Raw genomic sequence first — 115,343 nt, 5'->3', positions numbered from 1 at the left:
GAGCTTTCCTACCCAAAGAATAACTACAGGTGTAAACGCGTTGACCAGTCTGCAAAACAGATTGGTTAAAAATAGTGACGGACTAACGCTCCAGATTTCCTTAAAAAATCGGGGTATAAACCGCAACGCCTGAAAAGAAGTTTTGACGCTGGTTTTCTTTTGATCCTGAATACTGCTTAAGCCATTTGCCATACTGCAAAGATACTCCTACCGCAAACAGAAACTCAAGCCCTCCTGACTAAAGTTTTATAAGGTACAATCGCAATACGCATTGCTGCCTTTACCAAAACGATAGGTAAGTGTAAGACCGAGATAGGTGTACCAGTCGTTGTTCTCAAAATTGACCAGGCGGTTAGGCTCAACGCGCTCATCATCGGGATACGAACCATCCAGATTGTCACTAAAACTGTAACGCGGAGCCAGCTCGATACCCAGCATAAAATTGCGTCCTACAAAGGTTTTAAATCCGGCTCCCATAGGTACGGTAAGTCGGGTGCGGGTGCCATAAACTACAGACTCCACATCCTCAAATCCGGTGGATAACGGATAATAAGCCTCATCGCCATAAATAGCTCCCAAACCCCCGTAAATGTAAAAATCAATGGGGTTGGGTTTGTTTTTAAAGAAGGAAAAGGGCACAAACTCTAAAGCTACGACGCCTTCAATATTGGTATGCTCAAAAGAATAATACAAATCGCGACCTCTGCCGTTTCCGCGAAAACCATCGTTGGCATCCCGGTCGTTATCGGCAAGAGTTAAATAGGTAATACTGGCTCTGGCACTTAATTTTTCGGTAAAATTCATCTTACCAATTACGCCAAAGAATGCCCGATTGGGTGCCACAAATGCTTTCTTACCAATCTCCCCGTAATAATTAACCCCGCCGAGATATAAACCCAGATCGTAGGTGGTTTGAGCATGGAGTTGATTGAAATAAAAGCTTAATAGTAAAGAGGTAACGATAAAAGATTTAAGTTTCATAAAATGCCGGTTTAAAATACATGCAATGGGGTTTAACCAAAAGACCTGAATCTCACGCCTATAAAATGACGTTAGAAATCAGCTCCATAACCAGATTAGGTTGAAGCACTTGTATGATCGCAGATTATGGGGCGTAGAAACAGGCTTAAATTGACCAGTGAATTCAGCTTATTTCTTAACTTTCAAAATAATACTATTTCATTCTATAACGCTAATAAAATTAAAAATTGTCTAATACAGGATTAATCATCGAAGAGCGCGCCCGGGATATCGGCGATTTTCTGGTAGGTCGCTTACTGCCGTTTCGTAAAAAAAGAATGGTAGGCCCTTTCATTTTTATAGATCATATGGGGCCAAATACTCTGGGACCTGAAGATTATATGGATGTAGATCAGCATCCGCACATCGGGTTGTCTACACTTACCTACCTCATCGAGGGCGAGCTCATGCACGAAGACAGTATAGGCACCTACCAGCGCATCAAACCCGGCTCTGTAAACTGGATGGTCGCGGGTAAAGGAGTAGTACATACCGAGCGTACCCCAAAAGATATGCGCGATGGCAATGTATTTACCATGCACGGCTATCAGATTTGGGTGGCCTTACCCAAAAAACTTGAACATACCGAACCCGCATTTCATCATATAGATGCCGAAGTGTTGCCACGCTGGCGCGAAAACACCGCAGAATATAAGCTTATTTCCGGTAAGGGTTACGGTAAAACGAGTCCGGTGCCCGTACACTCAGATTTGTTTATGATTGAAATTAAAGCCGAAGATGATCACAAACTGGATATTGCCGGAAAGCTGGAAGGAGAAATCGCCGTAACCGTGGTTTCAGGCGAAGTCGAAGCTGATGGCGAGCGCTTTAAAGACGGAGTTATGCTCGTGAGTAAGACCGACGAAGTTTGCAAAATCAAATTGCTCAGGGGAGCGCACGTATTTCTTTTTGGAGGGAAGCCTTTTGAAGAAGATCGCCACATCTACTGGAATTTTGTAGCCACTTCAAAAGAACGTATCGAAGAAGCTAAACAAGCGTGGAAAGACCGCAAATTCCCGGAAGTTTCAGGCGACAATACCTACGTGCCTTTACCCGGTTAATCAGGACGAGGTTTGTAAGTTCAGGGATTTGGTTTTATTTCGGTAATATATAATCAAAGCCAGACTGCACAGGGCACTGCCAAAGAGAATATACAGCAATGGCGTAACGCTTTCGGTTACCAGCTGCGCCACCAGTATACTGGCAACAGAACCAAAGATCATCCCGATACTGCCTACCAGCGCCGATGCACTACCCGCCTGTTTATTAAAGGGATCAAGAGATAATGCGGTAACATTAGGATTTTGAAAACCTACCAGGAACAACATAATAAACAGGAAAGGATACATGATCCAGAAATCCAAGGCGATAAAACTTACAACAAGCCCTATCCCGGTTAACACGGTAAGCGCCACACAGGTCGCAGTGGTGATTTGTAAGAGCGAATAGCGTTTTAATGCCAAACGGTTAACCTGACTGCCCAAAATAAGCCCCAGCGCATTGCTGCCAAACACCCAGCCAAAATGCTGCTCGGTTAACCCGAAGTATTCAATAAATACAAAGGGCGCGCTGCTGACATAGGCGAGTAGACAACCCATCGTAAAACCACGGGTCATCGCAAAGATGAAGAACTCCCGGTTTTTTAGGATAGAAATATATTCCCGTACAATCTTTTTGGGTTTCAGGCTGGTTGCGCGATTGGGCTTTGCACTTTCGGGCAGTATGAACGTAATGAGCAACAGCATAAGTACTGCAAAACCGGCCAGTATAAAAAACACGGCTTCCCAGTCAAAAGCTGCAATGACTAGTCCGCCAACGGTTGGCGCAATAATAGGTGCGACCCCCATAATGAGCATCAGGGTCGAAAGCACATCAGCCACTTGTTTTTTCTCAAAAAGATCGCGCACAATGGCTTTTGAAGCCACCATCCCGGCACAACCCCCAAGCGCCATAAAAAAGCGGGCGATGATGAGCATATTAAGGCTAAAACTAAATGCGCAAATCAGGGAGGTTGCGATAAAGAGCAGTAATCCCCCAATAAGCGGGCGCCTTCTGCCGAAACGGTCCATCAGCGGACCGTAAGCGAGCTGACCAATGGCAATACCAATTAAATAACTGGTTAGGGTAAGTCCCACTTTACTGATATCTACGCCAAAATCATCTGCTACATTGGCAAAGCCCGGCAGGTACATATCTATAGAAAAAGGTCCTATAGCGATGAGTGTCCCCAGGATGAGAATAATGAGCGTTCGTGATGATGTTGTATACCGTTTTGTCATAACCTTATTGCGTCTGCAAAATTACGGCTTGTACCAGCAATAACGGGCGTCAGGTTGTTATTAAAATGGTAAAACTGCACCTTGTTTTCTTAAGGTAACGATGTCGTAAATGCCCGCTAAGGATCTTCATGCTTTACCATTTAAAGGGTCTGAAATAAAACCAGAAATATCAGGGGAAAAACGGGCTGTTCCGGTCTTTGGCGTTGCCCATAAAAAAAAGAGATGCAGACGGCATCTCTTTTTTTATCGTTATCAGGCCCGAAATCGCTGAGGGGGCACAGACGTTATGTGATGTTCTTCAGGATGGTGATCGGGGTTTTTATACTCCCTTACCACGTACTCGGTGCTGTTTCTGAACTTTTGCAGGAGTTCATAATTCACGTGAATAGGAACCTGTAAACCCGGATATTTCAGGGCGTACATATCTCCTTTTTTTCCTACTAACTCTAACTCGATAGGTGTTTCCATAATCTTAAGGTTTAATTAATAGTTTTAGCAAAAGCCAAACAAAAAAAATACCAAATGACCCCGGAAGCCTTTCGCCCGAAAACGGCTGTCAAATTTTCAGAATTTGTGTTCTATCCCAGACGCATAGGGACTTCCATCAACAATACCGAAGCATTTTCAGCGGCTGTTAATTCTACCGAAGTAGTATCGTAAACCCCCAGACCATCGCGGCGTCCCAGTTTCTGTTCTGCGGCAGTGACACTTCCTTCGAGAACAAAAATATACAAACCGTTGTCCTTTTTATTGAAATCGTAAGTCACCGCTTTACCGGCGTCCAGATCCACCATATTAAACCATGCGTCCTGATAAATCCAAACACCATCATCTTCTTTATTAGGCGAAAGCACCTGCTGTAGTTTGTTTTTTCGGTCTGCTTTGTTTAGTGTGATCTGATCGTAACGCGGCTCTACGTTTTGCTGATTTGGAATCACCCAAATTTGCAAAAACCGGACTTCCTCATCTTTGTTTTTGTTGTATTCAGAATGTTGTACCCCGGTACCGGCACTCATCACCTGGATATCGCCTTCTTTGATAACCGTGGTGTTGCCCATACTGTCTTTATGCTCCAAATCTCCCGATAACGGGATGGAAATAATCTCCATATTTTGATGCGGGTGCGTACCAAAACCCATACCACCACTTACCTTATCGTCGTTAAGCACGCGTAAAACGCCAAAGTTCATCCGCTCGGGATTGTAATAATTGGCAAAGCTAAAACTGTGTTTGCTGTGAAGCCAGCCGTGATTGGCATCGCCCCGGGTATCGGATTTATGAAGAACTGTTTTCATAAGAATTTGATTTTATTAAAAAACGGGATTTAAAGCTTTAAATCCCGTTTTAAAGTTACTGTTAAAGAGTCGAAAGTTAAGTGTAGAACTTACATAAAATAACAGACTATCACTTAGCCTACAGACCTCGTTTCTTAAAAAGCATATTGCAGTCCGGCTGTAAAGACTTCATTAGTCTTTAACTGCACACACTTCAGATTTTGATAAATAGGGTGTTGCAATTCAATCCCTAAGCGCAGGTTTTTCAGGACTCCTTCAGGGATTAAAAAGTTGGCCCCTAATCCTGCTTCAACATAGGTTCCGCCGCTATTAGCTGTATCGGCAGTAATAACCATCATAGGATTCAAATCGGGGTTGGCCCCGTCTATTGAAGCCTCGTAACGCGCGGCGCCTCTTACAGAGAAACTTACCCAACTACTTACCGGCGCGGCAAACCAACTTTGAAGTTGATAGCGATTACCTAAGGTATACGCGTTATCATTTTCTCCAAACCTTAATACAGTCTGAGCCTGAGCTCCAAAAGAACTTCTGCTCCATCTTTTGCTGTAGGTGAGTCCTAGAATACCATCATATGTCCCGCTTCCCAATTGCATCGGGTAGGGCACAACAACCGCAGTTCCATTAGAAGCGGGTGTTACCGCTTTTTCATCAATACTTCCGGTAGGTAAAGAAACTCCCAGCTGTGCATGCCAGGAAGACGCATTCGCTTTATAAAACTGATATAAAGCAGAGACCTGAGTATCACCCCATCCCCGGGTTGCCGTCTTAAAGTTTAATCCCATAGCTGTTACGTGCTGCATATTATTATCGACAAAATTAGTCATCGCCATCAGCGTAATCTGGTCTGTAGGTGCATACATTGCTCCTATCATATGCATTTGCATAGGCATACGGGTTGGTGTAACCCTATAATTACCCTTTGGCTTTAAAGCATTGCTAAAAGGCACATCTTCAGAACCGCTTTTCAACTTTGACATATTCATATACATATAGCGGTAAGACACCATAAATTCGCCCTTGTTGTGAGTGTGATCTGCCATGATGCTTATGGGCGCGTGGGCATCTGCCCGTGCTTTTAATAAAGTATCATAGGAGTTGTTTTGAGACCATAGAGTGGCTGTTGCGCATAACATTAGCGCAAAAAAATAGATTTTCATTTTAAAATTAAATTTTTGAGTTGATTAAGATGATGATCAGAATACTGATCTGTATTTTATGTTAACTCAAAAGCTGTGGAGGAGGATTAGGAACTTCATCTGTAAATGAAAAGAGACTTCGTTGATACCCAAAATTCAAGCAATCGTGATCAGACGGCAGGCTCTCAAAATTAAAGAGTAAAACTTCCTGAAAGTACAAAGGCACAAATGCCCGAGATATAGTCAAAATACCAGACTCTCTTTTTGCTGTACCAGCCAAGTCAACATTAAGCTGTTTTGCAAGATGACATTGCCCGTTACATTGCATTTGCGGTTTGTCCTTATTGACACAATAAGTCTTAATGATGTAGTCAATATTCAGCTCAAAATAAAACAAATACCCTCCCTGATAAATGGGCTTGGCAAAGCACGAAAGCAAAAAAATATATGGCAGAAGGCGTTGCAATGCTTAACAGTTTAAAATCGGTATCGATAAATGCCCCATCATTGAGCCTGCAAAAATAGATTCTTTCAAAGGTTCCATAAATAAAAAATAGCAGCAATTCTATACCCTACGCTAAAGCTTTGTATTTTTGGCACTTTAAAACACACACTATGAAAAAATTACTACTCAGCCTCGCGGGTCTTGCTACCTGTATCGCTTGTAAAAACGAACCCAAAACGGAAGAACCTGTTGAAATGGTCGAAGTTGTAGAAGAAGTACGCACCCCAGAACAGGAAGTGGCCTATGCCATTGCAGATGCCAGCGGTCTTGCCAACTGGGACAAGGTTTCTGAAGTAGCGTTTACGTTTAATGTAGACCGCGGTGATTCGCATTTTGCACGCTCATGGAAATGGAATCCCAAGACACAGGACATCACCATGATGACCGCTCAGGACACCCTTACCTACAACAGAGCTACCGTAGACAGCACCAGTATGGATGCTGACAAAGGCTTTATAAACGATGCCTACTGGCTGCTTGCCCCTATGCATTTGGTTTGGGATAAAGAGAACACCACGTTGACCGTTCAGGATACGGCTACTGCGCCTATGAGCAAGGAAAAACTCAGCAAAATCACACTCACCTATACCGACCAGGGTGGTTATACTCCGGGTGATGCTTACGATTTCTTTTACGATGATAAAAACATGGTTAAAGAATGGATTTACCGTCGTGGAAATGTTTCTGAATTCTCGATGGTAACTACCTGGGATGATTATCAGGATTATAACGGAATACAAATCGCCTCAGACCACAAAGCGCCTGAAGATGCTGTACACCTCTATTTTACAGATATCGCGGTAAAGACTGAAGAATAATTTCTGAAGCTTAATCTTTAAAAAGCCATTTGAGAAATCAGGTGGCTTTTTTTTGTGGATGTTGAGCGGGAAGTACCCCTGCGGGTAAGGACTGCCTAAATTTGATAGCAAATAGTCTTCAAACTCCTTCCCTTTGAAGGGGAGGCCGGGAGGAGATGTTCGCTGTCCTTCACGCAAAAGACCACTTAATGGGAGTTAATCTCTTTAGCGTTATCCATAAAAATTATTTCGTATTCCGTTTCAGGCTCATAGCGAGAATTCCCGCAGCGGCCGTAAAGCTCATCAGCGCCACAAAACTGCTTTTCAGATCAAAGGTTTCGGCCAGAAAGCCTAAAAACACCGGGCCTATCAACAAGCCCACAAATCCGGTTCCCGCGATAAAACTGATTCCTTCGGCGGCCTGAATGCCTTTCAGCTTTCCGCTATATCTAAACAACTCGGGCACCACCAGTGACAAACCGATACCTACAAAACCAAAACCCACTAAAGCCCAGGCTGTGATTGCCGTAAGGGTGAGTCCAAATCCCAGAGTCGCCGTAAGACAACCGGCAATTAAAATAATACGTGAACCAAAACGCGCACTGATGCTGTCTCCAAAAAAACGTCCTAAAGCCATCATTCCGTTAAAAATCGTGTAGCCCAAACCTGCCAGAGCCAGATTCGCAAGAGTCACTTTTTCCAGATAGAGCGCGCTCCAGTCTACGATCGCCCCTTCTGAAGCCATCACCAGAAATCCTATTATAGCCAGACCAAGAAGCGGCCGCAAATTCTTCAGTTTAAAATGCCCCTCACGCGTTTCTTTAACAGCATCGATATGCAGATAATGACGCGAAAGCAGCAGGTTAACTAAAAGCATCAGCAACACAACCACCCCGGCATGGTACACGGGCAGGCTCACCAGATCTAAAACCAAAGCCCCAATACCGGCGCCAAGCATTCCGCCCAGACTAAAAAAACCGTGAGAAACCGACATAAAATGTATGCCATCGCGTTTTTCGATTTCGGTGACCAAAGTGTTTATGGTCACATCCAGCAGACCCGAAAATACGCCCACCCCAAACAAAGCCGCACAAAGCTGTACATACGAACCGGCGAGAAAAGGCCCCAAAAACATCAGGCAAAACCCCAATACCGCTAGCAATGTTGCTTTTCCCAGCTTTAAAAAACTGATGATTTTTGGCACAAAAGGAATCGTACACAGCGTCCCGAGTGCCATAAAAAACACGGCAAAACCCAGTTCGCCTTCCGAAATCCCGAGACGGTGAATGATTTTTGGGATGTAAATTGCCCAGGTTCCAAAAACGATATTGAGGGTCGCAAATAAAAATGCCGGTGCAAAATACCTCCAACTGCTAAAAACGATACGTAAGGCCTGCATAGATTCGGTATTAAAAATTGAAATTACCAAAATTTACGGGACTGCTTAAAACTATTTTAATTCCTATTTTTACAGTCTATGTTAAAAGAAGAAAAATTGCAGTATCAGAACACGCCAGACTTTGCCAAACAGGCCGATAGCGAAGATCCCTTGGCGCATTTTCGTGAAAAGTTTAACCTTCCCAAGGATGAAAACGGTAAAAACCTGATCTACCTCTGCGGAAACTCGCTAGGCCTACAGCCCAAAAAAGCGCGTGATTACGTAGCCGAAGAACTCGACAACTGGGCTGAAATTGCAGTAGAAGGCCATTTTAAAGCCAAAATCCCCTGGACGGAATACCACGAAATCCTGGCACAGCCCATGGCTGACATCGTGGGTGCAAAACCCGGTGAGGTCGTAATTATGAATACGCTCTCGACCAACCTGCACCTGATGATGGTTTCGTTTTACCGGCCAACACCTAAACGACACAAGATTTTAATAGAAAGCGATGCGTTTCCTTCAGACAGTTACGCGGTAAAATCGCAAATACACGAGCGCGGTTACAATCCCAACGAGTCTTTAATCCTCTGGAAACCCAGAGCCGGTGAAGACCTGTGCCGCCTGGAAGATCTGGAAGCCCTGATGGAGCAGCACGGGGAAGAAATAGCCCTGGTGATGATTGGCAACAGCAATTACTACACCGGTCAAAAATACCCCATCAAAGAAATCACAGAGCTGGGTCACAAGTACGGCTGCAAGGTAGGTTTTGACCTTGCGCACGGCGTGGGAAATATCGATGCAGATCTGCACGAAAACGGACCTGACTTCGCAGTGTGGTGCACTTATAAATACCTCAACAGCGGGCCCGGTGCCCTCGGCGGCTGTTTTGTACACGAACGCCACGCAAACGATAGCAGCATTCCCCGGTTTACGGGTTGGTGGGGCCATAAGATGGACAGCCGTTTCAATATGCGGGTTGATTTTGATCCCATTCCGGGAGCAGAAGGCTGGCAGCTGAGCAATCCGCCTATTCTTTCTATGGCACCCATACGTGCATCTCTGGAAATTTTCGCGGAAGCGGGCTTTCAAAACATACGCGCCAAATCCCGAAAACTCACCGGCTACCTGGAATACCTCATCAACGAGATTAAAGACGACCGTATTTGGATTTTGACGCCATCCAATCCTGAAGAGCGCGGTTGCCAGCTCTCGATTCAGGTAAAAAATGCAGACCGCAGTATGCACGACGGCTTTATGCAGGCCGGGATCATTTGCGACTGGCGCGAACCCGATGTGATCAGGGTTGCCCCTGCCCCGCTCTACAACAGTTTTGAAGATGTGTATGAGATGGCACAACGCCTGAAACAACTTTTAGCCCAAAAATAACTCGTGTTTGTAGTAAACGACACCAACTAACTACCTCTTTTGAAAAACCAAGAACACATACTCATCATCGGCGCCGGTCTCTGTGGCTCCCTTCTTGCCTTACGTATGGCGCAGCGGGGTTACCGCGTTACGCTGATGGAGAAAAGACCCGACCTGCGTAAAGAAGTAATAGACTCCGGTCGCTCGATCAATCTGGCGTTTTCAGACCGGGGAATGAAAGGATTGCGACTTGCGGGCCTGGAAGAAAAAGTACTGCCTTTGTGCATACCTATGCGCGGCCGCATGATTCACAGCGCAGACGGCCAGCTTTTTATGAGCCCCTACAGCGGGCGTAGTCACGAGTATATCAACTCGATTTCACGTGAAGACCTCAACGTGATGCTGCTTGATGAATGCGAAAAAATGCCGGAGATCACGATGCTTTTCAATCAAAGGTGTACCGGGGTAACCCTCGAAACCGCTGAAGCTACTTTTGAAGATTACCATACCAAAGAGATTAAAAGCTATCAGGCAGATGTGGTGATGGGAGCCGACGGCGTGGGTTCGGCCCTGAGAAAAAGCATGCTCGACCATCGCAAATTCTTATTCAGCTACGGGCAGGATTTTTTGACGCACGGCTATAAAGAACTTTCTTTCCCACCCCTCGGGAATGGCGGCTATCAGGTAGAGAAAAATGCGCTGCACATCTGGCCGCGCGGTAAAGATATGATGATCGCGCTTCCTAATCTCGATGGCAGCTTTACGGTCACGTTGTTTCTATCCTGGGAAGAAGGCAAAGACAGTTTTGAAAGCCTCAACAGCGATGCAGCTGTAACAGACTACTTTGAGCGCGAATTCCCCGATGCCCTGGCCCTGATGCCCGATTTACTGGAAGAATTTAAAGCCAACCCTACTTCCCCGCTGGGTACCATAAAATGTTCCCCCTGGCACGCCTATGGCAAGGTTTTACTGCTTGGCGATGCGGCTCACGGGATCGTGCCGTTTTATGGGCAGGGTATGAACTCGGCTTTTGAAGACATTTTTGTGCTTGACCGGTATATAGATAAGCACGAGGGCGACTGGAAAGCTATATTTAAAGCCTATCAGGACGAGCGCAAAGAAGATACCGATGCTATTGCAGACCTTGCAGTAGATAACTTTCACGAGATGAAAGCACACACGGCACGGCCTATTTTTCAGGAAAAGCGAAAACTGGAAATCGCCTTTGAAGAGCAATTTCCTAAAGAATACTTTTCAAAATACAGTCTGGTGACCTTTCGGGAAGATTTACGCTATTCGGAAGCAATGCGGCGCGGTCGTGTGCAGGATAAAGCCATTTTAAACCTCATTCACGACGGAAAGTTTACCGATGCGATGTCGTTGCACGACAAGCTTGATCTGGTTAAACAGGAAACCCGCAAAATGCTTCACGACGATGAAGTGGTTGAAGGACTTGAAGAAGATTAACTATGCATTTTATTTCTGAAGATCTGGACGACTATGCGGTAGCGCATTCTTCTCCCGAGCCCGAAATTCTGGCCCGGCTTACCCGCGAGACCTATCAGAAGATGGTGCAGCCGCGTATGCTGAGCGGGCATTATCAGGGTCGCATTTTAAGCCTGATCTCAAAGCTGAAGGCTCCCAAAAAAATCCTCGAAATTGGCACCTACACCGGCTACTCGGCATTATGCCTGGCGGAAGGATTGCAGCAGGATGGCATATTGCACACCATTGATGTAAATGAAGAGCTTACAGACTTTCAGCGCAAGTACTTTGATGCTTCGGGATATGGAGAGCAAATCAAACAACATCTGGGCTCTGCTCTGGAGGTCATTCCCCAACTCGAAGGAAATTTTGACCTGGTTTTTATTGATGCCGACAAACCCAATTATCCCGCCTATTTTGACCTCATTATAAACCGGCTCAACCCCGGAGCGCTGCTGCTTTCAGACAATGTATTGTGGAGCGGAAAGGTGGTGGAGCCGCTAGATCCCAAAGACAGTTCTACCAAAGCGCTTCTTGATTACAACAGGATGCTTGCAGAAGAAGAATCGCTGGAAACCGTATTACTTACAATCCGCGACGGACTCACACTAAGCCGTAAACGTTAAGGCAAAAAAAATCCCGCATCGATAAGCATCGAGGCGGGAATTATAATTAACACTTAGTACGGATTAAAAAAAGATAACAGTTTATATACCTCGGGTAAAACCTTTCAAACGTAGAACCCAAAATAGCTACTGCTATCTGTTTTTAATGCTGAAATCCATCAGATTGAATTTCACACTTAAATTACAGCTTAAAAATAGAATAATTCTAATTTTTCCTGAAAATATTATCACTTTGCCAGTTTACGGCAGAAGAATTAAAAATATGAGGGATTTGATAGCGTTTGATACTAAAACTTACGCTTTATAGGACCGGTAATGTCTTCGATATTACGCTTGGCATCTTCGATTTCCTTCTTCATATCCTTGGTAATATCAGGATCAAGACCCTGTTTTTCGGCGCTTTTGGTGATTTCATTCTTAATATCATCTGTGGCATTGCGCAGGGTGCGCATACCTTTGCCCAGCCCGCGGGCAATATCGGGAACCTTATCTGCGCCAAATACCATAATCACAATAAAAATGATAAAGGCTATCTCACCACCACTTATAAATAAAGGTACTGTCATCATAGTGCAAATATAACGGGAAAAATGAAAAGCCGATGAGTGATCATCGGCTTTTATTATTTCAAAAAAGTTAATTCTTAAAGCGGTTTGCCTTAATCTTCTACTTCTTCTTTAAAGTTATCAAACTCACTCTCCTGAGCTTCACGAGGCCAGTTATTGTTGCTTACATCAACGTCTGCCGTCTCCTGATCTGGATCAACCACAACGCCTACGAGTTCTTTATTGGTTGCTAAAACCTTGGTTACTTCAGCATCATTTTTTCGCCAAACCTGTACCGGATAGGTCACTTTTTCTTTAGTACCATCAGCATAGCTGTACTCTACGATAAGTGGCATGGGGATTCCTCCCGGCTTGTTAAACTTAACTGCATAAAAATGCTTCGGAGTTTTAAGTTTTGCGCGCTCCTCGGGAGTAAAGTTATCCATCATAAACTCCTTTAAATTTGGAGCATTCTCAAGCATATCTTTATCCTTCATTGCAGGATCGTAATCCTCACCATCTTCTTCAACTACATAAACAGCGTCAATAGAAGAAGGATCATAACCATAACGGCTTAACAGTTCTTTACCTGCTGCAGTGGGCTCGGCGGTTAGATAATAAGATTTTACGTCTTCTACACCAATATCAACAAATTCGGTGCTGTAGAACCATCCTCTCCAGTACCAGTCTAAATCTACTGCAGAAGCATCTTCCATCGTACGGAAGAAATCTTCGGGTGTAGGGTGTTTAAACATCCAGCGCTGCGCATAGGTTTTAAAGGAATAATCAAAAAGATCACGTCCCATTACCGTCTCACGAAGAATATTCAATGCCGTTGCAGGCTTTCCGTAGGCGTTGTTACCCAACTGATACACATTCTCCGGGTTTGACATAATTGGAGCAATAAAATTTTGATCTCCGCCCATATAACCGGTAATTTGAGAGGGTTCTCCTCTTCGGGAAGGATATTTAGCATTTGGAGCAATGGCTTCGGGATAGTTTTCGCCAAAATCCTGCTCTGCCACATATTGAACAAAGGTGTTGATTCCTTCATCCATCCATCCCCACTGACGCTCGTCACTGTTTACAATCATCGGGAAGAAGTTGTGACCTACCTCGTGAATGATTACCGAAATCATCCCGTATTTGGTGCGGTCGCTATAGGTACCATCTTCGTTAGGACGACCGTAGTTCCAGCAGATCATAGGATACTCCATACCCTGATTCTGACCGTGAACCGAGATCGCTTTGGGATACGGGTAGTCAAAGGTCATACGCGAGTACGACTTTAAGGTTTGCACCACAGCTTTGGTAGAATATTCTTCCCAAAGCGGGTTTCCTTCTTTAGGATAAATAGATATTGCCATTACATCTCCCTGTGGGAACTTAACAGCCTGTGCATCCATAATGTATTTACGAGAGGATGTAAAAGCAAAATCCCTTACGTTTTCTGCTTCCAATCTCCAGGTTTTCTTTTTAGTGCTGCGGCCTTTTTCAATTTGTTCGGCTTCAGCCTGGGTACGAATAAAAACCGGCTTGTCATAGCTCTTCATCGCCTGTTCCCAGCGGCTCATTTCTTCTTTGCTGTACACATCTTTGCGGTTTACCAGTTCGCCGGTTCCGTCAAGTAAATGGTCTGCAGGTACGGTAATTTCAACCTCATAATCTCCAAAAGGCAAAGCGAACTCGCCATTACCCCAAAACTGGTAGTTTTGCCAGCCTTCCACGTCATTATACACACACATTCTGGGGAAGAATTGTGCGATGATGTAGTTTTTGTTTCCGTCAGGGAAACTCTCGTAACCCGAGCGTGCGCGGTCTACCGTGTGCTCAACGATATTGAAATTCCACCCGATGCTGAACTCAAACTCTTCGCCCGGCTCAAGCGGTTGTGGCATATCTACGCGCATCATTGTAAAGTTGATGGTGTGTTTAAGCGGCTTACCGTCTTTAGAAACTTCGGTAATGTTGAAGCCTCCGTCAAAAGGTTCTTTCATATAGGTAGAAACCACAGAACCCGGCTGAATAACCGGTGACATCCCGCTACCGTCTTTTTCAAGTGCAGGAGAGTCTTTCTTACGAATGTTCTGGTCCAGTTGCACCCATAAATACTCCAGACGATCTGGTGAATTGTTTTTATAGGTAATGGTCTCGTAACCTGAGATGGTCTGATTGTCGTCGTTAAGTTCAATCTTCATCTCATAATCGGCCTCGTTTTGGTAGTATGCAGGGCCGGGGGCTCCCGAAGCGGTACGATACTGATTAGGGGTTGCAAACTCGTCGTAAAGCTGTCTGAACTTGTTGACGTTAGTATGCCCCATTTGTTTTTCTTTTTCCTGCGGCTGTTCCTGCTCCTGAGCAAAAGCACCTGCTCCTACGAGAAGTAAAACAGCAAAAAAGCTGTACTTAAGTTTTTTCATAAAGTATAAATCTGTTTGTGCTTGTGAATTTTATAAAAGTAAAGATTAGCCGAATGTTAATAAATTATTCAGAAAGTTTTAACACGGCTTTATCATTTTCGCGGGTCAAAAGGAAACTTTTTTTGGTAGTACCGGCGTGCAGATGCACCACATTTTTCTGATCGGGAAACAAGTCCATCAGCAAGGTGTTTTCAATGCTTACTGTTTTGAGGTTTTTGATGTTTTCGACCTCGATAAAGCACACCACATAATCTACCTCATCCTTATGACCCAGATAATGTATAGAGCGCTCTTCCCCATTGACCGTCACAATAAATTTCTGTTCAAAATAGCGCTTAATATACCCGTCCAGTTTCTGCTGATCGTAGGAAGCATCTACCCGAATGGATTTATCGTAGCGTTCCTGAAACACCTTTTGCAGGTCGTCATAAAAAACGCGGGTGACTATTTTTAAAGATTGGGATTTTGCATCATAATCTGCCTGCGTGACGCTGAAATAATATTTATGTGCCGTAAACGCGCAGAGCGGAAGAATTACAGCAATAAGGAGGAGCAGTTTTTTAAAATTCATGGAAGCAAGTTATCTGTTTTTAGCGATTTTGATCAAGAGTCGTTCCAAAAAAATAGGTTTATTGACCGTCTTTGTCCTTGAAGTTTACCTCAACACCTTCTTCGCTTTTATGCTGAAGGTAAGCGGGAGCCTGTTTCAGCAGCATTTCAAGAATCGAAAGCGGGTTTTGGGTTGCCGCGATGGCCAAAGCTTCGGGCTTGTCAAAATACACATAGTGCGCAAAATCATCTATATAACGCGCTGGAATCTGCAATTGCCTGATATAGGTCGTATCTGAAACCAGATTACGGGCTTTTTGCACCCGGCGTTCCATATTGGAGATACGCACCTGCTCTTTGAGCATTTTGGTACGGCCACTTATCGCATTGATCACCGCATCTACGGGAATGATCCCGGCACCGCTGTGCGTTGCGGTGTAGAGCCGTCGCTCTTCCTGAGTCAAAATCGGACCTTTATAGACGGGTAAACCGGCCTCAGCAGGGTCAAATGGTTTTTCCAGCTTGATGCGGTTCATATCATCTCCCAATCTTCCGTTAAGCTCAATATTGCTGATCTGTACATCTTCCAGTTCGGTAACTTCGGGTTCAAGTTTAACCTCCAGATATTTCCTGTTGACTATTTCCGCAGAAACCACAAGTTCCTGATGTTTAAACTGAACTGCAGAAATGTAGAGCGTATCGCCCGAACGCACTGGGATTGTAAAATCGCCATTCTCACGGGTGACGGTTCCCTTTTGCAGGCTTAAGTTTAAAATGTGCAGGTACTCGTGTTCTATAGAGTCGTTTACCACCTTACCCTCGAGCATCACGGTCTCCTGAGCAAACAAACTACCGGCGGCACTGCTGACACAGAGCGCGATAAAGCAATATAAAAATGCGGTTTTTGACACGTGTTGAGGGTATTAAGATTTCACTTAAATACGCCTCAAAAGTAAACATGTTACACGGCATTTAACCGGTTAAGCCGTTTTTAACAGCCGGTTAATGCTTTAAATGACGGCTTCAAACGGGTCAACTACGTCTTTCCCGTATTTAGTTTTCTTCCAGAGAAGCCTTAAAGGCATCACGTTTTTGCAATAAAAACTGAATCAAAGCAAGCTCGTTACCCTGCTCCAGCATGGGTTTTGTGAGTCCGTTTTCAGACACGTAATCCATAAAGGCGCTGATGTTTTCACGCTTGATGTCCAGATTCTGCTGAAAGAACTCATTAGAGTACATAGCTGCCAGTTCCTGCTCTGCATTGCGCTCAATCGGCTCATCTTTTTTATCAAAAATAGCCTTGAAAATATTGATGAAATTAAGACCATATCGCCAACGCATATCATCTAAAGCGATGTTTTCGGGAGTGGTATACCTGTCGGGCGCATTATCTTCAGCCTTTATCTGACCTCCCGTGAATGGCACAGGGTCTATGGTGCGCACGCGGTTAACATCGGCAACAATATCGCCGGTAAGATCATAGGGGCGCACGATAATCTCCTCGAGAATATTAACGGTTTCTCTGAGCGTAATGCTGATTTTTCGGGAGTTTACAATACCGGCATCTACGATAACCGTGACGGGTGCAAATTGCAGGGATTGGATCACTAACTCGTCATTACGAGCGACTGCAATGTCAAACGTACCCGACTCTGAAGTAACCGTACCGCGCTGGGATGTGTTATTATAAACCACAATACCCCCGGGATCATCACCCGCAGGTACGATAATCTGGCCGTCTGCCATTACCCGGGCCAACTGCTGGCCGTGCGCCAGAGTGATTGTAAAAAGTAGCATTAAAAGTGTAGTACTGTATTTCATTCTGACCTGTTTTTTGGTGCCTTAGTTGCTGGTATGAAGTAACAACAAGTTACACAAAATTAAAGGGATTAGGAGGGTAATTTTTTGTTAAATGCCCACCAACCCCATATCTGAATGTGTAATTTTGAAACAAATCGTTTCATTTTGAAGAAATTAATACTTGCCAGTACCTCTACAATCCACGGCGGTGAATATCTTGACTATCTGAAGCCTGCGCTCATTACTCATTTTGAAGGAGTTAAGCGGCTTATCTTTATACCTTTTGCAAGACCGGGAGGCTTGTCTCACGACCTGTACACAGCGCGTGTACGTAAATTTTTCAGAGAACTTAATATCGAAGTTTTGGGTCTGCACGAGTTTAGAGATCCCGTAAAAGCCATCGCTCAGGCTGAAGGCGTTTTTACCGGTGGTGGCAATACCTTTTTACTGGTAGAACAACTCTACCAACATAAAGTAATGGCGATTTTAAGAGACAGGCTCTATGAGAATATGCCTTATCTGGGCACAAGTGCCGGTTCTAATATAGCAGGCATCAGTATGCAAAATACTAATGATATGCCCATCGTTTACCCGCCAAGTTTTAAAACCCTGGGGGCGATGCCTTTCAACATCAACGCCCATTATCTGGATCCCGACCCAAACAGCACGCATATGGGTGAAACCCGCGAAACCCGTATAAAAGAGTTTCATCAGTTTAATAACATCCCCGTCGTAGGATTGCGTGAAGGCAGCTGGATTGAAGCCCACCGCCGTACCTATACCCTGCGCGGCCCGCACAGCGCCCGTATTTTTGAAGCCGGAAAAATACCTTACGAACTCGAAGCCGGTTCGGAGATCACGGTAAGCTAGAGTTTTTTCAGAAAGTGATAACCTTTAATGACGTAGTTCTCATTGAGGTAAAACTTATGCCCTGCAAAATTGTGTACGTATGCATTTAATTCGCTGGTCTCGCAACCCTTTTCACGTGCGTAATCATAAATCCATTGAAATACCTGTTTGCCTAAACCTTTGCTGCGGTATTCGGGCTTGATAAAAACATGATCCGCCTCGCAGGTTTTACCGCAATAGTGACGTGTAGCAAACCAAAGCCCAAAAACCCCGGCCAGTACCCCTTCTACATAAACCCCATAACATTCATACCGGTGTTCAAACATTTCGCCAAAGCGCGCTTTGAGCAGATTTTCTTCCACACTATGCTCCATCAACTCCTGCACCAGTGGTAAAAACGTGTTAATATCGGTTTTATAAAATCTGCTGATCTTAATTTTGAGCATAATTGGCTATTTTTAGATAAGGCAGCTTAACAACTGCTGCAATAAACCAGCAAAAATAATGGATAAAGCGATACACCACAGAGAAAACCGAAGCAGGGGCTTATTCTACAGGGAAGAAAACGGAGAAAAAATCTCAGAGCTTACCTATACCATTCAGGACGCCGGGATCATCGTAATTGATCATACCGAAACCAAAATGGGCTATGAACACCAGGGTTATGCCAGCGAATTGCTGGATTATGTGGTAAACTGGGCCCGGGAGAAAAATATTAAAATTGAGCCGCTCTGTCCTTTTGCCGAAATCAAGTTTGACGAAAATCCTGATTACGCTGATGTCCGCGCCTAGTACTACTACCTCATTACAAATCCGCCAAATCACCGCTGCAGAAACCTTCGCCGTACGCCATCCGGTTTTACGTGTTGGGAAACCAGAGGAAAGTTGCGCGATGCCGGGTGATGATGCCGAAGACACCTTGCATTTCGGCCTTTTTGATGCGGAAAGACTTATTGGGGTCGTAAGCCTGATGAACAACTCAAAACCCCAATTTACCGGAAAGCAATACCAACTGCGCGGAATGGCCGTTTTAGCGGAATATCAGGGACAAAAACTGGGAAATCTGCTGGTTGATGAAGCCGAAAAGCACCTGCAAAATCAAGGTGTCGAGTTGCTCTGGTGCAATGCCCGCATCAAGGCGCTTAATTTTTACCTGCGGAAAGGTTTCAACATAGAAGGAGAGCCTTTTGAAATTGAAAACGTAGGTACGCACTATTTACTTTTTAAAAAGCTCTGATGAAAAGACGCCGGTTTATACAAAACACGCTGTTAACCACTGCTGCCGTAACAACCTTTCCGCAGCTGTTAAAAGCAAACACCGCTCTTCCGGAAGCCGAACTTCTGGGTCGCGGCAATCCGGTTTTGACTGAGAAAAGCGGCTATAGCCTGCGTCCCGAAGCTGCCGAGGCTTTTGACCGGATGGCTGCTGCCGCAAAAAAAGAAGGCATCGGCATACAGGTCGTTTCGAGCTATCGCGATTACGCCCACCAAAACCGCATCTGGGAACGCAAATACAGAGATTATACAGGACGCGGAATGGCACCATTGGTTGCTATTGAAAAGATTATTGAATACAGCACCATCCCGGGAACCTCGCGTCATCACTGGGCTACAGATCTTGACATCATTCAGGCGGGAACGGGAGTTACAAACAATGTACTCGACCCCGATAAATTTCACGGCACCGGTCCGTTTTGTGCACTCAAAGCCTGGCTAGACGAAAATGCAGAATCTTTCGGCTTTTTTGAAGTCTATACTAATGATTACGGGCGAAAAGGCTTCAAGTATGAGCCCTGGCATTTCAGCTATGCTCCACTTTCTGTAGATTATCTTAAAGACTATAAAAAACTGGATATCGCACAAATCCTTCAGCAAAAAAACCTGATGGGCAGCGACGCCTTTACTTCGGCCTTTATTGAAAAATACCGAACCGAAAATATTCTGGATATCAATCAAAAACTTTTAAAATGAATTTGTTTTGGAGAAAGAGCTGAAACATCCCTCCAAACCTCCCTTCAAAGGGTGGCTTTAGTTAACTGAAACTAACCAATTATTCTTATCAATATGAAACTAGGTGGAAGAGCACTTAAAATAGTCTTAGGCGTAGGAATCGTCATTTTTGGCCTGATTAAATATTACGGCAGCCAGGAAGAAAATCCCTATACCGGGCGCACCCAGGCCATAAGCCTTACGACCGAAGAGGAAATTGCCATCGGTCTGCAAAATGCCCCAATTATGGCCGAGCAACACGGCGGCATGCACCCCGACCAGCAACTGCAAAACATGGTAGATCGTGTGGGCAAAAAACTGGTTGACAACACCATTGCCCGTGAGACGCCGTATCAGTACGAATTTCATCTCCTGCGTGATCCCAAGACGGTAAACGCTTTCGCCCTGCCCGGCGGCCAGATTTTTATCACCTATGCCCTGCTCGAGCGTCTTTCAACCGAAGACCAACTCGCAGGCATTTTGGGTCACGAGATTGGGCACGTCGTGGGCAGACATTCGGCTGAACGTATCGCGCAAAGCGAACTCGCCAATACGGTTGCCACCGGCGCACAGGTAGGCGCTGATGCCGGAATGCTCGCCAGCCAGCTGGGACAAACCCTGCTGCTTAAAAACGGGCGTGGTGACGAACTTGAGAGCGATGATCTGGGTGTGAAATTTATGCTTGATGCCGGTTACGACCCCGAAGCGCTTATTGAAGTGATGCAAATCTTAAAAGAAGCGAGCGGTGGCCAGCGCGTACCTGAGTTTCAGAGCTCCCACCCCGACCCCGAAAACCGCATCGCCAAAATCAAAGAAGCGATTGAGAAGTATAGGGGGTGATTATTTGTATTGTTATTATTATTTCTATTGTTATTGGTCTAATCATCTGGTCGATCGGTAGAGTCGCAAGCTTGATTTTGACTGAAAAGAGGGAAAGATATTTAAAAGAAAACTTCAGCGTTAAACATCCCTCCAAACCTCCCTTCGAAGGGAGGCTTTTAATACCAGACTAAGAATATATTCCCTTCCTTCGAAGGAAGGGCCAGGGATGGATGTCCCACCAGCTCGAAATAATAATAATAACAGCAATAAGCTCCTCAAACGCTATCGCGATTGGCCTGCAAAGTTTTAGCCTTTAGTTGGTTTAGTCCGTATCTTTGTGAAACAACTCAAAATAACCATGAATAAAAAAGTCATTTTAATGATCCTCGACGGTTGGGGATTTGCACCTAATAAAGAAGTTTCGGCAGTAGATCAGGCAGAAACTCCGTTTATCGATTCACTTTATACCAAATATCCACACGCGCAATTGCTTACCCACGGAGAAAACGTGGGCTTGCCAGACGGGCAAATGGGCAACAGCGAAGTAGGCCATATGAACCTGGGTGCGGGCCGCATCGTATATCAGGATTTCGCTAAAATCAACAAGGCGTTGCGCGAAAACAAACTGCGCGATCAGCCGGAGCTGAAAGCCGCTTTTAAATACGCCAAAGAAAACAACAAACCCATTCACCTTTTGGGTCTGGTTTCAGACGGTGGCGTTCACGCACATATTGATCATGCTAAAGGTCTGATCAAAGCCGCCAATGAGGTGGGTGTGGAAGAAGTTTACGTTCACGCTTTTACCGATGGTCGCGATGTAGACCCGCAAAGCGGCGCCGGTTTCATCGAAGATTTAAATGACTACGCAAAAGATAACGGTGCCAAACTGGCCAGCATCACCGGGCGCTATTTTGCGATGGACCGCGACACCCGCTGGGAACGCGTTAAAAAAGCCTACGATGCCTCGGTAAAAGGCATCGGTACCAAAACGACCGATCCGGTTGCTTCGATTAAAAAATCTTACGAAGACGGCACTACCGACGAATTCCTCGAACCTTTAGTCATTACTGAAAACGATCAGCCTGTTGCCACCATTAAAGACGGCGATGTAGTATTGTTTTTTAACTACCGTACCGACCGTGGGCGCGAATTGACCCGTATGCTTTCGCAGGAAGATTTCCCGGAGCAGGATACCAAAAAACTGGATTTGTATTATGTCACTATGACCAACTACGACCAGACGTTTGAGAACATCCACATCATTTTTGATAAAGATAATCTGACCAATACCATTGGCGAGGTGATTTCCAAAGCCGGTAAAAAGCAGATTCGCATTGCGGAAACTGAAAAATACCCGCACGTAACCTTTTTCTTTTCGGGCGGAAGGGAAAAGGAATTTGAGGGCGAAACCCGCCTGATCGCCAAATCTCCCGATGTAGCGACTTACGACCTAAAACCGGAAATGAGCGCGTATGAAGTGCGCGACAAGATTGTTGCCGAACTCAAAAAAGAAGAAGTAGATTTTGTCTGCCTCAACTTTGCGAACCCCGATATGGTGGGCCACACCGGTGTGCTGGAGGCTGCCATTAAAGCCTGTGAGGCCGTTGACGCCTGTGCCAAAGACGTGATTACCACCGGGCAGGAACACGGTTACAGTGCCATCGTGATTGCAGACCATGGCAACTGCGAAACCATGAAAAACGAAGACGGCTCACCAAATACCGCCCACACGACCAATCCCGTACCCGTAATTGTGGTAGACAAGGACATCAAGAGCGTAAAAGACGGAGTTTTGGGGAATATAGCCCCTACCATTCTCGATATGATGGGCATTGAAAAAGCAAAAGAAATGGATCAGGAAAGCCTGGTCAGTTAAACCAAAAAACGATGAAACATTTAAAATACCTCAGCCTGGTGCTGGCGATTGTATTGATGAGCGCGTGCAAATCACAAAACGCTGTAGCCAGCCGCTCTGAAGTGCCGCAAACTCCCGGTCCGCCGGAAGCCGCACAGATTCCTACCTCGCAAAAAAACCCGCAACCCGATATGCTTACCGGCCCTGCAGAGCGCAGTGACCTGCAGGAAGGTAAATTTGGGGAGTGGTTTAACCCGTTTTACGCGTCGTACCGGGTGGATGAAAGCCTGGTTGACGAACTTAAACCCTTGCTTAAAGATGTTGACATCACCCTGTTTATGGGTACCTGGTGTGGCGACAGCAAACGCGAAACACCTCGTATCTACAAGATTTTTGATGCGGTTGACAAAGCTGATGATGTAGAACTCATCACTGTAGACCGCTCCAAAACTACACCACAGGGACTGGAAGAAGGTAAAGACATCAAACGCGTACCTACCCTTATTCTTAGCAAAGACGGTAAAGAACTGGGGCGTATTGTAGAATACCCTATTGAAAGTCTGGAAGCCGATATGCTGAAGATTTTAAAAGGCGAACCTTATAAACATGCCTACGCGGATTGAGTAGTTACAGACTAAGGGTTAAATGTTATTAGGAAATCGACCACTTTTCAAGGAGTGGTCGATTTTTTTTATGCGTTTTCAGGAATGCCGTAAAGGAACGGGGATTAGTTTGGTTATATTCGTGATTGTAAATTAGATATAACACAACCAGTTGTGTTATACGCACGTTGTAGGTAATATAACTGACCAGCTCCGAAACCAATTATAAACTGAATGAAAAAAATATTTAAGTACATAAAACTTCTGATTTTACTCATTCTGATTAACCAACTAATTATTCTGATTTCTAATGATTCAATAAGAAAAGGATGGTGGAAAAGCAACAGCGAAAACCGACTAAATGACCACGATGTTATAGAATTTGACTCAAATCTGAAATGGAATATTATTACTGAGGGCGGAAATAAAATCGGAATTATTCAGTTTTACATTGGCAAAAAGCTACTGATTTCCAATATGACTCTGACCAAATGGTGTCTGTATGAAAATAAAGGATAAAAATACTACCTACAACACCGGCTATAGTTCATTGCTTCTGACTTTCCTTTCGGAAAGTCCTCGCAAATTTGCTATCTTCGGTTTACGGCGGAAAATCCTTGCGGATTTTCACGCAACGAAACCATAGCCAAACCGTTGTAGGTAATGTAAAACCGTAATGAATAAAATTTTTAGATTAATAATACTATTTGGACTTTTTTCAAATGTATCCTTTTCGCAGACTGACAAAAAATTCTTTGTCGATGACAATGAAGATTATGCATTTTTAGCGGACTCGGACTTAAAATACTCTAGTCGGAATCAACCAAATGCGCAAATTGATGTGTTTGTAAAGACATCTGGAAATGAATTTCAATATACTTTATTGATATCCAAAATAACCGAACACGGATTTGAAAAAGGAAACCTATTGAACGGACAATATGAGACTTATTACCAAGAAACCTGTGGTTGCGAAGTATCTGAAATTGATTTAGTTCTTTATAACAACTTAAAACCTTTAAGACATTTCATTTCGACATCAAAAGAAGAAAATAAATTTAAAGGAATTAACGCAAGTTTTGTAAGTGGTAAATATCTGTACAATATTCTGTTCCTGACTTTCGAAAAAGATTTTGACAACCAAACAGCCAATTACGCTGATATAATGAACACTTTGGTTATAAACGGAAAAACGACCGTGGACAATTATTCAGAATATGAAAAAGCGGAATAAAACAATACCTACAACATCGGTAACGGTTACACAGGCCTCTAATTCTTATAAAATCTTACTTATTTAAATTCCTTAAAAGCGGTTTTCTTGTTTTATACCGTTGATAGTTAAGGTGCGTTAGAATTAATTTAACCCTCACTACCCCTTGTCTTTGAGAATTGTCGCTTTTTTATGCGTTTTGAGGAATGCCGTAAAGGAACGGGGATTAGTTTAGTTATATTCGTGATTGTAAAATAGATATAACACAACTGGTTTTGGTATATCTACGGTGCCCACAATTAAACAAAAAAGGAATGTCAAAGGAAATAAAACAAGTTTGGTATGCCAGTTATGGCTCTAACATTTTAGAAAGTAGATTTCATTGTTACATTCTTGGAGGACAACCAAAAGGCTCAAAGAAAACTTATAAAGGTTGTACGGACAAAACTTTACCACAAGACAAGGAGGAAATTTATATAAACAGTGAACTTTATTTTGCGAAAAAATCTAAAAGTTGGGATTCTTGTGGTGTCGGATTTATTAATACAGAATTTAACGATAAAGTTCAGACTTTAGGAAGAATGTATTTAATAACTCCTGAACAGTATGTTGAAATTGTAAAACAGGAAACTAATCATAGAGGAGAATTACTCATTGATTTTGAGAAAGCGAGAGGAAAAGGTTCTCTAATTATTAAAGAAAAATCTTGGTATGGGAATTTACTTTTTTTAGGCGAGCAAAATGGGAATCCGATTTTCACATTTACGAATGAAAAAAATCTGACCGAAGAGATAAACGCACCGAGTGAACAATATTTATTAACGATTATAAATGGAATAAAAGAAACCTACAATCTTAACGAAATTGAGATAAGAGAATATTTTGAAAATTTGACAGGAATTAAAGGTCACGCAATTGAAAAAAAAATAGCTGAATTAATAAAATGGGAATAAAATAACTTTGGCAACAATGGTAACCGTTGCACAAGCCTCTATATCAGAAAAATACACCTATTTAAGTCACGCAAGAGTGATTTTCTTCTTTTATTGACCTCTAAAATAATCAAAGATCCAAAACCTTTATATCCAACGCAATAAATTATGACGAAGAAAATTTTATTGTTTTCCATTCTGGTATTTTTCTCATTTAAAATGACAGGGCAAAACACGATTCAGGAATTGCTTGATATAAAAGACCAATTAATTACTCACGCAATTGAAGTAGGAAAAGAATACGACCTGAATCTTGATTTTTCTGATGCGTCAATTAAAAGCGTAGAATTTATATTGTCTGACCTGCATAAAGAATTTATAAAAACAAAAAGTGACTATGGTTTGAATGGGCTTGCACACATATTCGGCTTTTACATAATTGAAGTAATAGAAAAAAATCACGGTAAAGGCAGAATTGAGAGAAATCATCCCAGCTTCGTAGAGGACGTTTTTCCGTTCTATTGGAATGGCGCAACTTTATTTCCTGTCGCGTGGTGTCAGAAAAGAATTTTTGATGGTGATGCAGATAACGTAGCATTTAAATATCAAATGCTGATAGTGGATAAAAAAGGGAATGAATAGCTAATCACTTTTCAAGTAATAAAACAACAAGCATTTCTATCGTTGAAAAGTGAAATTGACATCTCATTAATATTGACAGGAGTTCAATCCTTATTAGGCCACGTACCCCAAACTTTAAGGTTCGTTTCTATTGAATTAAAAGATGATGTAATCTATTGGCAATGTGTTTTTGACTCAAATGCTAATGAGAAAGACCTGGAACTGTTATCTCAAGCAGCCGGCGAATTAATTTCTAATTTTCCAAAATATGGATTACATACATGAAGTGAGCGAAATAATTGATTTCCCTGCTAAAGGAAATCCGCTAAAAAACTTAATATATTACAGACACGAGCACAATTATTACGAAAATTAAATTCAATGCGTGTAGGAGGTTCTTGATTTCCAAAACCAATAAACCATTAGAACTAAAGCATAAAACACGTTGGTCAAGAACCGGAATGGCTCACATTTGGTGGTTTTAACAAAAATCGGATATCTTTTCAAAATGCTGCATTCCATTGCATACAATTGCACGGTTTAGCACGGTTTCGCATACCCTCGCATACTACAAGCTAAAAAACAGCTACTTTGTTCGAGGTTTGTTCGAGAATCCTTCGGGAATCCTTCGGAAAAACATAGGTTTTCCCGAACAAACCCCGAACAATACTCCTATCTAACTGCTCTAAGATCGAATTAAATAAGGTTTAAAATCGATTGAAAACAGGTCAGTTTAAGGTCAAAACCTGAGCTTGAGCATAGCAAAGCCTAGTCAAAGGCATAGTAAAGCCTAGGATAGTGTATGAAGAGAGTATGAAAACCACTTTTAAAAAGCAGAAATTTCACATTTTCTTAACATTTCTAAGTTGTACTACAGCTTCAGGAGACCTAAAAAAACAGACTGCCACTATCGGCTTTTGTAAACCACCAGCCTACAGGCAGTCCGTTTTAAAAATTAAGACTCCTGAGCCATACGCTCCAGCCCTTCCCACAGCACTTTTAAGTCGTATAATGCCGTCTTTTCAGCCTCATCAAAAGGAACCTGAGAATGATAAAGAGCCACATCATGAATGCAGTGTAGAGATGCGGCAAGATCGGCATACCCGTGAAACTGAAGAGAAGCTAAAAATACATACTGAGCTTGTGATACGTGACGGGTATCAGACGGGGTAACTTCCGGTTCGCGTACCGGACTGTTCCCTTGACCATTTGAAGTTCGCATAAAAAATGGATAAAGAATTAATAAAAAAAGAGGAGAGGTCACTGCGAACTTCATCAAAGCGGTGCTTTAAATAGGTCTCGGGACTTACACCCGTATGCCTCTCCAAAACTTTCTGTTTTAACCGTACTTGTGGTAATAACACCATGATAATTTGATAAAGTTCGCAATTCAAAGATACGACTTAAAAGGATTCAGTGCTTTAGCGAAAAAGACTTACCCTAAATAATTTACGGAATTCCTTAAGCTAGTGTACTGTTATTTAGTTACTTTTAAAAATCAGGATTGAATAGGGCTGATCCTTGAAAGATGAAAATCAAGTTCATTATGACTTAAAAAAAGCTGGCCGGATTGGAGTTACCTGAGGAGCAGACGCCTTTGAAACGAAATTATGAGGTGCGTTGATGCTATAAAGAGTGGGGAACAAACCTTTGTAACAGCCCAGGACTTAAGGTTTCTCAATTATAAAAATGGGCACAACGCTCGGGCTTTGTATAATTGAAAAATACTGATAAGTAGTTAATAACCAAAAGTATAAAGAACATGAAAAGTGTCAATATCCCGCCAATCGCTTTAACAAACGACTATATTTGTTTTGATATAACAAGTTTGGTTAATTATAAGAAGAATATGTAGGAATGAGTGATTCTGCAAAAGGTCCAGGAGCTGGATATATATATCAATTCGAACTCGCTTTAGTAGAATTAGCTAAAATGAGTAAAACCAATGTGCTATCCATTGAAAAAATGGATGATTTAGCAATGCAGGATACTAAAGGTCATTACATTATGACAATTCAAGCCAAGCATAGTATTTCCGCAACAGGATCAAACTTTGGCAACACCTCGGTTGATCTATGGCAGACTCTAGTTAATTGGATTGAAAAGCTCAAAAAAAGACAGGTTGTAAAAGGAAACCATTTCAAGGCTATTACCAACGTAAAAATACCTTCGAAATCAATTATTAGAAAATTCGGAATTGAAGATTTTGACAGTGTTGTAGATGATATTAAAGATTTAAAGTCAACACAAGAAGCCAAAATTGCCAAAAAGAGAGCACAAGGTAAAGATTCACCGAGTATAAAAGCTACTCTGACCAGAATAGACATGGTATTGAAGGACCTTTCAAATTTTCAAACTATTCTTTCAAATTTTTCCTTCGCAGAAAACTATCAACTCAAGGACAACTTTTTTGATTCTATTCAATTAGGCTCAATCACCACCGATCCATATAGAAAAAGTTTATACGAAGGCTTTCTGGGTTGGGTGGTATCAGTTTCTTCCGAAAATTGGAATGACGGTAAAGAAGTAGAGTTCACAAAGAAAGATTTTGAAGAAAAGCACCATCATCTGTTGAAGATTCATCCACTCAAAAGGGCAATCTTTAGAAATAAAAGTGAAATACCTGAATTTGCTACAATTGATTTAAGTCTGACTAGAAATGATACCTATATCCAGCAAATTTTGGATATAGATAGAGATTCAGATGATAAAGACGAAATAATTAAAGATGCAATTCTAGATTTCATCCTATCAGAAATTGAAATTTCACATCTAATATCTAAGTCAAATTCATTTACAAAGCCAGATTACGAAGACCTTAAGGATGAGTGTTATAGTGCTTGGAAAAGAGTAAAAAAGAAACATGCCCCACTAGATGGCAAAAGCTATTCTAAAACAGATCAAAATGACCTTGCCATCAAAATCTTTGATGAAATAATGAATGACATAAAGATTAAAATTGTTGAAGACTTCAGTTTTGATAGTTCGGATAATTACATTCAGAATGGAGCCTTTTTACAGCTATCTGATGAGCCTAAAATAGGATGGATTCCCAGCTGGAAGGAAAAGTATAAGAAATGAATAAAAAGCTAGATTTATTTGACGTCCTTCAAAACACAACAGTAGGAGTAATTGCAATACAAAGTTTTGTGCTTGGGTACAATGCAGTGAGCAAAGGGAAGAAGAGTGAAGTTATAGACCCTCACTTATATCATCTATTTTATGTGCTTCCTATTGTTCTTGAAAAATCTTCTGTGGAAACATTCAAATCGTCAATGGAGCTATACACCGCAATTTCAAAGGATAAGAATTTAACTCTTGGCCTTCAAAATACCGCTAACAAAATGACTGGTCAAACTTTTGACAGTTTAAACTTAGGCTTTAGTAAAGGGATATTCACGCTGGACAAAGGTTCTATGAGAATCGGGTTGACTGATGAGTTTAAGAAAGTAAGCATCCTGAGAAAGATGAAAATTAGTGACCCATACTTTAAAAACATAAGAAATGCGGCATTCCGATTAGGTAATATTTTCGCCAAGAAGGATGAGAAAATGCTTCAACTCACATTAAATATTAGATTCTGAAATGGACTTAAAGATAAAAGCGATAATCCTGTATCCAGTCAACACAGACTTGAAGCCGAGAGTCATAAACTTCAATGTAAAGAAGGTAAACGTGATTACTGGGTATAGTAAAAGAGGTAAGTCCTCGATTATCGAGATTGTTGATTACTGCTTAGGAAATAAGGAGCCGAACATTCCTATAGGTCGAATTAGAAATATGGTGTCCGTTTTTGCGCTTAAAGTAAACATCAATGGCACTGATACCTTTATTGGAAGAAATAGTCCTGGTCAGAACGGAAAAGGTTCCGATATAATGTATTATCAAGAGGTTTCCTCAAAAGGTGAATACCCAGATTTTAACACCAATAAGTGGAGACAGGATCTAGGTAAATATCAGATTAATAAAGAAAGTTTTGTTCAGACTTTAAACACAAAAGGTGGATTTCAAAATCTGGAAGAACAATCCTTCTTCTCAGACAAGCCTTTAACAATTGGGTTTAGAAGCACCAGCTCATTTTTATTTCAACCCCAGGGGCTGATAGCAAATGGAAATACAATTTTCTATAAGACGGAAGAATTCTACTATATAGACAGGTTAAAAATGTTCTTTCCCTTAGCGTTAGGATATAAGTCCTATGAAATTCTAATTCTTGATTCAGAAATTAAAGAACTTGAAAAGCAAGAAAAAAAAATAAGGGACAAAATTGAAGATATAACTCAGCGATATGAAAATTGGAAAGAAGAGATGTATGAATATTATAGCGAAGCGATTAATCTTGGCTTAACGAATACTGATATCAGTCTTTCAAATTCAAATGTCTATCAAATTAACCATGAACTAGATACAATCTTTAATGAAATAAGAGAGGATAGCACTTACAAGAAAGGTTCTGGAATTCTGTACAGTACAAAACTTGAAGACTTAGATTCTCGGAGAAAAAAGACTTTGCGAGAGTTACAAGAAAATAAAATAGAGCTTAATCGAATTCTAAATTTTGAATCGACTAAGGCAGATTACATCAAGAATGTTTCTAAAGAAATAGAAACTCGATTGAAACCCGTTGATTGGTTTCTTCAAAGAAAAGGAACAGACAAATGCCCTTTCTGTAATTCCAGCTCCCCCAAGGCTCTTGAAAATCTTCAAAGACTTAGGGATGTCAAAAACGATAATATCACCTTATTGGATAACGATCAAAATGATGCCTTTTCATTTGAAAAAGAAAAACTTGACCTTAGAAAGAAGATATCATCTTTAGAGGAAAATATAAAACAAATTGATAGCAATATCAGCATCATTCATACAGAACTCGAAGAAGATCAAAATTCCTATCAGAAAGTTTACGAGTTTGTTGGAAAAGTATCGAACTTTCTAAAACATATAGTATCGCCTTCTGATAAATATGATGAGGATTTAAAGAAAATTGTTGGAGACCTAGTTGTAAAAAGATCTAAAGTCTCAGGTTTAAGGAAAAAATTTGACAAACAGTCTACTTTGGAAAAGCTCACCCGGACAATTAAAACGTACGTAGACATTCTTCCGATAGAAAACAAAGAGCATTGCAATGTCTTACTTGACCCAGATAAACACTTAGGTATTAGAATTGAGGACACTTTGAATAAGTCAACAACTTTTCTAAACAAGATAGGGAGTGGTTCAAATTATATGTGTTATCACCTAGCAACCATACTAGGGCTTCATGAATTCTTCTATAACCTAAAGGAGTCAGGAAAAAAGAATTATGTCCCTACATTCTTGGTTCTAGATCAGCCTAGTCAAGTGTATTTTCCAGAAAGAATTGCCGAGAAGAAATCTGATTTAAATAAAAAGGAATCTGAGGATAAAGCAAATACAAAAAAGATATTTGAGGTCTGTAAAACATTCATGGAAAGAACTAACCATGAAGTTCAAGTGATAATTCTAGAACATGCCGATACTGATATGTGGCAAGGGTTAGAAAAGGATATAAACCTGGTTGAAAATTGGCGAGGTAAGGAAGATAATGGAGAATTTACCAAGGATTACAATGCTCTAATTCAGCGAGATTGGATTTTAGAAGACTAAATATTGCACTGATTTTGCAAATAAAAAAAAACTACCCCCCGCTACCGCCAGGCTGTGCCTGGTGGCTTAGTAGGATAAGCAGAAAAACAAATCAATGAACCCCACCTATGCGATTTATGCGATCATAAGGAAAAGAGTCTGAGCCGGGGCTCCATCTGTACGCTTACCGGGCATAAACCGGCGTTTAGTAATACCTGTTTAAAAATCAACCGGCTTCCTAATCCAATCTACTAAGATTCCTTAATTTTCGTTTAGCAAACCGCATTCCTATGGATGACGAACTTAAGCACTACATCAACCAATACATGCAGGAACAAAACAGCCGCTCCATCGCTGGATTTGAGGGCTACTCCCCGGAGGAAATGCACCAGCTGGTGTACAATCCCTATTCAGCAGCGAGTCCGTTGCAAGTGCTGCAACCTGCTGAAGTGGTTTATGAGCAATGCCCTATTTACAGGATGGCCCATTACCTGTTGACCTACATTCAAACTTCCGGCGAAGTAAAACTTACTGCCAAAGGCTATCTCCCCGTTAAACTGGTTAAAGAACTTTACGATCAGGGTTTTATTGAAGAGGAACACATCAGTCTGGGTATCACCAAACTTTATAAGGAACAGGATTCTCTGAGTATTAATCTTACCCGAAATCTATTACATCTCGCAGGGATTACTAAAAAACGAAAAGGCCAGCTTAGTCTAACTGCATCTGGTATTCAAATACTTCAAAAGCCGCACAAACTTTTTGAAAGCCTGCTTAAAACCATGACCCTTAGGTTTAACTGGGGGTATTACGATGCCTATGAAAATGAGTATTTGGGCCAAACCGGCTTTGGTTTTACTTTCATACTAATTGCTAAATACGGTTCTACCAAACGCACCGATGACTTTTATGGCGAAAAGTATATTAATGCATTTCCGGAATTTACGGAAACCATAGTCCCCCAATACCGCAGCATTATAGAATATCTTGCGCATTGCTATTCCATACGCACCTTCGAGCGCTTTATGGAGTATTTTGGATTGATTAAACTTACTAAAGAAGGAATGCGCATGGAACGAAAGCACTACATTCAAAAAACAGAATTCTTTGACCAGATCATACAAATCCGTCCACATCAAAAAACCGGAAGTAAAGGCTGAGATTTAGTCTTTATAAAATTCGGGATTTGAAGAACGCAACCCCGCACCCTTTTCCGCATCTGCGTATAAAACCAACTTATGAACGCGATCTTAAAATTGTGCTGCCTAATGCTGTTGACTTCCAATTTAAATTCCTGTACAGATCAGGATCTCGACGACAGCGTACCAGCAGGGGAATACAGCGGTACTTTTGAAGTCACCTACCCCGACGGCACTACCTACGACGGCCCCGTAACGGTAACTTTTGAAGCCGTCAAGACCTATTCTGCTACCGGGAATGAAGATCGTTACCCCGCAGGAGGAAGTGGTACCTATACCATTACTGATAACCAATTTAAGTTTAGTGATGAAAACTTTTGGACTGCAGAATTTGACTGGGGTCTGATCCTAAACGGTGGGTATACCTACACCTATAAAAACAAGCAACTTACGCTAACTAAAGGAGGTGAAGATTCGGCTACTTACACCTATACCCTAAACGCGGATTAATTGGTGTAAAACACACATCTAAACATCCCTCCGACTTTAAGGAAGGTGCGAACAGATGCTTTTAATTTTTGAGACTCCCTTCCTTTGAAGGAAGGGCTGGGGATGGATGTTTTGCAGACTTGCGAGTATGGGTGTCACTTCGAGTGGCTGAAGCAAAGCAATAGCGGTGCTACAGCTGTATCGAGAAGTCGTAGGAGTTAAAAATGTCTCTCGCTTGCCAGGCTTCTCGATACTATTTTTTCGAGCTCAAACTCTCAAAAATCACTCGAAGTGACATTTAACTAAAGAAGGAAGTCACGAGCTCCAAAACCAATAACCGACAGCAAGCTAAAGAAATGAACATCAAATAGAATCTATTACTTCTATCCATATTCCCTTTCTTTTGTCTTGATAGAAAAGAAACAAAAGATCAAGGCTCACAAGACGGTATCTAAATTTATTGTTCGCTGCACTGCATGCGCTTAACTCGGCCGCTAGGCGGCCTCAAACAGAACCGCCTGCTACGTTTTGCTAACTTCAAATTTTACGATACCTTCTTGTAGGCCATCTTTTGCATTAGAACTAAGAATTTTATTCTTTAGGTTACTTTTCTTTGAACAGGCAAAGAAAAGTAAAGAAGAATATAATGAATTTCTAAATAGACAATCTAACAACAGATTCCTGAGCCCCAAAAACCTTTTAGACTTCCTTCTCTAAAACTATTATGCGTAACTTTCAGGTTAGAAACGCTTTCAACTAATCGCATAAACGTAAAATAATGATTTCAAGAATTTTGGGAATTCTGGCAGGCCTGGCACTGCCGCTGTCAGGTTTGGCGCAACAGACTGCAAAAGACACGATTCACCTGTATTTTCTCGGCGGACAGTCTAATATGGAAGGCTATGGCTATACCAAAAACCTCCCCGATTCGCTGGACAACACCTTTGAAAACGTGTATATCTTTGAAGGAAACCCCACCGACGATGAGCAACCTCTAGGCGGGCAGGGTGTTTGGGAGCCCCTGCAACCCGGGCACGGCACCGGTTTTAAATCAGATGGAATAACCAATACGCATTCAGACCGCTTCGGCATCGAACTTTCTTTTGCCAAAAAACTGCAACAGTATTATCCCGATCAGAAAATCGCACTAGTCAAATATGCTAAGGGCGGTTCGTCAATAGACAGTCTCGCTGCCGGCCGTTTTGGAGCCTGGGACCCGCATTACAACGGCAAAATTGGCATCAATCAATACGACCATTTTTTAGCTACGCTCAATAACGCGCTCACCACTAAGGATCTGGACGGTAACGGTCGCGAAGATTATCTCGTCCCTATGGGTATTTTGTGGATGCAGGGCGAAAGCGACGGCGATAAAACCGAAGCCATTGCACAAAAATACTATCACAACCTCTCGCAATTGATGAACCTCATCCGTGCCAGTCTGCGCACCGATGATCTGCCGGTAGTGGTAGGCAAGATTTCCGACTCGTGGAATGCCCCCGATGGGAAGGTGTGGGATTATGGCGAACTCGTGCAGTACGCGCAGGAAAAGTTCGCCCGTGAAGACAGCAACGCCGCCATCATCCGCAGCACGCGTTACTACAAGTATTCCGATCCCTGGCATTACGACAGCGCCGGCTATATCAATTTTGGAGAACAGTTCGCCGATGCGGTGTACAGGTTGAATGAGTAGGTCTCATTACCAAAAACATTTTTTTTGAAGGCAAAGCCTAAAAACATCCCACCAAACCTCCCTTCAAAGGGAGGCTTTAGAATTATTGAAACTCCCTTCCTTTGAAGGAAGGGCCGGGGATGGATGTTTTGCTGACTTGTGAGTATGAGTGTCACTTCGACTGCGCTCAGTGTGGCACGCTCAAAGTGACATTTGACCACATATGGAGATTCACGAACACCCAATCAATCCAGGGTAGCCAGCTAAAAAATAACGAAATATCTTTAAAAAACGGAACTAATTTGCTTCACTCAAAGACAAAATTAAACCCCAATGAATTACCTACATCCCACCTTTTACTTCGACTATACCCACGAAAACATACAGCGGCTTATTGCAGCATTTAAAGACGATTCTTTAAGCGAAGCTGAAAAAGCCATTGGGTTGTATACCAAAGTGCGAGACGGATATTTATACGATCCCTATCACATCAGCCTTAATCCTGAAAATTACCGGGCAAGTGCTCTGGCGGAAAAGTCAAGAGGCAATTGTGTGGAAAAATCAATCGTGCTCATCGCAGGTTTGCGCGGCCTGGGCATCCCCGCCCGACTGAGACTGGGCAAAGTAGTGAACCACATCGCGGTAGAACGGCTGATGGAGAAATTTGGTTCTAACGCCCTTACGCCGCACGGTTCGGTCGATGTATATTTAGACGGTAACTGGCTCAAAATGTCTCCCGCCTTTAACGCTTCGCTTTGCGAAAAACTCAACGTAACCCCGCTGGAGTTTGATGGTAAAACCGATTCGTACCTGCAGGCCCACAATGCCGAAGGTTCACGCTTTATGGAATACCTGGAAGATTACGGGCATTTTGAAGACGTGCCGGTAACATTTATGATTAAAAATGTAAAGGAACACTATCCGCATATTTTTGATACCGACCAAAATGATTTGGAATTCAAACTCTAATTTTAAGTAGCTATGGTACTTATAATCTGTGGATTATGAACACAACCGAAGCAACCAATGTAGACGATTACATCACCGAATTTCCTCAGGAGGTTCAGGAACGGATGCGCGTCTTGCGCAGACTCATCAGGGAATACGCTCCCGAAGCTGTAGAAAGCATCTCCTATCATATGCCGGCTTACAAATTGAACAAAAAACCCTTCGTGTATTTTGGTGGATTTGCCAATCACATCGGCTTTTATGCCCAACCGGTTACCCACGATACGTTTAAGGATGCATTAACCGCTTATAAGCAAGGTAAAGGCTCCGTGCAGTTTCCACACAATAAACCTTTGCCTGAAAGATTGATCTGCGATATGCTTCAATTTAAAAAAGAACAACTTAACAAGCTATGAAAACAAAGCCAATCACCGTAAGTGCACACATCAATGCTGAAAAATTAAAAGTCTGGGAATACTACACAAGTTCCGAGCACATTGTGAACTGGAATTTTGCCGATCCCGGCTGGCATTGTCCCGAAGCAAAAAATGATTTACAGGTAGGTGGCACCTATTTTGCGCGAATGGAAGCCAAAGACGGCAGTTTTGGCTTTGATTTTGAAGCGGTTTATACCGAAATGAATCCCGGGAACAGTTTCACCTATGAATTTGGCGGTCGCGTGTGTAAGGTTGATCTAGCAGCAGCCGAAAACGGAACTCAAATCACCGTAAGCTTCGATCCCGAAGATCAAAACCCTATCGAAATGCAGGAACAGGGCTGGCAGGCGATTCTCAATAATTTCAAGCAGTATACCGAACGTAACTAAGAAGCTTCCAAAACAGCAGCCACCTTCCGTACCTCCTTAACTTCAAAAAAGCGCACCACTTTAGCCACAACCTGAAGCAGTTTGCTTTTCGGGTTTACGATTTTATCGGCTAAAGTTGCGATAACGACATCCCGCTTACCGATTGCATCAGCCTTATTTACTGCGGCAGCATATTCATTGGCAAACAGCCAGGCACCGTCACGCGCTACATTGATGCTGAAGGAAACCAGTTTATCTTCTTTGCCTTTGCCTACCAGTTCCAGTAATTTAAATAAAGGCGAAACTTGACCAATACGGTCTTTAACATCGGCCACCATACTCGCCAGTACGGCATTGATTTTATTGAAGTCCGTTTCCAGATCGGCAAGGTGATCATCGCCGGTGGTTAAGGCTGCGGCTATGCCCAAATCAAGATTGATGTGCGCGTTGATGCCCAGCAGCAGGTGTTGCATCACCATAGCTTCGTCTATCTTAAATGCGTTCGCCCAACTTTGAGTCGGTTTCTTGCCTTCTTTATAAGCGTGGTAGGCTTCAATATAGCGGTTGGCAAAAAGCACATCCAGCTTTTCCATTCGGGCATTGTTATCAAATTCGTTGGCTGCTATACCCGCCTTGATGCGTTTGGTCACCTTGTTATATAAAATAGGAAAGAATGCCAGACAGCTATTCTGTTGCTTTTCAAAAGCAATTATAGCATCCAGTTCAGTAATCACCTCGTCAATAGTAGTTGCAGGCATAGTCAGGATTTTGATGCACTAATTTCGCTATTTTCCGAAGAATAAAAAGATAGTATTCTGATTTTCAAAACAAAAGCAAATCGTTTTGATCTTTCCTGAAAAACTTATCTGTGGAAAAGTTCAAAAACCTTTCGATTAACTTTGTAAGCATCTGTAAATACTACTTCTTAACAATTAAATTTGAAACGAGAGGTGGATTTTATTCTTTAGCCCTCTTTTTCTTCAGCATAGCAAGTAGCCCCCGTTAAGAATTTTTGAAGCCTTGGAGAAAATTTAGGGGACTTCTTGCGGTTTTGCCTGATAAGGCAAAAATGCCTTAGAAAAAGTGTCGTTTCTTTTGGTTCGTTTTCTTTGGACAAGCAAATCGACGTTAGGAGATTCACGAGTTCCAAAACCTATAAGCGAAAGCGAGCTAAAGAAAATGAACAGAACAGGATATAAAACTATCCTTATCCTAACTTCCAATGATTTCCTTTGATACTTAAATATGGAAGATTGTAGAGTTCGCGTTTTCCTCTGCAAATCATAAAAAGAAAGTAGCTTTTTAACAAAAACCCCTAAAGCCTCCACAAGCTCATCACAAACTTGTAAATCGGGAAGGCTGCCTCTTTGGTTCTTGGTATATTCGGCACTATGCAAAACAGGAACAAAAAAGAAACGGACTTCAACGGCTATGTGCACGTTAAAGGCGCACGCCAGAATAATCTGAAAAATGTATCTGTTGAGATTCCACGCGATGCTTTGGTGGTCTTTACCGGGATATCCGGTTCGGGTAAATCCTCTTTGGCTTTCGGTACTTTATATGCCGAAGCCCAACGCCGGTATCTGGAATCGGTTTCCCCGTATGCACGGCGGCTTTTTAACCAAATGCCCATTCCGGAAGTTGACGAAATCACCGGGCTCCCACCTGCGGTGGCTTTGCAACAGCATCGAAGCACCGGCTCTACCCGCTCCACCGTAGGTTCGGTTACGACCTTATCAAACCTGCTGCGCATGCTTTACTCACGGGCCGGGAATTATCCTAAAAGTCAGGCCCTGCTTTATGCCGATTCCTTTTCGGCCAACACCCCGGAAGGCGCCTGCCCCGAATGCCACGGACTCGGAAAAACCTACAGCGTTACCGAAAACAGCCTGGTTCCTGATCCTTCGCTGAGCATACGCGAACGGGCGATTGCCGCCTGGCCCAGAGCCTGGCAGGGAAAAAACCTCAGGGATATTCTGGTGACTTTGGGCTACGATGTAGACATCCCCTGGAATGAATTGCCCCAGGACCAGCGCAACTGGATTCTCTTCACCGAAGAAACCCCAACCGTACCGGTATATCGGGACCGCAGTCCGCAGGAGGTTCAGCAGGCGATCAAACGCAACGAACAACCCAGCTACAAAGGCACTTATACCAGCGCTAAAAGTTACGTGTTGCATACCTATGCCAATTCGCCCAGTGCTTCGATGAAAAAACGCGTGGCGCAGTATATGACCGGCAGCATCTGCCCTACCTGTAAGGGCAAACGCCTGAAACCGGAATCCCTTTCGGTCACATTCGCCGGTTATGACATCGCCGATATTTCAAAGCTTCCGCTAAAAAAACTCTATGATGTATTTGTTCCTTACAGCACGGCAAATGCAGCGGTGTTTGACAACGAATCCATTTCGCAGGAAAAACGAATGGTGACCCGGCGCATCGCTGAAGATTTTGCAGGGCGCCTGGAAGTACTGCTCGATTTGGGTCTGGGTTACCTGTCTCTGGAGCGCAATACGCCCAGCCTTTCGCCCGGAGAACATCAGCGCTTGCGGCTGGCCACGCAGGTACGCAGCAACCTTTTTGGAGTAGTGTATGTGTTAGACGAACCTTCAGCAGGTTTGCATCCGGCAGATACTGAAGCCTTATTGCGCACCTTGGCTTTGCTAAAGAAAGGCGGAAACTCGCTTTTTATTGTGGAACACGAACTCGAAGTGATACGCCGTGCCGACTGGCTGGTAGAGGTAGGACCTGATGCCGGGGAAGGCGGTGGTCAAATACTGTATAGCGGTCCGCCGGAAGGTTTAAAAACCGTTGCGGCTTCAAAAACCAAAACCCATTTGTTTCAGGATCTATCCTTTGAGAAACCGGTGCGTCGTGAGGCTAAAAACTGGCTGGAGCTTTCCGGGATTACCCGAAACAACCTAAACGAGCTCCACGTGAAATTTCCACTGGGGGTTTTGACCAGTGTGACGGGAATTTCAGGTTCCGGAAAAAGCAGTTTGGTGAGTCAGGCGCTGGTTGATCTGATGAAGGCGAAATTAAAAAACAACACGCTCGAAGAGGAAGTCGAAGAAACCGAAGAACTTCTGAATTCCAACAACCCTGAACCCACAACTGGACATATTGCTGTAGGTGCCGAAAACCTGAAGCGTATGGTTGTGGTTAATCAAAAACCCATTGGCCGCACTCCACGGTCTAATCTGGCGACCTATACCGGTTTATTTGACCGGGTACGAAGCCTGTTTGCCTCTACCAGCCTGGCAAAATCCCGCAAGTATAAAGACGGAAGGTTTTCGTTTAACGTGGGAAAAGGACGTTGTCCCAATTGTGAAGGCGAAGGTGCCGTAATGGTAGAACTGCTTTTTCTGCCCAGCGTTTACGCGCCCTGCCCGGTTTGTAAGGGAATGCGCTATAATGAAGATACTTTAGAAGTCACGTACAAGGGTAAAAATATCGCACAGGTTTTGGAGATGACCGTGGCGCAGGCGGTAAACTTTTTTGAGGAAGAATCAGGCGTAAGCAAACCTCTTACCTTGCTGGAAGATGTGGGGCTGGGCTATTTGCGCCTGGGACAACCCGCCACCGAACTTTCAGGAGGCGAAGCGCAACGCATTAAACTGGCTAAAGAATTACAACGCGGGAACAGCGGGAAAACACTGTATATTTTAGACGAACCCACGACCGGCCTGCACCCTACCGATGTTGAAAAATTACAGACACAACTCCATAATCTGGTGGAAGCCGGAAATACGGTGATTGTGGTAGAGCACGATATGCAGGTAATCGCTGCAAGCGACTGGGTAATTGACATCGGTCCCGGCGCTGGTAATGAAGGCGGCAGCATCGTGTGTGCAGGAACCCCTAAAGCCGTAGCTGCAAACTCACAGAGTAAAACAGCGCCTTATTTAAAAAGAAAGTTGGCAGGCAACTAAATCAACAATATTTAAATTACGTACATTCCTCATTCAAATAGTCTTATGGGCTTTCAGTTTTAATCAATTGATTTAAGGTGTTTTAAACGGAGTTTATGAAAATCCTTTCAACCAATTTAGCCACACCCACTACCTTCATCTGGAATGGAAAAGAAGAAACAACGGGCATCTATAAAAAACCGGTAGATCAACCGCTTTATCTTACCAAAAATGATGTTATGGGCGATGAAGTTTCAGACCGGTTGCATCATGGCGGGTATTACAAAGCCTGTTATGTTTTTGCTTCTGAACACTATCCCTATTGGAAAAATTTATATCCCAATCTGTACTGGTCCTGGGGAATGTTTGGGGAAAATCTGACGCTTACCGCTTTTGATGAACACAAAGTCTATCTGGGGAGTATTTATGAGGTAGGCGAAGCGCTAGTGCAGGTTTCTCAGTACCGGGAACCCTGTTATAAATTGGGACATAAATTCGGCACTCCTAAAGTCATTAAGCAATTTGTGGAATATGGACTGGGCGGCACCTATCTCAGCATTCTCAAAGAAGGAAATGTCGCTGCAGGAGACCCCTTCAAACTGGTTGAACGCCCTTCAAACACTATGACCGTTGCTCAGTTATTTCAACTGGTTTTTGCAAAAGAAAAAGATCCGGCTCTTTTAAAAATAGCCTCACAAAGCGAAGCGATTCCGCCCAAAAAAAGAATGTGGTTTAGTTCGCACTTGTAAGCTCCATCAACAAAGGCTTTTAGTAAGACCTGCATCATCAATATCTGATCGGCTTCAGCGTGTTCAGATATTAACCTATTTACTCTGTATATAAGCAGGATAGCTTTTCTAATGCCTGGTTTTTCAGGACGAATCTCACATACCGGGCTTATGGAGCTTCAGTTCATTAAAAATGAAATAACTTTAAGCATAAACCCAACTCTTATGCGCGTAGCCTTTTTCAGCACTAAAAAATACGATCAGGACTTCTTTGAACAAACTAACGAATCCTTTGATCACGAACTTCGCTTTTTTGAAACTTCCCTGAATAAACATACAGCCTCTCTGGCGGAAGGTTTTGAAGCGGTTTGTGTTTTTGTGAATGATGCGCTCGACGCCGAAACCATCAGTAAACTGGCTGATTTTGATATCAAACTCATCGCCTTGCGCTGTGCCGGTTTTAATAATGTTGATCTTGAGGCTGCCGCCCAAAACAACATTAAAGTAGTACGGGTACCGGCCTATTCGCCGCAGGCTGTGGCAGAACACGCCGTGGCTTTGATTCTCACCTTAAACCGTAAAACCCATAAAGCCTATAATCGGGTTCGGGAAAATAACTTTTCATTAGAAAAACTTACCGGCTTCAACATTTACGGCAAAAGCGTTGGAGTTGTCGGTACCGGAATAATCGGGGCCTGCTTTGCTAAAATTATGCTGGGTTTTGGGTGTAAGGTGTTTGCTTTTGATGTTAAGCCTAATGACGAACTGAAAGATCGGGGTGTTCATTATGTAGAGCTTGAACAGCTGTTACGGGAGTCAGACATCATCTCGCTGCATTGTCCGCTCAATGAACAAACCCATCATCTTATGGATCGAAAAGCTTTTGAACAGATGAAAAGCGGCGCGATGCTTATCAATACCGGTCGGGGCGCTTTGATTGATACAACAGCAGTGGTCGAGGCCTTAAAACAGGAAAAACTGGGCTATCTGGGCATCGATGTTTACGAGCAGGAATCGGGTTTATTTTTTAACGACCGCTCGGAAACGATTAATAAGGATGATGATTTTTTAAGGCTGATGTCTTTTCCGAATGTGCTCATCACCGGTCACCAGGGCTTTTTCACCAAAGAAGCTTTAGAACAAATCGCAGAGGTAAGTCTTAAAAACCTCAGTGATTTTGAAGCCGGAAACGAACTTAAAAACGAGGTAAAAGCGTAGTTTTAACCCTTATGTCTTCTTCTAAAAAAACGCATACCAATCGATCCGGGGTGAAAAATCCCAGGCAGGATTTCACAGCTTCCGGTTTAAAATCCAAACTACACGCCCGCAACCGCAACCGTGAGCCTTATGATTTGGACGCGTTGATAGAATTAAAGCCCGGGCTGAAGGAACACCTCAAACCCAATAAATACGGTACAACATCGATAGATTTTGCGAATCCTAAGGCGGTAAAATTGCTCAATCAGGCATTGCTGGGTTTTTACTACGGAATACCCAACTGGGAATTTCCGGAAGCGAATCTGGTGCCTCCCATTCCGGGAAGGGCAGATTACCTGCATTACCTGGCCGATTTATTAGCCGAAAGCACAAACGGAAAAATTCCGCAGGGAAAAGAAATCAAAGGTCTGGATATTGGCACCGGCGCCAGCTTAATTTATCCCATTCTGGGTGTTGTAGAATACGACTGGGATTTTGTAGCAACCGATATTGATCCCAGGGCTATTGCTTCCGCAGCAAAAATCATTGAAAACAATACCATCCTGAACTCTAAAATCGAACTGCGCCTACAGGAAACCAAAGGGTCTATTTTTAAAAATGTGATCAAGCCCGGCGAGGCCTTTGACTTTAGCATGTGCAACCCGCCCTTTCACGCTACGCGGGATGCGGCTACTCAAGGAACGCGCAGAAAAGTGAACAACCTTACCGGAAACCAACAATCAACCCCCGATCTCAATTTTTCCGGGAATCAGAACGAACTCATCACACCGGGTGGAGAGCCTAAGTTTATCAAGACTATGATACGCGAAAGCAGCGCATTTGCTGAGCAGTGCAGGTGGTTTACGACTTTGGTCTCCCGTCAGGACTATTTAAAAGACATTTACAAACACCTGAAGCGCGCTGAAGCCCTAACCGTAAAAACGATCCCGATGGGAACCGGTAATAAAATAAGTAGAATTGTGGCGTGGTCGTTTACAGAGAACACTTAATAAAAAAAGACCTCACAGGTTTTGGAAACCTGTGAGGTCTGTTATCGTAAATTGCATTTATTTTTTCTTCAATTTCGCATTAATACGCTCTTCTTCCCCCTCTTTATTCTTTTTCAGCGCGCGTTGCGATTCGGTAAAATGAACACCTTCCCCGCCTCTGTGCATATCGGCCAGATTGCGTTCTACCAGATTCTTTCGTTTTAGATCACTCATAACTTAGCTTTTTATTTAAATATAGTAAGGTCTTCACACAAAACACGTTAAGGCGGCGTTAAAGGCAGCATATTGAGGTTTGGCAAAAAGCCTGCGCAAAGCCTTTTAAGAATAAACTGGTAATACTACTTTGATAAAACCTAAAACCGTAATTTCACGGCCTCAATAAGTTCATTACTTTATTTTTCATCTAACGGAACGGGTTACACATAACGTGCATTAATAGGGAATCTGGTGCAAATCCAGAGCTGTCGCGCAACTGTAAGTAATACCATAAGGCTTTGCCAAATCGAGTCCACTGTATCTCAAAAATATGGGAAGGACGGTAAAGCTGTTACAAGTCAGGAGACCTGCCTGTTCCGCTAAGACTTTGCTTTCGCGATCTGAAGCTATTGGTCTGGTACGATGCACGTAAATTTTCAAGGGGATACCTGTATCCTTTTGTAAGCTTCCTGCACCATCCTTCTCCGGTTTCTTCTCATCGTTTTGGCAAAGCCAAAATAGGGCAACGAACTTTTAAATCATTCATTCATTTAAAAGTTTAGCAACATGCAAACGCACATTCTGGGCTACCCGCGTATTGGTAGCCATCGTGAACTCAAGAAAGCCTGTGAGCAGTATTGGTCAGGTAAAATCTCACTCGACGAACTGCATCAAACCGGTGCAGAACTACGAATAAACAACTGGCTGATACAGCAGGAAGCGGGCATAGACCTCATCCCTTCAAACGATTTTTCGTTTTACGATCAGGTATTGGATATGTCCTTAACGCTTAAAGCGATTCCTGCACGTTATGCGCCTTTACTTGGCAAATCAGACAACAGCATACCCGATCTCTATTTTGCAATGGCTCGCGGTTATCAACGGGACGGGCTTGACCTTACCGCAATGGAAATGACCAAGTGGTTTGACACCAACTACCATTACATCGTCCCCGAATTCACTAAAGACCAGAAATTTGAATTATTTTCAACCAAAGCGGTTGACGAGTTTTTAGAGGCGAAAGATGCCGGTATACTTACCAAACCGGTTTTACTGGGGCCGGTATCCTATCTGCTTTTAGGTAAAGAAAAAGAAACCGGTTTTCACCGTTTAGATCTTATAGATCGCCTGCTGCCCGTGTATTTTAAACTGCTGGAAAAACTTCAGGAAAACGGGGCGGTATGGGTTCAGCTCGACGAACCTTTCCTGACGCTTGATTTAAGCCATCGTGAAAAAGAAGTGTACCATCGCGTGTATCACGAACTCCGGGAAGCCTTCCCGGCTTTAAAATTTCTACTGGCTACTTATTTTGAAGGTTTGGGCGGAAACCTGGATCTGGCAATTTCTCTGCCCGTCTGTGCCCTGCATATCGACCTGGTCCGCGCACCAGGGCAATTGAATCAAATCCTGAAAAAAGCCCCGGAAAACCTAAGCATTTCACTAGGTCTTGTCGACGGCAGAAACATTTGGAAAAACGATTATGAGGCCACTTTAAAAGAAATCAACCGGGCTATCAAAACCTTAGGATCTGCACGCGTCTTGTTGGCTCCCAGCTGTTCCCTGTTGCACGTACCCTGTGACCTGGATCTGGAACCGGAAACAAACGCCCTAACGCCGGAAATCAAAAACTGGCTGGCCTTTGCCAAACAAAAACTAGACGAAATCACCACCTTAAAAAACCTGGTGGAATCTAAAGACGAAGAGGCGGTATCGGGTATGCGAAAACTGCAGGCCAACATAGACAGCATCAAAAGCCGCAGGGAATCAAAGCGTATTCACAAAACTCAGGTTAAGCAAAGAACGGCAGCGATAAGCATTCAGGATGCTTTGCGCAATGAGGCCTTTTCCATTCGCAGGACGAAACAGCACAAGGCGCTTAAGCTCCCCCTGTTTCCTACCACAACCATAGGTTCTTTTCCACAAACCAAAGAAGTGCGAAGCTGGAGGGCACAATTTAAAAAAGATAACCTCACAGCGGCCGATTATGAGAACCTGCTCCTTGAAGAAACAGAGCATTGTATACGCTGGCAGGAAGAAATTGATCTCGATGTACTGGTGCACGGCGAGTTTGAACGCAATGATATGGTAGAGTACTTTGGCGAGCAGCTTGACGGCTTTGCTTTTACCCGGCTGGGCTGGGTGCAAAGCTACGGAAGCCGTTGCGTTAAGCCGCCCATCATATACGGTGATGTCGAACGCCCAAATCCTATGACTGTAAAATGGAGTACCTATGCACAGGGCCTTACCTCCAGAATTGTAAAGGGCATGCTCACCGGCCCGGTTACTATTTTGCAATGGAGTTTTGTGCGGAATGATCAACCCCGTTCTGAAACCTGTAATCAGATTGCCCTGGCCATACGGGACGAAGTACTCGATCTGGAAAAAGCCGGAATACGCATCATTCAAATAGATGAACCCGCCCTGCGTGAAGGACTTCCGCTTCGAAAAGCAGAATGGGATGCGTACCTCAAATGGGCCGTAAATGCGTTTTGCCTTTCGGCAGCAGGAGTTCGGGAGGAAACCCAGATCCATACGCATATGTGCTACTCAGAATTCAATGATATTATTGAACACATTGCCGCGATGGATGCCGATGTGATAACCATTGAATGCTCCCGCTCGCAGATGGAATTGCTGGATGCCTTTGCAGAATTTAATTACCCCAATGAGATAGGGCCGGGAGTATACGACATTCACGCCCCAAGGGTGCCTGCTAAAGAAGAAATGCTTGCCCTGATGGAAAAAGCAAGACAGGTTATTCCCGATAAACAATTATGGGTAAACCCCGATTGCGGACTCAAAACCCGGGGTTGGGAAGAAACACGTAAGGCTTTAAAGGCAATGGTTGAAGCGGCAAAAACCCTGCGGGAAAAAAGCCTGAAACCTGAAGAGCAGGAAGCTTTTTAAATCTTAAGGACTCCTGGCAATTAAAAAAGGCGGCCCAAACGGGCCGCCTCCTTACTAACAATTAAAATCTAACCTACTTTTTTAAATCATATCGATCCAGGTTCATCACCTTGGTCCAGGCTTTTACGAAATGCTTCACAAAACGCTCACCGCTATCTTCCAAGGCATACGATTCAGCCAGGGCACGTAACTCGGAGTTTGAACCAAAGATCAAATCTACACGAGTACCTGTCCATTTCTTTTCGCCGGTATTGCGATCACTACCTTCAAATACATCATCATTTTCAGAAACCGATTTCCACGTAGTGTTCATATCCAGCAGATTTACAAAGAAATCATTGGTCAAGGTTTCGGGATTATGGGTAAATACGCCGTGATGCGAACCATCAAAATTAGTGTTTAACACGCGCATACCACCTACCAATACCGTCATTTCAGGTGGAGTAAGGGTTAGCAACTGAGCACGGTCTACCAAAAATTCTTCGGCTTTAATTTTAAAACGGTCTTTCATATAATTTCTAAAACCATCTGCTACAGGCTCAAGCGCGTCAAATGCAGAAGCATCGGTTTGCTCTTCAAGCGCATCGGCACGACCGGGAGTAAAAGGCACGCTGATCTCGTGACCGGCATTGTGTGCAGCCTTTTCTACAGCAGCACTACCTGCAAGTACAATAAGGTCTGCGATTGAAACTTTTTTGTTTCCGCTTTGCGAATCGTTAAAGGACTTTTGAATGCCTTCTAAGGTGTTCAACACCGCGTTCAACTTCTCAGGATTGTTTACTTCCCATCCGCGTTGGGGTGCAAAACGAATGCGTGCTCCGTTGGCTCCACCACGTTTGTCTGAACCTCTAAAGGTTGAAGCGGAAGCCCAGGCCACAGAAACCAAATCAGAAATTGAGTGACCGGCATCCAGAATATTAGCCTTTAAATGCTCAATATCTGCATCGTTGATCAGCTCGTGATCTACAGCAGGAATAGGGTCCTGCCAGATCAATTCTTCCTGAGGAACTTCAGGGCCCAGGTAACGCTCTTTAGGTCCCATATCCCGGTGTGTTAGTTTAAACCAGGCACGAGCATAGGCATCTGCAAACTCTTCAGGGTTTTCCATAAAGTGTCTGGAGATTTTCTCGTAGGCAGGATCAAAACGAAGGGACAAGTCGGTCGTTAGCATAAACGGTGCATGCTTCACGTCAGGACGGTGCGCATCAGGTACAGTACCTGCACCGGCATCTCCTTTAGGTTTCCACTGGTGTGCACCGGCAGGACTCTTGGTCAATTCCCACTCGTAACCAAAGAGATTCTCAAAATATTTGTTGCTCCATTGGGTAGGCGTGTCGGTCCAGGCACCTTCAATACCACTGGTGATGGTATCTGCTCCTTTACCGCTGCCATAGCTGTTTTTCCATCCCATTCCCTGAGCTTCGATATCTGCTCCGGCAGGTTCAACACCTACGTATTTCTCAGGATCTGCAGCACCATGGGTTTTACCGAATGTGTGACCACCGGCAATAAGAGCTACAGTCTCATAATCGTTCATCGCCATACGGCCAAAAGTCTCGCGGATGTAATGTGCAGATTCTACAGGATCTGGGTTTGCATTATGCCCTTCCGGGTTTACATAAATCAATCCCATATGTGCGGCACCTAATGCTTTCTCTAATTCACCACCCTTATAACGTTCCTGGTTTGCAAGCCATTCGGTCTCTGCTCCCCAATATACTTCTTCGGGTTCCCAAACGTCTTCACGACCACCTGCAAAACCAAAAGTTTGAAGTCCCATAGACTCGTGAGCACAGTTTCCGGCAAGGATTAGAAGGTCTGCCCATGATAATTTATTTCCGTATTTCTTTTTTATAGGCCAAAGCAGCAAGCGCGCTTTATCTAAATTGGCATTATCGGGCCAGCTGTTTAAGGGAGCAAAACGCTGCTGCCCGCTACCTGCGCCGCCACGACCATCGTGAATACGATAGGTACCGGCCGCGTGCCAAGCCATACGTATAAAAAACGGACCATAGTGCCCGTAATCTGCCGGCCACCAGTCCTGGCTGTTGGTCATTAAGTCGAATAAATCCTGCTTTACCGCTGCAAGATCTAATGATTTAAACGCCTCAGCATAATCAAAATCTTCATCCATAGGATTTACCTTAGATGAGTTTTGCTTCAAAATACTTAGGTTTAATTGCTCTGGCCACCAGTCGCGGTTGGTTGTCCCCTGACCGGTAACGTGATGCATCTCTCCGTTAAGGAAAGGACATTTAGCTGAAGATTCGTTTACCTCCCAGACTTTTCCGTCATTACCGTGGTTTGATTTGTTTGTGTCCATATATATGTTTTAAATGAAATTTTTCCAACGTAAAACAACCATTTTAAAACGAGTTATTGATATAAGTTCAATCTATACATTTTATAAAATGATAGTCATTGCCTATTTACATCGATTGAAATGTTAGAAAATCACTTGAATTTAAAGAAATGTACCCGAAAAAGGGGGCTAGAAAATCTTAAGGAAGACTTAAAATTCAATCTGAAATTTCAATATTTTAGAGTACAGCTTTCCCACAGCTCCTATTAAAGATTAAAAAACCAACGGTTATGTCCTTATGAAATCTAAAGTCTTACTCGTCGTTAGCATCCTTTTCGGATTGATGTTTATCAATTCGGGGCTCAACAAACTCTTTAATTATATGCCTATGCCCGAAGATATCCCGGCAGCAATGCTCGAGGTGATGGGGGCTTTTGAAACTATAGGCTGGTTAATGCCTCTGGTCGCCGGGGTTGAAATTCTGGGAGGTATTCTGGTTCTATTTAAACCCCTGCGTACGCTTGGTGCCGTGATGCTGTTTCCCATTCTTGTAGGTATTATGCTCCTTCATATCGTAAATGAACCCAGCGGACTTGTAATCGGTCTGGTATTCTTTGCGATTGAATTGTGGCTGCTGTATGAAGGCAGGGAAAAACTTAAACCCTTATTTGGCGCATAATATTCTGGAAACGGCTAACTTTCCACTTCAGTAAAAAAGCTATGCATCCTAACGAAGAAATCCTGGAACAATTTTACAGCGCCTTCCAAAATCACAATCCACTTAAAATGACCGCGTGCTATCATAAAAACGTGGAATTTTCTGATCCGGCTTTTGGCAATATCAAAGGGGATCGCGCCCGGGCGATGTGGTTTATGCTTATTGAACGTGGTGGCGATGATCTAAAGGTCACCTATTCAGATATTCAGGCAAACGATTATAACGGCAGCGCCAAGTGGACGGCTACTTATAAATTTGGTCCTGAAAAACGCACAGTGGTGAATCATGTGGTGGGCACCTTTTACTTTCAAAATGGAAAAATCCTGCAACACACCGATCATTTTGACCTGAGTAAATGGGCGCGACAGGCTTTGGGTTTTAAGGGTTTTTTATTGGGTAAAACCAAATTCTTAAAACTCAAGATTCAGCAGCAAAGCAGTGCCGCTCTTTCTAGATACCTGCGTGCCATGCGCAGTATTGAAGAAGACGCGGTTTAAAGAGAAGCCATCTTAGCCTGAAAAGCTCCCGGCGAGGTATTTTTAATACGCTTAAATACCCGGTTGAAGTACGAGCGACTTTCAAACCCACAGTCCAGATAGATGTTTTTAATTTTTCGGTCGGGATCCTGCAGCAGACTTACCGCTAATTTGATGCGTTCGGTATTGATGAAATCTACCGGTGAGACACCCAGCTCATTTTTAAACACCCGGTAAAAATTAGATTCGCTCATACAGGCTTTTTGACTCAGTTGCTCCACCGAAATGGGTTCATGAATGTGTTCGCGTATGTAGTCGATAATAAAGGAAAGGCGATTATCAGGACTTAGTTTAAAGGTTTTATCGGTGTAAATTTTTCGGTTATTGGTTTGCAAAATGCGCACGATAAGCTCCTGCAGCATATTGTCTACAAAGAAATCTTTTGACGGATGGTTTTCAGTAAACAAAAACAAAAGCCGCTGTAAGATCTGGTAGATGCCCACATCATTGGTAAAGTGAAAGTTATAATCCATCAGGCTCCATTCGCTGCCGTCATCTTTGGTAAGGTTTTCATTCATCAGCGTCACCACGCGTTTGATCTTGTCTTCGGCAATAGCCATTGCCAGACAGCGGGTAGGATTAGTTCCCTGAGCTTCCGGAAAATCAATACACATGAGTTCGTCTGCAGGCAAGATCAGCGACTCCCCCGGTAAAAAGTCAAAGCTATTGTGATCGCGCAGGTGCATAATCTTTTTGCCGCGCAGCATACTGGCCAAAACCGGCTTGTCAAATTTGAGCAAAACCCGTTCTGCCTTCTGATGCGTTTCAAAAACGTGCATCGCAGCATTATTCAAGGTGTAGGAAGTCTGGTTCTCTACCAGATTTTCCAGTTTTCGGTTTTTATAAAAAGAATCAGAAAGCTGCATAGATCAATCTTTAAATGCATTCAACCAAAACATTATTCTTTCAGCTTCAACTGAAGCATTCGCAATCAAAAATTTTTAGTTTACTAAATTTACAATTTTAGAGCCTAAAAAATCACATATCCTTAATTATTAATAGAATAGTTCACTGATTTGATAGAAACGGTCAGCACATTGGCCATGGTCTTGTTTAACTTTAGCTAACACTAAAGCTTTCAGCAGTTTCCCCACTTCAAAGGCAAAACAAATAAAGACGTATAATTTAAAAAGACAAATCTTATGAGTAATGTACAAACCGCTTCCGCAAACGTTGTAGAGAAGCCCAAGTTTAAAGACCAATATGAAAATTACATTGGCGGTAAATGGACAGCCCCTGTAAAAGGACAGTATTTTGATAATGTGTCTCCCGTTGATGGCGCAAACTTTACGCGTATTCCGCGTTCTACCGCCGAAGATGTAGAGAAAGCCATCGATGCCGCCTGGAAAGCTGCTCCCGAATGGAATAATTCTTCCGCCGCTTACCGCAGCAACCTCTTGCTGAAAATTGCCGATGTTATGGAAAAAAACCTCGAGACGCTCGCCCGTGCCGAAACCTGGGACAACGGTAAAGCCATCCGCGAGACCCGCGCGGCCGACTTACCTCTGGCTGTTGACCATTTCCGTTACTTTGCAGGGGTTATTCGTGCCGAAGAAGGCTCAGTGAGCGAACTCGACAGCAACACCGTGTGCATCAATGTAACCGAACCCCTTGGAGTTGTTGGTCAGATCATTCCGTGGAATTTCCCAATTCTTATGGCAACCTGGAAACTGGCCCCAGCCCTTGCCGCCGGTAACTGCGTGGTACTTAAACCCGCAGAACAAACTCCCGTAGGTATCCTTATCCTGATGGAACTCATTGAAGACATCCTGCCTGCCGGTGTGCTTAATATCGTTAACGGTTTTGGTGCCGAAGCCGGTAAACCGCTTGCCTCTTCACCCCGCATCAACAAGATCGCCTTCACCGGTGAGACCACAACCGGGCAGCTCATTATGCAATATGCTTCTAAAAACATCACACCGGTAACGCTGGAGCTGGGTGGTAAATCGCCTAACGTATTTTTTGAAAGCGTGATGGATGCTGATGACGAATTCTTTGACAAATGCCTTGAAGGCGCCGTGATGTTTGCCTTAAATCAGGGTGAAGTATGCACCTGCCCATCGCGACTTTTAGTGCAGGAAAGTATTTACGACAAGTTCATTGAGCGCGTGATCGAACGCACCAAAGCCATCAAGCTGGGGCATCCGCTGAGTCCGGACACGATGATGGGCGCACAGGCTTCTAACGACCAGTATGAGAAAATTCTCAATTACATCAATATTGGTAAAGAAGAAGGTGCCGAAGTGCTTTGCGGTGGCGGTTCTGCCTACAATGAAGGCCTTGAAGGCGGGTATTACATTCAGCCTACCATCTTAAAAGGAAACAACAAGATGCGCGTATTTCAGGAAGAGATTTTTGGTCCAGTGGTCTGCGTAACGACCTTTAAAGATGAAGCCGAAGCTATCGAGATAGCAAACGACACACTTTACGGTCTGGGTGCCGGGGTTTGGACGCGCGATACGCACCAGGCCTACCAAATCTCGAGAGCCATTAAGGCCGGTCGTGTTTGGGTAAACAACTACCACAATTACCCCGCTCACGCTCCTTTTGGAGGTTATAAAAAATCAGGAATCGGTCGTGAAAACCACAAAATGATGCTGGCGCATTACCGTCACACCAAGAATATGTTGATTTCTTACGACAAAAAGCCAATGGGCTTTTTCTAAAAACAAAATCATGACGCAACGGGTACAGGCTACAGAAGCCGCAAAAGAAATCATAGATCAGTTACGGGAGCAACACGGTGAATTGATGTTTCACCAGAGCGGCGGCTGCTGCGACGGCTCCTCGCCTATGTGCTTCCCCAGGGGAGACCTGATGATCAATGAGACCGATGTGTATCTGGGCACGATTCACGGCTGCGAGTTCTTTATGTCAAAAGACCAGTTTGAGTACTGGAAACACACGCAACTCACCGTAGATATCACGCCCGGCCGGGGTTCCAGCTTTTCTTTGGAAATTCCATTGGGGATACGATTTGTGATCAAATCCCGAATGTATACCGAAGACGAGGCCAAAGACCTCAGCCCTACCCGAAGCGGTGAAGAATAATTTAGACAGACCTCAATAACAAAACCCACACTTCAGTTGAAATGTGGGTTTTTTAGTTTTTGGGCGATTGCTAAAGCACCGCGCTATCCGCTGTATCTTTTTTTCGCCGCAGGCTCAAAAAAGGATGCCGCTACTATCGCTATCGCAAGGGCTAGCCAATACGTAATCCGTTTTTAACAGAAAGATCAGGACTTAACAAGGTTACCTCATCTCCTGCTACCGCTCCCAAAACGAGGCATTCACTCATGAAATTGGCAATCTGCTTTTTAGGAAAGTTTACCACCGCAACAACCTGCTTTCCTACGAGTTCGGTGCGGTCGTATTTTTTGGTGATCTGCGCCGAAGTTTTGCGCACGCCGATTTCATCGCCAAAATCAATTTGCAATTGGAAAGCCGGTTTTCGGGCTTCGGGAAAATCACTAACAGTCATAATCGTCCCCACGCGCATTTCCACGCGTTCAAATTCGGCCCAGGTTAAATCGTTATCCATTAATGCTCGATCTTCAGTTTTTGAATCATTTCCTGAGAAATTTGACCGCTGTAAGCACCGTAAGCATCAACCAGCAGGCCTTTTTCGCCGCTGTGTGTATTAATGAGATACAGCACCGAATTATCCCCGGGATTGGTCATTCCTTCAAAACGAAAGGCATCTTCTACTTCAATTTGCCCGGCATTCCAGGTTTTTTTTAAGTGCTTGGATTCGATGCCATCGTCTACCAGATTAAAATCGGTATCGTAGCCCTTATCTTTTAAATCCTCTATCGCTTTTGAAAGCGAACTGTATGTATTTTTCATGGTATTTTAGTTTTACTCGATTGTTCGAGATTAAATGAATTGAAAATTCTGTATTTAAATAAAGCCCGAATGGCCTTACTGATCATCCAAGTAATGGATTTCATTAAAGTTACAAAGGCACGGCTGCTACCCCAAAGATTTAAAACAACTTTAGTATTTGTAACAAATCACAGCACTTGCTTACCTATATTGCGATACTTAAAAACCTCAATGCTATGGCAAGAACCGAATCAACTATGCTTCCGCTGGGAACCATTGCTCCGTTTTTTTCCCTGCAAAACCCGCTTACCAATTCGTATGAATCCCTGACCGATATTGCCGGGGAATTGGGAACCGTGGTAATGTTCATCTGTAACCACTGTCCTTTTGTCAAACACGTAAATCACGAGATTGTGCGTGTGGCCAATGATTACCGGGTACTCGGATTTGGTTTTGTTGCGATAAGCAGCAACGATATTGAAGCCTACCCCGAAGACGGCCCCTGGCAAATGCGCGAAACCGCCCAAAAATACAATTACAGTTTCCCCTACTTATTCGATGAAAATCAGGAAGTGGCCAGGGCCTATGATGCGGCCTGCACACCCGACTTCTATTTGTTTGACTCCGAACTTAAACTCGTCTATCGCGGGCAGCTTGATGATTCGCGTCCCGGCAACGGCATACCCGTAAACGGTCGTGACCTGCGCGAAGCTCTGGACAACATCTTTAACAACCGTCCTCAAAACAAAATTCAAAAACCAAGCCTGGGTTGCGGGATTAAGTGGAAGGCAGCCGCAGAAGACTAAATTAATGTTTCACCACACCCATCCCTATCCGCCTTTTAACTTACAAGACGCTACAAAACTCATTGTAGGCACTTTGCCACCGCCCCGTTTTACTACCGGCGAGCTGCTTCCGGAAGATGTTGACTTTTGTTACGGCAGTAAAAACGGTATGCTTTGGCCCATACTCGACCGTATTTTTGAACTGGGTCTGGTTTACGAAAACACAGCCCGCGCCATTACACAACGCGCTAATTTTTTAATCGAACGGAAAATTGGGGTTTGTGATATTGTCGCTTCCGCTTTGCGTGAAAAAATTGACGCTTCAGATTTGGGAATGCAGGATGTAGAGCTTCGGGATTTGACAGCTTACCTCAAAAAGCATCGGCAAATTGAAACGCTGATTTTCACCGGCGGCAACAGCAAAAACGGACCGGAGTATTTCTTTCGCCGCCAGGCAAAAAAAGAACATCTCAAAATTAAAGTTATCGCTGCCGAAGTACCACGCATCCACGAAATTGAGATCGACAATCGTAAAGTCAGGACGGTTTCGCTTACCGCTCCTTCAGGCGCGGCAAACCGGGCTATAGGCAGTATGAAAAAGTACAAACAAATGAAAGCTCAAAATCCTGAGCTTACCACTTTTGACTTTAGGGTAGCGCAATACGCTCCCTTTTTCTAAGTGCTTAAAACACGTAATCTTTTTGAGAAAACTGTACTTTTAAAGCCTAAATCCTTCTATATGCGTCTCCTTATTGGCCTTTCTCTCTTGGTTTTTCTAAACTGCGCCGAAAAACCCAAACCGGAAGACTTTGATCTGGAAACCCAATTTGAGAAAAGTGGGGGTACTCAGACGCCTACCTATGAAGACGTTATTGGCTACTATCATAAATTAGATTCGGCTTACCTTTCTATTAAAACCTATGAAATTGGAAAGACCGATAGCGGTTTACCCCTTACTCTGGTCACTTACAATCCCAATCGCAGTCTGGAATCTGAGTTTTCAGAAAATTCGGAAGCTGTGCGCATCCTCATCAATAACGGCATTCACCCCGGTGAGCCCGATGGTATTGATGCCACAATGATGCTCATGCGGGATCTTGCCAGTGGTAAAATCAAAACCCCCGAAAATATTTGGGTAGGTGCCGTTGCCATTTACAATATAGGCGGCGCGCTCAACCGCAACAGCAGCAGCCGCACCAATCAAAACGGTCCCGAAGCTTACGGTTTTAGAGGAAACGCGCGCAATTACGACCTCAACCGCGACTTTATAAAGGCAGACACCTACAACGCGCGTTCCTTTGCTGAAATCTACCATCTGGTAAAACCTGATGTCTTTATAGACAATCACGTAAGTAACGGTGCTGATTATCAATATGTACTTACGCATTTGTTTACGCAACACAACAAACTGGGTGGCGCTGCAGGTATCTATTTAAACGATCAGCTGCATCCGTTGCTGGTAGACTCTTTAGAAGCACAAGGCTGGCCCATTACGCCCTATGTAAATGTGTTTAATGAGGTTCCCGAGACCGGTTTTACCCAGTTTATGGACTACCCGCGCTATTCTACCGGCTACACCACCTTGTGGAATACGCTCGGGATGATGGTAGAAACCCATATGCTAAAACCCTATAAGCCGCGTGTAGAAGGCACCTATGCACTTATGCAGCAAATGCTGAATATCGCTTCGGCAGATGCCAAAACAATCAAACAAATACGGGCAAAGCAAGACTCGATTTACAGAAGTGGCGCACTTACCGGCACCTTTTACCCCATTCAGTTTAAAACCGACAGCTCGCAGGTGACCCAATTTGATTTTAAAGGCTTTGAGGGCGAAAGAATAACCAGCGAAGTTACCGGAATGGAGCGCCTGAGCTATAACCGCGAGAAGCCGTTTACCAAAACAGTCAATTATTACGATCATTTTAAAGCGACAGACAGCATAAAGATTCCTAAAGCCTATGTAATTCCGCAGTCGTGGCATACGGTCATTGAGCGTTTAAAGGAAAACAACATTGAACTCACCCGAATGGATCGGGATACGACCTTAGGTGTAGAAGTATACCATATTGCAGATTACACTACCGGCAACTCGGCCTACGAAGGGCATTATTTACATCGAAATACCAAAGTCAGTACGACTGAAGAAGAGATTAGGTTACGTAAAGGCGATTATCTGGTTTACACAGCCCAGACTGGTCTGCGCTATTTACTCGAAACCCTTGAGCCTTCAGCCGTTGATTCGTTCTTTAACTGGAATTATTTCGACACCATTTTGCAGCAAAAAGAAGGCTTTTCGCCTTATGTATGGGAAGATAAGGCTTTGGCTTTGCTCGAAAGTAACCCGGCATTAAAACAGGAATTTGAAACCAAAAAACAAACCGAAGAGGCCTTTCGCAGCAACTGGTATGCGCAGCTTGATTGGTTACATAAAAAATCTGAAAATTACGAAAAGGCCCATTTGCGCTATCCCATCTACCGCATTACGCAGTAGTTAGGCTACACGGTCTTTGGGATTGGGGATCAAATATTCTTTTGGGAATAGAAGCTTAATATTTTCGTAGGATTTAGTCAGCGCTTTTTGCGTTTTTTCAAAATTTTTCCAGCGTACTTTTTTGATTCCTTCGGAAGGTTGCGGCTCTAAAATCCCGTCATAGTCTGTAGTCATTCGATACCAGAAGGTTTCTTTAAGCTTAAATTTTCCGTTTCGCTTAAAGACGTGATAGGTTACCGTGATCAGGTTACCGAGAACCAAATCTTTACAGCCGGTTTCCTCTTCTACTTCGCGCAGGGCACATTGCTCTATACTTTCCTTTTTCTCAAGCTTCCCCTTCGGAAGATCCCATTTCCCGTTGCGTTTGATAAACAAAATTTCAGAATTCTGATTAAAAACGAGTCCGCCCCCGGCAACCACAAGCGGTAATTTTTTCTTGAGGTGGGTAAGTAACTTCTTGGGATTCTGATGGTATAAATTGATGTGAGTAAGCTCACCGCGGTTTACCTGCTTGATAATGCGCTTGATTTTTGCGCGCTTAATGGGTATTGATGTATAATTTTCACCAATATACTTTTCGGTTGAAAGTATTATGGGCACTTCATTTACAAAAACTTTATACATTTGTACCATGATCTTAAAAAAAGAAACAGCTAAAAAAACAGCTGAGTTATTGCTGCAAATTAATGCAATAAAATTACAACCACAAAACCCATTCACTTGGGCCAGTGGCTGGAAATCTCCTATTTACTGCGACAACCGCATAACGCTATCCTATCCGCAAATACGCAATTACCTGCGGGAGAATATCGCTAACCAGATTGAATTGCTTTACGGCAAGCCCGACGTGATCGCCGGTGTAGCCACAGGAGCGATAGGAATCGGGATGCTGGTAGCCGATTTTTTAAACCTTCCGTTTGTGTACATCAGACCCGAAGCCAAAAAGCACGGCAGACAAAATCAGATTGAAGGAAAATTGGATCCCGGTCAAAGTGTAGTGGTGGTTGAAGACCTCATCAGCACCGGTAAAAGTTCGCTAATGGCTGTTGAAGCTTTAGAACAGGCCGAAGCCAATGTAAAAGGAATGCTGGCCATTTTCACTTACGGCTTTGATATTTCAAAACAAAACTTTGAAAAACACGGCATCGATTTACACACCTTGAGTGATTATGATCATTTGCTCGAACAAGCAATGGATACCCGCTACATTTCTGAAAAAGAAAAGCTAACCTTGCAAACCTGGCGACTGGATCCTGAAAACTGGAATGCAGCCAACTAACAAAACACTAAACACATACTCCCATTATGCACTTAGAAAGCCCTAAAAAGACGATTTCTAAAAGCCCCGAAGAAGTTTTTAATTTTCTGACAGACGTACAAAATTACCGTAAGCTGATGCCTGAGAGCATCAGCAAATTTGAAATCTTAAGCGAAAAACGCTTTCTTTTTGCTCTTAAAGGAATGCCGGAAATTGTACTGGAGCTAAAAAACACAGTACCTTTTAACAAAGTAGTCCTGGGCGCTGCCAGTGATAAATTACCCTTTACACTTACTGCCAATATCAAAGAACTTCCTGAAAACACCAGCGAAGCTCAGTTTGAGTTTGAGGGGGAATTCAATGCGATGATGTCTATGATGATCAAAGGCCCAATTACCAAATTCATACAGACTCTTAGTGAAAACCTGCAAAATATTTAATTAGTACAGCAGTTTAATTTCCTTTAGGTCAAATTCTCTTGAAAGCTCATCCTCCAGTTGAAGGATGAGCTTTCCATTTTTAGAAACCCCGCTAATAATGCCGGTTAGCAGTTCCCCTTCGGGCAGTTGAAAGGTTGACACTTTATTTCTGCGAAAAAGTCGCTGCTCATAACTCTTGTGAAGACCGGTAAAGTCAAACTCTTCTACCCGTTTGGCATAGGTATAAAAAGCTTCTAAAAACCGGTTTAAAACCTCTTCCAGATCGTGTATTTTGCCGGTTTGATTCAGTAGAGAAGTGGCACGCGGCGCTTCCTGAAATACTTTTTGGTTCACATTTAAACCTACCCCGAGAATAACGCCATACAGACCGTCCCGAAGGACAGTTTCAATTAAAATGCCGCAGATCTTTAGATTGCCTGCCAATATGTCGTTTGGCCATTTTACAGATAACTGCCTTACGCCAAAATGCTTTAGCGTATCAACAACCATTAGGGAAGCTGCCATAGTCATATAAAAAGTGCGGTCTGCCCTAAAGCCCTCAACCCGTTTAAACACGCTAAAGGTTAGGTTTTTACCGGGCTCAGATTCCCAGCTGGCACCACGCTGTCCACGACCTTCCAGTTGGGTATGCGTTACTACCAAAATATCCTCTTTAGAGTCAAGCTCCCGCGCGTATTCCTTTAAATAAGTATTGGTAGAGGTTGTGGCATTAAGTTTGACTATATGCATAGCATAGCTTACGGCTGAAATGTTAGTACAATAAAGGGTATCAAACAAAATTGTAATAACTTTGCCAGACTAAAAAAGATTTAATGACAAAAAAAGAAGTAAGTACAGATCTACTGATAACGACTATTCTGGAAGGGATTGAAGAAGTAAAAGGTCAACATATTGATTTATTGGACCTACGGGAAATAGAGAATATGGTTTGTGATTACTTTATTATCTGTGATGGTACTTCTAATACTCAGGTTACAGCTATCGCTAATTCCATTCAAAAAACTGTAAGCAAGAAACTCAAAGACAAACCCTGGCATGTGGAAGGATTGCAGAATGCAGAATGGGTCCTAATGGATTATGTAAATGTTGTGGTACACGTGTTTCAAAAGCATACCCGTGAATACTATGATATTGAAAGTCTTTGGGGTGATGCTAAAGTAACATCAATCGAATCAAATTATTAAAAACTATAATGGCAGAAAAATCAAAAAAGCCCGTCCCAAATAAACCCAAATTTAGCGCCTGGTGGATTTACACCGCTATCATACTTGTTTTTCTCGGCCTCAATTTCTTCAGCAGTGGTTCTGATTACGGAAACCCAAAAGAAATCCTTGAAAATCAATTACTCACATACGCTAAAAGTGGTGATATTAAACAAATAGATATCAGCAAATCAAAAGGTGTTGCCTACATCTACCTTACCGATGAAGCTAAGGGTAAGGAAGTACATTCAAGACCTAGTGATTCCGGCTTATCGCTGCTAAACTCCGAAGGAGGTGCCAGCTATATTTTTCGCTACGGAACTCTGGAGAATTTTGAGAATGAATTGAAAGAGATAAAGTCTACTCAGGACTTTAATGTCAAATATCTGGAAGCAGATAACACGATGTTTAGCGATATCCTGATCACCTTGTTACCCATTGCGATAATCATAGGGATCTGGATTTTTATAATGCGCCGTATGTCTTCGGGAGGAGCAGGTGGTGCAGGCGGACAGATTTTCAATATTGGAAAATCTAAAGCCAAGCTCTTTGATGAAAAGACCGATGTAAAAACTTCTTTTAAAGATGTTGCCGGTTTGGAAGGTGCTAAAGAAGAAGTTCAGGAGATCGTAGACTTCCTTAAAAACCCGGAAAAGTACACCAATCTTGGAGGTAAAATTCCCAAAGGAGCCCTGCTTGTAGGCCCTCCCGGAACCGGTAAAACCTTATTGGCCAAAGCTGTGGCCGGCGAAGCAAAAGTGCCTTTCTTCTCGCTGTCAGGTTCTGACTTTGTGGAAATGTTTGTAGGTGTGGGAGCTTCACGAGTCCGTGATTTATTTAAACAGGCCAAAGAAAAATCTCCGGCAATTATTTTTATTGACGAGATAGATGCGATAGGTCGTGCCCGCGGTAAAGCTAATTTTAGTGGTTCTAACGACGAGCGTGAGAATACCTTAAACCAACTTCTTACCGAGATGGATGGTTTTGGAACTAACACAAATGTTATTGTTCTTGCGGCCACAAACCGGGCTGACGTACTGGATACCGCGCTTATGCGTGCAGGTCGTTTTGACCGCCAGATTTACGTAGATCTACCGGATGTTAGAGAGCGTAGGGAAATATTTGAAGTGCATTTACGCCCGCTTAAAAAAGTTGCAGATGAACTTGACACCGAGTTTATGGCCAAGCAAACCCCGGGCTTCTCTGGTGCTGATATTGCTAACGTATGTAATGAAGCTGCTCTTATTGCTGCAAGACAGGGTAAAAGTGCAGTAGGAAGACAGGACTTTCTGGATGCAGTAGACCGCATTGTGGGTGGTCTTGAGAAGAAAAATAAAATCATCACTCCAGACGAGAAAAGAGCGATTGCCTATCATGAGGCCGGTCACGCAACCGTTTCCTGGATGTTAGAGCACGCAGCTCCGCTTGTGAAAGTAACTATCGTTCCGCGTGGAAGATCTCTGGGTGCTGCCTGGTATTTACCGGAAGAGCGACTTATCGTACGACCAGAGCAGATGCTTGATGAAATGTGCGCCGCGATGGGTGGTAGAGCTGCAGAGAAAGTGACCTTCGACAAGATTTCTACAGGTGCTCTCAGCGATTTGGAAAAAGTGACCAAACAAGCCCGTATGATGGTAACCATTTACGGCCTTAATGACAAAATAGGTAACCTTACCTACTACGATTCTTCAGGTCAAAGTGAGTACAATTTCAGTAAACCTTATAGTGAGAAAACAGCTGAATTGATCGATAAAGAAATTTCTTCTATAATTGAAGAGCAATATCAGCGAGCTATAAAAATACTTGAGGATAATAAAGATAAGCTCAACGAGCTCGCAGAAGTCCTGCTTGATAAAGAGGTGATTTTCAAAGATAACCTTGAAAAGATATTCGGAAAGCGACCTTTTGACAAGCCGGAAATCGGAAAAGAGACCGAAGAGTCTGAAAATACGATTGTTGAGGAAAATTAATTTTCCTTGAGGTCATCAAGATATAAATCTTAACTTAACGCTATGTTGAGTTAAGATTTTTTATATTTGATTAAATCCTAAATTTGTAGCACAGCCACTCATTTATGAGTATTCTTAAAAAGCTTTTTCAGCCCAAAAAACCAACTGGCACTGATACCCCAAAACTAACGGGGACAGAGCGCGGTAAATATATGCCAGATATTACCGCACCGGCAGATGAGCGCTTCACCAAGCATTTTATCTTAAACGGAGGGAAATTTTTGTATTGCACAGATATGGATGAAGTGCACGAAAGTTTTGACAATATTTTGCTCGAAAATGACTGGTATGAGCAGGAAGTTTATTGCCTGGATCCCAAACTGGAAAAACTGTTCGACGGGTACAACCTCAAATTTACAACGGATAAAGAATCCAGTTTTTTGCTTTCGGTTTGTGAAAATCTTATAGCCGATGATGGAAGTCTCCTTATTTCTTCCAATCAGATTAAAGAGAAAAAACTAAAAGAGCTCCCTCAAAATTTTGTGATTTTTGCCACCACAAGCCAAATCGTAAACAGTATCGGCGAGGGCTTGCGCGGTATTAAAAAGAAAAACACCGGTCAAATTCCTACAAATATTACTACGATCAAGAATTTTGAACCTAAAGAAGGGGCTAAAGATTTTATGTCCTATGGAAGTAGCGCAAAAAATCTCTATCTGCTGCTTTTAGAAGATTTGTAGTATGCGTGAACTTTCGATACGTGCACTTTCAGGCTTACTATATGTGGTAATCCTTCTGTTTTCCATTTTCTATTCTGAAAAATGGTACATTCTTATGTTCCTGCTTTTTGGAATCATCACCTTAAGGGAGTTTTTAAGACTTATAGGCTTTCAGTTTTGGTACACCTATCTCATACTTATAGGCTTTATCCTATTTTTCAGTTATTACAAGGTCTCTTATCTCGCAACACTTCTGCTTCTGGGAATTACTGTGGTTACAGGCCTTTACCTGATGAAAAACCTGTTTAGTGAAAAAATAAGAAGGTATGGGAAGCTTCAAAAATTACACATCACCGTGTTTTACATCATTGCCAGTTTTGTGTTTTTAACCCTGCTTCCTTCTCACGGCAAGACCTTTTCACCTTACACGGTGGCAGGATTATTTATCCTGATCTGGACCAACGACACCTTTGCGTATATTGTAGGAAAAAGCTTTGGCAGACACAAACTCTTCCCAAGTATTTCTCCTAAAAAAACTATTGAAGGCTTTTTTGGCGGACTCGTTTTTGCCTGTCTTGCCAGTTATTTTATTCATAAATTCACAGGAAAACTTAACTTTAACATCTGGTTGTCGCTTGCGATTGTAATGAGTACATTAGGCACATTTGGCGACCTGATCGAGTCAAAACTAAAGCGGGAAGCCGGAGTTAAGGACAGCGGGACGCTGATGCCCGGCCACGGCGGCCTCTATGACCGGCTAGACAGTATTCTGTTTGCCAGCCCTTTTATTTATTTGGTTTTAATAGTATTTGAATATGTTTCATAAAGAAGGTTATACCATTATCGCGATTACACTGCTTATTGTTATTGCAGGTGTTTTGGCTACGCATACCTGGGTTTCACCGGAATGGCTGCAGTATTTATGTTATGCCGCACTTTTGATTTTATTGGTTTTAATCCTTCAGTTTTTTAGAAACCCCGGTCGAAAATCAAGCGGAAACCTCAATGAGATTGTTTCACCCGTAGACGGAAAGGTTGTGGTGATCGAAGAGGTTTTTGAAAAAGAATACTTTAAAGAAAAACGCCTGCAGGTGTCTATCTTTATGTCGCCTATAAACGTGCATGTAACCCGATATCCGGTAAGCGGAGCTGTTGTTTTTAGCAAATACCATTCCGGGAAATACCTTGTTGCGTGGCATCCGAAAGCTTCAGAAGAAAATGAGCGCACCACAGTAGTGGTTCGCAGTACTTCGTTTGGAGATATTCTATATCGTCAGATCGCAGGGGCTTTGGCCAAACGTATCGTAAATTATGCCAAGGAAGGTGATACCGCCGAGCAAGGCGCAGATAGCGGTTTTATTAAGTTCGGGTCCAGAGTAGATCTTTTTTTACCTGTTGGAACTCCTCTTGCGGTTAAACTCAACCAAAAAGTAAAAGGAGCCGAAAGCATCATTGCAACCCGTGAAAACTAATTGTGTTTTGAGCAAAAAAGAAGCATTAGATAAGGCTTTTCAGGAAGCTGCACACCGTGCGAGCAACACAAACATTGCATTGCCACAGGATATACAATTACTCCTCTATGCCTATTACAAAAAGGGCAATAGCGAAAATACAACGCTCAACGCCGGAAATATTAAAGAAAATGACCTGCGCAGTGCGTTTAAATACAACGCACTCATTCAAATTAAAGGGCTTTCTACCAAAGAAGCAAAGAAGGAATATATCAAACTGGTAGATAAATACATTCCCTCTTAAATCTTCAAAGACTCGTGTCTCTAGCTTAAAGCAGCGAGCCGCTTTTCTAAAGCATCTATTTTAGCCTGCGCGTCAGCCTGCTTTTGGCGCTCTAAAGCCACTACCTGCTCAGGTGCATTATTTACAAACCGCTCATTAGATAGCTTTTTAGCAACCGAATTGATAAAGCCCTGCGTATAGGCAAGCTCTTCCTTGATTTTAGCAATCTCTGCATCAATGTCAATCGCTCCGGTTAGCGGAATGAAATACTCATTCACTTTTACCCGAAAAGACAACGCACCTTCAACAGGTGATTCTGTTGTTTTTAGTACCGAAAGATTACCCAGTTTTTTAATGATCGCATCAAAGTCAGCCGAAAAACCTTCGGTATTGAGCACGTGTAGCTCCAGCTCTTCTTTAAAGGAAATATTCTTATCCTTTCGAATAGCACGAACTCCGGTAATAACCTGAGTTGCCAGTTCAAAGTGTTCAAGCATCGCAAGGTTTGGCTTCGCGATAGCAGGCCATTCGTTAACGATTAGAGCTTCTTCGGGAGTACGGTCTGCAATGGTTTGCCAGATTTCTTCCGAAGCAAATGGCGTAAACGGATGCAGTATGCGCAGATTATCTTCCAGGGCTGCAATTACCGCATCGTAGGTCTTTTTGTCAATTGATTTTTGATATTCCGGCTTTACAATCTCGAGCAACCAGCTGCAGAAATCGTCCCAAACCAATTTATAGGTTACCATCAAGGCATCGCTGATTCGGTATTTACTAAAATGATCTTCAATCTCTTCGGTAGCCTGCTTAAAACGCTCGGAGTACCATTCCAGACCTTTTTTACTGGCCTCAGGTTGCTCTGCGCCTGCATCAACTTCCCAACCTTTGATAAGCCTGAAAGCATTCCAGATTTTATTGATAAAGCCTTTACCCTGCTTGCACAAATCTTCATCAAAGAGCAAATCGTTACCGGCAGAAGCGCTAAGCAACAAACCTACCCGTACACCATCTGCACCGTAATCATCAATCAGCTTCATCGCATCGGGTGAATTACCAAGCGATTTTGACATTTTGCGTCGCTCGGCATCACGCACGAGCCCCGTGAGATAAACATTCGTAAAAGGTTGCTTTCCGGTATACTCATAACCCGCCATAATCATACGCGCCACCCAGAAAAACAGAATATCAGGACCCGTTACCAGATCATTGGTAGGATAATAATATTGAAAATCGGCATTATCAGGATTTGCGATTCCGTCAAACACACTCATAGGCCATAACCATGAAGAAAACCAGGTATCGAGTGCATCCTCATCCTGTTTCAAATCGGCTTCGGTCAGATTGTTGTTTCCGGTTTTCGCTTTCGCGGAAGCTAAAGCTTCCTCCATATTTTTAGCAACAACGAAATCCTCTTTTCCGTCTCCAAAATAATAAGCCGGGATTTGCTGCCCCCACCAAAGCTGACGGGAAATATTCCAGTCGCGAATGTTTTCCATCCAGTGGCGGTAGGTGTTTTCAAACTTCTTAGGAAAAAGGTTTACCTCATCGCTATCGAGAACAGCTTTGATCGCAGGCTCGGCCAGATCTTTCATCTTCACAAACCACTGATCTGAAAGTTTAGGCTCTATAACCGCCTTGGTACGCTCTGAAGTCCCTACTTTATTCAGGTGACTTTCGGTCTTTACCAAAGCACCTAGCTCTTCCAATTCTTTTACAATTTCTTCACGAACTACGAAGCGGTCTTTGCCCTGATAGTGCAGGCCAAAAGAGTTTAGCGTGGCGTCATCGTTAAAAATATCAACCACCTCAAGCTTATGCTTATCGCCAAGCATTTTGTCATTCTCATCGTGTGCAGGTGTAACTTTCAGGCAACCGGTACCGAATTCCAGGTCTACATACTCATCTTCAATAATAGGAACTACGCGGTTTACCACGGGCACAATGGCCTTTTTACCTTTTAAATGCGTAAAACGCTCGTCATTGGGATTAATGCAGATCGCGGTATCCCCAAAAATAGTTTCGGGACGCGTGGTGGCTATTACCAAATGCTCGTCACTGCCTTCCAACTTGTAATTAATATAATACAGCTTGCCCTGACGCTCCTCATAAATTACCTCTTCATCAGAAAGTGTGGTTTTAGCTTCAGGATCCCAATTTACCATACGATGGCCACGGTAGATAAGGCCTTTATTATACAAATCAATAAAACACTGAATCACGCTCGCTGACATGGTGTCATCCATGGTAAAACGCAGACGTTCCCAGTCGCACGAAGCCCCCAGCTTTTTAAGCTGCTCTAAAATGGTTCCGCCGTATTTATCGGTCCATTCCCAGGCGTGTTTTAAAAATTCTTCACGGGTTAGATCCGCTTTATTGATTCCTTCAGCCTTAAGTTTAGCCACTACTTTAGCTTCGGTGGCGATAGACGCGTGGTCTGTTCCCGGCACCCAGCAGGCATTAAATCCCTTGAGGCGCGCTCTTCGGATTAAAACATCCTGAATGGTATTATTCAGCATATGCCCCATATGTAAAATTCCGGTTACGTTAGGCGGTGGAATTACAATTGTGTAGGGTTCTTTGTCATTGGGTTCAGAATGAAAGTAGTTGTGCTGCATCCAGTAGTCATACCACTTCTGCTCTACTTCTTTTGAACTATATTGTGCCGCTAATGCCATCTTGGTCTGATTTTTGTCTTTAAGTGGGCAAAAATACTCATATACAAAGTATTTTTAAAAGAACGAGAGCATTAAAAAAAGACTTATTCTGAGCCGGTTTATGAGGAAGTTGAAGGTTTTAAAGACTTGCATTAAGCATGAAAAAGAGGCAACTCTTTGCAAAGACCACAGATTAAGTTTAATTTTAGACTCTAATAACACTTAGAATTATGAAAAAAATTGTTTTACTACTTGCCGTTGGTTTGATGACATTAGGCCTTCAGGCTCAGGAGAAAAAAGCAGCCATCACATTTGAAACAGATGTTATTGATTATGGTGATGTCGTGCACGGCTCAGATGGTGAACGCGAGTTTAAGTTCACCAACACCGGAGATGCACCTTTGGTTATTTCAAAAGCCTATTCTACTTGTGGCTGCACAGTACCAAGTCCTCCAAAAGACCCGATAGCTCCAGGAGAAAGCGGAGTCATTAAAGTGAAGTATGACACCAGTCGCGCAGCGGGACCTATCCGCAAAACGATAACGGTTTATACCAATGCCTCTGCAGAACCGTACACCCTTAAAATTAAAGGGAACCTGCTTCCGGCAGATAATTAGACCTTACACCTTATACTATACCAAAGCGGCTCGATGAGCCGCTTTTTTGTTTATTCTAAAATCTTTCTCAACCTCAGCTTGCAATTAAACACCATCCCGTTTCGGTCTACCTGAAGCTTCAAAACCGAACCTTCATCCCTGTAAAAATATCGGGTGATTTCTTCAAGCTTGAGATTAGCAACTGCCCTTCCGTTTACTTTAATAAGCTTATCACCCACGCTCAAACCAGCTTCCGCCCCGGGAGAATCTTCGCGAATAGCCGCGATTTCATAATTCGGTTTTAATTTAAATTGAGGAAACTGAACCATATTGGTTTCCAAAAAGATACTATTTCGGGACCCATCGTTACTCCAGGCTCCTTTCGAAGCTTCGGTCATGTTCTGCTCTTTAGAAATTCGATAATCTAAATGAGTCACCAATTCAAAACCGGTATGCTGCACTACAAGACCACTACGATCATACCTAAAAGGCTCATCAAAAAAACGATTCTTTTGCAGATACATCAGCTGATTTTGATAGTCAAACACCACCTTGAAGCGTTTCAGGATTTCTGACCCCAGACTCCCGTTTCTGAAATTCATTCCGCGCAAATAATTTAATGATGTGGTATCGGGGTAAGCCACATTGACTTCGTTTAGCGTATAATCCCCGAGTTCAAGCCGGGGTAAACGGGAGCGGTAACCGGTAACTTCACCACTGAGACCTAAACCCAGATGATCTTTGAATGCGTTTTCAGAAACCTGAATTCCCTTTTGCTCATTTTCAAATAGCCATAAGGCATCACCACTACCCGAATCGAGCAACAGTTTTGTGGCGATCTCCGCATCATTTTCGCCCAAAATTTCAAGATCGATGTAAGGTTTACCTGCAATCAGCTCTAAGGCCACTGCAGAATCAGAGCGGTATCGCGAAGATTTAAAATGGTCCGGATCGTGCAACTTCACATATTCCCGCTGATAATCTACCTCAACAACAAAATCCTTAAGGAGTTCGTAGCCTATAATTCCGTGAACAGCAAATCCCAGTCTGGGCGAAAAATTAGTCTCGCTATCGGGGATGTAATAGACAATCTGGTCAATCGCCGTAGACTCGCCAATGCTGATGATGTTGTGGGTAGATTTTATAGCTTCGGTAGGCTCGCCATCGCCTGCACCGGTAAGCCATACGGTAGATTGGTTATTCAGCTTAAGATCCTCATCAGAATCAATCCCAAACAAAATTGTAGAACGCACGCCGGTATCTAAAAGAAAAGAAAGCTCAACATCGTTTACCGTAATGGGTATAATAACCAGATTATTGACAACATCTGCCTTTATTTTTAAGCGCTTCGCTCCTTCGGGCAATTTAAAAGTTCCCTGCCCAAACGCCTCTTTTCCTATTAAAAATGTAAATAATACAGCTAAAAAATATACAAACCTCACCATAACGCGCTCTTTTGTATCAATTTACCATTTTTAGAGGATAATTTTAAGCATCTGTTTCAAATTATTTTCTCGTTTATAATTCGCAAATTTGCAGCCTAAAGAAAAAGAACATGCCACAGTTATCTCAAAAGGGGCAGGATATGCCTCAATCGCCTATACGTAAACTGGTACCTTATGCCGAAGCTGCCGAAGCCAGAGGTATTCAAATACACCAACTCAACATTGGCCAGCCCGATATTAAGACGCCAAAGCACGCCCTTGATGCCGTAAAAAATGCGGATATTGAAGTGTTGTCTTACAGTCATTCTGCAGGCTTTTTGAGCTATCGCGAAAAACTTGCCGCATACTATGGCAAGCAGGGGATTGAGATCACTGCAAATGACATCATCGTATCTACCGGTGGCTCTGAAGCTTTGCTTTTTGCTATGGGAAGCATTACAGATCCCGGAGATGAGATCATCATCCCCGAACCTTTTTACGCGAACTATAATGGCTTTGCCACAGCTTCGGGTGTGACTGTGAAACCGGTGATTTCTTCTTTTGAAAGCGGATTTGCTTTACCTGCTATCGCCGAGTTTGAAAAACAAATCACTCCAAAAACCAAAGCGATCGTGATTTGCAATCCCGGCAATCCTACCGGTTACCTGTACAGCAAAGAAGAACTTGACCAACTGTCTGAACTGGTTAAAAAACATGATCTTTTTCTGATTGCAGACGAGGTGTATCGCGAGTTTGCTTATGACGGTTTGCAGCACAATTCAGTCTTAAACCAGCGCGAAATTGATGAGCACACGATCATGATTGATTCGGTTTCCAAGCGGTTTTCGATGTGTGGTGCCCGTATAGGCTGCCTGGTGAGTCGTAATAAAGCATTTATGGCTACTGCGATGAAATTTGCACAGGCGCGTTTGAGTCCGCCAACACTTGCCCAAATTGCGAGTGAAGCTGCTTTAGATACGCCACAATCTTATTTTGACGAGGTTATTTCAGAATATGTAGACCGCAGAGATACGCTTGTTGCCGGTCTTGAGGCTATTCCGGGCGTGCGCGTTGCAAAACCAAAAGGCGCCTTTTACTGTATTGCGGAGTTACCTGTAAAAAATTCAGATGATTTTGCGCAGTGGTTACTGGAATCTTTTGAACACAATAAAAAAACCGTGATGGTTGCTCCTGCTGCCGGTTTTTACTCGACACCCGGCGAAGGCCTTAATCAGGTACGTATCGCTTATGTATTGAAAAAGGAAGACCTAATCGAAGCTGTTGCCTTATTGAAGGAAGCCCTTAGTCTGTATAAAGATTAATGAACCTACAGCATCAGTTTTCACTAAAAGAACACAATACCTTTGGCATCCCCGCAAAGGCGGAAGCTTTTATTGCGGTAACTTCTAAAGAAGAGCTCAAGGAAGCCCTAAGTCATCCCGACTACCCAGATCCTTTTATCTTAGGAGGCGGAAGCAATATGCTGCTTAAAAAAGATATAGACGGTCTGGTGGTTCACGTGGCCCTTAAAGGAATTGAGCTTGTTAAAGAAACCGAAGAGGAGGTTTGGGTACAGGTTGCCGCGGGTGAAAACTGGCATCAATTTGTGATGTACTGCGTGGAGCACGGCTATGGCGGTGTTGAAAATCTGGCGCTTATTCCCGGCAATACCGGTACCGCACCCGTGCAAAACATAGGTGCATACGGGGTTGAGCTTAAAGATGTCTTTTATGAATGCACAGCTATAGACCGAAAAAATCTTGAAGAACGCAGCTTTTCGCTAGCTGAATGTAATTTTGGGTACCGCGAATCGGTGTTTAAAAATGAACTGAAAGATCGTTTTGTGATTACCTCGGTGACGTTTAAGTTGACCAAAGCCAATCACAAGCTTCATACCGAATACGGCGCCATTCAGGAAACGCTGGAAGCAAAAGGAATCGAAAATCCGGGGATCGCAGATATCGCTGATGCCGTGATCGCCATTCGATCGTCAAAACTACCTGACCCAAAAGAACTGGGTAATAGCGGAAGCTTTTTCAAGAATCCGATCATTTCGCGGGAGCAATTTGAAAATTTACAAGAAAAATTCCCGCAAATGCCGCATTATCCCGTATCGGAAACGTCCGTAAAAGTACCGGCAGGCTGGCTTATAGAGCAGGCCGGCTTTAAAGGGAAACGCTTTGGCGACGCAGGGGTACACAAAAATCAGGCGCTGGTTTTGGTTAACTACGGCAATGCCACGGGCGCCGAAATCTGGGAGCTGGCACTTCATGTTAAAGAACAGGTACAGCAGCAGTTTGGTATTACCATAGATCCCGAAGTAAACATCATCGAATAAGTTTTACCGCTATTTTAACGCACAGCTAAACAGCGTATTCTTTGCGCTTCAGCTCGTCAGTTCGTATCTTTGTATCAAATTTTACAGTATGAAACTTCTATTAATCACACTTGTACTACTAGGTCTTGCTTTTGCCGGGATTGCTATAAAAATCTGGGCTAAAAAAGACGGAAAGTTTGCAGGCACCTGTGCCAGCCAAAACCCCTACCTCAATAAATCTGGTGAGGCTTGCGGGATGTGTGGCAAAATGCCCGATGAGATTGGCGATTGCTCCACTCCAAAAGCTTAACACTGGCTTCTTTTGAGCGCGCTGCCCGATGTGCTGGTTCTGCTTTTGGCAGGTTTCACATTACTCAATTGCGCGTATTACCTTTATTTTTCCCGTTTTTGGATTTTTTCTAAGGAATCAAAAACTAAAAGTTCCAAATCTGATTCCGGCGTAAGTATAATCAGCTGCGTTAAAAACGAGGCACCAAATCTTCCGGCGCTGCTGGAGTGCCTTGCAAAGCAAAATTATCCCGTATTTGAAATCATTTTCGTCAACGACCACAGCACAGACGACAGCCTTGATATCCTGAATGCTTTCGCTTTGCGAAACCCGAATACTCACATTATCAATCTGCAGTCAGTATATGGTAAAAAAGCCGGAATCACCCAGGCTGTACATAAAGCGCAATACGACAAGCTACTGCTTATAGATGCCGATTGTACCCCGGTATCTTCAGACTGGCTAAGCTTAATGACTGAAAAAATTATCGGGAAAAAGCAGATCGTTTTAGGTTATGGTGGTTACAGAACGTACCAAAGATCTGTGCTCAATACCCTCATTCGGTTTGAAACGCTTTTTACGGCGATGCAATATTTCGCCTACGCGAAAGCAAAAAATGCCTATATGGGCGTGGGGCGCAATCTGGCGTACACCAAAGAACTCTTTAACCGGGCGGAAGGTTTTAAAAAGCATCTGCACCACAAGGCCGGGGACGACGATTTGTTTGTAAACCAAAATGCCACACGGGAGAACGTTGCCATTTGTTTAAACCCCGATGCATTTACGCGTTCTGAACCCGAAAAAAGCTGGAAATCCTGGTTTATTCAAAAGCGAAGGCACATTGGTGTTTCGCATCTGTATAAACCGAAGCACCAGCTGCAGTTGGGCTTATTTTATATCTCGCAATTGGCATTTTACTCTCTGGCAATAGCGTCATTAACTGTAGGGTATGGGTCTATTGTCCTGCCTGTTTTGTTAATTTTTAGGGAGCTTTTGGTATTGCGTGTAATAGTTAAAGTCAGCATCCGACTCAAAGAACGAAATTTAGCTTTGTATACACTTATTCTTGAGCCTTTTATGATAAGCGTGCAAATGCTTATTTTTATAAGTAATATTGTAGTAAAACCCCGGCGTTGGAATTGAATAAACCTCTTTTAGATCAAAAAATCACGGAAGCACAGTGCGGAAATCAGGCAGCCTACAACTACCTGCTTAACTCGCATTGGAATCTGGTTTACAACTTTCAGCTGGCGCGCACTCAGGACGATTTTAAAGCTGAAGAAATAACCATTCAGACGTTTTCAAAAGCCTTTAATCAGCTGCACACCTACGACAGCAGTTATCAGTTTGGCACCTGGCTCATTACGATTTCTAAAAATCTTCAGATCGATTTATTCCGAAAAGAGCAAAGCAGACAGCGGCATCTAGAAAAAGACAATCAGCTCAATAAAGTAATTGACGAAAATCCAACCGCCGAAGACGCGCTGATTACCGAGCAAAACCTCTCTGAATTGCAAACCCTGATAAAAAAATTGAAACCGCATTATCAGGAAATGATCAATTTGCGCTACTTTCAGGAAATGAGTTATAAAGAGATGGCGCAGAAACTTGACGAACCTTTGGGCAACGTGAAGGTGAAACTCCTGCGGGCAAGACGTCTACTTTCAGACTCGATCAAGAAAAATCAATAACACGTATGAAAAACCTGCTCAGGCAGCTGGGACCCGGGCTTTTGTTCGCCGGGGCGGCAATAGGCGTCTCGCATTTGGTACAGTCTACCCGTGCCGGTGCCGACTATGGTTTGGGTCTGTTATGGGCTTTGGTACTCATACACCTCATAAAATATCCGTTTTTTCAGTTTGGCCCACGTTACGCAGCTGCCACCGGCACCAGTTTGCTTGAGGGTTATCTTAAGCTGGGTAAGCCGTTATTGGTGCTTTATTTCATCATCAATTTGCTTACGATGTTTACCATTCAAACAGCGGTAACCATTGTGACCGCTGGTATTGCGACCTATATCTTCGGGATGGACTGGAGCATTACCACCTGGTCTCTCATTGTCACCGCCTGTTGTGCGGCTATCTTACTAGTAGGCCGATATTCTTTTTTAGACAAACTGATGAAGGTGATTGTGATCACACTTACAATAAGTACTCTAGCTGCGGTTCTAATTGCGGGTTTTGAACCCCATCAGCCCGTATCTTTCGAGCAAATCATCCCCACAGACACTATTGGAATCGCTTTTTTAATCGCCTTTATGGGCTGGATGCCTGCGCCGCTCGATATTTCGATCTGGCATTCGCTTTGGTCTCTAGAGAAAGCCAAAGAAGGTAAAATCACCCGCAAGTCGGCCGTGTTTGATTTCAACATCGGCTTTTTGGGAACCATTATTGTTGGCGCCTGTTTTATAAGCCTTGGAGCCCTTATTATGAACAATTCGGGCGAATCATTTAGCGCCAGCGGCGGAGCATTTGCCAAACAGCTTATTGATATGTATACCAGCAGTCTCGGCAATTGGGCGTTTTACATCATAGGCCTGGCAGCGCTTACCACCATGTTCAGCACTACGCTGACCACGCTTGACGCTTCGCCCCGGGCGATGAATAAAACCCTCGAGTTGCTTACAGGCAAAACACAAAAACGAGGTTATGCGGCCTGGATGCTCGTTTTGATCTCCGGTACCGTTTGTATTCTATTCTTTTTAACCAGCGAAATGGGCAGACTGGTGGAGATTGCTACCATTCCTTCATTTTTAACCGCTCCCTTTTTTGCGATTGCAAACTTTTTTGCAATGAATTCTGAAGATGTCGCCCAAGAAGATCGCCCCAGTACCGCACTTAAAATTGCCAGCTGGGTGGGTATTGTCTTATTGATTGCCTTTGGGATTTGGTACTTGAGCACTCTTTAATTTCAGCTTTTCGCGATCTTCCCTGCGGGTGCGTATAGGCGCATTTTCAATCACGGTAGACAATACAATATGCGTTTTGGTCTCACCATACGTGATGAGCTTGTCTATAAATTCTTCCAGATGAAACTGGTCAAACAGCACCACTTCCATAAAAATATTTTCGTTACCCGTGATGCGATAACAATTGAGCACTTCTGTAAAGTCGTGCACTTTCTCTAAAAACGGTTTAAGCCTACCCATAAAAGCGCGCAGGGTAATGATGGCTTTAAGCTGATGTCCCGAACCTATGTGCGAAACTTCGGCTTTATAGCCAATTAAAACCCCTGCATCCTCCATTTTACGAATGCGTTCTGCAACAGCCGGTGACGTAACTCCCACTTCGCGGCTTATCGCACTTACAGACATACGCGCATTGCGCTGCAAGATTTGCAGTATTTTCCAATTTGTGGCGTCTATTTGCATTTTAAATAAAAAATCATTTTTACTTTAAATTTTAAAGTAAATGTACATCTAAAATTTAATTACTACATACAAAACTCTGTGAATTCAGGTAAATTTGAGTGAGTTTTAAAATTATGAGATACACTCCGTTAAATAGTAAACTATACAACCAGGCACAGGAAATTCTGAAGCTATCGCGCTCTATTTCAAGCTATCTGGTTTACGATTTAGCTCCGTTGCAAAGCAATGGAAGCGAGAATCCGTACGTCTACTTTTCCGGAGATATCGTTCGGGACTCAGACTCACTGGCACCCGAAATATTGAAAGCCGAAAGTCAGGTTTTTCAGGATGACCGCCTGCGTTACGCAGCCTCTCTAGAGCGGCTTACTGCACGCCTCTACAGCACTTGCGAGCGCCTGGAGCGTGCCGAAAGCAACGGTAAAGATTTTCTCAACATCCTTAGAATCGAGTTGCGCAAATTCCGCAGACTGCAGCGCAAGTGGATGATGACGCTATAAAGCAGGATTCCTTTTTATTTTTCTACGCCCGCCTCTGTCTATTCCTTAAGAAAACCCTATTTTAGGGATACAGCACAAAATCCAAAAAACATGTCTTCAGAAGATGATACTCCTTATGAGGATTACCGTTCAAGCCCGTTATACCAAAAAGCCTACGAAATTTTAAAGCTTGCCAACCGCATTGCCGAAATCGCCTCGTCTTACGAATTGCAGAGCGACACGCCTGAAGAACAGGAAATCCTGCGCAGCCATGCGATTTATATCCGGGAAGATGCTTCAATCATACCCGCAAAAATTGCCGGCGCGTGGAACTGCGATCTCTACGACATCAAAATGGAAAAGGCCGCGATCATTCGCAAATGCGCCCGCGAACTCGCCACGCATATGACCGGACTCGAGATGTATGGCTTTAAAGAAACCGAATACCTCGATTTACTGCGCGACGAGATTGAGCATTTCCGGGTTTTATTTGCCCAGTGGGTGCAGACTTTTGACCCGTGGAATTACATCATAGACCGCTGGGGCTTGTTTAATCCGCCGGGAGTGAACTACGACGATCCCGACCCGGATGACGATATACCCTTCGATCCCGATGATTTTGATTTTGAGGATTAGATATGCTAGACTTGGGACTATAGATTTTAGAGATTAGACCCCCGGAATCTATAGTACGAAGTCTACTAGTTTGCATTTGGGCGTACCCCTGCGGGTCGGGCTATACGCTGCAATCTATTTTTGCCTGACGGCAAAAACAGGATTTCCGCTACTATCCCTCACGCGGGTTTACAAGAGAAATTCTAGTTAAAAAAAAGACCTCACAGGTTTTAAAAACCTGTGAGGTCTAAATTTCAAATAAGAATTAAAAACCCTTCGGCTTCGCTCAGGGTAAGCGATTCGCACACTATTTCCTTCGGCAAAGCCTTGGAACTAGTGGCTCTCTGCTTACATATTTCTCCTATACTGCCCTCCTACTTCAAAAAGGGCGCTGGTGATTTGACCTAAAGAACAAACCTTGGTGGCTTCCATCAGGTGTTCAAAGATATTCTCATTTTGAACTGCCGCGTTTTGTATGCCTTCCAACGCTTTTTGGGCTTTGTCTTCATAAGCCTTGTGCAGCTGCGTAAGGGTTTTAATTTGCGCCTGTTTTTCAGCTTCGGTAGCTCTGATGACTTCCATAGGTTTTACGGTAGGCGAACCGGTGCTGCTCAAAAACGTATTCACCCCGATAATCGGGAATTCCCCGTTGTGCTTCAGGGTTTCGTAATACAGGCTTTCTTCCTGTATTTTACTGCGCTGGTACATGGTTTCCATCGCGCCAAGTACTCCGCCTCTTTCGGTAATACGATCAAATTCAAGCAATACGGCTTCTTCCACCAGGTCGGTTAGTTCTTCAATAATAAAAGCACCCTGAATGGGATTTTCATTTTTAGCCAAACCTAATTCCTTATTGATAATCAGCTGTATCGCCATCGCACGGCGCACGCTTTCTTCAGTTGGCGTTGTAATCGCCTCATCATAGGCATTGGTATGCAGCGAATTGCAATTGTCGTAAATCGCATACAATGCCTGTAATGTGGTGCGTATGTCGTTAAAGTCAATTTCCTGCGCGTGCAACGAGCGACCCGAAGTCTGTATGTGATACTTCAGCATTTGCGCTCTGGAGTTGGCACCGTATTTAAGCTTTAAAGCTTTCGCCCAAATCTTACGCGCCACACGCCCAATCACCGCATATTCCGGATCAATCCCGTTGCTAAAGAAAAACGAAAGATTGGGACCAAATTTATTGATATCCATCCCACGGCTCAGGTAGTATTCTACATAAGTAAAACCATTTGCCAGTGTAAATGCCAGTTGCGTGATGGGATTCGCTCCCGCTTCCGCAATGTGATAGCCCGAAATAGAAACCGAATAGAAATTACGAATCTGATTTTCAATAAAATATTCCTGCACATCGCCCATAAGACGCAGCGCGAATTCCGTAGAAAAAATACAGGTGTTTTGCGCCTGATCTTCCTTTAAAATATCGGCCTGTACGGTACCTCGCACCTGACTGATGGTTTCAGCTTTTATTTTTTCATAAACGGGTTTTGGCAACACCTGATCTCCGGTAATACCCAGCAGCATAAGTCCCAGACCGTTGTTTCCTTCCGGCAGGGTCCCTTCAGCCTGCTTGGCCTCGGTAGAAAAATTCTGGTATTTGGGACGCTCCAGACCTTTGTCGTCGTAGTTTGCTTTCAGCTTTGCTTCAACCTCATCTTCCAGCCCGTTTTCCCTGATGTATTTCTCACAAGCCTGATCGATTGCCGCATTCATAAAAAAGCCCAGCAGCATAGGCGCAGGCCCATTAATGGTCATACTCACCGAAGTCATCGGATTTGACAGATCAAAGCCCGAATACAGCTTCTTGGCATCATCCAGACAGCAGATAGACACCCCGGCATTCCCAATTTTTCCGTAAATATCGGGGCGGTGATCGGGGTCATTACCGTAAAGCGTCACACTGTCAAAAGCCGTAGAAAGCCGTTTTGCCGGCAAACCCATACTCACATAATGAAAACGGCGGTTGGTACGCTCGGGACCACCCTCGCCCGCAAACATTCGGGTAGGATCTTCGCCGGTGCGTTTAAAAGGATATAGTCCGGCCGTATATGGGAACTCTCCCGGTACGTTTTCCTGCAATACCCACTTTAAAATATCACCCCAGGCCTCATATTTTGGCAAAGCCACTTTAGGAATTTGCTGATGGGAAAGCGATTCGGTATGCGTATCTATTTTAATTTCTTTGTCCCGTACTTTAAAGGTATAAACCGGATTTTTATAACGGTTGACTTTCTCTTCCCAGCCGGTAATCACTTCCCAATTGTAGGGATCGAGATCCATTTTAAGTTTATCAAATTCGGCCAGTAAAAGTTTAGCCAAATCACCATCCTGTAAATCTTCCGCTATGGCAAGACCTGTCTTATCTAAATCAGGCTTTTTACCGGTAATTGTTTCAATGGTTTTATAAATACCAAAAAGCTTTTGTGCCACGGCACTTTGTGAGAGAGCGGTAGCATCATAACTGCGGTTGTTTTCGGCAATTTCTGAAAGGTAGCGCGTACGTGCCGGTGGGATCACAAATATCTTTTCAGACATCTCATCACTGATCTCAAACGTGCTTTTCAGACCGGCATTGGTTTTGGTGGCCAACATATCCATAATCGCTTTGTACAGGCGATTCATTCCGGGATCATTAAACTGGCTGGCGATAGTGCCGTAGATGGGCAAATCATCCTGCGGAGTATCCCACAATTGATGATTGCGCATATATTGTTTTTTAACGTCGCGCAAGGCGTCCTGCGCCCCGCGCTTGTCGAACTTGTTAATGGCAACCAAATCTGCAAAATCAAGCATGTCGATTTTCTCGAGCTGTGTGGCTGCACCAAACTCAGGAGTCATCACATACAACGAGACATCGCTGTGATCCAGAATTTCGGTATCGCTCTGACCAATACCACTGGTTTCCAGAATAATCAAATCATATTCAGCCGCTTTAAGCACCTCAACCGCTTCCTGCACGTGTTTAGAAAGGGCCAGATTGCTCTGACGGGTCGCCAGCGAACGCATATACACCTGTGGTGAATTGATCGCATTCATACGAATTCGGTCTCCTAAGAGTGCTCCGCCGGTTTTCCGTTTTGAAGGATCGACAGACACAATCCCAAGGGTTTTCTCTGGAAAATCGGTCAGAAAGCGGCGTACGAGTTCGTCAACCAATGATGATTTACCGGCGCCACCGGTCCCGGTAATTCCCAAAACAGGAGTCTTCTCTGGTTTGTTCTCAAACTTAAATAGCTCTAAGAAGCTATCGTGATCATTTTCTGCTGTAGAGATTAAGCGCGCAATCGTGTTCACTTCCTTTTGCCCGAGCCTCTCTTTTAGATCAACTCCCCCTTTGGGGGCGGGGGGACTAAAGTCGGCTTTCTCCACCAAATCATTAATCATTCCCTGCAAACCCATTTCGCGCCCATCATCGGGTGCATAAATGCGGGTAATGCCATAATTCATCAACTCCTCGATCTCTTCGGGAAGGATCACACCGCCGCCACCGCCGAAAATTTTGATATGCCCCGCTCCTTTTTCCTGAAGCAGGTCATACATATATTTAAAATATTCGGTATGCCCGCCCTGATAGGAAGTCATGGCGATTGCCTGCACATCTTCCTGAATAGCAGTATTCACAACCTCCTCCACGCTGCGGTCATGGCCCAGGTGAATGACTTCGACCCCGGTAGACTGAATAATGCGGCGCATGATGTTGATGGCAGCATCGTGACCGTCAAAAAGAGAGGCTGCGGTTACGATACGTACTTTATGAGTAGGCGAATAGGGCTTGATTTGATTCATTCGTAATATTTTACTTTACAGAGGCTACTAAATTAAATAATTGCTACCTAAATAGCATTTATTTTACAGTATTAATATTCTAAATTGGAAGGTAATTTTCTAGATTAGCTTTAATCAAAACATCGGCTAAAAATACAGGTTGTAACTAACCGCATCACCATATTATGCAGAAAATTACGCTTTTAATCAATTGCCCTGACCGCAAGGGGATTGTAACCACCATCACGCAGTTTATTTTAGAAAAACAAGGAAACATCGTGTATCTCGATCAGCATGTGGATCGCGAGGAACGTGTGTTTTTTATGCGGGTTGAAGCTGAGTTTGACGAACCCGATTTTAGCCTGGCGCAATTTGAAAAGCAATTTGTTAACCAGTTTGAGGCCGATTACCAACTGAAATACCAGCTCTATGATGCTCTGCATAAGCCACGCCTGGCATTGTTTGTCTCGAAGTACGATCACTGCCTTTATGATCTTTTAGGGCGAAATGCTTCAGGTGAACTGGAAGTAGAAATCCCGCTCATCATCAGCAACCATCCAGACTTAGAGATCGTGGCCAAACGCTTTGACATTCCGTTTAAATTCATTCCGGTTACTAAAGCAACCAAGGCAGCGGCGGAAGCCGAACAAATACGCATCATACGGGACAACAAAATCGATTTGATTGTACTGGCCCGTTATATGCAAATTGTTTCCAATGATTTTGTGTCGCAGTTCAAACACCAGATCATTAATATTCACCATTCGTTTCTTCCGGCATTTATTGGTGCCAAGCCCTATCACGCGGCTTTTGAGCGTGGAGTAAAAATCATAGGTGCCACCAGCCACTACGTCACGGCAGATTTAGACGAAGGCCCCATCATTGAGCAGGAAATCGTTCGGGTTTCTCACGTACATTCGGTTCAGGATTTCATCTTAAAAGGCCGAGATCTGGAAAAAGTGGTACTCGCGCGCGCAATCAAGGCGCATATTGAGCACAAGGTTTTGGTCTACGGCAACAAAACGGTGATTTTTGCCTAAGGTTTTTTAATCTTAAGAGAATAGCTTAACTTAACTCAGGTATAGGCAGGATTGTACCTGTTTGCTTTTCGCAAAAGCGAAAACTTAAAATCAATTACTTAGCCCTTTTTCATGAAAAAAATAATTGCTCTTGTTTTTATATTCACACTAAGCGCGTGCGCCGAATTGCAATCTGTCGTTGACAGCCTGCCCAATCAGGTAGGTGTAGATAATGCCACCATCGCCAGCGGTCTGCGTCAGGCTCTTGATTTTGGTATCGAAAAACAAGTTAGCAAACTCACCCAAAAAGATGGTTTTTACGGCAATCAGCTTGTGAAAATCCTATTACCCGAAGAACTTCAAAAAGTAGATCGCACGCTTAGAAATGTGGGGTTAGGCAGCCTGGCTGACGAAGGTTTAAAAGTGCTTAACCGCGCTGCCGAAGACGCTGTGAGTGAAGCAACTCCTATTTTTGTGGATGCTGTGAAAGGCATCACCTTTACCGATGCTAAAAATATTCTGCTGGGTAACGACACCGCTGCAACAAGTTATTTGCAAAACCGGACGCAAACTGCGCTGTATGCAAAATTCAATCCGGTGATTCAAAATTCCTTCAGCAAAGTAGGTGCCGACAAAATCTGGACAGACCTTATTACCCGGTACAATGCCTTACCCCTTACCAATGACGTTAACCCCGACCTCACCGATTACGTCACCAACGAAGCCCTGAAGGGAGTTTATACGATGATAGCGGTTGAGGAAAAAGATATTCGCAATAATTTTGCTGCGCGTACTACGGCTTTATTAAAACGGGTTTTTGCACTTCAAGATTAAAAAATTATGAGTAAGCCTTTAAAAATAGTTGTCGCAGGTCCCATCCCAAGGGATACCATTTCAACGTATGAAAATGACATCATTATGCGTTACGGTTGTGTAACGCACCCGGTAATCGCATTATCAAAACTCCTCGCTGACGAAGGCAGCGTGGTACCCGTTACCAATATTCACCAAAAAGATGAGGCAGGTATCGCTGAAGAATTTGCAACATTTACCAATGTAAGCCTTGAAGGTATAAACAGTAAAGAAGATCGAGGCACTGTTATTTTACTCGATTTTAAGGACCAAAATAACCGGGAGGAAAAGCAGCTGGCGTGTATGAACCCGATACGCCCGAAGCATATAAAACAACATCTGGACGCTGATGCCTTTGTGTTTGTGCCCATTACCGATTTTGAAATCAGCCTGAGCACCTTGAAGCACATCAAAAAACACAGTAAAGGCAAAATCATTTTTGATGCGCACGGCGCAACCACGGCAATGGATGTGAAAGGTCACCGGCATAGAAAATTCTGGGTTGACCGGGATGAATGGTTACCCTACATAGACGTGCTAAAAATGAATCTTGAAGAGTCGCAGTGTATGTCTTTCGCACGCGAATATGAGCACGAAATCCCTTCTATTTATGACGAAAACGCCACAGAACACCTGGATGACCTGGCTGAACACGTTTTGAAAAAAGGAGTTTCCTATTTCTACGTTACCATGGATTCGCGGGGCTGTATTCTTTACCATATGCAGGACGGGAAGGTTAAAAAAGACTGGATTCCTTCTGTCAAAGTTGATAAAGTGGTAGATACCACCGGCTGCGGAGACAGCTTTGCGGGCGGACTCGCTTATGGCTTTGCAAAATACAATGACCCTGTGCGAGCCGGTCAATACGCCAATATTTTAGGCGCACGACGCACGCAAGGCAAAGGCTGGGATGTTTTTAAAACTGCAGAAGAAACTGAAGCTATTCGGGAGCAGCATTATTCTTAGAGTCTGTAAATAAATCAGCCCTTAAAAAAAGTTTTAATAGCCTATTGATTTCGACAACCTATTTCAATCCGCTTTTTGTGATAGTTTAACAGAAATCGATTGCGTATTTTCTTCATCTGGTTTTTTATAAATTCGTCATTTTCCATTCAAAATATTAATGATTTTTAAATTTTAGCGCTCTTTATTGTAAAATATTTAAAAACTCATTCGGTCACTGCTGTTGCAGTATCATACACCTGTTCTCGATTACCTCTTAGGGTAGATTTTGTACTTTTTTTTGGTTTATTTTAGCGCTTTATGACAGTTTTATCCCTAAGCTCTGATCATTATAACTTCCTTTTGTTTTGGGGTAATAGCTGTATTCTAACTAAAACCCTTTAATATGAAGAACAAATTACCTTTTTATCTAGGCTTCATTTTGATGCTTACCTGTTCCCTTGCTTTTAGCCAAACGAAAAGCGTCTCGGGAACAGTTACGGACGAACAGGGAATGCCACTTCCCGGTGTGAATATTGCAGTGCAGGACACCAACAGTGGAACCCAAACCGATTTTGATGGAAACTATACCCTAAATGCTGAAGAGGGGTCTGTACTTGTGTTTTCATATCTTGGCTTTAAAAATCAACAGGTAACAGTAGGCACAGGTTCAAGCTATAATGTTACCCTTCAAACCAGCGCTGATGAACTTGATGAAATTCTAGTTGTAGGTTACGGTACCCAAAGTAAACGTACGCTTACTGACAATATCGTCAAACTAAGTGCCGAAGACATTGACGAAGTTCCTGTTTCTAACTTTCAAAGTGCACTCGTAGGTAAAGCTGCCGGGGTACAAATCACCCAAAACAATGGTAAGGTCGAAGGAGGTCTTAATATTCGTGTGCGCGGTGCGACCAGTATCACAGCTGGAACACAACCGCTTTATGTATTGGATGGGATCCCACTGTATAATGCAAACGAATCCAGTAACGGAGCTCCAACAAACCCCTTGCTTTCAATCAGTCCTAATGAAATTGAATCGATTGAAGTACTTAAAGACGCTTCTTCTGCTGCGATTTATGGAGCACGAGGTGCAAATGGTGTCGTTATCATTACTACCAAAACCGGAAAAGAAGGTAAAGCAGAGTTTTCTGTGAATATCAGTCACGGTTTTAGTGAGCCTACCAATACCCGGGAATGGTTATCTGGCACTCAGTATATTGAGTTATTTCGTGAAGCTGCTATAAATGCGGTAGATTACGGGGAGTTTGCAGACCAGGCTGAAGCGGTAGATTATATTGAAGGTATTTTTGATTTCCTTGCCGCAGATACAGACTGGCGTACAAATCCAGTAAATACAGACTGGCAGGCACTTGCTTTTCAAAATGGTTCGGTTTCTGATGCCGATTTTTCTATGAGCGGTGGTACTGCCAAAACCTCGATTTTCTTCGCTGGTTCTATGAATGAAACTAAAGGTATTGTACGAGGTAATGCCTTAAGACGTTTTAACGGTCGTACAAACATCAGCCACAAATTCAGCGAGCGTTTTAATGTGGGAATGAACCTGAGTTTTTCGCGTACAGATATTGACCGTATTGCAAACGATAATCAGTTTACCACTCCATTGCAAGCCATCGCCCAGCCTCAATTGTCTCCGGCTTATTTAGAGGATGGCTCAATCAATGAGAACACACTCTATGCTAATTTCCTTCTCGAAGACAAATTCGCGTATTATAAAACTATCCTTCGCAGAGTTAACGGGCGTGCTTTTGGGGATTATGAAATTCTGGATGGTCTTAAAATCAATGGAAACTTTGCTTACGATTTATTCTACCAAACCGAAGACAACTTCAGAGGCAGTCAAACTCCATTTCAATCTACAAATGGTGAAGCCTTTGCCAGCAGTGTAAATGCCGAAAATTACATCGTATCAGGATTTTTAAGTTATGACAAAACCTTTGGCGATGTTCATACTATAAGTGCTGTAGCCGGTACCGAGTTAAACGAAACAACCAGACGTTTTGAAAGCGTTACCGCAAACCAATTCCCTTCAGATGATTTCCAAACCGTAAGTGGAGGTGCCCAAATTGTAGCCGGAGAAGGGTCTGAAACCGCAAATGCTTTTTATTCATTATTTGCTCGCGCCACATATGATTACGCCGGTAAATACCTTTTAAAAGCCAGTATTCGTAGAGACGGATCTTCCCGTTTTGGAGCCAATGAACGCTACGGTATATTCCCTGCATTTTCGGCAGGTTGGATTATTTCAGAAGAAGGATTTTTAAAAGATTCTGATGTACTATCCTATTTAAAATTACGCGGAAGCTGGGGTAAAACTGGGAATGCTGACATTGGCAACTTCCCTTCACGCTATTTATTTGAGTCTGTTTCTTATAACCAGAAAGCGGGAATTTCCTTTTCACAACCCGGAAATCCTGATTTAACCTGGGAAACTACCACTCAAACAGATATAGGTCTAGAATTTGGTTTCCTTAACGGAAAGATTTCGGGGGAAATCGATTATTACCACAAAAATACAGACGGATTACTGTTTGATGTTCCTCTTGTACCAAGTTCTGGAGCTCTCAGTATAAGCAGCAATATAGGCGAACTCGAGAATAAAGGATGGGAATTTATATTGAACACAGACAATATTCAGGCTGAAAACTTCCAATGGAGTACCAGTTTCAATATTTCAAACAATAAAAATGAGATTTTATCTTTGCCCAATGACAATAACGACATCATTACCGGCCGTAACATTCAACGTGTAGGAGAGCCTGTAAATTCATTATATGTTTTAGAATTTGCCGGTGTTGACCCGGCTAATGGAGATGGTCTTTATTATGTGAATTCTGTAAATCCAGACGGAAGCCTAAATAAAGAAACTACTAACAATCCTAATGCAGCTAACCGTATTGTCGCAGGAAACCCATTCCCGGAATGGTACGGCGGTTTGACCAATACCTTCAACTTCTTAAATGTAGATTTTTCATTTACGTTTCAGGGAGAGTTTGGAGCTTCCATTTTTAACGATGGTGGTCGCTTTCAATCAGCTAGTGCAGATTATTTTGACAACCAAACTCTTGATCAATATACTGATCGCTGGAGACAACCGGGTGACATTACCGACGTTCCTCAAGCGCGCTTATTTGGCGGAAATGGTACTGCAAGATCTACTAGATACCTGGACCGTACCGATTTTGTACGCTTGCGTAATGCCACATTGGGATATACTATACCTCAGGAAGCTATTGAACGTTATGGACTTTCAAAAGTACGTGTCTATGTTACCGGGGTTAACCTGCTAACCTTTACAGACTTTGACGCTGATTACGATCCTGAATCTACGAGTGATGCCGGGGGTGTCGGAGTATCTTTCTACTCGGCCCCACCGGCCCGTACGTTCTCTATGGGACTTAATGTGAAATTTTAAAAAAAAGGCAATGAAAAAAATATATAACTATTACATTTTACTAATCATCGCCATAGGTCTTAGCAGTTGCGATGACAACCTGGAAATAAATCCAAGACAGAGTATCGATGGGTCACTTGCCCTTGCTACAGAAGCAAACATTCAGGCACTACTAATAGGAATTTATGAAGATTCCGGACAGAGCGTGGCATTTGGTGGAGATATACAAATCACCAATGACCTTTTGGGTAATTCTGATCAGGTTAGCTGGTTTGGCACTTTTGTAGCTCCAAGACAATTTATTCGAAAAAGTATTCTTGTAGATAATAGTTTTGTTAGTGACACTTGGGCTAAAAATTATGAGGTAATTAACCAGGCCAACTTGATTCTAGATAACTTAGATGTAGTCACCAGTAGTGGTGCAAAAAATAGAATTGAAGGAGAAACTAAATACCTCAGGGCTTTAAATTATTTTTCCCTAATTACTCTTTGGGCACTGCCTTACGAAGCAGGGGTATCAAACACACAACCTGGAGTTCCTTTAAGGCTTATCGGATATGAAGACTACCGAACCCCATTACCTGCCTCACGCGCTAGCGTAGAAGAAATATATGCACAAATTTTAGCTGATCTTGAAGATGCTTACTCAAATCTACCTTCAAGCAACGACATTTTTGCTTCTAAGTACGCAGCGCAGGCTTTGAGAGCACGAGTATATCTGCAAATGCAAAATTATGCAGCGGCGCGTGATGCCGCCCATGATGTTATCGAAAACAGCGGTGCAGAGCTTACCGAAACGTTTGCTGATGCCTTTAACAACGATGCAAACAGCAGTGAAGATCTTTTTGCATTTCAGGTAACCAATCAGACCGGTGATAATGATTTGATTACCTTCTATGCTTCTCAGGATAATGGAGGCCGTGGAGGAGATATAACTCTAAATGCTGAATACTTCGATCTTTTTGACGATCCTGAAGATGATCGTGCTAATTTTATAACTATTGGCGATTTCGGCGATGATCTTACTGCTAAGTATACCAATCAATTTGCCAATGTCGTAATATCAAGACTTGCAGAAATGTACCTAATTCGTGCTGAAGGTAATATTATAGAGAACACGACGGTAGGAGCTACCCCTGTAGAAGATATTAACAAGTTAAGAGTAAGGGCAAATGCAGACCCTGTTGCAGGACCGCTTACTCAGGCAGATATTCTACTGGAGCGTCAACTGGAACTCGCTTTTGAAGGTTTCTTGCTTCAGGATCTGAAGCGCACACAAAGCGCGGTTGATGATCTTCCTTATGACTCTCCCCGTTTGGTACTACCTATTCCGCAAAACGAAATGGATACCAATAATTTAATTGAGCAAAATCCCGGATACGGTTCTTAATTTAGCTCAAAAAGAATGCAAAAACGCCATCTCATAAGGATGGCGTTTTTTTTAGTTTATAGCTTCAAGTAATTTCTCAAAATAATCAAACGCCGGTAAAAGCCGGGTACCGTACCAACTGAAATATTCGCCATCTACCAAAATAATCTCTGCCTGAGTGTTTTGTTTAAAAGCCTCAATATGCTTTTCTTTAAAAGGGAAGGGTTCGGAGGAGAGCAAAACAATATCAAGCAGTTTGAGGTCATTTCGACCAATAACAGGATACCGATCTTTTTTGTGTGCGAAAGCATTCCGCAAGCCCAGAAGATTGAGGATACTATTAATAAAAGTGTCATTACCTGCTACCATAAGCGGATCATTCCAAATCAGGTAGCCAACAGACCGCTTTTGCAGATAAACTGTTTTGGTTTGGAAAACTGAAATACGGTTTTGTAACTCTTGCGTAAGCTGATTCGTTTTTGACTCCATCTGAAATAATTCACCCAGATCAGCAAGCAAAGCATAGACATCCTCAAAACTTATGATATCTGAAACATAAACAGGCGCTAATACTGAGCAACTTTCTACAATTTCAGGAGTATTTTCTTCTTTATTGCACAGTATAAAATCGGGCTTGAGCGCTGCGATACGGTCGAGGTGAATAGTTTTTGTTCCACCCACGACCGTTTTTTTAGTACGCAACTCATTCGGATGTACGCAAAACTTGGTTATTCCTACGAGACGGTTTTCAAGGCCTAAATCAACCAGAAGTTCGGTAAGACTGGGAACCAGACAAACTATGCGCTGTGGAGAAGATGTTAAAGTAAGTATACGGCCTAATTGATCATTCATAACATCAAAGCTCGGATTTTAACCCAACTTCTCGATATGAGTGGCCATCTGGCTTTGTAAATTTTGTGCTTCAGCGGCTGCCGCCTCAGCAAAATCCCTTTCTTTTGAAGCGTAAAGAATACCGCGGGATGAATTGATTAGGAGTCCGGCATCTTGTGTTGCGCCATACTTAAACACCTCGTCAACGCTTCCGCCCTGTGCCCCCACTCCCGGAACAAGCAAGAAAGCTTCAGGGATAATCTGGCGTATTTCAGCAAGATATTCGGCCTTTGTGGCTCCCACGACATACATCAATCTATCGCTATGTTTCCATGTTTTTGAGGTTTTCAAAACCCGTTTATACAATTCTTCGGCTTCAATTTTCTGAGTCTGAAAATCAAATGCTCCGGGATTAGAAGTAAGCGCCAGCATTATGGTAAACTTTTCGGCGAATGCCAAAAAAGGCTCGACTGAATCTTTACCCATATATGGAGCAACCGTTACCGAATCAAAACCCAGATCTTCAAAAAATGCTTTGGCATAACGGCTTGAAGTATTGCCAATATCACCGCGTTTAGCATCTGCAATCGTAAAACACTCCGGAAATTTTGAATTCAGATACCTAATGGTTTTCTCTAAGGATTCCCAGCCTTTTAAACCGTATGCCTCATAAAAAGCGGCATTGGGCTTGTAAGCAACTGCGTAGTGGTGTGTGGCATCAATAATCGCTTTATTGAAGGCGAAAATAGGATCTTCTTCCTCCAAAAGATGCATAGGTATTTTATCGAGATCGGTGTCAAGACCTACACAAAGTACCGATTTTTTAATTTTAATTTGTTCTACGAGTTGCTGCAAAGTCACGTCCTGATGCTTTAATAATTATATAGATTCTCCGCCTTCGGCCAGCTTTTCGGTATTGCTTACCAGCTGTAGCTCATCTATAATACGCTGAATATCCCCATCAATAATGTTTGACAAATCGTAAAGCGTCAGGTTAATACGGTGATCTGTTACCCGCCCCTGTGGGTAATTGTAGGTGCGTATTTTAGCACTACGGTCGCCACTGGTAACCATTGAACCCCGTTTTGCCGACTCTTCTTCCTGGCGCTTGGCAAGCTCCATATCATAGAGACGTGAACGCAGTACTTTAAAGGCCTTTTCCTTGTTTTTATGCTGCGATTTCTGATCCTGACATTGTGCAACAAGCCCGGTAGGAAGGTGTGTTAAACGCACTGCAGAATAGGTGGTATTAACAGACTGACCACCCGGCCCTGACGAACAGAAATAATCGATACGCACTTCTTTAGGATCAATTTCCACATCAAATTCTTCTGCTTCCGGAAATACCATCACGGTTGCAGCACTGGTGTGCACACGTCCCTGAGTTTCGGTTTGCGGTACACGTTGTACGCGGTGTACACCGGCTTCAAAGCGCAGTGTTCCGTAGACATCTTCACCGGTAACTTCTACCTGAATTTCTTTAAAGCCGCCACTGGTGCCTTCACTGTAGTCAATAGTACTGGTTTTCCAGCCTTTGCTCTCGCAGTATTTCATATACATACGATAGAGGTCTCCGGCAAATATACTGGCCTCGTCACCTCCGGTTCCGGCTCTGATTTCCATCACCGCATTCTTGGCATCTTCGGGATCTTTAGGAACCAGCATAAAGCGTATTTTCTCCTCAAGTCCGGGTTTGGCTTGTTTAGCTTCTTCAAGCTGCATTTTGGCCATTTCGGTCATTTCAGGATCACTACCGTCTGCAATGATTTCTTCGGCTTCCTCAATACGCTGTGTAAGCTGAATGTACTTTTCGCGCTCATCCATTATGGCGCGCAAGTCTTTATATTCTTTATTGAGTTCTATATAACGCTTTTGATCGCTGATCACATCGGGCTGAATGATTAAATCACTCACCTCATCAAAGCGCTGTTTTATAAAGTTTAGTCTGTCTAACATGGGAATTTTAATTGCACGCGAATTTACGCAAAAATAAAGGTTTATTCATTTATTAAAACCAATGTATCCAAAGATGGTGCGCGTTGATTTTAAAAAACCGAATTACCTCAAACTATTCCACCAGATCCTCTTCTCCTGCATCAGGTCGGGTTATGGCGTAATTCATCAACATAATGAGACCCGCCAAATAAAAGGTTCGGGTGACCAGAAAAAACAGATGATCTTCCATATAAACCCCGAAGTAAGCTGCAATATCAGAAATGGTAAATGCGAAAACAGCGAAAGAAAACGACAACGCTCTTACGCCACCAATCCTATAGTAGTAATAAACTGCAAGCAGAATAAGGAAGACGATGCTGATCCCGAGAAAATAAAAATAGTAAATCAAATCCCGATCGTGTTCTGCCATATCCAAAACAGATTCCAAACTATAGAGAATTACAAAACACGCTAAAACCACAAAGCCGGTAATCGTAATAGAGGGTGTTATAATTTTAAAGCGCCACAAACTTTTTAACTGCCTGATAAAAAGGCTTAAATAAGCAATACCCCCGCAAATAAAAAACCCCCAATCGTTAGTGCCATCCTCATAAAATATGGCCGCGATATCCCGAAACCAAAACGCTATAAGCGTAATAATTAATTTTTTTCGGTGCGCCGGGAAAACAATTAAAAAATATCCATTTAAAACTGTCGAACCTGCAAATCGGATAACTCGTGAAGCATCTGTAGGAAAAAACAATACTGCAATAAAATTTATGGCTATAAGCAAAACACCTATAGCTGCGAGCATCTTAAAACGCTCTAACTCCTTAACAGTAAGACCTTTCATACTCTTTTAATTCTAAAAGAAACATAAAAGTTGGGTATTGCAAATAAACGCAAAATTTTAAGAACCCGGTTTCTAAACTTTTGATCTGTTACCATTTCGATCAATTCATTTTAATTAAATAACACACTAAAAAGAGTCTTTAAGCATTTCAAGATCTTCCTGCTCTCTTCGTTCACCCTCGGTATCGATTACAAAACAGAGCAGAAAGCCCAAACTCAATGCATAAAAGAACCGGTCTGAATACCAAAGCTCATCATACTGATTATAGTAGGCCAGACAGGCACTCACATCAGCGAAAATGAACCCAAAAACCATCATTGCAAAATGAAGGCTTCGGTTACTGTTGAGTATAAAATTGTAATAAAAAGCAGCTGAAACCAGAACAATTAGCGCTGCGCCCAGGCAATAAAAAAGTGGTAATTCGAGAATGCCATGCATTTGGTTTTCTACGAAACCGGATAGCACAAAGAGGATAAAAATATTACCTGAAGAAATCAATGCTGCAACAAGGAGTGATGATTTTTTAAAGCCTGATAACCTTACAAAGGGCAAGCGTTCTATGCAAAAAAGGGTGTAGCTGGAAGCACTTAAAAGTAAATACAGCTCAGTCCCCCAGCTTTCCTCAAAAAACAAATGCACAAAATCCCGCAACACTAAAAAAATGAGGGCTATTGTCACCCATAAATTACGGCTTTTTGTAAGTAAAAAATAGATAAAGAGAAACACAAGCGTAGATACAAATCGTACAGCCCGCATGTGCTGTAAATCAAAAAAATAAACCGGGATCAGGTTTATTAGAAGGGCTAGCACCACCAGTACAAAGATCCCTTTATATCTATTGAGCGTTAAGAACTGCAAACTTTTCTTCCACCTTTTGTTAGCAATAGTCGACAAGATAATTTTTTTCCTCGTTAATTATCCAATACTACCATAAAAAAATCCGCAATTGAAAATGATTCAATTGCGGATTTAAGCTGTGACCCCGGAGGGATTCAAACCCCCAACCCTCAGAGCCGAAATCTGATGCGCTATTCAGTTGCGCCACGGAGCCCTTTTCAGTTTTAAATTCAGGACTGATACCTGTTTCTGTTTTGGTCAAACAAAAATCTAACCCAATTTCTTTTTCACGATACCCGAAATGGTCTTACCATCTGCACGACCGGCAAGTTCCTGTGAAGCCAGTCCCATCACTTTACCCATATCCTGCATACCCGAAGCGCCTGTTTTCTCAATAATTGAAGCTACTACCTTTTCAATTTCTTCCTCGCTCATTTGCTCGGGTAAAAATTGCTCAATCACCTCAGCCTGTGCAAGCTCTTCCTGAGCCATTTCATCACGCCCCTGATCCTGATAAATCGCAGCACTATCCTTGCGTTGCTTCACCAGTTTCTGAAGCATTTTAACCTCTTCTTCCTGAGTTAATTCTCCCGAAGCACCACTCTCTGTTTGAGCAGTTAAAATAGCAGACTTGATTGCACGAAGTGAAGCCAAAGCATTTTGATCTTTAGCCTTCATCGCTGCTTTCATAGCCGTCATTACTTCGGTCTGTAAACTCATCCTGCATTCATTTTTCGGATTGCGAATATACTTATTTTTGACGGTTCCCCCATTTTTTATTCAAAAAATAAGCCCAAACTATCTTGAACCAAATCGGGGGAAGTGATATCCCCTGGCAATACACATAAAAAAGCCGGTAACTTACGCTACCGGCCCTTTCACATCGGTTTTTACTAACTAATCGACATTATCGTGTAAGAATGAATTGTTTTTACGCAACTGCATCTCTTCATTTTCATCTGTACTAACTGAAGTTCTGGATAACGAGCTCTTAGCTGATGGGTTTTCGTCAAGACTAACACCCATACGCTTGTAAGCGGGCTGCTTTTCAATCTCATCAATGCGAGACTGATTGTTTCTGAATTTGTAATTAAACTCCTTCATCATACGTCTGCGTTCAGCCGCACGCTCGGTTAGCAATTGAGATATTGGTGTATTGGTAGGATCTTCATCGCCTTCAGGTACATTCTCTTCAGGCTTTATCTTTGACTCAACACGTTTTACTTCAATAGCTTCTTCTCGTGTAATTTTAGGTTCAACAGGTTTAGCCTGTACGGGTTTTGCATTATTTAAATGCTCTTCAATCTCCATATAATCATCCAGACTGTAACGCTTTTCTCCGTGCTCATTCACTTCGGTAACCGAAACAATCTCAATAGGACTGTTCACTTCTATTTCACTGATGTCATCGTCAAGTGTATAAACAATTTCCTTTGGCTTTTCGGTAACCTGTGGTTTTTTAGGTTCCTCTTCATTTAAAGGAAGGTCAAAAGAAAGCGTAAACTGCTCTTCATCTTTTAATTTTGAAACCGGATTTTGCTTTGGTTTAGGCTCTTCGACGCTGACAATTTTGAAATTAAAATCATCGTCTTCCTCTTCTTCAAGGATTTCGTTTTGAGCCGTATAATCAATAACCTCCTCGTAAACTACCTGTATATTACGAATCAAATCTGTTGTAGGGATCAGATCCATAGCCTTCTTAGGAGCCTCATTTTGGGTTTTGTTTACCATCAAATCCATAGGATCATCGGTATCATCAAGCGTATGTACAATAGGCTTTTTAACTTCCTTTTTAGGCTCTTCTAAAGCATCCTGACTTTTGGCAGAAGCTGAAAAATCAAGTGTTCTGCCGGTACTCTTTGGGGAAAGATCGTGCTGGGCACGCTGCTCATCCTCAAGGGTATGAATAATTTTCTTCGTTTCGGTATTTACGATTTCGTTTTGCTGTTCTACGTTAAACCCCGTTGCGATAATCGTTACCGAAATCGCATCTCCCAGGCTTTCTTCTTCACCCACACCCATAATGATGTTTGCACTGTGACCGGCCTCATCCTGAATGTGATCATTGATTTCCCCAATTTCATCAATGGTAATTTCTTCGGTACCCGAAACAATAAGCAACAAGACGTTTTTAGCACCGGTGATTTTATTATCGTTTAATAACGGGGAGTCAAGTGCTTTTCTAATGGCGTCCTGAGCACGACTACCACCACTTGCACTGGCACTACCCATAATGGCAGTCCCGCTGTTACTTAATACGGTTTTTGCATCACGAAGGTCAATGTTTTGGGTATAGTGATGCGTAATAACTTCTGCAATACCTCGCGAAGCCGTGGCAAGAACTTCATCGGCCTTGCTAAAACCGGCTTTAAAGCCCAGATTACCGTAAACCTCGCGCAGCTTGTTGTTGTTAATTACAATAAGCGAATCTACATGAGAACGTAAACGCTCTACTCCAAGCTGAGCCTGCTCGTTTCGCATTTTACCTTCAAACTGAAACGGAATGGTGACAATACCCACGGTAAGCACATCCATCTCTTTGGCCATTTTTGCAATTACCGGAGCCGCACCTGTACCGGTACCCCCACCCATACCGGCAGTGATAAATACCATTTTGGTGTTAGTTCCTAGCATTTGCTTTACTTCCTCAAGGCTTTCAATAGCGGCCTGCTCACCTACTTCAGGATTGGCACCAGCACCAAGACCTTCTGTGAGGCTCACGCCAAGTTGTATGCGTATGGGCACCGGACTATTTTCAAGAGCCTGTGCATCTGTATTGCAGACCACAAAGTCAACTCCTTTAATACCCTGACTAAACATATGGTTAATAGCATTGCTACCGCCTCCGCCTACGCCAATTACCTTGATCACGTTGCTTTGATTTTTGGGTAAATCAAACGAAATGTTTTCAAAATCTGTGTTGCTCATAATATATTCGTTTTACCGGTTTCTGTTGTTTTCTTTTTCATTGCTAAAGCAAACGGGTATGCAAGCTTTAGTTGGTTGTTGTCAATTTTTTATTCTGCGTTATCTAAAAAGTCTTTAAACTTTTCGGCCCAGCTATCAAAAATGCTTTTGCGCACCTTTTTCTCCCTGGGCTCCTGAAGTTGGGGCTCTTCAATATCTTCTTCATTTTGCGGCTGCGGCTGTACCGGCTCTTCCTCTACGACTGCCGTATCCTGTTGTTGTACCACCACATCCTTGCGGTGCTCCAGACTGTTCATCACCAGACCTACAGCTGTTGCGTATAAGGGGCTGGTCGTCTCTGCATCACTATCGCCGGCGAGGTGCTCGTTGGGATAACCTATGCGGGTGTCCATACCGGTGATGTATTCTACCAGTTGCTTCAGGTGTTTGAGTTGCGAGCCGCCACCGGTAAGCACGATACCTGCAATAAGCTTTTTCTTTTGCTCCTCGTGTCCGTAATTTTTTATTTCGAGATACACCTGCTCAATGATCTCTACCACGCGCGCGTGAATGATTTTTGAAAGGTTTTTAAGCGTAATCTCTTTAGGTTCCCTTCCGCGTAAACCGGGGATGGAAACAATCTCATTATCTTTATTTTCTCCCGGCCAGGCAGAGCCAAATTTGATCTTCAATAATTCAGCCTGTTTTTCAATAATGCTGCAACCTTCTTTAATATCTTCGGTGATCACGTTACCGCCAAAAGGAATAACCGCTGTATGCCGAATGATTCCATCTTTAAAAATGGCGAGATCTGTTGTACCACCACCTATATCTATGAGGGCAACACCGGCTTCTTTTTCTTCCTGACTCAACACCGCGTTAGCCGAAGCTAAAGGCTCCAGGGTAATTTTATCGAGGTTAAGCCCGGCACTCTTTACACAGCGCCCAATATTGCGGATGCTGCTTACCTGACCTACCACAACGTGGAAATTAGCCTCCAGTCTGCCACCGTACATCCCTATAGGCTGGGTGATCTCGGCCTGGCCGTCTACTTTATACTCCTGAGGAAGCACATGTATAATCTCTTCCCCCGGAAGCATCACCAGCTTATGTACCTGATTGCACAGGGTGTCAATATCTCTGGGCCCTATTACTTCATCTGCATCAGGGCGGGTAATGTAATCGCTATGCTGCAGGCTACGTATGTGCTGACCTGCGATACCCACCACTACATCTTCAATCTTCATCCCGGAAACACTTTCTGCTTCCTGTACCGCCTGCTGTATAGACTGTATGGTCTGGGTAATGTTATTTACCACACCACGGTGAACACCAAGACTCTTAGACTTACCAATGCCCAGAATTTCCAGCTTATGATAATCATTATAACGACCTATCATCGCCACAATCTTAGTGGTACCAATATCGAGTCCTACTGCTATGTCTTTCTGCTCCATAACTTATTTTTTTGTCCCTATAACCTGACCTCTGTAACGCAGATCTACAGTTTTATACTTCTCGAGACTGTTATCTTTGATGGCTTTCTGGTAAAAAGCCTTATAATTGGCAAACTTAGACTGCAAGCCGCTAACCTTTCCCAAATTGATCTTATAGTCTAGCACGCGAGGTGTTAAAATATAGTCTCCACGGGCATCTCTGGTAATCCCAACTACCTGCTTGTTGAGCAGTGCGTCGTTATGCAAAAAGCTTAATAACGGATACACTTCTTCAATCTGTTTGCGATCCAGACCCGAAATGAGCGGTACGCGGGCAGCATAATTAGAAGACAAAGGCATCGCTGCCCCGGTTTCATCTATGTAATACGGTTCCTGAGCCTGCACACGCGCAAGGGGCTTTCGCTGTTTTACAGTAGCTCCTACCACACCATCAAGGGTGAGGTAAACATCTGCATCAGAAATCATTGCGTGCGCGTCGAGTTTCTGCTCTAAGTTTCTCAAATCTAGAATTTCTTTAGCCTGTCCCTCAAGGGGTTTCTCATTTTGTATCAACAATTTATCAACCGTTTCTTCGGTGATAAACAGGTTTGCTCCCGTTTCAAAATGCACCTCTACACGCTCCACCTTACGCGCGGCATTTCGCTTGTGCGAAAAAGCCACCAGAAACAGTGTTACAAACACCAAAACACCCATCCTTATGTAAAACCAATTGATCTTCATAAGCTTAGACTTTTAGTAAGTTTTAAAATTTCTTCACCTATATCACCGGCACCCATCATCACTTTTACCGAAGCCTTTGAAGCTTCCAGTTTTTCCCGAAGCTCCTGTTTTGTAACCAACTCCTTACGCGGAGTGGTAATCAAATCCAGTAATTTTTGAGAATTCACCCCTTCAATAGGCTCTTCCCGTGCCGGATAAATATCAAGCAACAGGAGTTCATCAAACTGCGACAAACTGGCCGCGAAATCCTCCATAAAATCGCGGGTTCGGCTGTACAGATGCGGCTGAAAAACAGCAAGCACCCGTTTGTCTGGATACATCTCGCGTACCGCGCTGTGCACGGCATCTATTTCTGTAGGATGGTGCGCATAGTCGTCTATGAGCACTTCGGTCTCTGTTTTAATTCTATAGGTAAATCTGCGGTTAACCCCTTTAAAGGCGAATAGTGCTTTGGCGAGCTTGTCGGCAGGGCAGCCGTATCGTAAAGCCATCGCCAAAGCGGTTATCGCATTAGACAAATTATGTCTACCAGGCAGGTTAAGCACTAAGTCTTCAATAAGGCCATCGGGATGTTTTAAATCAAACCGGTAAGCCCCGTTTTCTATTCTAATATTTAAGGCGGTATAAGCTGAATCATCTTCAACACCTACCATTATTCCGTCTAATGGGAGTCCGTTTTTGACAAACAACACGCCGTCTTCTTTCACCTGCGCGGCAAAATCCCGGAAACTTTGCTTTAAGCTTTCGGTATCCCCGTAAATATCCAGGTGATCTGCATCCATTGAGGTGATGGCTGCGATATTGGGATACAACTGCATAAACGAGCGGTCAAACTCATCAGCCTCGACCACCACGATATCTTCACCCTGCTGAATGAGGTTGCTCTGGTAATTTTCGGCTATGCCTCCTAAAAATGCAGTAACCGGCAAATCACAGGCAGCCATAAGATGCCCCAGCATCGCACTGGTTGTGGTTTTACCGTGAGTCCCTGCGACAGCCAGACAAAACTTTTCGCGGGTTAAAAAGCCTAATACCGCTGCGCGTTTCTGAATATCAAATCCTTGTTGTACAAAATACTGATAGCCTTTATGCGCTTTAGGAACCGCAGGCGTATAGACCACCAGCGTGGTTTCTTTATCTTTAAATGCCGAAGGGATTGCCACCTCTGAATCTTCAAACGAAATAGCAATACCCAATGCTTCCAAAGCATCTGTAATGCCCGAAGGGGTCTTGTCATACCCCGCAACAGCTTTACCGGCCGCCTTAAAATAGCGTGCCAGCGCACTCATCCCAATTCCGCCAATGCCGATGAAATAAAAGTGTGATATGTTATCGAGGTTCTTCAATTCGTTCTCTATTCCAGGTCTTGTTTACTTAGTTTCAGCAGGCTTTCTACTTCACGTACAATACGCTGTGTTGCCAGTGGCAAAGCCAACTTTTTAATATTTGTACCCAATTCATTTTGACGGTTTTGGTCGTCAATCAGTTTTTTAAACTCCGATTCAAAATGCGTTTCGAGTTCATTTTCTTTGAGCAATAACGCTGCATTTTTGGCAACTATGGCTTCTGCATTTTTAGTCTGATGATCTTCGGCCACATTAGGTGACGGAATAAAAATCACCGGCTTACCTACCAGCGCCAATTCAGAAACCGAACCCGCGCCAGCCCTGCTGATGATCACATCTGCCGCCGCATAGGCCAGATTCATCGTATCTATAAACGCCAGCACCTGAACGTGCTCTTTAGCATTATGCGCCTTATATTCCTCATAATACAACTGCCCGCATTGCCAGATTACCTGCAAGTCCCGATCGAGAATAAATTGCAATTCACGATCTATTAATCGATTTATGGCTCTTGCGCCCAGGCTTCCACCCAGAATAAGCAAAGTTTTTTTATTGGGATCCAGATTGAATTTTGCAAGTCCTGCTTCGCGATTTTCTTCGGTTTTTAGTAAATCGAGACGCACCGGATTGCCGGTCTTTACGATTTTCTCTTCCGGAAAAAACTGCTGCATGCCATCATAGGCCACGCAGATTTTCTGCACTTTTTTAGCCAAAAGTTTATTCGTAATCCCTGCAAAACTATTCTGCTCCTGAATCAGGGCCGGTACGTGATAACGGGTCGCCATTTCCAGCAAAGGTCCGCTGGCAAAACCGCCGGTACCTATCACCACATCAGGCTTAAATTTTTTAATGATACGCGCCGATTTAAACAGGCTGCTGATCAACTTAAACGGAAACATCAGATTTGACCAGGTAAGCTTCCGCTGAATTCCTGCAATCCACAAACCTTCGATTTTATAACCGGCCTGAGGCACTTTTTGCATCTCCATACGATCCTGCGAACCCACAAAAAGGAATTCCGCCTGCGGATACTTTGCTTTTAAAGCATCTGCAATCGCAATCGCCGGGTAAATATGTCCCCCGGTTCCCCCGCCAGATAATATGAATTTATAAGTCTTCAATTCGTTGTTTTCGGTTTTCGGTTTTCGGTTTTCGGTTTTCGGTTTTCGGTTTTCTTAAGCTGTGAAAAAAAGTTGAATCGTAGATTTGTTGAATCGTTGAATCGTTTTATTTCTTTTACTTCTCACTTCTCTGTTCTCTGTTCTCTGTTCTCTGTTCTCTGTTCTCTGTTCTCTAAACAAGATATTTCGTATTTCGTATTTCGTATTTCGTATTTCGTATTTCTAAATCGTTTCGCTCAAAATATCAAGCGGATTCATTTCTTCTTCCTCTTTTATTCTGGCTTCTTCACGTTTCACACTGATACTCAACACCACACCGATCGCCAGACAGGTCATCCAGATCGAGGTTCCTCCACTACTTACGAGCGGCAGGGTTTGTCCCGTCACCGGAAACAATTCTACCGCCACCGCCATATTGATTAACGCCTGAAAAACAATTGGCAGACCTACGCCAATTGCAGCCAGTTTGCCAAAAACCGTCGTGGCTTTGTTGGCTATCACCAGAATGCGAAACAGCAATAACAAATACATCAACAGAAGCGTAAGGCCACCAATAAGACCAAATTCTTCCACCACAATGGCATAGATAAAATCTGATGAGGACTGAGGCAAAAAGTTTTTCTGTACGCTCTTACCGGGTCCTACGCCAACGAGTCCACCTGTGGCTATGGCAATTTTTGCACGTTCGATCTGATAATCGCCTTCCCCGTCTTCTTCCCCGGTGAAATTTTCAATACGACTCATCCAGGTATCTACCCGGTTGGGAAATACCCCTGGAAATGCCTTTGCACTAAGGATAAATAGCGTAAGTGTAAGCAGCCCTGCAGCCACGATGATTCCAATATACTTTAAGGGATACCCCCCCATAAACACCAGAGTCAGTACCATTACGAAAATGATCGCGGCTGTTGAAAAGTTGGCCGGTAAAATCAGGCCTAAAACCACAGCAACCGGCACCCAAAGCGGTAAAATGCTTTCTTTAAACGTGATGGTTTTGTCCTTAATACGCGACAGGTAACGGGCAATATAGACCATCAGCACCACCGAAGCCAAAGTAGAAGTCTGAAACGTAATGCCTACAAACGGGATCTTAATCCATCTACTGGCATTGGCCCCGTCAATAGTTGTACCCTGAACCAGAGTGATCAACAACAACACCAAAACAATGGGAATACCAATTATAGAAAGGCCTTTGAAATAATTAGAAGGCACTTTATGCACCCCATAAATAATGGCAAAGCCCAATACCAAATGCATAAAATGCTTAACCAAAAACGGAAAAGTGTCACCATTCCCGTAGAGGTAGGCCAGGTTACTGCTCGCACTAAACACCGGCAAAAAGGAAAACAACGCCAAAAAGGCGGTTATCGCCCAGATCGCCCGATCTCCTTTTAGGGTTGAAAATATGTTTTTAGTACTGCTCACGGTTTTCGGTTTTCGGTTTTCGGTTTTCGGTTTTCGGTTTTCGGTTTTCGGTTTTCTTAAGCTGTGAAAAAAAGTTGAATCGTGGATTTGTTGAATCGTTGAATCGTTTTATTTCTTTTACTTCTCACTTCTCTGTTCTCTGTTCTCTGTTCTCTGTTCTCTGTTCTCTGTTCTCTGTTCTCTAAACAAGATATTTCGTATTTCGTATTTTAAAGATTCCTAACGGCATCCTTAAACTGACGACCGCGGTCTTCGTAGTTTTCAAAAAGGTCGAAACTTGCACAGGCAGGTGATAACAATACAGCATCTCCTTTTTCGCTGAGCTTATACGCGATTTTTACCGCTTCAGACATAAACTGGGTTTCCACAATAGTTTCAACCATATTTCCAAAAGCCTGCAACAGCTTACTGTTATCCTTCCCAAGGCAAATGATCGCCTTTACTTTTTCATTAACTAACGGAAACAAATCTTTGTAATCATTACCTTTATCAACACCTCCTACAATCCATACCGTAGGGGAACTCATACTGTCTAAAGCATAAAAAGTAGCATTGACGTTAGTGGCTTTAGAATCGTTGATGTACGATACATGATTTATTTTAAGCACGTGTTCCAGGCGGTGTTCCGCACCCTGAAATCCTTCTAAAGACTCCCGGATGGTCGCTTTACGTATGCTTAAAAGTTTTGCCGCAGTGGCTGCTGCCATTGCGTTTTTGGTGTTGTGCTGGCCTTTAATCGCCATTGATTTTGTTGACATCGTCATGCTTGTATCGTCAGTTATAATTGTTATTTCGTCCTGAGCATAAAATGCTCCCTGTTTTACTGTTGTTGAAATTGAAAAAGGCATCAACCTGGCCTTTACCGGATGCTGCTCGAGCCAATCTGTGATTACCGGATCGTCTGCATCGTAAATGAGGTAATCGTTCTCCGTTTGATTTTCCGCTATGCGGAATTTTGAGCGGATGTAATTCTCAAACTTATATTCATATCTATCCAAATGATCTGGAGTGATGTTGGTCAGAATCGCGATATGCGGCGCAAAATCTACAATCCCGTCCAGCTGAAAACTACTGATCTCCAAAGCGTAATAATCCTGATCATCAAGCGCTACCCAGCGTGCAAAGCTGTCTCCAATGTTGCCCGCCGCGACACTTTTAAACCCAGCCTGTTTGAGAATCTGAGCCATCATCAGGGTCGTGGTAGTTTTACCATTGCTTCCGGTGATACCTATTAATGTGGCATTGGTATATCTGGAGGCGAACTCAATCTCTGATATAACCGGTATTCCTCCTGCAACCAACTTCTGAATGAGCGGTGCTTTATCGGGAATTCCCGGACTCTTCATCACCAGGTCTGCATTTAGGATTTTGGCTTCGGTATGACCGCCATCTTCCCATTCAATCTCATAATTTTTAAGAACGTCCCGGTATTTGGTTTTGATCGTTCCGAAATCGGAAACAAAAACCGCATACCCCTGCTTTTTACCCAAAATCGCGGTTCCCACTCCGCTTTCTCCACCACCCAGTATTACTAGTCTCATAAGAAATACGAAGTTTGAAGTATGAGGTAAGAAGGGAATGGTAAGAGGTTTTGAAGCTCTTTACACCCACATCCATCTTTATATATTTTATTGCACCCTTTAACCATTAACTTTTAATTTTAAACATCAGCGCACTTTAAGCGTTACAATAGTGATAATCGCCAGTAAAATGCCGATAATCCAAAACCGGGTTACGATTTTGCTTTCGTGAATTCCCTTTTTCTGGTAATGGTGATGTAGCGGTGACATCAAAAAGATGCGTCGTCCTTCACCGGTTTTGCTTTTGGTGTATTTAAACCAACTTACCTGCAGCATCACAGACAGGGTTTCCATAAAAAAGATTCCACATAAAATGGGAATGAGTAATTCTTTCCGAATGGCAATCGCGATTACTGCGATGATCCCACCAATAGTCAAACTACCGGTATCACCCATAAAGACCTGTGCGGGATAGGTATTGTACCACAGAAACCCAATGAGCGCCCCTACGAAAGCAGTGATAAATATTACCATCTCGCCGGAATTAGGGATATACATCACATCCAGGTAATCACTGAAAATGATGTTACCCGAAACCCAGGCAAATATGCCCAGTGTTAATACGATTATTGCCGAGGAACCTGCCGCAAGACCGTCAATCCCATCCGTTAGATTAGCCCCGTTTGATACCGCGGTTACGATAAAAATCACAATGGGTATAAAGAGCAACCACGCATATTTCACATAATCGTCACCCAACCAGCTTACCAAAATGCTGTAGTCGATCTCGTTATCTTTCACAAACGGAATGGTGGTCGTTAAGGCCTTTTCTTCCTGTGCTATCTCGCGTTCCTGTGTTTCAACGGCTTCAGTAAGGGTATCTGATCCCGTATTTTCTTCCTTAACGGTTATCCCGGGATGGAAAAACATCGTTGCCCCCACAATTATCCCCAGTCCTACCTGACCGAAAATCTTAAATTTTCCCTGTAAACCTTCTTTGTTCTTTTTTCTGATTTTCAGGAAATCATCCATAAAACCTATAGCTCCCATCCACAGCGTCGTGATGATAAGCAGGATGACATATATATTTTCAAGTTTTGCCAACAGAAAAACCGGAACCAAAGTCGCCAGAATAATAATCACTCCACCCATTGTAGGTGTACCAGCCTTCTCCACCTGACCTTCAAGACCCAGATCACGAATAGATTCACCCAGCTGTTTTTTCTGTAAATACAAAATGATACGCTTACCCCAAATGGTCGAAATCGCCAGAGACATAATGATCGCGACAGCTGCCCTGAAGGTGATAAAGCCAAAAAGACTCGCTCCCGGAAAGTTGTATGCGCGCTCTAAATATTCAAATAGGTAATACAGCATCTGGTTTTTATTGGTTACGTTTTGGTTTTAGGTTATTTATTCAGTTGGGTTAACAATTCACTTACTATCTTAAAATCGTCAAAGTCTGTACGCACCCCATTAATTTCCTGATAGGTTTCGTGCCCTTTTCCGGCAATCAGGATGATGTCGTTTTCTTCGGCCATCTGGCAGGCAGTTTTGATCGCCTGTTTCCGTGAGGTGATAGACAGGATTTTCTTATAATCAACCGGCTCTACTCCTTTTTCGATCTCTCCAATAATCGCTTCGGGATTTTCGGTACGCGGGTTATCACTGGTGAAAATGACCTGAGTGCTTAAAGCTGCTGCAATCCTGCCCATTTTAGGGCGCTTGGTGCGATCCCGATCTCCGCCACAGCCAACCACCGTAATGAGCTTTTCATTTTTGGTGCGGATATCATTGATCGTTTCGAGTACATTTTTAAGTGCGTCGGGCGTATGGGCATAATCAACAATCGCTGTGATTTTTTTGGGCGAAATCAAATACTGAAAGCGACCGCTTACGCTGGTGAGCTCAGACAAATACTGAAGCGCTTCAAGCTGGGTTAAGCCAAGTAACTCTGCCGCAGCATAAATCGCCAAAACATTATACGCGTTAAATGAGCCTATCAATTTTACCCAAACTTCCTGATCATTGATTTTTAGCAACAAGCCGCTAAGCTGATTTTCTAAAATCTGTGCGCGGTAATCTGCAAAGGACTTCAGCGCATAAGTGACTTTTTTAGCTTTGGTATTTTGCAACATCACCTGCCCGTTGCGATCGTCTAGGTTTGAGAGTGCAAAGGCAGGCTTTGGCAGATTGTCAAAAAAGGATTTTTTCACGTCGCGATACTCGGCGAAACTTGCGTGATAATCCAGATGATCGTGCGTGAGATTGCTAAAAATTCCACCGGCGAACTGCAAACCTTCAGAGCGCTTCTGGTGAATGCCGTGAGAGCTTACTTCCATAAAGCAATACTCCACACCGGCTTCGTTCATCTCTGCCAGATACTTATTTATCGTAAGGGAGTCTGGCGTGGTATGCGTTGCAGGATACTCGTGTTCGGCTACCAAAACTTTCACGGTTGAAAGCAAACCGGTTTTAAAACCGGCTTTAGTAAACAATTGATAAAGCAGCGTTGCAATCGTGGTTTTACCGTTAGTCCCGGTTATACCTACAAGCTTTAAATTATCCGAAGGATTCCCGTAGTAGTTGGAAGCCATAATAGCCAATGCCTGAGCCGTATCTGAAGTTTGTACATAGGTCACCCCATTTACAAAATCATCCGGAAGCTCTTCGCAAATAACCGCAATCGCACCCTGATCAACTGCCTTTTTGATAAAGGCATGACCATCGCTTTGGGTTCCGCGAAGCGCTACAAATACATCATTAAGTCCCACTTTACGGGAGTCAAAATGAATCGCATTTACAGGCACCCCGGGATTACCGGTTACCGACTCTAAGGTTACTTTAAATAATATGTCTTTTAATACGATCACGACAGTTCGAGAACTACTTTTTGATTCTTAGCTATTTTTTTTCCAGCCTGCAGGGATTGGTTTTTAACCTTACCAATTCCGTTAAACTCCACTTTGAGACCCAGGTTTTCTAAAAGCGCCACGGCATCCATAGCGGGCATACCTTTTACATTGGGCATGGTCACATCTGCTTTCTGCGCTTTTGTATAATAGGTTTCAAAATCCTTATCTACTCTGGGAACGTTTGCCGAAGCCAGTTGTACTTCATCTACCAAAGGTGTATCGCTGTAAATCTTCTGAGCGATCTTTCGGAAAACCGGCGCGGCAACCACATTACCGTAGTAGCCTAATTTCTTATTGGGTTTATGAATCACCACGATGCACGAATACTCCGGGTTTTCTGCCGGAAAGTAGCCTGCGAACGAACTGATGTACTTACCTTCTTCTAACCAGTATTCGGTTTGACAGGTTCCGGTTTTACCGGCCATCGAAAATTCTTTGGAATAAATATTTTGTGCTGTACCGCGCTCTACCACGTGCAGCATCATATCTTTTACTTTATCAATTGTGGTTTGTGAGCAAATCGCCGGATTGATCACTTCTTTTTCAAATTTCTCTACGGAAACATCCCACTTTTTAATCTCTTTGATAAACCTGGGTTTCACCATCTCTCCATCATTTGCAATGGCATTGTAAAAGGTCAAGGTTTGCAAGGGCGTAAGGGAAACTCCATATCCAAAAGCCATCCACGGAAGAGTGGTACCGTACCAGTTCTTATCACCGGGATATGGGAAACGCGGGCTACCTTCTCCTTTGATTTCAAGTCCCAGTTTATCGTTAAGTCCCATATTGTAAAGCCGCTTTAAAAAGCGTTTGGGATCATCTTTATAATGCTCATTGATCATTTTGGCGAAAGCCGTATTGGACGAAAGCTCAAAAGCGCGGGCAGCCGAGATCTTACCGTAACCTCCCCAGTGCGAGTCATACACGGTGCGATTGTAAAACCGAACCCTTCCGTTTTCGGTATCTACCACGGTACTGCTGTCAATCACCCGATCCTCAAGGGCCGCTACCATAGCCATAAGCTTAAAGGTTGAGCCCGGCTCAGCCGACTCATAAACCGCATAGTTTCGATCCTCATAATAGTTTCCATCTTCGGTACGACCTAAATTGGAAATGGCTTTTACTTCTCCGGTTTTGGTTTCCATCACCACCACACAGCCATGATCGGCCTCAAATTTTTCCAGCGAAGCTAAAAGCGCATGATGCGCAATATCCTGAATATTGACATCGATGGTTGAAATCACGTCAAAACCATCCTGCGGCTCTACAATATTATCGTCACCCAAAGGTTTCCACTGGCCTTTGGCAATACGTTGTTTTAGCCTGCGGCCTTCCTTTCCGCGCAAATAGGGGCCGTAAGCTCCTTCAAGACCGGCCTCACTGTAACGCCCGTATTCGGTAAGACGATCATAACCTATGGTTCGCTCTGCGATTTGATCAAGCGGATGCTCGCGTACGGTACGCTGTTCGGTGATAATACCGCCCTTGTAAGGCCCTTTATTGAAAAGCGGAAGTTTTTTAATCGCCAGATATTTAGAATACCCCAGATTGCGGGCCAGTAATAAATAGCGGTTTTTGTTTTGGCGTGCGCGACGCAGTTCGCTTACATAATGCGAAGCAGGCTTACCCAATTGCTCAGAAAGTCCCTGCGCAAGCGCCTGAACGTTTTCTTCAAAATCTTCCTCCTTAGGAGCCAGCGCATCAAAGCGAATGGTATACTTGGGCACCGATGTAGCCAATAAACTCCCATCGCCGGCGTACAGATTACCGCGATTTGCAGGTATGGTAAACATACGCTCGGTACGCGCCTCGGCGAGAGCCTTGTATTTATCCCCTTCAGCCAGCTGAATATTGCAAAGTTTAAACGCAACGAGCAGGGCGAAGAGAAACATACCTCCTGCCACTAAATACATCCGGTTCAATATGTTCTTTTCACTGGTTGCCATGCTGAACTTACGGGGTTTCTACTACTTTTATTTTTTTGGGCGGCGTTAAAGAGGGCGCCAGACCCATATTTTCTACTTTTCGGGTGACGACACTTTCCATTTTAAGCCGGCGTGCCTCAAGCCGGGTATCTACAAACTCGCTGTGTAATTCTTTAACCTCAGCATTAAGTTGTGCGATATAGTGCACTTTCTTATCTGCCCGGTGTGAACTGCCAATCATAATGATGGCCAGAAATGACAGAAACAGGATCATGCGCCAGTTCTTCATAGCGTCATCGCTAAAAAGAAACTTACCTTTAAGTATGTTATAAATACCTTCTTTCAACTGCTGTTAGATCTTTTCTGCCACACGCAGCTTGGCACTGCGCGCACGGTTATTCCTTTTTATTTCTTCTCGTGACGGAACAATGAGTCCGCCTACCTTTTTAAACGGGACGCTAAAATTCCCAAACATGTCTTTCTCAGGTTCTCCCTCAAACAAGCCGTTGCGCATATAGCGCTTTACCAGCCGGTCTTCGAGCGAGTGATACGAGATGAGACTGAGCCTGCCTCCCGGCTTGAGCAAATCTTCCGTTTGCTGCAAAAACTCTTTCAACACCTCTAACTCCTGATTTACCTCGATGCGAATCGCCTGATAAATCTGAGCCAGTATCTTATGTTCACGGCCACGCGGCAAAAAGCTCTGTAGCGCTTCTTTTAAATCTTCGGTAGTATCTATGCTTTTCTCTTTACGCACAGACACCAGCGTTCGGGCAATCTTGGGCGCGTTGCGTAACTCACCGTACTGCAACAGTACCCGGCTCAACTCCCCTTCCTCATACTCATTAACCACCTGATGCGCAGAAAGTCTCGCTTTCTGGTTCATCCGCATATCGAGCTTTGCATCAAAACGGGTTGAAAATCCGCGTTCTGCCACATCAAACTGATGTGACGAAACCCCAAAATCTCCCAAAATACCATCAACCTGAGCTGCGCCGTAAAACCTTAAAAAGCGTTTCGCAAAGCGAAAGTTTTCCGGAATTAGGGTAAACCGCTCATCGTCAATCGCGTTTGCCAAAGCATCCTGATCCTGATCAAAAGCAAACAATTTTGCGGAAGCATCCAGGCGTTTTAAAATTTCCCTTGAATGCCCACCGCCACCAAAAGTGACATCCACATAGATCCCACCGGGTTTAATAGCTAAACCGTCAACACTTTCGTGCAGCAGTACGGGATCATGATAGTCCATCTGGTATGCTGTTTTGATCGCCCATTACCTCTTCTGCCAGGGAAGCAAAATCCCCGTCTTCATTACTCACCGCAGCCTCGTAGGCTACCAGGTCCCATATTTCAATGATGTTTCCTCCCGAGGTCAACACGATATCTTTGTTTATTGATGCAAAGGCGATCAGATCTTTTGGGATAAGCAACCTTCCGGAAGCATCTGCTTCAACCACCTTCACTCCTGCGGTAAACCGACGTATGAACTCGACGTTTTTCTTCACAAAACGATTGAGACCATTCAGCTTTTGCATCATTACCTGCCATTCAGACATAGGCCACAACTCCAGGCACGAATTAAAAACTGATCGCTTTACCACAAAACCTTCCTGCAACTCTTTTGCAAGCTGTTTTTTCAACGCAGCCGGCATCATGAGCCTTCCTTTGGCGTCAACTTTACACTCGTATGTCCCTATCAGGCTGAGCACGAATACAGTAGGTTTTAGGTATTATAACTTCAAATATATAGAATTTATTACCACATTTTCCCACTTTCTACCACTTTGTTGATAAATCACTCCACTTGTTTATTTTTTTAATCTAAATTGAAGCCCTAGAAGCTTGTCTTCAAACCAGTTGTTCTTTAATACGCTTAGACCACACCAAGGCGTTTGTATTTTTCGATTTTGTTTTTGGGCTAAATGTCTATATTTGTCACAAAGCGTCTCGCCACCAATTATGAAGCACCAATTAAAAAAAGAGGGAAAATTCACCTACATCGAGGCAGGCGAAGGTACCCCTATCGTAGTTCTTCACGGGCTTATGGGTGGTCTCAGCAACTTTGACGCGGTAACCGATTATTTTTCGGAAAAGGGTTATAAAATTGTCATCCCCGAGTTGCCCCTGTATTCTATGCCGCTCATTAAAACCGGCGTAAAAACCTTTGCCAAGTACCTTAACGATTTTATCAGGCTCAAAAAGTTTGAGAAAGTGATTTTGCTGGGAAACTCCCTTGGAGGCCATATAGGTTTATACCATACCAAACTGTATCCTGATGTGATGCAGGCTCTGGTCATTACCGGAAGCTCCGGCCTTTATGAGAGCGCTATGGGCGAAAGCTACCCGAAACGTGGAGATTATGAGTACATCAAGAAGAAAGCTGAAGATGTGTTTTACGATCCTGCTGTAGCGACCAAAGAAATCGTGGATGAAGTTTACGAAACGGTAAATGACCGTAATAAACTCATCAAAACCCTGGCGATAGCCAAAAGCGCGATACGCCACAACATGGCACAGGATTTACCGCATATGAAAACGCCTACCTGCATCATCTGGGGGCGTAATGATAATGTGACCCCGCCCGAAGTAGCAGAAGATTTTAATAAGCTGTTGCCCGATTCTGACCTTTATTGGATCGATAAATGTGGCCACGCCGCCATGATGGAACGCCCCGAAGAATTCAACGGTATTTTAGCCGAGTGGCTAAAGAAACGAAACTTCTAAAACCAAGCTGTTATGTCTATTAAAACTGCTGAATTTCTGGTAAGTAATTCTAATGTGGCTAAATGCCCAAAAAATAACCTGCCCGAATATGCATTTATAGGACGGTCAAACGTAGGGAAGTCGAGCCTGATCAATATGCTTACCGATCGCAAAAACCTGGCTAAGACTTCAGGAAGGCCGGGGAAGACGCAGCTTATCAACCACTTTATCATCAACCAATCATGGTATCTGGTAGATTTACCCGGATATGGGTATGCGCGGGTCTCCAAAAAAGTAAAAAAGGAGTTTCAGAAATTTATCACCCAGTATTTTGAGGAGCGGGAGCAACTCGTTTCGGCCTTTGTGCTTATAGATTGCAGGCACGAGCCGCAGCCTATTGACAAAGAATTTATGCAGTATCTTGGAGAGAAGCAGATTCCGTTTTCGATTATTTTCACCAAAGCCGATAAACTGAAGCCTAAAGCCCTGGAACGCAATATTGAGAACTACAAAAAGGAGTTACTGGCCGGCGCCTGGGCCGAAATGCCCAATTATTTCGTGAGCAGCGCCACAAACACCACCGGGAAAGACGAGATCATCAATTATATTGAGCAGATAAATCTACAGCTTAAGGAATCTTCGATTTAGCTTTAATCAATTCAATTAGAGCTACATCATCTTTAAGTGTTTGAATTTCGCTTTGCGAAATAAACTCAGTCAGGCCATCATCCTTCTGCTCCAGAATTACCGGAAGCTTAAACGCGAGAGCTTCGTTTCCAAACTCGTTCTGAAATTCATCTTTGTGATAGACGCTGATTTCAAAATCGCTTTGATTCAGGAATTCTTTCCAGCGCCTGTGCATGTTAAGGTTTCCGTGGGTCAACTTGCATAAATCGCAGGCATAAGTAGCCGGACTTACGATTTTATGCAAACTATCTAAAGCGGCTTGTACCCCACCCGAACGGGCGTTATAGACCAGCAGGAGTTTCACTCCTTATTTTTTAAGCTCGAGTTTTTCGGCGAAATAATCACAGAAATCCATCATCGTAGCCGCCATTTTATCATCATCTGTGGCACGCTTAAAAGTTTGCGCCATACTCACCAGGGTTTGATGAAAAAACACTTTCATCTCATCTACGGGCATATCTTTGGTCCACAAATCAATGCGCGCTGCTTCCTGCTTTTTATGATCCCACAAGGCCAGCATCAGAGCCTTTGCAGCTTCGTTTTTTACGCCACCATCAGGAGCATCCCAGCTTATTTTTTCAGGAACACGGTTGGAATCTAATTCTACGCTGAGTTTTATTTCGGTTTTCATAGTTTATCTACGGGGTTTGTAATTTGCTTCTTTAAAAATCTCGTCTGCAGATTTAGCGGGTAGCATCTGCAAAGGTATGTTATTGCGATCCATATAAGCCTTCACGATCTGCCAGCCGATGTAGCGACCCAGTCGTGGCGGACTGTCGTTATCAAATTCCAGATAGAATTTTGAAAACGGAGCCGGGTTGATGAAGCGGCTCAATAATTTACTATCAGTATCAAACAGCAATTTGTTTTCCACAAAATAGGTCCAGATATCGGTCTCGTTTGCCATCGCCCAGTCATACTGCTCGGGGGTGTAGTCTATGATTTCGTTTTTATCCTTCAGGGTGAGCAACCGCTCCATCAGGTAAAGCCTTTTTCCGTGGTAAATCATTTCATCCAAAAACCGGCGATTGCCTTCCCGCTTCACCCATTTGACTGCAAAGGCATTGGCCACATCAACATCTATTTGTTCCTTTCTGAAATTCTGCGCGTAAAATTTCTGAATTCCGGTATAAAAATGATGATCGGGGCCCAGATAATTATCAAGACCTATAATAAGCAAACTGTCGGTTAAAATTACGGGAGTACGAAAAGAAACATCTGAAGTAACGGTCACCACTTCCGGAATTGGGGTTTTAGGGTAATAAAACGTAATGTGCTTAAAGAGATTTTCGAGCGCGAGCGTTTCGGCATCAAAATCAGGGAATGCTTTTGCAACTTCGGTATTGAGTTCGAGTTGAATAGTGTCTTTTATCTTTTCCTGCCAAAAATCCTCGGGATAATTTCCGGGAAATAAATACGGATATTCCTGTATCAAATCGGGCAGCGATGCAGAATCAACCTGAGCAAAAGCCCTGTCAAAACGATCAACAGAAAGGCTCACAGAAATTTCTGAAATTTCGTCGGGTATTTTTACATCATTCTCACAACCAAGCATCAGGATTAGAAAAACCCCTAAAAATATGCTAAAAACGCTGAGTCCTCCGTTTTTCAAGCTGTTTAACCTGTATAATTTTAGTAAATTCACACTTATAAAATTGCGCCGCAAAGGTAGTATTTACAAACCACAAATCCCGTTACCCATGCAAACTGAAAAAGTCATCGATCACATTGTAGATTGGTTAAAAACCTATGCCACAAACGCAAACATTAGCGGTTTTGTTGTAGGCATCAGCGGAGGAATAGATAGTGCCACCACTTCAACCCTTTGTGCAAAAACCGGTCTGCGCGTCTTATGTGTCGAAATGCCCATACACCAGCCGGCCAGCCACGTTACCCGTGCCCAGGAGCATATCGCGCAGCTTAAACAGCGCTTTGCCAATGTGTCTGATGTACGCGTAAATCTTACCGAGACGTTTGAGACTCTAAAATCTGCATTACCCCTTGCTCCCGAAAGCAATGATCTTTTTCTGTCTCTTGCAAATACCCGGGCACGCCTGCGTATGAGTACGCTCTATTATTTTGCCGGCCTTCATAAATATTTGGTAGCCGGTACGGGTAATAAAGTAGAAGATTTTGGGGTTGGGTTTTACACCAAGTACGGTGACGGCGGAGTTGACCTCAGCCCGATCGCAGATCTGATGAAAAGCGAAGTTTACAAACTGGCAGCCGCTCTAGGTGTGCCCGAAAGCATACAGCAGGCAAAACCAACAGACGGACTTTGGGGAGATGACCGAAGCGATGAAGATCAAATTGGAGCCACTTATGACGATCTGGAATGGGCGATGCTTCAGGATGAAAAAGGAAAGACAGCAGCCGACTTTGAAGGGCATAAGCGCAGTGTTTTTGAAATCTATAAACGCTTCAACACGGCAAACAAACACAAGATGGACCCGATACCGGTTTGTGTTATTCCCGATAATTTGAAGGAATTATGACTTTTATCCTGTAAATTTATTCGTACAGCGAAAAGGATTTGCAGATTGAAAGCTTCAGCCTATTTTTGATCGCAGACCCATGATAAAGTCCCTATGATTACAATTACTATAGCAGATCATCATCCTATAATTATTGATGGTCTCTCTCATATTTTAAGAGAAACTCCTCACGAAATCATCGATACCATCGTGGAGGGAAAAAACCTGATTCCGTCTCTGGAAGAACAGGTTCCTGACCTGGTTATTATGGAAATCGACATGCCTAATCTGCAAGGACTTTCTGCCATTAAAGAATTGCGCAAGCTTTTTCCCGGAATCAAGATTATGGTGCTCAGTATTCATCCCGAGGAAATGTATGCACTGAGCGCGATTAAGGCCGGAGCGATGGGATATGTCTGCAAGACTGCAGATTCTGAAGTTGTCCTGAAGGCACTTTCTCAGGTAGCTCGCGGAGGGATTTACCTCAACAATTCGCTGGTGGAGATGTTATCAAACACAGATCCTTCCAAAAATAATTCGTTGGCTTACCGGTATAAGAAGCTTTCTACCCGGGAAACCGAAGTACTCAATATGCTTTCTGCAGGAAAACGAAACAAAGACATTGCCGAAACTCTGGATATCAATGAGAAGACCGTAAGTACGTATAAAACCCGTTTGCTCAAAAAACTGGATGCAGGCAGTCTTGCCGAATTGATTCAACAGGCACGTTTATTACAGACTTCAGACCTTTAGATCACCCGGTTAAGCCGCTGGGCGATTAATTTATTGAGTTCCTGATAATCCTTGATTTCCATCAGGATTTCGCGGGCAGATTCATTTTGTTCTCTAATCGATTCTGCAAGCTCTTCGATTTTACGCGTGATGTAAAAACGACGCAGATACAAAATGGTTTGAGACACCATTTGAGGAATGGTCTGGCTCTTGAGCTTAACGTAGATCTCCTGAGAATCCCAACGATGCAGGCTGTACTTTTCTTCCTCAAGAACAATATCTGAGATTAGCGCACCCTCTTCAGGATCAACACTGTTTATAAACTGATCGATTTTAAAACTTTCCTGTTGCTGCATGAGGGCTTCAATGAGTTTTTTATAAAGCAGCCTAAATCGTTCGTTAGCAAACTCGGTCTCGTCTTCCTGGAGGTCGAGATAAATTTTTTCGTACACATCCAGATCCAGTACTACCGCTTCCTCAACCAAATCCCCATCTTCAGTCTCATTAACGACAACATCCTCAAATGAAACTTTTCGGTTTCCGTAAAGGAGTAATAACTCAATAAGCTTCCGCTCTAAAACAAACTGCCGGTCAATTTTTTCGACCTGCTGGTCTTTCTGCACCACCTGCATTTCGCCCTTATTGGGCCTCGCCTGCTCTTTAGCCTCCTCTTTTTTACCCGCATTGCGCATCTGAGCCAGGGTATTGAAAAGCACCGCCTCGTTGATGTCCATAATACGGGCACATTCCTGAACGTAGATTTCACGCTTAATAACATCAGGAATTTTAGAGATACTCTCGACCATATCTCTTACGAGAGCAGCTTTTTTTATAGGGTCTCCCGCTGCTTCTTCAACAAGTAAAGAAGCTTTGTACTGAATAAAATCCTTAGCGTTATCCTTTAAAAAATCTTCTACTTCGGTTAAGGTATGCTTACGCGAAAAACTGTCGGGATCTTCCCCTTCAGGAAAACTACACACCTTCACATTCATACCCTGCTCCAGAATGAGATCAATTCCCCGAAGCGAAGCCCGCTGTCCTGCAGCATCCCCATCAAAAAGCACCGTGATATTTGGCGTCAACCTGTTGATAAGCCGTATCTGCTCTGGTGTAAGGGCGGTACCCGAAGAAGACACCACATTTTCAATACCCAGCTGATGCATCTGGATCACATCGGTATATCCTTCAACCAG

The 115,343-nt window shown here is 43.3% G+C and carries 113 protein-coding genes, 1 tRNA gene and 1 riboswitch (2 of these 115 running past the window's edge); of the genes, 63 read left to right on the top strand and 51 right to left on the bottom strand.

The genetic code is table 11. The features are described from left to right. Positions 1–192: the beginning of an ABC transporter ATP-binding protein gene (locus tag ACSSS3_RS10745; RefSeq protein WP_442844617.1), read on the bottom strand. It extends 1,641 nt beyond the left edge of the window; the window shows 192 of its 1,833 coding nt (coding positions 1–192); the start codon lies at positions 190–192; its stop codon lies off the left edge, out of view. A gap of 54 nt (positions 193–246) precedes the next feature. Next, positions 247–981 (bottom strand): DUF6089 family protein, encoded by a 735-nt coding sequence (locus ACSSS3_RS10740; RefSeq protein ID WP_442844616.1) that lies wholly within the window; start codon positions 979–981, stop codon positions 247–249. A 227-nt stretch (positions 982–1,208) separates the two neighbouring features. Between ACSSS3_RS10740 and ACSSS3_RS10735 the strand changes: the two genes are divergently transcribed. Further along, positions 1,209–2,081, top strand: a complete 873-nt coding sequence (locus ACSSS3_RS10735) for a pirin family protein (protein ID WP_442844615.1) — start codon at positions 1,209–1,211, stop codon at positions 2,079–2,081. Here the strand turns inward: ACSSS3_RS10735 and ACSSS3_RS10730 are convergent, their stop codons facing one another. The 5 genes from ACSSS3_RS10730 to ACSSS3_RS10710 all read right to left on the bottom strand — a co-directional run bounded on the left by ACSSS3_RS10730 (position 2,082) and on the right by ACSSS3_RS10710 (position 6,196). Next, positions 2,082–3,299 carry a multidrug effflux MFS transporter gene (locus tag ACSSS3_RS10730; protein ID WP_442844614.1) on the bottom strand — a complete coding sequence of 406 codons (1,218 nt, stop codon included), beginning with the start codon at positions 3,297–3,299 and terminating at the stop codon, positions 2,082–2,084. Positions 3,300–3,551: 252 nt separating this feature from the next. Then, complete coding sequence (locus ACSSS3_RS10725; protein ID WP_228231349.1) at positions 3,552–3,767, bottom strand: hypothetical protein; 216 nt, start codon at positions 3,765–3,767, stop codon at positions 3,552–3,554. A 110-nt stretch (positions 3,768–3,877) separates the two neighbouring features. Then, the gene (locus ACSSS3_RS10720; protein ID WP_442844613.1) at positions 3,878–4,594 is read right to left on the bottom strand and encodes a pirin family protein; all 717 of its coding nucleotides are present in this window, start codon (positions 4,592–4,594) and stop codon (positions 3,878–3,880) included. Positions 4,595–4,728: 134 nt separating this feature from the next. Then, entirely contained in the window at positions 4,729–5,751 is a 1,023-nt protein-coding gene (locus tag ACSSS3_RS10715; RefSeq protein WP_442844612.1) for a transporter, read from the bottom strand. 61 nt (positions 5,752–5,812) lie between these two features. Continuing rightward, positions 5,813–6,196: a hypothetical protein gene (locus tag ACSSS3_RS10710; protein WP_442844611.1), complete on the bottom strand. Its 384-nt coding sequence runs from the start codon at positions 6,194–6,196 to the stop codon at positions 5,813–5,815. Positions 6,197–6,345: 149 nt separating this feature from the next. Between ACSSS3_RS10710 and ACSSS3_RS10705 the strand changes: the two genes are divergently transcribed. Further along, on the top strand, positions 6,346–7,053 hold the full coding sequence (locus ACSSS3_RS10705; RefSeq protein ID WP_442844610.1) for a hypothetical protein: 708 nt from the start codon (positions 6,346–6,348) through the stop codon (positions 7,051–7,053). A gap of 223 nt (positions 7,054–7,276) precedes the next feature. On the opposite strand, the gene ACSSS3_RS10700 is transcribed toward ACSSS3_RS10705, so the two are convergent. After that, positions 7,277–8,431 carry an MFS transporter gene (locus tag ACSSS3_RS10700; RefSeq protein ID WP_442844609.1) on the bottom strand — a complete coding sequence of 385 codons (1,155 nt, stop codon included), beginning with the start codon at positions 8,429–8,431 and terminating at the stop codon, positions 7,277–7,279. 78 nt (positions 8,432–8,509) lie between these two features. Here ACSSS3_RS10700 and kynU point away from each other — a divergent pair, with 78 nt between their 5' ends. From kynU to ACSSS3_RS10685, 3 genes are read left to right on the top strand one after another with little or no spacing between them, the layout of a single operon-like run. Then, entirely contained in the window at positions 8,510–9,799 is a 1,290-nt protein-coding gene (gene kynU, locus ACSSS3_RS10695; RefSeq protein ID WP_442844608.1) for a kynureninase, read from the top strand. A 39-nt stretch (positions 9,800–9,838) separates the two neighbouring features. Then, positions 9,839–11,245, top strand: a complete 1,407-nt coding sequence (locus ACSSS3_RS10690) for an FAD-dependent oxidoreductase (RefSeq protein ID WP_442844607.1) — start codon at positions 9,839–9,841, stop codon at positions 11,243–11,245. A 2-nt stretch (positions 11,246–11,247) separates the two neighbouring features. Beyond that, positions 11,248–11,889, top strand: a complete 642-nt coding sequence (locus ACSSS3_RS10685) for an O-methyltransferase (RefSeq protein ID WP_228231343.1) — start codon at positions 11,248–11,250, stop codon at positions 11,887–11,889. Between the two features lie 287 nt (positions 11,890–12,176). On the opposite strand, the gene ACSSS3_RS10680 is transcribed toward ACSSS3_RS10685, so the two are convergent. The 5 genes from ACSSS3_RS10680 to ACSSS3_RS10660 all read right to left on the bottom strand — a co-directional run bounded on the left by ACSSS3_RS10680 (position 12,177) and on the right by ACSSS3_RS10660 (position 17,224). Beyond that, positions 12,177–12,458, bottom strand: a complete 282-nt coding sequence (locus tag ACSSS3_RS10680; RefSeq protein ID WP_228231342.1) for a Sec-independent protein translocase subunit TatA/TatB — start codon at positions 12,456–12,458, stop codon at positions 12,177–12,179. An 89-nt stretch (positions 12,459–12,547) separates the two neighbouring features. Then, complete coding sequence (locus tag ACSSS3_RS10675; RefSeq protein ID WP_228231341.1) at positions 12,548–14,854, bottom strand: M1 family metallopeptidase; 2,307 nt, start codon at positions 14,852–14,854, stop codon at positions 12,548–12,550. 64 nt (positions 14,855–14,918) lie between these two features. Next, positions 14,919–15,425 (bottom strand): DUF6702 family protein, encoded by a 507-nt coding sequence (locus tag ACSSS3_RS10670; RefSeq protein ID WP_228231340.1) that lies wholly within the window; start codon positions 15,423–15,425, stop codon positions 14,919–14,921. Between the two features lie 58 nt (positions 15,426–15,483). Then, positions 15,484–16,314, bottom strand: coding sequence for a carboxypeptidase-like regulatory domain-containing protein (locus tag ACSSS3_RS10665; protein ID WP_228231339.1), 831 nt, complete (start codon positions 16,312–16,314; stop codon positions 15,484–15,486). Positions 16,315–16,456: 142 nt separating this feature from the next. Beyond that, positions 16,457–17,224, bottom strand: coding sequence for a hypothetical protein (locus tag ACSSS3_RS10660; RefSeq protein ID WP_442844606.1), 768 nt, complete (start codon positions 17,222–17,224; stop codon positions 16,457–16,459). Positions 17,225–17,368: 144 nt separating this feature from the next. On the opposite strand from ACSSS3_RS10660, the gene pepE reads away from it, so the two are divergent. Then, positions 17,369–18,073: a dipeptidase PepE gene (gene pepE / locus ACSSS3_RS10655; protein WP_228231337.1), complete on the top strand. Its 705-nt coding sequence runs from the start codon at positions 17,369–17,371 to the stop codon at positions 18,071–18,073. Here pepE and ACSSS3_RS10650 read toward each other — a convergent pair. Then, entirely contained in the window at positions 18,070–18,498 is a 429-nt protein-coding gene (locus ACSSS3_RS10650) for a GNAT family N-acetyltransferase (RefSeq protein WP_442844605.1), read from the bottom strand. The genes pepE and ACSSS3_RS10650 overlap by 4 nt on opposite strands. A 58-nt stretch (positions 18,499–18,556) precedes the next feature. Between ACSSS3_RS10650 and ACSSS3_RS10645 the strand changes: the two genes are divergently transcribed. From ACSSS3_RS10645 to ACSSS3_RS10600, 10 genes are all read left to right on the top strand, one after another. After that, the gene (locus ACSSS3_RS10645; protein ID WP_228231335.1) at positions 18,557–18,844 is read left to right on the top strand and encodes a GNAT family N-acetyltransferase; all 288 of its coding nucleotides are present in this window, start codon (positions 18,557–18,559) and stop codon (positions 18,842–18,844) included. Then, a complete protein-coding gene (locus tag ACSSS3_RS10640; protein WP_442844604.1) occupies positions 18,831–19,289 on the top strand; it encodes a GNAT family N-acetyltransferase in 459 nt (152 codons plus the stop codon). Before ACSSS3_RS10645 ends, ACSSS3_RS10640 begins: the two co-directional genes overlap by 14 nt. Further along, positions 19,289–20,023 (top strand): M15 family metallopeptidase, encoded by a 735-nt coding sequence (locus ACSSS3_RS10635; protein ID WP_442844603.1) that lies wholly within the window; start codon positions 19,289–19,291, stop codon positions 20,021–20,023. The genes ACSSS3_RS10640 and ACSSS3_RS10635 overlap by 1 nt, the downstream gene beginning before the upstream one ends. 93 nt (positions 20,024–20,116) lie before the next feature. After that, positions 20,117–20,881: a M48 family metalloprotease gene (locus ACSSS3_RS10630; protein WP_442844602.1), complete on the top strand. Its 765-nt coding sequence runs from the start codon at positions 20,117–20,119 to the stop codon at positions 20,879–20,881. A gap of 340 nt (positions 20,882–21,221) precedes the next feature. Further along, complete coding sequence (gene gpmI / locus ACSSS3_RS10625; protein WP_442844601.1) at positions 21,222–22,739, top strand: 2,3-bisphosphoglycerate-independent phosphoglycerate mutase; 1,518 nt, start codon at positions 21,222–21,224, stop codon at positions 22,737–22,739. An 11-nt stretch (positions 22,740–22,750) separates the two neighbouring features. After that, positions 22,751–23,341: a thioredoxin family protein gene (locus ACSSS3_RS10620; protein WP_442844600.1), complete on the top strand. Its 591-nt coding sequence runs from the start codon at positions 22,751–22,753 to the stop codon at positions 23,339–23,341. 213 nt (positions 23,342–23,554) lie between these two features. Continuing rightward, positions 23,555–23,839, top strand: a complete 285-nt coding sequence (locus ACSSS3_RS10615) for a hypothetical protein (protein ID WP_442844599.1) — start codon at positions 23,555–23,557, stop codon at positions 23,837–23,839. 157 nt (positions 23,840–23,996) lie between these two features. Next, positions 23,997–24,554, top strand: coding sequence for a hypothetical protein (locus ACSSS3_RS10610; protein ID WP_442844598.1), 558 nt, complete (start codon positions 23,997–23,999; stop codon positions 24,552–24,554). A gap of 293 nt (positions 24,555–24,847) precedes the next feature. Continuing rightward, positions 24,848–25,486, top strand: a complete 639-nt coding sequence (locus ACSSS3_RS10605) for a hypothetical protein (RefSeq protein WP_442844597.1) — start codon at positions 24,848–24,850, stop codon at positions 25,484–25,486. 147 nt (positions 25,487–25,633) lie between these two features. Further along, positions 25,634–26,107 (top strand): hypothetical protein, encoded by a 474-nt coding sequence (locus ACSSS3_RS10600; RefSeq protein WP_442844596.1) that lies wholly within the window; start codon positions 25,634–25,636, stop codon positions 26,105–26,107. Positions 26,108–27,041: 934 nt separating this feature from the next. On the opposite strand, the gene ACSSS3_RS10595 is transcribed toward ACSSS3_RS10600, so the two are convergent. Continuing rightward, positions 27,042–27,308, bottom strand: a complete 267-nt coding sequence (locus ACSSS3_RS10595) for a hypothetical protein (RefSeq protein ID WP_442844595.1) — start codon at positions 27,306–27,308, stop codon at positions 27,042–27,044. Between the two features lie 635 nt (positions 27,309–27,943). On the opposite strand from ACSSS3_RS10595, the gene ACSSS3_RS10590 reads away from it, so the two are divergent. The 9 genes from ACSSS3_RS10590 (at position 27,944) to ACSSS3_RS10550 (ending at position 36,764) form a co-directional block, all read left to right on the top strand. Continuing rightward, the gene (locus ACSSS3_RS10590; protein ID WP_442844594.1) at positions 27,944–29,167 is read left to right on the top strand and encodes a hypothetical protein; all 1,224 of its coding nucleotides are present in this window, start codon (positions 27,944–27,946) and stop codon (positions 29,165–29,167) included. Beyond that, positions 29,164–29,670, top strand: coding sequence for a three component ABC system middle component (locus ACSSS3_RS10585; protein ID WP_442844593.1), 507 nt, complete (start codon positions 29,164–29,166; stop codon positions 29,668–29,670). Before ACSSS3_RS10590 ends, ACSSS3_RS10585 begins: the two co-directional genes overlap by 4 nt. A 1-nt stretch (position 29,671) precedes the next feature. Continuing rightward, on the top strand, positions 29,672–31,711 hold the full coding sequence (locus ACSSS3_RS10580; RefSeq protein ID WP_442844592.1) for a DUF3732 domain-containing protein: 2,040 nt from the start codon (positions 29,672–29,674) through the stop codon (positions 31,709–31,711). 269 nt (positions 31,712–31,980) lie between these two features. Further along, positions 31,981–32,850 carry a hypothetical protein gene (locus tag ACSSS3_RS10575; protein WP_442844591.1) on the top strand — a complete coding sequence of 290 codons (870 nt, stop codon included), beginning with the start codon at positions 31,981–31,983 and terminating at the stop codon, positions 32,848–32,850. A 78-nt stretch (positions 32,851–32,928) separates the two neighbouring features. Continuing rightward, complete coding sequence (locus ACSSS3_RS10570; protein WP_442844590.1) at positions 32,929–33,339, top strand: hypothetical protein; 411 nt, start codon at positions 32,929–32,931, stop codon at positions 33,337–33,339. A 757-nt stretch (positions 33,340–34,096) separates the two neighbouring features. Further along, positions 34,097–35,011, top strand: coding sequence for a sialate O-acetylesterase (locus tag ACSSS3_RS10565; protein WP_442844589.1), 915 nt, complete (start codon positions 34,097–34,099; stop codon positions 35,009–35,011). A 312-nt stretch (positions 35,012–35,323) separates the two neighbouring features. Beyond that, positions 35,324–35,959, top strand: coding sequence for a transglutaminase-like domain-containing protein (locus ACSSS3_RS10560; RefSeq protein ID WP_442844588.1), 636 nt, complete (start codon positions 35,324–35,326; stop codon positions 35,957–35,959). Positions 35,960–35,994: 35 nt separating this feature from the next. Then, the gene (locus ACSSS3_RS10555; RefSeq protein WP_442844587.1) at positions 35,995–36,354 is read left to right on the top strand and encodes an iron chaperone; all 360 of its coding nucleotides are present in this window, start codon (positions 35,995–35,997) and stop codon (positions 36,352–36,354) included. Next, the gene (locus ACSSS3_RS10550) at positions 36,351–36,764 is read left to right on the top strand and encodes an SRPBCC domain-containing protein (protein ID WP_442844586.1); all 414 of its coding nucleotides are present in this window, start codon (positions 36,351–36,353) and stop codon (positions 36,762–36,764) included. Before ACSSS3_RS10555 ends, ACSSS3_RS10550 begins: the two co-directional genes overlap by 4 nt. Here ACSSS3_RS10550 and ACSSS3_RS10545 read toward each other — a convergent pair. Further along, positions 36,761–37,501, bottom strand: coding sequence for a DUF5995 family protein (locus ACSSS3_RS10545; RefSeq protein WP_442844585.1), 741 nt, complete (start codon positions 37,499–37,501; stop codon positions 36,761–36,763). The genes ACSSS3_RS10550 and ACSSS3_RS10545 overlap by 4 nt on opposite strands. A gap of 633 nt (positions 37,502–38,134) precedes the next feature. Between ACSSS3_RS10545 and uvrA the strand changes: the two genes are divergently transcribed. From uvrA to rlmF, 4 genes are all read left to right on the top strand, one after another. After that, positions 38,135–40,675, top strand: a complete 2,541-nt coding sequence (uvrA, locus tag ACSSS3_RS10540; protein WP_442844584.1) for an excinuclease ABC subunit UvrA — start codon at positions 38,135–38,137, stop codon at positions 40,673–40,675. A 95-nt stretch (positions 40,676–40,770) separates the two neighbouring features. Continuing rightward, positions 40,771–41,403, top strand: a complete 633-nt coding sequence (locus tag ACSSS3_RS10535; RefSeq protein ID WP_442844583.1) for an MOSC domain-containing protein — start codon at positions 40,771–40,773, stop codon at positions 41,401–41,403. A 204-nt stretch (positions 41,404–41,607) separates the two neighbouring features. Continuing rightward, a complete protein-coding gene (locus tag ACSSS3_RS10530; RefSeq protein ID WP_442844582.1) occupies positions 41,608–42,600 on the top strand; it encodes a 2-hydroxyacid dehydrogenase in 993 nt (330 codons plus the stop codon). Positions 42,601–42,611: 11 nt separating this feature from the next. Then, on the top strand, positions 42,612–43,589 hold the full coding sequence (rlmF, locus tag ACSSS3_RS10525; protein WP_442844581.1) for a 23S rRNA (adenine(1618)-N(6))-methyltransferase RlmF: 978 nt from the start codon (positions 42,612–42,614) through the stop codon (positions 43,587–43,589). A 57-nt stretch (positions 43,590–43,646) separates the two neighbouring features. Here rlmF and ACSSS3_RS10520 read toward each other — a convergent pair whose 3' ends face one another. Next, a complete protein-coding gene (locus ACSSS3_RS10520) occupies positions 43,647–43,802 on the bottom strand; it encodes a hypothetical protein (protein ID WP_442844580.1) in 156 nt (51 codons plus the stop codon). A gap of 183 nt (positions 43,803–43,985) precedes the next feature. Next, a riboswitch (cobalamin riboswitch) is annotated at positions 43,986–44,174 on the top strand. A gap of 177 nt (positions 44,175–44,351) precedes the next feature. Here ACSSS3_RS10520 and metE point away from each other — a divergent pair. After that, positions 44,352–46,691 carry a 5-methyltetrahydropteroyltriglutamate--homocysteine S-methyltransferase gene (metE, locus tag ACSSS3_RS10515; RefSeq protein WP_442844579.1) on the top strand — a complete coding sequence of 780 codons (2,340 nt, stop codon included), beginning with the start codon at positions 44,352–44,354 and terminating at the stop codon, positions 46,689–46,691. A 73-nt stretch (positions 46,692–46,764) separates the two neighbouring features. Here metE and katG read toward each other — a convergent pair whose 3' ends face one another. Next, complete coding sequence (gene katG, locus ACSSS3_RS10510) at positions 46,765–49,014, bottom strand: catalase/peroxidase HPI (protein WP_442844578.1); 2,250 nt, start codon at positions 49,012–49,014, stop codon at positions 46,765–46,767. A gap of 277 nt (positions 49,015–49,291) precedes the next feature. Between katG and ACSSS3_RS10505 the strand changes: the two genes are divergently transcribed. Together ACSSS3_RS10505 and ACSSS3_RS10500 are read left to right on the top strand one after the other, a co-directional pair. Beyond that, entirely contained in the window at positions 49,292–49,672 is a 381-nt protein-coding gene (locus ACSSS3_RS10505) for a DoxX family protein (RefSeq protein WP_442844577.1), read from the top strand. A gap of 41 nt (positions 49,673–49,713) precedes the next feature. Continuing rightward, positions 49,714–50,208 (top strand): nuclear transport factor 2 family protein, encoded by a 495-nt coding sequence (locus ACSSS3_RS10500; RefSeq protein ID WP_442844576.1) that lies wholly within the window; start codon positions 49,714–49,716, stop codon positions 50,206–50,208. Here the strand turns inward: ACSSS3_RS10500 and ACSSS3_RS10495 are convergent. Then, positions 50,205–51,113, bottom strand: coding sequence for an AraC family transcriptional regulator N-terminal domain-containing protein (locus ACSSS3_RS10495; protein ID WP_442844575.1), 909 nt, complete (start codon positions 51,111–51,113; stop codon positions 50,205–50,207). The two genes, ACSSS3_RS10500 and ACSSS3_RS10495, sit on opposite strands and share 4 nt — an antisense overlap. A gap of 276 nt (positions 51,114–51,389) precedes the next feature. Here ACSSS3_RS10495 and ACSSS3_RS10490 point away from each other — a divergent pair, with 276 nt between their 5' ends. Then, on the top strand, positions 51,390–52,913 hold the full coding sequence (locus tag ACSSS3_RS10490; protein ID WP_442844574.1) for an aldehyde dehydrogenase family protein: 1,524 nt from the start codon (positions 51,390–51,392) through the stop codon (positions 52,911–52,913). A 10-nt stretch (positions 52,914–52,923) separates the two neighbouring features. After that, on the top strand, positions 52,924–53,298 hold the full coding sequence (locus ACSSS3_RS10485) for a DUF779 domain-containing protein (protein WP_442844573.1): 375 nt from the start codon (positions 52,924–52,926) through the stop codon (positions 53,296–53,298). A 151-nt stretch (positions 53,299–53,449) separates the two neighbouring features. Here ACSSS3_RS10485 and ACSSS3_RS10480 read toward each other — a convergent pair whose 3' ends face one another. Both ACSSS3_RS10480 and ACSSS3_RS10475 read right to left on the bottom strand, forming a co-directional pair. Beyond that, positions 53,450–53,788 (bottom strand): tRNA-binding protein, encoded by a 339-nt coding sequence (locus tag ACSSS3_RS10480; RefSeq protein WP_442844572.1) that lies wholly within the window; start codon positions 53,786–53,788, stop codon positions 53,450–53,452. Continuing rightward, on the bottom strand, positions 53,788–54,093 hold the full coding sequence (locus tag ACSSS3_RS10475) for a phosphoribosylpyrophosphate synthetase (RefSeq protein WP_442844571.1): 306 nt from the start codon (positions 54,091–54,093) through the stop codon (positions 53,788–53,790). Before ACSSS3_RS10475 ends, ACSSS3_RS10480 begins: the two co-directional genes overlap by 1 nt. 215 nt (positions 54,094–54,308) lie before the next feature. Here ACSSS3_RS10475 and ACSSS3_RS10470 point away from each other — a divergent pair, with 215 nt between their 5' ends. Genes ACSSS3_RS10470 through ACSSS3_RS10460 form a run of 3 tightly spaced genes read left to right on the top strand, consistent with a single transcriptional unit; the run spans position 54,309 to position 57,351 of the window. Then, positions 54,309–54,878 carry a thioredoxin family protein gene (locus tag ACSSS3_RS10470; RefSeq protein ID WP_442844570.1) on the top strand — a complete coding sequence of 190 codons (570 nt, stop codon included), beginning with the start codon at positions 54,309–54,311 and terminating at the stop codon, positions 54,876–54,878. 4 nt (positions 54,879–54,882) lie between these two features. Continuing rightward, positions 54,883–55,536 carry a uracil-DNA glycosylase family protein gene (locus ACSSS3_RS10465; RefSeq protein ID WP_442844569.1) on the top strand — a complete coding sequence of 218 codons (654 nt, stop codon included), beginning with the start codon at positions 54,883–54,885 and terminating at the stop codon, positions 55,534–55,536. Positions 55,537–55,596: 60 nt separating this feature from the next. Further along, entirely contained in the window at positions 55,597–57,351 is a 1,755-nt protein-coding gene (locus tag ACSSS3_RS10460) for a M14 family metallopeptidase (RefSeq protein WP_442844568.1), read from the top strand. Here ACSSS3_RS10460 and ACSSS3_RS10455 read toward each other — a convergent pair whose 3' ends face one another. Further along, positions 57,352–57,975, bottom strand: coding sequence for an NUDIX hydrolase (locus ACSSS3_RS10455; protein WP_228231131.1), 624 nt, complete (start codon positions 57,973–57,975; stop codon positions 57,352–57,354). A 7-nt stretch (positions 57,976–57,982) separates the two neighbouring features. Between ACSSS3_RS10455 and pyrE the strand changes: the two genes are divergently transcribed. Together pyrE and ACSSS3_RS10445 are read left to right on the top strand one after the other, a co-directional pair. Beyond that, positions 57,983–58,630, top strand: coding sequence for an orotate phosphoribosyltransferase (pyrE, locus tag ACSSS3_RS10450; protein WP_442844567.1), 648 nt, complete (start codon positions 57,983–57,985; stop codon positions 58,628–58,630). A 26-nt stretch (positions 58,631–58,656) separates the two neighbouring features. Then, positions 58,657–59,049 (top strand): SRPBCC family protein, encoded by a 393-nt coding sequence (locus ACSSS3_RS10445; RefSeq protein WP_228231133.1) that lies wholly within the window; start codon positions 58,657–58,659, stop codon positions 59,047–59,049. On the opposite strand, the gene ACSSS3_RS10440 is transcribed toward ACSSS3_RS10445, so the two are convergent. After that, a complete protein-coding gene (locus ACSSS3_RS10440) occupies positions 59,050–59,778 on the bottom strand; it encodes a biotin--[acetyl-CoA-carboxylase] ligase (protein ID WP_442844566.1) in 729 nt (242 codons plus the stop codon). Between the two features lie 83 nt (positions 59,779–59,861). On the opposite strand from ACSSS3_RS10440, the gene rsfS reads away from it, so the two are divergent. From rsfS to ACSSS3_RS10410, 6 genes are all read left to right on the top strand, one after another. Beyond that, positions 59,862–60,233, top strand: coding sequence for a ribosome silencing factor (gene rsfS / locus ACSSS3_RS10435; protein ID WP_228231135.1), 372 nt, complete (start codon positions 59,862–59,864; stop codon positions 60,231–60,233). Positions 60,234–60,241: 8 nt separating this feature from the next. Beyond that, on the top strand, positions 60,242–62,221 hold the full coding sequence (gene ftsH, locus ACSSS3_RS10430) for an ATP-dependent zinc metalloprotease FtsH (RefSeq protein WP_442844565.1): 1,980 nt from the start codon (positions 60,242–60,244) through the stop codon (positions 62,219–62,221). Between the two features lie 104 nt (positions 62,222–62,325). After that, the gene (locus ACSSS3_RS10425; protein WP_228231137.1) at positions 62,326–62,940 is read left to right on the top strand and encodes an LUD domain-containing protein; all 615 of its coding nucleotides are present in this window, start codon (positions 62,326–62,328) and stop codon (positions 62,938–62,940) included. Position 62,941: 1 nt separating this feature from the next. After that, entirely contained in the window at positions 62,942–63,745 is an 804-nt protein-coding gene (locus ACSSS3_RS10420) for a phosphatidate cytidylyltransferase (RefSeq protein ID WP_228231138.1), read from the top strand. After that, a complete protein-coding gene (locus tag ACSSS3_RS10415) occupies positions 63,735–64,391 on the top strand; it encodes a phosphatidylserine decarboxylase family protein (protein ID WP_442844564.1) in 657 nt (218 codons plus the stop codon). The genes ACSSS3_RS10420 and ACSSS3_RS10415 overlap by 11 nt, the downstream gene beginning before the upstream one ends. Positions 64,392–64,398: 7 nt before the next feature. Beyond that, a complete protein-coding gene (locus ACSSS3_RS10410) occupies positions 64,399–64,674 on the top strand; it encodes an acyl-CoA-binding protein (protein WP_442844563.1) in 276 nt (91 codons plus the stop codon). 20 nt (positions 64,675–64,694) lie between these two features. On the opposite strand, the gene ACSSS3_RS10405 is transcribed toward ACSSS3_RS10410, so the two are convergent. After that, positions 64,695–67,328, bottom strand: coding sequence for a valine--tRNA ligase (locus ACSSS3_RS10405; RefSeq protein WP_442844562.1), 2,634 nt, complete (start codon positions 67,326–67,328; stop codon positions 64,695–64,697). 209 nt (positions 67,329–67,537) lie between these two features. Here ACSSS3_RS10405 and ACSSS3_RS10400 point away from each other — a divergent pair, with 209 nt between their 5' ends. Beyond that, positions 67,538–67,924: a DUF1573 domain-containing protein gene (locus tag ACSSS3_RS10400; RefSeq protein ID WP_228231142.1), complete on the top strand. Its 387-nt coding sequence runs from the start codon at positions 67,538–67,540 to the stop codon at positions 67,922–67,924. A gap of 50 nt (positions 67,925–67,974) precedes the next feature. On the opposite strand, the gene ACSSS3_RS10395 is transcribed toward ACSSS3_RS10400, so the two are convergent. Beyond that, positions 67,975–69,348, bottom strand: a complete 1,374-nt coding sequence (locus tag ACSSS3_RS10395; protein ID WP_442844561.1) for an aspartyl protease family protein — start codon at positions 69,346–69,348, stop codon at positions 67,975–67,977. Between the two features lie 110 nt (positions 69,349–69,458). Here ACSSS3_RS10395 and ACSSS3_RS10390 point away from each other — a divergent pair, with 110 nt between their 5' ends. The 6 genes from ACSSS3_RS10390 (at position 69,459) to ACSSS3_RS10365 (ending at position 74,841) form a co-directional block, all read left to right on the top strand. Continuing rightward, positions 69,459–70,649, top strand: coding sequence for a pyridoxal phosphate-dependent aminotransferase (locus ACSSS3_RS10390; RefSeq protein ID WP_442844560.1), 1,191 nt, complete (start codon positions 69,459–69,461; stop codon positions 70,647–70,649). Then, entirely contained in the window at positions 70,649–71,665 is a 1,017-nt protein-coding gene (murB, locus tag ACSSS3_RS10385) for a UDP-N-acetylmuramate dehydrogenase (RefSeq protein WP_442844559.1), read from the top strand. The genes ACSSS3_RS10390 and murB overlap by 1 nt, the downstream gene beginning before the upstream one ends. 88 nt (positions 71,666–71,753) lie before the next feature. After that, positions 71,754–71,954, top strand: coding sequence for a membrane or secreted protein (locus tag ACSSS3_RS10380; RefSeq protein WP_099644824.1), 201 nt, complete (start codon positions 71,754–71,756; stop codon positions 71,952–71,954). 12 nt (positions 71,955–71,966) lie between these two features. After that, positions 71,967–73,076: a glycosyltransferase gene (locus ACSSS3_RS10375; RefSeq protein ID WP_442844558.1), complete on the top strand. Its 1,110-nt coding sequence runs from the start codon at positions 71,967–71,969 to the stop codon at positions 73,074–73,076. After that, on the top strand, positions 73,073–73,624 hold the full coding sequence (locus tag ACSSS3_RS10370) for an RNA polymerase sigma factor (RefSeq protein ID WP_350355215.1): 552 nt from the start codon (positions 73,073–73,075) through the stop codon (positions 73,622–73,624). Before ACSSS3_RS10375 ends, ACSSS3_RS10370 begins: the two co-directional genes overlap by 4 nt. Positions 73,625–73,629: 5 nt before the next feature. Next, the gene (locus ACSSS3_RS10365; protein ID WP_442844557.1) at positions 73,630–74,841 is read left to right on the top strand and encodes an NRAMP family divalent metal transporter; all 1,212 of its coding nucleotides are present in this window, start codon (positions 73,630–73,632) and stop codon (positions 74,839–74,841) included. Here ACSSS3_RS10365 and ACSSS3_RS10360 read toward each other — a convergent pair. Then, positions 74,800–75,303, bottom strand: a complete 504-nt coding sequence (locus ACSSS3_RS10360; RefSeq protein ID WP_442844556.1) for an Lrp/AsnC family transcriptional regulator — start codon at positions 75,301–75,303, stop codon at positions 74,800–74,802. The genes ACSSS3_RS10365 and ACSSS3_RS10360 overlap by 42 nt on opposite strands. A 113-nt stretch (positions 75,304–75,416) precedes the next feature. Here ACSSS3_RS10360 and ACSSS3_RS10355 point away from each other — a divergent pair, with 113 nt between their 5' ends. After that, positions 75,417–75,800 carry a hypothetical protein gene (locus ACSSS3_RS10355; RefSeq protein ID WP_099644819.1) on the top strand — a complete coding sequence of 128 codons (384 nt, stop codon included), beginning with the start codon at positions 75,417–75,419 and terminating at the stop codon, positions 75,798–75,800. Between the two features lie 90 nt (positions 75,801–75,890). Continuing rightward, complete coding sequence (locus tag ACSSS3_RS10350; protein ID WP_228231149.1) at positions 75,891–76,415, top strand: hypothetical protein; 525 nt, start codon at positions 75,891–75,893, stop codon at positions 76,413–76,415. A gap of 327 nt (positions 76,416–76,742) precedes the next feature. Here ACSSS3_RS10350 and ACSSS3_RS10345 read toward each other — a convergent pair whose 3' ends face one another. Then, positions 76,743–80,186 (bottom strand): methylmalonyl-CoA mutase family protein, encoded by a 3,444-nt coding sequence (locus tag ACSSS3_RS10345; RefSeq protein WP_442844555.1) that lies wholly within the window; start codon positions 80,184–80,186, stop codon positions 76,743–76,745. A gap of 164 nt (positions 80,187–80,350) precedes the next feature. On the opposite strand from ACSSS3_RS10345, the gene purU reads away from it, so the two are divergent. The 5 genes from purU to ACSSS3_RS10320 all read left to right on the top strand — a co-directional run bounded on the left by purU (position 80,351) and on the right by ACSSS3_RS10320 (position 87,783). Beyond that, positions 80,351–81,205 (top strand): formyltetrahydrofolate deformylase, encoded by an 855-nt coding sequence (gene purU / locus ACSSS3_RS10340; RefSeq protein ID WP_442844554.1) that lies wholly within the window; start codon positions 80,351–80,353, stop codon positions 81,203–81,205. A gap of 111 nt (positions 81,206–81,316) precedes the next feature. Next, the gene (locus ACSSS3_RS10335) at positions 81,317–82,018 is read left to right on the top strand and encodes a DUF4197 domain-containing protein (RefSeq protein WP_228231152.1); all 702 of its coding nucleotides are present in this window, start codon (positions 81,317–81,319) and stop codon (positions 82,016–82,018) included. Between the two features lie 6 nt (positions 82,019–82,024). After that, a complete protein-coding gene (locus tag ACSSS3_RS10330) occupies positions 82,025–83,002 on the top strand; it encodes a carbohydrate kinase family protein (RefSeq protein WP_442844553.1) in 978 nt (325 codons plus the stop codon). A gap of 382 nt (positions 83,003–83,384) precedes the next feature. Beyond that, positions 83,385–86,414 carry a SusC/RagA family TonB-linked outer membrane protein gene (locus ACSSS3_RS10325; RefSeq protein WP_442844552.1) on the top strand — a complete coding sequence of 1,010 codons (3,030 nt, stop codon included), beginning with the start codon at positions 83,385–83,387 and terminating at the stop codon, positions 86,412–86,414. A 10-nt stretch (positions 86,415–86,424) separates the two neighbouring features. Further along, positions 86,425–87,783, top strand: a complete 1,359-nt coding sequence (locus ACSSS3_RS10320) for a RagB/SusD family nutrient uptake outer membrane protein (RefSeq protein WP_442844551.1) — start codon at positions 86,425–86,427, stop codon at positions 87,781–87,783. A gap of 51 nt (positions 87,784–87,834) precedes the next feature. Here the strand turns inward: ACSSS3_RS10320 and ACSSS3_RS10315 are convergent, their stop codons facing one another. The 20 genes from ACSSS3_RS10315 to mraZ form a co-directional block, all read right to left on the bottom strand. Then, positions 87,835–88,614 (bottom strand): ABC transporter substrate-binding protein, encoded by a 780-nt coding sequence (locus ACSSS3_RS10315; RefSeq protein WP_228231156.1) that lies wholly within the window; start codon positions 88,612–88,614, stop codon positions 87,835–87,837. An 18-nt stretch (positions 88,615–88,632) separates the two neighbouring features. Further along, positions 88,633–89,454: an orotidine-5'-phosphate decarboxylase gene (gene pyrF / locus ACSSS3_RS10310; RefSeq protein ID WP_442844550.1), complete on the bottom strand. Its 822-nt coding sequence runs from the start codon at positions 89,452–89,454 to the stop codon at positions 88,633–88,635. An 18-nt stretch (positions 89,455–89,472) separates the two neighbouring features. After that, on the bottom strand, positions 89,473–90,549 hold the full coding sequence (gene prfA, locus ACSSS3_RS10305) for a peptide chain release factor 1 (RefSeq protein WP_442844549.1): 1,077 nt from the start codon (positions 90,547–90,549) through the stop codon (positions 89,473–89,475). Positions 90,550–90,661: 112 nt separating this feature from the next. Continuing rightward, complete coding sequence (locus tag ACSSS3_RS10300) at positions 90,662–91,381, bottom strand: hypothetical protein (protein WP_442844548.1); 720 nt, start codon at positions 91,379–91,381, stop codon at positions 90,662–90,664. 126 nt (positions 91,382–91,507) lie between these two features. Beyond that, complete coding sequence (locus tag ACSSS3_RS10295) at positions 91,508–92,059, bottom strand: hypothetical protein (protein ID WP_442844547.1); 552 nt, start codon at positions 92,057–92,059, stop codon at positions 91,508–91,510. Positions 92,060–92,358: 299 nt separating this feature from the next. After that, positions 92,359–92,432: transfer RNA gene (locus ACSSS3_RS10290), tRNA-Arg, on the bottom strand. A gap of 56 nt (positions 92,433–92,488) precedes the next feature. Further along, a complete protein-coding gene (locus tag ACSSS3_RS10285; protein ID WP_442844546.1) occupies positions 92,489–92,938 on the bottom strand; it encodes a GatB/YqeY domain-containing protein in 450 nt (149 codons plus the stop codon). A gap of 177 nt (positions 92,939–93,115) precedes the next feature. Further along, a complete protein-coding gene (gene ftsZ, locus ACSSS3_RS10280; protein WP_442844545.1) occupies positions 93,116–95,146 on the bottom strand; it encodes a cell division protein FtsZ in 2,031 nt (676 codons plus the stop codon). Between the two features lie 89 nt (positions 95,147–95,235). After that, entirely contained in the window at positions 95,236–96,582 is a 1,347-nt protein-coding gene (ftsA, locus tag ACSSS3_RS10275; protein ID WP_228231174.1) for a cell division protein FtsA, read from the bottom strand. 3 nt (positions 96,583–96,585) lie between these two features. Next, on the bottom strand, positions 96,586–97,302 hold the full coding sequence (locus ACSSS3_RS10270; RefSeq protein ID WP_228231175.1) for a cell division protein FtsQ/DivIB: 717 nt from the start codon (positions 97,300–97,302) through the stop codon (positions 96,586–96,588). Further along, positions 97,299–98,648 carry a UDP-N-acetylmuramate--L-alanine ligase gene (gene murC / locus ACSSS3_RS10265; RefSeq protein ID WP_442844544.1) on the bottom strand — a complete coding sequence of 450 codons (1,350 nt, stop codon included), beginning with the start codon at positions 98,646–98,648 and terminating at the stop codon, positions 97,299–97,301. Before murC ends, ACSSS3_RS10270 begins: the two co-directional genes overlap by 4 nt. Positions 98,649–98,656: 8 nt before the next feature. Then, entirely contained in the window at positions 98,657–99,769 is a 1,113-nt protein-coding gene (gene murG / locus ACSSS3_RS10260) for an undecaprenyldiphospho-muramoylpentapeptide beta-N-acetylglucosaminyltransferase (protein WP_442844543.1), read from the bottom strand. Positions 99,770–99,991: 222 nt separating this feature from the next. Continuing rightward, positions 99,992–101,194 carry an FtsW/RodA/SpoVE family cell cycle protein gene (locus ACSSS3_RS10255; RefSeq protein WP_442844542.1) on the bottom strand — a complete coding sequence of 401 codons (1,203 nt, stop codon included), beginning with the start codon at positions 101,192–101,194 and terminating at the stop codon, positions 99,992–99,994. 209 nt (positions 101,195–101,403) lie between these two features. Next, complete coding sequence (gene murD / locus ACSSS3_RS10250; RefSeq protein ID WP_442844541.1) at positions 101,404–102,735, bottom strand: UDP-N-acetylmuramoyl-L-alanine--D-glutamate ligase; 1,332 nt, start codon at positions 102,733–102,735, stop codon at positions 101,404–101,406. A 126-nt stretch (positions 102,736–102,861) separates the two neighbouring features. Further along, positions 102,862–104,091: a phospho-N-acetylmuramoyl-pentapeptide-transferase gene (gene mraY, locus ACSSS3_RS10245; RefSeq protein WP_228231180.1), complete on the bottom strand. Its 1,230-nt coding sequence runs from the start codon at positions 104,089–104,091 to the stop codon at positions 102,862–102,864. Between the two features lie 32 nt (positions 104,092–104,123). Next, positions 104,124–105,587, bottom strand: coding sequence for a UDP-N-acetylmuramoyl-L-alanyl-D-glutamate--2,6-diaminopimelate ligase (locus ACSSS3_RS10240; protein ID WP_442844540.1), 1,464 nt, complete (start codon positions 105,585–105,587; stop codon positions 104,124–104,126). Continuing rightward, the gene (locus tag ACSSS3_RS10235) at positions 105,584–107,575 is read right to left on the bottom strand and encodes a penicillin-binding protein (protein ID WP_442844539.1); all 1,992 of its coding nucleotides are present in this window, start codon (positions 107,573–107,575) and stop codon (positions 105,584–105,586) included. Before ACSSS3_RS10235 ends, ACSSS3_RS10240 begins: the two co-directional genes overlap by 4 nt. A gap of 7 nt (positions 107,576–107,582) precedes the next feature. Continuing rightward, complete coding sequence (locus ACSSS3_RS10230; RefSeq protein ID WP_228231183.1) at positions 107,583–107,900, bottom strand: FtsL-like putative cell division protein; 318 nt, start codon at positions 107,898–107,900, stop codon at positions 107,583–107,585. A gap of 6 nt (positions 107,901–107,906) precedes the next feature. After that, a complete protein-coding gene (gene rsmH, locus ACSSS3_RS10225) occupies positions 107,907–108,803 on the bottom strand; it encodes a 16S rRNA (cytosine(1402)-N(4))-methyltransferase RsmH (RefSeq protein WP_442844538.1) in 897 nt (298 codons plus the stop codon). Further along, positions 108,790–109,263 (bottom strand): division/cell wall cluster transcriptional repressor MraZ, encoded by a 474-nt coding sequence (gene mraZ, locus ACSSS3_RS10220; RefSeq protein ID WP_099644794.1) that lies wholly within the window; start codon positions 109,261–109,263, stop codon positions 108,790–108,792. Before mraZ ends, rsmH begins: the two co-directional genes overlap by 14 nt. Before the next feature lie 250 nt (positions 109,264–109,513). Between mraZ and ACSSS3_RS10215 the strand changes: the two genes are divergently transcribed. Further along, complete coding sequence (locus ACSSS3_RS10215; RefSeq protein WP_442844537.1) at positions 109,514–110,278, top strand: alpha/beta fold hydrolase; 765 nt, start codon at positions 109,514–109,516, stop codon at positions 110,276–110,278. A gap of 12 nt (positions 110,279–110,290) precedes the next feature. After that, the gene (gene yihA, locus ACSSS3_RS10210) at positions 110,291–110,905 is read left to right on the top strand and encodes a ribosome biogenesis GTP-binding protein YihA/YsxC (RefSeq protein WP_442844536.1); all 615 of its coding nucleotides are present in this window, start codon (positions 110,291–110,293) and stop codon (positions 110,903–110,905) included. Here yihA and ACSSS3_RS10205 read toward each other — a convergent pair. The 3 genes from ACSSS3_RS10205 to gldB are packed head-to-tail and all read right to left on the bottom strand — an operon-like array spanning position 110,886 to position 112,556. Continuing rightward, a complete protein-coding gene (locus ACSSS3_RS10205; RefSeq protein WP_442844535.1) occupies positions 110,886–111,248 on the bottom strand; it encodes a GTPase in 363 nt (120 codons plus the stop codon). The genes yihA and ACSSS3_RS10205 overlap by 20 nt on opposite strands. 3 nt (positions 111,249–111,251) lie before the next feature. Further along, on the bottom strand, positions 111,252–111,575 hold the full coding sequence (gldC, locus tag ACSSS3_RS10200; RefSeq protein WP_228231188.1) for a gliding motility protein GldC: 324 nt from the start codon (positions 111,573–111,575) through the stop codon (positions 111,252–111,254). 3 nt (positions 111,576–111,578) lie between these two features. Beyond that, a complete protein-coding gene (gldB, locus tag ACSSS3_RS10195; protein WP_442844534.1) occupies positions 111,579–112,556 on the bottom strand; it encodes a gliding motility lipoprotein GldB in 978 nt (325 codons plus the stop codon). An 88-nt stretch (positions 112,557–112,644) separates the two neighbouring features. Here gldB and nadE point away from each other — a divergent pair, with 88 nt between their 5' ends. After that, positions 112,645–113,439, top strand: a complete 795-nt coding sequence (gene nadE, locus ACSSS3_RS10190) for an NAD(+) synthase (RefSeq protein WP_442844533.1) — start codon at positions 112,645–112,647, stop codon at positions 113,437–113,439. Positions 113,440–113,532: 93 nt separating this feature from the next. Continuing rightward, on the top strand, positions 113,533–114,171 hold the full coding sequence (locus ACSSS3_RS10185; RefSeq protein ID WP_442844532.1) for a response regulator: 639 nt from the start codon (positions 113,533–113,535) through the stop codon (positions 114,169–114,171). On the opposite strand, the gene dnaG is transcribed toward ACSSS3_RS10185, so the two are convergent. Continuing rightward, positions 114,168–115,343 carry the 3' portion of a DNA primase gene (dnaG, locus tag ACSSS3_RS10180; protein WP_442844531.1) on the bottom strand. The gene runs 786 nt beyond the window's last position, so 1,176 of the gene's 1,962 nt are visible here — the last part of the coding sequence; its start codon lies beyond the right edge, outside the window; it ends in the stop codon at positions 114,168–114,170. The genes ACSSS3_RS10185 and dnaG overlap by 4 nt on opposite strands.

The sequence above is a fragment of the Leeuwenhoekiella sp. H156 genome (assembly GCF_052218455.1).
GTDB classification, from domain to species: domain Bacteria; phylum Bacteroidota; class Bacteroidia; order Flavobacteriales; family Flavobacteriaceae; genus Leeuwenhoekiella; species Leeuwenhoekiella parthenopeia.
Note: the sequence above shows the minus strand (reverse complement) of the source record. Positions and strands in the feature narration are given on the sequence as shown.

Excerpts from the sequence above, each read along its gene's own strand:
- ACSSS3_RS10455 (WP_228231131.1), bottom strand. The coding sequence starts at position 57,975 with ATGTATAAAGTTTTTGTAAATGAAGTGCCCATAATACTTTCAACCGAA.
- ACSSS3_RS10440 (WP_442844566.1), bottom strand. The coding sequence starts at position 59,778 with ATGCATATAGTCAAACTTAATGCCACAACCTCTACCAATACTTATTTA.
- ftsZ (WP_442844545.1), bottom strand. The coding sequence starts at position 95,146 with ATGAGCAACACAGATTTTGAAAACATTTCGTTTGATTTACCCAAAAAT.
- ACSSS3_RS10565 (WP_442844589.1), top strand. The coding sequence starts at position 34,097 with ATGATTTCAAGAATTTTGGGAATTCTGGCAGGCCTGGCACTGCCGCTG.
- ACSSS3_RS10285 (WP_442844546.1), bottom strand. The coding sequence starts at position 92,938 with ATGAGTTTACAGACCGAAGTAATGACGGCTATGAAAGCAGCGATGAAG.
- pyrE (WP_442844567.1), top strand. The coding sequence starts at position 57,983 with ATGATCTTAAAAAAAGAAACAGCTAAAAAAACAGCTGAGTTATTGCTG.
- katG (WP_442844578.1), bottom strand. The coding sequence starts at position 49,014 with ATGGACACAAACAAATCAAACCACGGTAATGACGGAAAAGTCTGGGAG.
- ACSSS3_RS10725 (WP_228231349.1), bottom strand. The coding sequence starts at position 3,767 with ATGGAAACACCTATCGAGTTAGAGTTAGTAGGAAAAAAAGGAGATATG.
- ACSSS3_RS10315 (WP_228231156.1), bottom strand. The coding sequence starts at position 88,614 with ATGAATGATCAATTAGGCCGTATACTTACTTTAACATCTTCTCCACAG.
- ACSSS3_RS10470 (WP_442844570.1), top strand. The coding sequence starts at position 54,309 with ATGGCAAGAACCGAATCAACTATGCTTCCGCTGGGAACCATTGCTCCG.
- ACSSS3_RS10460 (WP_442844568.1), top strand. The coding sequence starts at position 55,597 with ATGCGTCTCCTTATTGGCCTTTCTCTCTTGGTTTTTCTAAACTGCGCC.
- ACSSS3_RS10215 (WP_442844537.1), top strand. The coding sequence starts at position 109,514 with ATGAAGCACCAATTAAAAAAAGAGGGAAAATTCACCTACATCGAGGCA.
- ACSSS3_RS10405 (WP_442844562.1), bottom strand. The coding sequence starts at position 67,328 with ATGGCATTAGCGGCACAATATAGTTCAAAAGAAGTAGAGCAGAAGTGG.
- ACSSS3_RS10475 (WP_442844571.1), bottom strand. The coding sequence starts at position 54,093 with ATGAAAAATACATACAGTTCGCTTTCAAAAGCGATAGAGGATTTAAAA.
- metE (WP_442844579.1), top strand. The coding sequence starts at position 44,352 with ATGCAAACGCACATTCTGGGCTACCCGCGTATTGGTAGCCATCGTGAA.
- ftsA (WP_228231174.1), bottom strand. The coding sequence starts at position 96,582 with ATGGAGCAGAAAGACATAGCAGTAGGACTCGATATTGGTACCACTAAG.
- ACSSS3_RS10425 (WP_228231137.1), top strand. The coding sequence starts at position 62,326 with ATGAGTATTCTTAAAAAGCTTTTTCAGCCCAAAAAACCAACTGGCACT.
- ACSSS3_RS10680 (WP_228231342.1), bottom strand. The coding sequence starts at position 12,458 with ATGATGACAGTACCTTTATTTATAAGTGGTGGTGAGATAGCCTTTATC.
- ACSSS3_RS10615 (WP_442844599.1), top strand. The coding sequence starts at position 23,555 with ATGAAAAAAATATTTAAGTACATAAAACTTCTGATTTTACTCATTCTG.
- ACSSS3_RS10465 (WP_442844569.1), top strand. The coding sequence starts at position 54,883 with ATGTTTCACCACACCCATCCCTATCCGCCTTTTAACTTACAAGACGCT.
- ACSSS3_RS10270 (WP_228231175.1), bottom strand. The coding sequence starts at position 97,302 with ATGAAGATCAATTGGTTTTACATAAGGATGGGTGTTTTGGTGTTTGTA.
- uvrA (WP_442844584.1), top strand. The coding sequence starts at position 38,135 with ATGCAAAACAGGAACAAAAAAGAAACGGACTTCAACGGCTATGTGCAC.
- rsfS (WP_228231135.1), top strand. The coding sequence starts at position 59,862 with ATGACAAAAAAAGAAGTAAGTACAGATCTACTGATAACGACTATTCTG.
- gpmI (WP_442844601.1), top strand. The coding sequence starts at position 21,222 with ATGAATAAAAAAGTCATTTTAATGATCCTCGACGGTTGGGGATTTGCA.
- ACSSS3_RS10600 (WP_442844596.1), top strand. The coding sequence starts at position 25,634 with ATGACGAAGAAAATTTTATTGTTTTCCATTCTGGTATTTTTCTCATTT.
- ACSSS3_RS10715 (WP_442844612.1), bottom strand. The coding sequence starts at position 5,751 with ATGAAAATCTATTTTTTTGCGCTAATGTTATGCGCAACAGCCACTCTA.
- ACSSS3_RS10555 (WP_442844587.1), top strand. The coding sequence starts at position 35,995 with ATGAACACAACCGAAGCAACCAATGTAGACGATTACATCACCGAATTT.
- ACSSS3_RS10360 (WP_442844556.1), bottom strand. The coding sequence starts at position 75,303 with ATGCAAATAGACGCCACAAATTGGAAAATACTGCAAATCTTGCAGCGC.
- ACSSS3_RS10550 (WP_442844586.1), top strand. The coding sequence starts at position 36,351 with ATGAAAACAAAGCCAATCACCGTAAGTGCACACATCAATGCTGAAAAA.
- ACSSS3_RS10495 (WP_442844575.1), bottom strand. The coding sequence starts at position 51,113 with ATGCAGCTTTCTGATTCTTTTTATAAAAACCGAAAACTGGAAAATCTG.
- ACSSS3_RS10595 (WP_442844595.1), bottom strand. The coding sequence starts at position 27,308 with ATGCGAACTTCAAATGGTCAAGGGAACAGTCCGGTACGCGAACCGGAA.
- murD (WP_442844541.1), bottom strand. The coding sequence starts at position 102,735 with ATGAGACTAGTAATACTGGGTGGTGGAGAAAGCGGAGTGGGAACCGCG.
- mraY (WP_228231180.1), bottom strand. The coding sequence starts at position 104,091 with ATGCTGTATTACCTATTTGAATATTTAGAGCGCGCATACAACTTTCCG.
- ACSSS3_RS10570 (WP_442844590.1), top strand. The coding sequence starts at position 32,929 with ATGAACGCGATCTTAAAATTGTGCTGCCTAATGCTGTTGACTTCCAAT.
- ACSSS3_RS10560 (WP_442844588.1), top strand. The coding sequence starts at position 35,324 with ATGAATTACCTACATCCCACCTTTTACTTCGACTATACCCACGAAAAC.
- ACSSS3_RS10575 (WP_442844591.1), top strand. The coding sequence starts at position 31,981 with ATGGATGACGAACTTAAGCACTACATCAACCAATACATGCAGGAACAA.
- ACSSS3_RS10500 (WP_442844576.1), top strand. The coding sequence starts at position 49,714 with ATGCATCCTAACGAAGAAATCCTGGAACAATTTTACAGCGCCTTCCAA.
- ACSSS3_RS10585 (WP_442844593.1), top strand. The coding sequence starts at position 29,164 with ATGAATAAAAAGCTAGATTTATTTGACGTCCTTCAAAACACAACAGTA.
- gldC (WP_228231188.1), bottom strand. The coding sequence starts at position 111,575 with ATGAAAACCGAAATAAAACTCAGCGTAGAATTAGATTCCAACCGTGTT.
- ACSSS3_RS10520 (WP_442844580.1), bottom strand. The coding sequence starts at position 43,802 with ATGAGTGATCTAAAACGAAAGAATCTGGTAGAACGCAATCTGGCCGAT.
- prfA (WP_442844549.1), bottom strand. The coding sequence starts at position 90,549 with ATGTTAGACAGACTAAACTTTATAAAACAGCGCTTTGATGAGGTGAGT.
- ACSSS3_RS10300 (WP_442844548.1), bottom strand. The coding sequence starts at position 91,381 with ATGAAAGGTCTTACTGTTAAGGAGTTAGAGCGTTTTAAGATGCTCGCA.
- ACSSS3_RS10535 (WP_442844583.1), top strand. The coding sequence starts at position 40,771 with ATGAAAATCCTTTCAACCAATTTAGCCACACCCACTACCTTCATCTGG.
- ACSSS3_RS10530 (WP_442844582.1), top strand. The coding sequence starts at position 41,608 with ATGCGCGTAGCCTTTTTCAGCACTAAAAAATACGATCAGGACTTCTTT.
- ACSSS3_RS10395 (WP_442844561.1), bottom strand. The coding sequence starts at position 69,348 with ATGGTGAGGTTTGTATATTTTTTAGCTGTATTATTTACATTTTTAATA.
- ACSSS3_RS10730 (WP_442844614.1), bottom strand. The coding sequence starts at position 3,299 with ATGACAAAACGGTATACAACATCATCACGAACGCTCATTATTCTCATC.
- ACSSS3_RS10485 (WP_442844573.1), top strand. The coding sequence starts at position 52,924 with ATGACGCAACGGGTACAGGCTACAGAAGCCGCAAAAGAAATCATAGAT.
- ACSSS3_RS10640 (WP_442844604.1), top strand. The coding sequence starts at position 18,831 with ATGTCCGCGCCTAGTACTACTACCTCATTACAAATCCGCCAAATCACC.
- nadE (WP_442844533.1), top strand. The coding sequence starts at position 112,645 with ATGCAAACTGAAAAAGTCATCGATCACATTGTAGATTGGTTAAAAACC.
- ACSSS3_RS10445 (WP_228231133.1), top strand. The coding sequence starts at position 58,657 with ATGCACTTAGAAAGCCCTAAAAAGACGATTTCTAAAAGCCCCGAAGAA.
- ACSSS3_RS10670 (WP_228231340.1), bottom strand. The coding sequence starts at position 15,425 with ATGAATTTTAAAAAACTGCTCCTCCTTATTGCTGTAATTCTTCCGCTC.
- ACSSS3_RS10635 (WP_442844603.1), top strand. The coding sequence starts at position 19,289 with ATGAAAAGACGCCGGTTTATACAAAACACGCTGTTAACCACTGCTGCC.
- ACSSS3_RS10630 (WP_442844602.1), top strand. The coding sequence starts at position 20,117 with ATGAAACTAGGTGGAAGAGCACTTAAAATAGTCTTAGGCGTAGGAATC.
- ACSSS3_RS10740 (WP_442844616.1), bottom strand. The coding sequence starts at position 981 with ATGAAACTTAAATCTTTTATCGTTACCTCTTTACTATTAAGCTTTTAT.
- kynU (WP_442844608.1), top strand. The coding sequence starts at position 8,510 with ATGTTAAAAGAAGAAAAATTGCAGTATCAGAACACGCCAGACTTTGCC.
- ACSSS3_RS10505 (WP_442844577.1), top strand. The coding sequence starts at position 49,292 with ATGAAATCTAAAGTCTTACTCGTCGTTAGCATCCTTTTCGGATTGATG.
- ACSSS3_RS10320 (WP_442844551.1), top strand. The coding sequence starts at position 86,425 with ATGAAAAAAATATATAACTATTACATTTTACTAATCATCGCCATAGGT.
- ACSSS3_RS10545 (WP_442844585.1), bottom strand. The coding sequence starts at position 37,501 with ATGCCTGCAACTACTATTGACGAGGTGATTACTGAACTGGATGCTATA.
- ftsH (WP_442844565.1), top strand. The coding sequence starts at position 60,242 with ATGGCAGAAAAATCAAAAAAGCCCGTCCCAAATAAACCCAAATTTAGC.
- ACSSS3_RS10345 (WP_442844555.1), bottom strand. The coding sequence starts at position 80,186 with ATGAATCAAATCAAGCCCTATTCGCCTACTCATAAAGTACGTATCGTA.
- ACSSS3_RS10400 (WP_228231142.1), top strand. The coding sequence starts at position 67,538 with ATGAAAAAAATTGTTTTACTACTTGCCGTTGGTTTGATGACATTAGGC.
- ACSSS3_RS10420 (WP_228231138.1), top strand. The coding sequence starts at position 62,942 with ATGCGTGAACTTTCGATACGTGCACTTTCAGGCTTACTATATGTGGTA.
- ACSSS3_RS10590 (WP_442844594.1), top strand. The coding sequence starts at position 27,944 with ATGAGTGATTCTGCAAAAGGTCCAGGAGCTGGATATATATATCAATTC.
- ACSSS3_RS10325 (WP_442844552.1), top strand. The coding sequence starts at position 83,385 with ATGAAGAACAAATTACCTTTTTATCTAGGCTTCATTTTGATGCTTACC.
- ACSSS3_RS10185 (WP_442844532.1), top strand. The coding sequence starts at position 113,533 with ATGATTACAATTACTATAGCAGATCATCATCCTATAATTATTGATGGT.
- ACSSS3_RS10650 (WP_442844605.1), bottom strand. The coding sequence starts at position 18,498 with ATGCTCAAAATTAAGATCAGCAGATTTTATAAAACCGATATTAACACG.
- ACSSS3_RS10390 (WP_442844560.1), top strand. The coding sequence starts at position 69,459 with ATGCCACAGTTATCTCAAAAGGGGCAGGATATGCCTCAATCGCCTATA.
- yihA (WP_442844536.1), top strand. The coding sequence starts at position 110,291 with ATGTCTATTAAAACTGCTGAATTTCTGGTAAGTAATTCTAATGTGGCT.
- murB (WP_442844559.1), top strand. The coding sequence starts at position 70,649 with ATGAACCTACAGCATCAGTTTTCACTAAAAGAACACAATACCTTTGGC.
- ACSSS3_RS10350 (WP_228231149.1), top strand. The coding sequence starts at position 75,891 with ATGTCTTCAGAAGATGATACTCCTTATGAGGATTACCGTTCAAGCCCG.
- ACSSS3_RS10700 (WP_442844609.1), bottom strand. The coding sequence starts at position 8,431 with ATGCAGGCCTTACGTATCGTTTTTAGCAGTTGGAGGTATTTTGCACCG.
- ACSSS3_RS10610 (WP_442844598.1), top strand. The coding sequence starts at position 23,997 with ATGAATAAAATTTTTAGATTAATAATACTATTTGGACTTTTTTCAAAT.
- ACSSS3_RS10330 (WP_442844553.1), top strand. The coding sequence starts at position 82,025 with ATGAGTAAGCCTTTAAAAATAGTTGTCGCAGGTCCCATCCCAAGGGAT.
- ACSSS3_RS10605 (WP_442844597.1), top strand. The coding sequence starts at position 24,848 with ATGTCAAAGGAAATAAAACAAGTTTGGTATGCCAGTTATGGCTCTAAC.
- rlmF (WP_442844581.1), top strand. The coding sequence starts at position 42,612 with ATGTCTTCTTCTAAAAAAACGCATACCAATCGATCCGGGGTGAAAAAT.
- ACSSS3_RS10355 (WP_099644819.1), top strand. The coding sequence starts at position 75,417 with ATGAGATACACTCCGTTAAATAGTAAACTATACAACCAGGCACAGGAA.
- ACSSS3_RS10675 (WP_228231341.1), bottom strand. The coding sequence starts at position 14,854 with ATGAAAAAACTTAAGTACAGCTTTTTTGCTGTTTTACTTCTCGTAGGA.
- purU (WP_442844554.1), top strand. The coding sequence starts at position 80,351 with ATGCAGAAAATTACGCTTTTAATCAATTGCCCTGACCGCAAGGGGATT.
- ACSSS3_RS10720 (WP_442844613.1), bottom strand. The coding sequence starts at position 4,594 with ATGAAAACAGTTCTTCATAAATCCGATACCCGGGGCGATGCCAATCAC.
- rsmH (WP_442844538.1), bottom strand. The coding sequence starts at position 108,803 with ATGGACTATCATGATCCCGTACTGCTGCACGAAAGTGTTGACGGTTTA.
- ACSSS3_RS10580 (WP_442844592.1), top strand. The coding sequence starts at position 29,672 with ATGGACTTAAAGATAAAAGCGATAATCCTGTATCCAGTCAACACAGAC.
- ACSSS3_RS10335 (WP_228231152.1), top strand. The coding sequence starts at position 81,317 with ATGAAAAAAATAATTGCTCTTGTTTTTATATTCACACTAAGCGCGTGC.
- ACSSS3_RS10645 (WP_228231335.1), top strand. The coding sequence starts at position 18,557 with ATGGATAAAGCGATACACCACAGAGAAAACCGAAGCAGGGGCTTATTC.
- ACSSS3_RS10480 (WP_442844572.1), bottom strand. The coding sequence starts at position 53,788 with ATGGATAACGATTTAACCTGGGCCGAATTTGAACGCGTGGAAATGCGC.
- ACSSS3_RS10235 (WP_442844539.1), bottom strand. The coding sequence starts at position 107,575 with ATGGCAACCAGTGAAAAGAACATATTGAACCGGATGTATTTAGTGGCA.
- ACSSS3_RS10365 (WP_442844557.1), top strand. The coding sequence starts at position 73,630 with ATGAAAAACCTGCTCAGGCAGCTGGGACCCGGGCTTTTGTTCGCCGGG.
- ACSSS3_RS10705 (WP_442844610.1), top strand. The coding sequence starts at position 6,346 with ATGAAAAAATTACTACTCAGCCTCGCGGGTCTTGCTACCTGTATCGCT.
- ACSSS3_RS10620 (WP_442844600.1), top strand. The coding sequence starts at position 22,751 with ATGAAACATTTAAAATACCTCAGCCTGGTGCTGGCGATTGTATTGATG.
- ACSSS3_RS10380 (WP_099644824.1), top strand. The coding sequence starts at position 71,754 with ATGAAACTTCTATTAATCACACTTGTACTACTAGGTCTTGCTTTTGCC.
- ACSSS3_RS10415 (WP_442844564.1), top strand. The coding sequence starts at position 63,735 with ATGTTTCATAAAGAAGGTTATACCATTATCGCGATTACACTGCTTATT.
- ACSSS3_RS10685 (WP_228231343.1), top strand. The coding sequence starts at position 11,248 with ATGCATTTTATTTCTGAAGATCTGGACGACTATGCGGTAGCGCATTCT.
- ACSSS3_RS10660 (WP_442844606.1), bottom strand. The coding sequence starts at position 17,224 with ATGAAATACAGTACTACACTTTTAATGCTACTTTTTACAATCACTCTG.
- ACSSS3_RS10490 (WP_442844574.1), top strand. The coding sequence starts at position 51,390 with ATGAGTAATGTACAAACCGCTTCCGCAAACGTTGTAGAGAAGCCCAAG.